This is a genomic window from Paenibacillus nitricinens, from assembly GCF_052056485.1.
In the GTDB taxonomy this organism is placed as follows: domain Bacteria; phylum Bacillota; class Bacilli; order Paenibacillales; family Paenibacillaceae; genus Paenibacillus_AQ; species Paenibacillus_AQ nitricinens.
On the sequence record NZ_CP183948.1, the window covers coordinates 3,979,337 to 4,094,679 of the forward strand.

The 115,343-nt window shown below is 43.6% G+C and carries 99 protein-coding genes, 1 pseudogene, 1 riboswitch and 1 other annotated feature (2 of these 102 running past the window's edge); of the genes and pseudogenes, 13 read left to right on the forward strand and 87 right to left on the reverse strand.

Features of this window, described 5'->3' with window-relative positions; translation table 11 throughout:
* Both aspA and ACN6KS_RS17610 read right to left on the reverse strand, forming a co-directional pair.
* A protein-coding gene (aspA, locus tag ACN6KS_RS17605) for an aspartate ammonia-lyase (RefSeq protein ID WP_094873012.1) crosses the window boundary here: on the reverse strand, positions 1 to 358 show its 5' portion. The gene continues 1,067 nt to the left of window position 1, outside the view; the window shows 358 of its 1,425 coding nt (coding positions 1–358); the start codon lies at positions 356 to 358; its stop codon lies beyond the left edge, outside the window.
* A gap of 394 nt (positions 359 to 752) precedes the next feature.
* Entirely contained in the window at positions 753 to 2,429 is a 1,677-nt protein-coding gene (locus ACN6KS_RS17610) for a hypothetical protein (protein WP_341135124.1), read from the reverse strand.
* Between the two features lie 235 nt (positions 2,430 to 2,664).
* On the opposite strand from ACN6KS_RS17610, the gene kduI reads away from it, so the two are divergent.
* From kduI to kduD, 3 genes are all read left to right on the forward strand, one after another.
* A complete protein-coding gene (gene kduI / locus ACN6KS_RS17615) occupies positions 2,665 to 3,498 on the forward strand; it encodes a 5-dehydro-4-deoxy-D-glucuronate isomerase (protein WP_094878444.1) in 834 nt (277 codons plus the stop codon).
* A gap of 132 nt (positions 3,499 to 3,630) precedes the next feature.
* Positions 3,631 to 4,386: a DeoR/GlpR family DNA-binding transcription regulator gene (locus tag ACN6KS_RS17620; protein ID WP_280786372.1), complete on the forward strand. Its 756-nt coding sequence runs from the start codon at positions 3,631 to 3,633 to the stop codon at positions 4,384 to 4,386.
* A gap of 43 nt (positions 4,387 to 4,429) precedes the next feature.
* Positions 4,430 to 5,188 (forward strand): 2-dehydro-3-deoxy-D-gluconate 5-dehydrogenase KduD, encoded by a 759-nt coding sequence (gene kduD / locus ACN6KS_RS17625; protein WP_094878445.1) that lies wholly within the window; start codon positions 4,430 to 4,432, stop codon positions 5,186 to 5,188.
* A gap of 45 nt (positions 5,189 to 5,233) precedes the next feature.
* On the opposite strand, the gene ACN6KS_RS17630 is transcribed toward kduD, so the two are convergent.
* Together ACN6KS_RS17630 and ACN6KS_RS17635 are read right to left on the reverse strand one after the other, a co-directional pair.
* Complete coding sequence (locus ACN6KS_RS17630; RefSeq protein ID WP_440960163.1) at positions 5,234 to 5,668, reverse strand: DUF5301 domain-containing protein; 435 nt, start codon at positions 5,666 to 5,668, stop codon at positions 5,234 to 5,236.
* Positions 5,669 to 5,673: 5 nt separating this feature from the next.
* Positions 5,674 to 6,195 (reverse strand): hypothetical protein, encoded by a 522-nt coding sequence (locus ACN6KS_RS17635; RefSeq protein WP_280786374.1) that lies wholly within the window; start codon positions 6,193 to 6,195, stop codon positions 5,674 to 5,676.
* 141 nt (positions 6,196 to 6,336) lie between these two features.
* Here ACN6KS_RS17635 and ACN6KS_RS17640 point away from each other — a divergent pair, with 141 nt between their 5' ends.
* Together ACN6KS_RS17640 and ACN6KS_RS17645 are read left to right on the forward strand one after the other, a co-directional pair.
* The gene (locus ACN6KS_RS17640; protein ID WP_440960164.1) at positions 6,337 to 6,987 is read left to right on the forward strand and encodes an NUDIX hydrolase; all 651 of its coding nucleotides are present in this window, start codon (positions 6,337 to 6,339) and stop codon (positions 6,985 to 6,987) included.
* Entirely contained in the window at positions 6,984 to 7,529 is a 546-nt protein-coding gene (locus tag ACN6KS_RS17645; RefSeq protein ID WP_094872999.1) for a GNAT family N-acetyltransferase, read from the forward strand. The genes ACN6KS_RS17640 and ACN6KS_RS17645 overlap by 4 nt, the downstream gene beginning before the upstream one ends.
* 44 nt (positions 7,530 to 7,573) lie before the next feature.
* Here ACN6KS_RS17645 and ACN6KS_RS17650 read toward each other — a convergent pair whose 3' ends face one another.
* On the reverse strand, positions 7,574 to 9,649 hold the full coding sequence (locus tag ACN6KS_RS17650) for a beta-galactosidase (RefSeq protein ID WP_440960165.1): 2,076 nt from the start codon (positions 9,647 to 9,649) through the stop codon (positions 7,574 to 7,576).
* A gap of 207 nt (positions 9,650 to 9,856) precedes the next feature.
* On the opposite strand from ACN6KS_RS17650, the gene ACN6KS_RS17655 reads away from it, so the two are divergent.
* Positions 9,857 to 10,711, forward strand: a complete 855-nt coding sequence (locus ACN6KS_RS17655; protein WP_440962415.1) for an AraC family transcriptional regulator — start codon at positions 9,857 to 9,859, stop codon at positions 10,709 to 10,711.
* 61 nt (positions 10,712 to 10,772) lie between these two features.
* Here ACN6KS_RS17655 and ACN6KS_RS17660 read toward each other — a convergent pair whose 3' ends face one another.
* The 8 genes from ACN6KS_RS17660 to ACN6KS_RS17695 all read right to left on the reverse strand — a co-directional run bounded on the left by ACN6KS_RS17660 (position 10,773) and on the right by ACN6KS_RS17695 (position 24,729).
* Positions 10,773 to 11,324: an NADAR family protein gene (locus ACN6KS_RS17660; protein WP_440960166.1), complete on the reverse strand. Its 552-nt coding sequence runs from the start codon at positions 11,322 to 11,324 to the stop codon at positions 10,773 to 10,775.
* A complete protein-coding gene (locus tag ACN6KS_RS17665; RefSeq protein ID WP_440960167.1) occupies positions 11,321 to 12,214 on the reverse strand; it encodes an NUDIX hydrolase in 894 nt (297 codons plus the stop codon). Before ACN6KS_RS17665 ends, ACN6KS_RS17660 begins: the two co-directional genes overlap by 4 nt.
* 27 nt (positions 12,215 to 12,241) lie before the next feature.
* On the reverse strand, positions 12,242 to 13,252 hold the full coding sequence (locus ACN6KS_RS17670; RefSeq protein WP_341135129.1) for an AAA family ATPase: 1,011 nt from the start codon (positions 13,250 to 13,252) through the stop codon (positions 12,242 to 12,244).
* Entirely contained in the window at positions 13,249 to 13,926 is a 678-nt protein-coding gene (gene pnuC / locus ACN6KS_RS17675; RefSeq protein ID WP_440960168.1) for a nicotinamide riboside transporter PnuC, read from the reverse strand. Before pnuC ends, ACN6KS_RS17670 begins: the two co-directional genes overlap by 4 nt.
* A gap of 395 nt (positions 13,927 to 14,321) precedes the next feature.
* Positions 14,322 to 15,728, reverse strand: coding sequence for an alpha-L-fucosidase (locus ACN6KS_RS17680; protein ID WP_440962416.1), 1,407 nt, complete (start codon positions 15,726 to 15,728; stop codon positions 14,322 to 14,324).
* 96 nt (positions 15,729 to 15,824) lie between these two features.
* Positions 15,825 to 21,269 carry a glycoside hydrolase domain-containing protein gene (locus ACN6KS_RS17685; RefSeq protein ID WP_440960169.1) on the reverse strand — a complete coding sequence of 1,815 codons (5,445 nt, stop codon included), beginning with the start codon at positions 21,267 to 21,269 and terminating at the stop codon, positions 15,825 to 15,827.
* Between the two features lie 176 nt (positions 21,270 to 21,445).
* Positions 21,446 to 23,161, reverse strand: coding sequence for a cache domain-containing sensor histidine kinase (locus tag ACN6KS_RS17690; protein WP_094874724.1), 1,716 nt, complete (start codon positions 23,159 to 23,161; stop codon positions 21,446 to 21,448).
* Complete coding sequence (locus ACN6KS_RS17695) at positions 23,158 to 24,729, reverse strand: response regulator transcription factor (protein WP_440960170.1); 1,572 nt, start codon at positions 24,727 to 24,729, stop codon at positions 23,158 to 23,160. Before ACN6KS_RS17695 ends, ACN6KS_RS17690 begins: the two co-directional genes overlap by 4 nt.
* A gap of 246 nt (positions 24,730 to 24,975) precedes the next feature.
* On the opposite strand from ACN6KS_RS17695, the gene ACN6KS_RS17700 reads away from it, so the two are divergent.
* The 3 genes from ACN6KS_RS17700 (at position 24,976) to ACN6KS_RS17710 (ending at position 28,083) form a co-directional block, all read left to right on the forward strand.
* On the forward strand, positions 24,976 to 26,295 hold the full coding sequence (locus ACN6KS_RS17700; protein WP_440960171.1) for an ABC transporter substrate-binding protein: 1,320 nt from the start codon (positions 24,976 to 24,978) through the stop codon (positions 26,293 to 26,295).
* Between the two features lie 68 nt (positions 26,296 to 26,363).
* Positions 26,364 to 27,251, forward strand: coding sequence for a carbohydrate ABC transporter permease (locus tag ACN6KS_RS17705; RefSeq protein WP_076286224.1), 888 nt, complete (start codon positions 26,364 to 26,366; stop codon positions 27,249 to 27,251).
* A gap of 1 nt (position 27,252) precedes the next feature.
* Complete coding sequence (locus ACN6KS_RS17710) at positions 27,253 to 28,083, forward strand: carbohydrate ABC transporter permease (RefSeq protein ID WP_440960172.1); 831 nt, start codon at positions 27,253 to 27,255, stop codon at positions 28,081 to 28,083.
* A gap of 65 nt (positions 28,084 to 28,148) precedes the next feature.
* Here the strand turns inward: ACN6KS_RS17710 and ACN6KS_RS17715 are convergent, their stop codons facing one another.
* The 4 genes from ACN6KS_RS17715 to ACN6KS_RS17730 form a co-directional block, all read right to left on the reverse strand.
* Positions 28,149 to 28,709, reverse strand: coding sequence for a DUF4303 domain-containing protein (locus ACN6KS_RS17715; RefSeq protein WP_440960173.1), 561 nt, complete (start codon positions 28,707 to 28,709; stop codon positions 28,149 to 28,151).
* 20 nt (positions 28,710 to 28,729) lie between these two features.
* Positions 28,730 to 29,179 (reverse strand): SMI1/KNR4 family protein, encoded by a 450-nt coding sequence (locus tag ACN6KS_RS17720; RefSeq protein ID WP_440960174.1) that lies wholly within the window; start codon positions 29,177 to 29,179, stop codon positions 28,730 to 28,732.
* Positions 29,180 to 29,293: 114 nt separating this feature from the next.
* Entirely contained in the window at positions 29,294 to 29,473 is a 180-nt protein-coding gene (locus ACN6KS_RS17725; protein ID WP_440960175.1) for a hypothetical protein, read from the reverse strand.
* Positions 29,474 to 29,692: 219 nt separating this feature from the next.
* Entirely contained in the window at positions 29,693 to 30,265 is a 573-nt protein-coding gene (locus tag ACN6KS_RS17730; protein ID WP_440960176.1) for a hypothetical protein, read from the reverse strand.
* Between the two features lie 71 nt (positions 30,266 to 30,336).
* On the opposite strand from ACN6KS_RS17730, the gene ACN6KS_RS17735 reads away from it, so the two are divergent.
* A complete protein-coding gene (locus ACN6KS_RS17735; protein ID WP_440960177.1) occupies positions 30,337 to 30,867 on the forward strand; it encodes a glycosyltransferase family 2 protein in 531 nt (176 codons plus the stop codon).
* A 553-nt stretch (positions 30,868 to 31,420) separates the two neighbouring features.
* On the opposite strand, the gene ACN6KS_RS17740 is transcribed toward ACN6KS_RS17735, so the two are convergent.
* The 3 genes from ACN6KS_RS17740 to ACN6KS_RS17750 form a co-directional block, all read right to left on the reverse strand.
* Positions 31,421 to 33,682, reverse strand: coding sequence for a 5'-nucleotidase C-terminal domain-containing protein (locus tag ACN6KS_RS17740; RefSeq protein ID WP_440960178.1), 2,262 nt, complete (start codon positions 33,680 to 33,682; stop codon positions 31,421 to 31,423).
* Positions 33,683 to 33,872: 190 nt separating this feature from the next.
* Positions 33,873 to 33,971: riboswitch (purine riboswitch) on the reverse strand.
* Positions 33,972 to 34,072: 101 nt separating this feature from the next.
* The gene (locus tag ACN6KS_RS17745; protein ID WP_440960179.1) at positions 34,073 to 35,680 is read right to left on the reverse strand and encodes an S-layer homology domain-containing protein; all 1,608 of its coding nucleotides are present in this window, start codon (positions 35,678 to 35,680) and stop codon (positions 34,073 to 34,075) included.
* Between the two features lie 93 nt (positions 35,681 to 35,773).
* The gene (locus ACN6KS_RS17750; RefSeq protein WP_440960180.1) at positions 35,774 to 37,210 is read right to left on the reverse strand and encodes an MDR family MFS transporter; all 1,437 of its coding nucleotides are present in this window, start codon (positions 37,208 to 37,210) and stop codon (positions 35,774 to 35,776) included.
* 259 nt (positions 37,211 to 37,469) lie between these two features.
* Here ACN6KS_RS17750 and ACN6KS_RS17755 point away from each other — a divergent pair, with 259 nt between their 5' ends.
* Positions 37,470 to 38,141: a TetR/AcrR family transcriptional regulator gene (locus ACN6KS_RS17755; RefSeq protein ID WP_094870257.1), complete on the forward strand. Its 672-nt coding sequence runs from the start codon at positions 37,470 to 37,472 to the stop codon at positions 38,139 to 38,141.
* A gap of 60 nt (positions 38,142 to 38,201) precedes the next feature.
* Here ACN6KS_RS17755 and ACN6KS_RS17760 read toward each other — a convergent pair whose 3' ends face one another.
* From ACN6KS_RS17760 to ACN6KS_RS17780, 5 genes are all read right to left on the reverse strand, one after another.
* Entirely contained in the window at positions 38,202 to 39,803 is a 1,602-nt protein-coding gene (locus ACN6KS_RS17760) for a hypothetical protein (RefSeq protein WP_341135141.1), read from the reverse strand.
* Positions 39,796 to 40,509, reverse strand: coding sequence for an ABC transporter ATP-binding protein (locus ACN6KS_RS17765; protein ID WP_094870259.1), 714 nt, complete (start codon positions 40,507 to 40,509; stop codon positions 39,796 to 39,798). Before ACN6KS_RS17765 ends, ACN6KS_RS17760 begins: the two co-directional genes overlap by 8 nt.
* Before the next feature lie 206 nt (positions 40,510 to 40,715).
* Complete coding sequence (locus ACN6KS_RS17770) at positions 40,716 to 41,495, reverse strand: sporulation protein (protein ID WP_179283697.1); 780 nt, start codon at positions 41,493 to 41,495, stop codon at positions 40,716 to 40,718.
* A gap of 154 nt (positions 41,496 to 41,649) precedes the next feature.
* A complete protein-coding gene (locus ACN6KS_RS17775) occupies positions 41,650 to 43,389 on the reverse strand; it encodes an ABC transporter ATP-binding protein (protein ID WP_440960181.1) in 1,740 nt (579 codons plus the stop codon).
* A complete protein-coding gene (locus ACN6KS_RS17780; protein WP_094870302.1) occupies positions 43,386 to 45,128 on the reverse strand; it encodes an ABC transporter ATP-binding protein in 1,743 nt (580 codons plus the stop codon). Before ACN6KS_RS17780 ends, ACN6KS_RS17775 begins: the two co-directional genes overlap by 4 nt.
* Positions 45,129 to 45,278: 150 nt before the next feature.
* Here ACN6KS_RS17780 and ACN6KS_RS17785 point away from each other — a divergent pair, with 150 nt between their 5' ends.
* Positions 45,279 to 46,148, forward strand: a complete 870-nt coding sequence (locus ACN6KS_RS17785; RefSeq protein ID WP_094870262.1) for a LysR family transcriptional regulator — start codon at positions 45,279 to 45,281, stop codon at positions 46,146 to 46,148.
* Between the two features lie 9 nt (positions 46,149 to 46,157).
* On the opposite strand, the gene metG is transcribed toward ACN6KS_RS17785, so the two are convergent.
* From metG to ACN6KS_RS17800, 3 genes are all read right to left on the reverse strand, one after another.
* Positions 46,158 to 47,804 carry a methionine--tRNA ligase gene (gene metG / locus ACN6KS_RS17790; protein WP_440960182.1) on the reverse strand — a complete coding sequence of 549 codons (1,647 nt, stop codon included), beginning with the start codon at positions 47,802 to 47,804 and terminating at the stop codon, positions 46,158 to 46,160.
* Between the two features lie 44 nt (positions 47,805 to 47,848).
* Positions 47,849 to 48,110 (reverse strand) — a binding site (T-box leader).
* A gap of 137 nt (positions 48,111 to 48,247) precedes the next feature.
* Positions 48,248 to 50,128: a molecular chaperone HtpG gene (gene htpG / locus ACN6KS_RS17795; RefSeq protein WP_440960183.1), complete on the reverse strand. Its 1,881-nt coding sequence runs from the start codon at positions 50,126 to 50,128 to the stop codon at positions 48,248 to 48,250.
* 135 nt (positions 50,129 to 50,263) lie between these two features.
* A complete protein-coding gene (locus tag ACN6KS_RS17800; RefSeq protein ID WP_094870265.1) occupies positions 50,264 to 51,163 on the reverse strand; it encodes a LysR family transcriptional regulator in 900 nt (299 codons plus the stop codon).
* A gap of 121 nt (positions 51,164 to 51,284) precedes the next feature.
* On the opposite strand from ACN6KS_RS17800, the gene dapA (ACN6KS_RS17805) reads away from it, so the two are divergent.
* The gene (dapA, locus tag ACN6KS_RS17805) at positions 51,285 to 52,181 is read left to right on the forward strand and encodes a 4-hydroxy-tetrahydrodipicolinate synthase (protein WP_440960184.1); all 897 of its coding nucleotides are present in this window, start codon (positions 51,285 to 51,287) and stop codon (positions 52,179 to 52,181) included.
* Between the two features lie 301 nt (positions 52,182 to 52,482).
* Here the strand turns inward: dapA (ACN6KS_RS17805) and ACN6KS_RS17810 are convergent, their stop codons facing one another.
* The 59 genes and pseudogenes from ACN6KS_RS17810 to ACN6KS_RS18100 all read right to left on the reverse strand — a co-directional run.
* A complete protein-coding gene (locus tag ACN6KS_RS17810; RefSeq protein WP_094870267.1) occupies positions 52,483 to 53,844 on the reverse strand; it encodes a DEAD/DEAH box helicase in 1,362 nt (453 codons plus the stop codon).
* Between the two features lie 398 nt (positions 53,845 to 54,242).
* Positions 54,243 to 54,815, reverse strand: coding sequence for a phosphate propanoyltransferase (pduL, locus tag ACN6KS_RS17815; protein WP_042128797.1), 573 nt, complete (start codon positions 54,813 to 54,815; stop codon positions 54,243 to 54,245).
* Positions 54,816 to 54,953: 138 nt separating this feature from the next.
* Positions 54,954 to 55,919 (reverse strand): dipeptidase, encoded by a 966-nt coding sequence (locus tag ACN6KS_RS17820; RefSeq protein WP_440960185.1) that lies wholly within the window; start codon positions 55,917 to 55,919, stop codon positions 54,954 to 54,956.
* 149 nt (positions 55,920 to 56,068) lie between these two features.
* Entirely contained in the window at positions 56,069 to 56,329 is a 261-nt protein-coding gene (locus ACN6KS_RS17825; RefSeq protein ID WP_019910496.1) for a stage V sporulation protein S, read from the reverse strand.
* Between the two features lie 201 nt (positions 56,330 to 56,530).
* A complete protein-coding gene (locus ACN6KS_RS17830; RefSeq protein ID WP_280786616.1) occupies positions 56,531 to 57,325 on the reverse strand; it encodes a TIGR00282 family metallophosphoesterase in 795 nt (264 codons plus the stop codon).
* 141 nt (positions 57,326 to 57,466) lie between these two features.
* A complete protein-coding gene (rny, locus tag ACN6KS_RS17835; protein WP_042128807.1) occupies positions 57,467 to 59,008 on the reverse strand; it encodes a ribonuclease Y in 1,542 nt (513 codons plus the stop codon).
* A gap of 316 nt (positions 59,009 to 59,324) precedes the next feature.
* Entirely contained in the window at positions 59,325 to 60,056 is a 732-nt protein-coding gene (locus ACN6KS_RS17840; RefSeq protein ID WP_440960186.1) for a regulatory protein RecX, read from the reverse strand.
* A 163-nt stretch (positions 60,057 to 60,219) separates the two neighbouring features.
* Complete coding sequence (recA, locus tag ACN6KS_RS17845; protein ID WP_094870272.1) at positions 60,220 to 61,287, reverse strand: recombinase RecA; 1,068 nt, start codon at positions 61,285 to 61,287, stop codon at positions 60,220 to 60,222.
* Between the two features lie 299 nt (positions 61,288 to 61,586).
* Positions 61,587 to 62,873 carry a competence/damage-inducible protein A gene (locus tag ACN6KS_RS17850; protein ID WP_042189391.1) on the reverse strand — a complete coding sequence of 429 codons (1,287 nt, stop codon included), beginning with the start codon at positions 62,871 to 62,873 and terminating at the stop codon, positions 61,587 to 61,589.
* Positions 62,874 to 62,982: 109 nt separating this feature from the next.
* Positions 62,983 to 63,570: a CDP-diacylglycerol--glycerol-3-phosphate 3-phosphatidyltransferase gene (pgsA, locus tag ACN6KS_RS17855; RefSeq protein WP_094870274.1), complete on the reverse strand. Its 588-nt coding sequence runs from the start codon at positions 63,568 to 63,570 to the stop codon at positions 62,983 to 62,985.
* Positions 63,571 to 63,722: 152 nt separating this feature from the next.
* Positions 63,723 to 64,214 (reverse strand): YajQ family cyclic di-GMP-binding protein, encoded by a 492-nt coding sequence (locus ACN6KS_RS17860; protein ID WP_094870275.1) that lies wholly within the window; start codon positions 64,212 to 64,214, stop codon positions 63,723 to 63,725.
* A gap of 202 nt (positions 64,215 to 64,416) precedes the next feature.
* Positions 64,417 to 64,578 (reverse strand): hypothetical protein, encoded by a 162-nt coding sequence (locus ACN6KS_RS17865; protein WP_179281593.1) that lies wholly within the window; start codon positions 64,576 to 64,578, stop codon positions 64,417 to 64,419.
* An 80-nt stretch (positions 64,579 to 64,658) separates the two neighbouring features.
* Complete coding sequence (locus ACN6KS_RS17870; RefSeq protein ID WP_440960187.1) at positions 64,659 to 65,621, reverse strand: RodZ domain-containing protein; 963 nt, start codon at positions 65,619 to 65,621, stop codon at positions 64,659 to 64,661.
* Between the two features lie 41 nt (positions 65,622 to 65,662).
* The gene (locus ACN6KS_RS17875; RefSeq protein WP_042128818.1) at positions 65,663 to 66,430 is read right to left on the reverse strand and encodes a DUF3388 domain-containing protein; all 768 of its coding nucleotides are present in this window, start codon (positions 66,428 to 66,430) and stop codon (positions 65,663 to 65,665) included.
* 176 nt (positions 66,431 to 66,606) lie between these two features.
* Positions 66,607 to 66,870 carry a DUF3243 domain-containing protein gene (locus tag ACN6KS_RS17880; RefSeq protein ID WP_042189396.1) on the reverse strand — a complete coding sequence of 88 codons (264 nt, stop codon included), beginning with the start codon at positions 66,868 to 66,870 and terminating at the stop codon, positions 66,607 to 66,609.
* A gap of 136 nt (positions 66,871 to 67,006) precedes the next feature.
* On the reverse strand, positions 67,007 to 67,735 hold the full coding sequence (gene ymfI, locus ACN6KS_RS17885) for an elongation factor P 5-aminopentanone reductase (protein WP_042194125.1): 729 nt from the start codon (positions 67,733 to 67,735) through the stop codon (positions 67,007 to 67,009).
* Between the two features lie 39 nt (positions 67,736 to 67,774).
* On the reverse strand, positions 67,775 to 69,055 hold the full coding sequence (gene yfmH, locus ACN6KS_RS17890; protein WP_094877311.1) for an EF-P 5-aminopentanol modification-associated protein YfmH: 1,281 nt from the start codon (positions 69,053 to 69,055) through the stop codon (positions 67,775 to 67,777).
* Positions 69,056 to 69,057: 2 nt separating this feature from the next.
* Positions 69,058 to 70,335 carry an EF-P 5-aminopentanol modification-associated protein YfmF gene (gene yfmF, locus ACN6KS_RS17895; protein WP_094870278.1) on the reverse strand — a complete coding sequence of 426 codons (1,278 nt, stop codon included), beginning with the start codon at positions 70,333 to 70,335 and terminating at the stop codon, positions 69,058 to 69,060.
* A 137-nt stretch (positions 70,336 to 70,472) separates the two neighbouring features.
* On the reverse strand, positions 70,473 to 71,339 hold the full coding sequence (gene sleB / locus ACN6KS_RS17900) for a spore cortex-lytic enzyme (RefSeq protein ID WP_094870303.1): 867 nt from the start codon (positions 71,337 to 71,339) through the stop codon (positions 70,473 to 70,475).
* A gap of 1,035 nt (positions 71,340 to 72,374) precedes the next feature.
* The gene (locus tag ACN6KS_RS17905; protein WP_094877309.1) at positions 72,375 to 75,035 is read right to left on the reverse strand and encodes an FtsK/SpoIIIE family DNA translocase; all 2,661 of its coding nucleotides are present in this window, start codon (positions 75,033 to 75,035) and stop codon (positions 72,375 to 72,377) included.
* Between the two features lie 78 nt (positions 75,036 to 75,113).
* A complete protein-coding gene (locus ACN6KS_RS17910) occupies positions 75,114 to 75,326 on the reverse strand; it encodes a YlzJ-like family protein (protein WP_042128829.1) in 213 nt (70 codons plus the stop codon).
* Positions 75,323 to 76,102 carry a ClpP family protease gene (locus tag ACN6KS_RS17915; protein ID WP_179281594.1) on the reverse strand — a complete coding sequence of 260 codons (780 nt, stop codon included), beginning with the start codon at positions 76,100 to 76,102 and terminating at the stop codon, positions 75,323 to 75,325. Before ACN6KS_RS17915 ends, ACN6KS_RS17910 begins: the two co-directional genes overlap by 4 nt.
* A gap of 215 nt (positions 76,103 to 76,317) precedes the next feature.
* Positions 76,318 to 77,997, reverse strand: coding sequence for a ribonuclease J (locus ACN6KS_RS17920; protein ID WP_042189403.1), 1,680 nt, complete (start codon positions 77,995 to 77,997; stop codon positions 76,318 to 76,320).
* A 509-nt stretch (positions 77,998 to 78,506) separates the two neighbouring features.
* Complete coding sequence (gene dapA, locus ACN6KS_RS17925) at positions 78,507 to 79,382, reverse strand: 4-hydroxy-tetrahydrodipicolinate synthase (RefSeq protein ID WP_440960188.1); 876 nt, start codon at positions 79,380 to 79,382, stop codon at positions 78,507 to 78,509.
* A 13-nt stretch (positions 79,383 to 79,395) separates the two neighbouring features.
* The gene (gene dapG / locus ACN6KS_RS17930; protein WP_094870282.1) at positions 79,396 to 80,619 is read right to left on the reverse strand and encodes an aspartate kinase; all 1,224 of its coding nucleotides are present in this window, start codon (positions 80,617 to 80,619) and stop codon (positions 79,396 to 79,398) included.
* 353 nt (positions 80,620 to 80,972) lie between these two features.
* Positions 80,973 to 81,569, reverse strand: a complete 597-nt coding sequence (locus ACN6KS_RS17935) for a dipicolinate synthase subunit B (protein ID WP_042189406.1) — start codon at positions 81,567 to 81,569, stop codon at positions 80,973 to 80,975.
* A gap of 1 nt (position 81,570) precedes the next feature.
* Entirely contained in the window at positions 81,571 to 82,467 is an 897-nt protein-coding gene (gene dpsA, locus ACN6KS_RS17940; protein ID WP_341135150.1) for a dipicolinate synthase subunit DpsA, read from the reverse strand.
* A 198-nt stretch (positions 82,468 to 82,665) separates the two neighbouring features.
* Entirely contained in the window at positions 82,666 to 83,112 is a 447-nt protein-coding gene (dut, locus tag ACN6KS_RS17945) for a dUTP diphosphatase (RefSeq protein WP_234533961.1), read from the reverse strand.
* Positions 83,087 to 84,355: a M16 family metallopeptidase gene (locus tag ACN6KS_RS17950; RefSeq protein WP_094870285.1), complete on the reverse strand. Its 1,269-nt coding sequence runs from the start codon at positions 84,353 to 84,355 to the stop codon at positions 83,087 to 83,089. Before ACN6KS_RS17950 ends, dut begins: the two co-directional genes overlap by 26 nt.
* A 76-nt stretch (positions 84,356 to 84,431) precedes the next feature.
* A complete protein-coding gene (locus ACN6KS_RS17955; protein WP_341135151.1) occupies positions 84,432 to 85,415 on the reverse strand; it encodes a polysaccharide deacetylase family protein in 984 nt (327 codons plus the stop codon).
* 247 nt (positions 85,416 to 85,662) lie between these two features.
* Entirely contained in the window at positions 85,663 to 87,765 is a 2,103-nt protein-coding gene (pnp, locus tag ACN6KS_RS17960; protein ID WP_341135152.1) for a polyribonucleotide nucleotidyltransferase, read from the reverse strand.
* A gap of 293 nt (positions 87,766 to 88,058) precedes the next feature.
* The gene (gene rpsO / locus ACN6KS_RS17965) at positions 88,059 to 88,328 is read right to left on the reverse strand and encodes a 30S ribosomal protein S15 (RefSeq protein ID WP_036656390.1); all 270 of its coding nucleotides are present in this window, start codon (positions 88,326 to 88,328) and stop codon (positions 88,059 to 88,061) included.
* Between the two features lie 148 nt (positions 88,329 to 88,476).
* Entirely contained in the window at positions 88,477 to 89,424 is a 948-nt protein-coding gene (locus ACN6KS_RS17970; RefSeq protein ID WP_094870288.1) for a bifunctional riboflavin kinase/FAD synthetase, read from the reverse strand.
* A 37-nt stretch (positions 89,425 to 89,461) separates the two neighbouring features.
* On the reverse strand, positions 89,462 to 90,376 hold the full coding sequence (gene truB, locus ACN6KS_RS17975; protein ID WP_280786396.1) for a tRNA pseudouridine(55) synthase TruB: 915 nt from the start codon (positions 90,374 to 90,376) through the stop codon (positions 89,462 to 89,464).
* Positions 90,373 to 91,350: a DHH family phosphoesterase gene (locus ACN6KS_RS17980; protein WP_440960189.1), complete on the reverse strand. Its 978-nt coding sequence runs from the start codon at positions 91,348 to 91,350 to the stop codon at positions 90,373 to 90,375. The genes truB and ACN6KS_RS17980 overlap by 4 nt, the downstream gene beginning before the upstream one ends.
* Positions 91,351 to 91,419: 69 nt before the next feature.
* Entirely contained in the window at positions 91,420 to 91,767 is a 348-nt protein-coding gene (rbfA, locus tag ACN6KS_RS17985) for a 30S ribosome-binding factor RbfA (RefSeq protein ID WP_042128856.1), read from the reverse strand.
* 18 nt (positions 91,768 to 91,785) lie between these two features.
* A complete protein-coding gene (gene infB, locus ACN6KS_RS17990; protein ID WP_094870291.1) occupies positions 91,786 to 94,434 on the reverse strand; it encodes a translation initiation factor IF-2 in 2,649 nt (882 codons plus the stop codon).
* Positions 94,429 to 94,750 (reverse strand): annotated as a pseudogene (locus tag ACN6KS_RS17995) (YlxQ family RNA-binding protein); the annotation flags it as partial. The gene infB and the pseudogene ACN6KS_RS17995, both read right to left, overlap by 6 nt.
* Positions 94,743 to 95,051: an RNase P modulator RnpM gene (gene rnpM / locus ACN6KS_RS18000; RefSeq protein ID WP_042189416.1), complete on the reverse strand. Its 309-nt coding sequence runs from the start codon at positions 95,049 to 95,051 to the stop codon at positions 94,743 to 94,745. The pseudogene ACN6KS_RS17995 and the gene rnpM, both read right to left, overlap by 8 nt.
* Positions 95,052 to 95,078: 27 nt before the next feature.
* Positions 95,079 to 96,176 (reverse strand): transcription termination factor NusA, encoded by a 1,098-nt coding sequence (gene nusA / locus ACN6KS_RS18005; RefSeq protein ID WP_042189417.1) that lies wholly within the window; start codon positions 96,174 to 96,176, stop codon positions 95,079 to 95,081.
* 26 nt (positions 96,177 to 96,202) lie between these two features.
* Positions 96,203 to 96,670 (reverse strand): ribosome maturation factor RimP, encoded by a 468-nt coding sequence (gene rimP / locus ACN6KS_RS18010; protein ID WP_094870292.1) that lies wholly within the window; start codon positions 96,668 to 96,670, stop codon positions 96,203 to 96,205.
* 199 nt (positions 96,671 to 96,869) lie between these two features.
* On the reverse strand, positions 96,870 to 101,198 hold the full coding sequence (locus ACN6KS_RS18015; RefSeq protein ID WP_440960190.1) for a PolC-type DNA polymerase III: 4,329 nt from the start codon (positions 101,196 to 101,198) through the stop codon (positions 96,870 to 96,872).
* Between the two features lie 270 nt (positions 101,199 to 101,468).
* Positions 101,469 to 102,917 (reverse strand): proline--tRNA ligase, encoded by a 1,449-nt coding sequence (gene proS, locus ACN6KS_RS18020; protein ID WP_280786398.1) that lies wholly within the window; start codon positions 102,915 to 102,917, stop codon positions 101,469 to 101,471.
* A 25-nt stretch (positions 102,918 to 102,942) separates the two neighbouring features.
* On the reverse strand, positions 102,943 to 104,217 hold the full coding sequence (gene rseP / locus ACN6KS_RS18025; RefSeq protein WP_042189420.1) for an RIP metalloprotease RseP: 1,275 nt from the start codon (positions 104,215 to 104,217) through the stop codon (positions 102,943 to 102,945).
* Positions 104,218 to 104,363: 146 nt separating this feature from the next.
* Entirely contained in the window at positions 104,364 to 105,503 is a 1,140-nt protein-coding gene (locus ACN6KS_RS18030; RefSeq protein WP_042189421.1) for a 1-deoxy-D-xylulose-5-phosphate reductoisomerase, read from the reverse strand.
* 20 nt (positions 105,504 to 105,523) lie between these two features.
* Positions 105,524 to 106,327: a phosphatidate cytidylyltransferase gene (locus ACN6KS_RS18035; RefSeq protein ID WP_094870296.1), complete on the reverse strand. Its 804-nt coding sequence runs from the start codon at positions 106,325 to 106,327 to the stop codon at positions 105,524 to 105,526.
* Between the two features lie 21 nt (positions 106,328 to 106,348).
* Positions 106,349 to 107,116, reverse strand: a complete 768-nt coding sequence (locus tag ACN6KS_RS18040; protein WP_094870297.1) for an isoprenyl transferase — start codon at positions 107,114 to 107,116, stop codon at positions 106,349 to 106,351.
* Between the two features lie 78 nt (positions 107,117 to 107,194).
* Positions 107,195 to 107,749 (reverse strand): ribosome recycling factor, encoded by a 555-nt coding sequence (gene frr, locus ACN6KS_RS18045; RefSeq protein ID WP_042189424.1) that lies wholly within the window; start codon positions 107,747 to 107,749, stop codon positions 107,195 to 107,197.
* Positions 107,749 to 108,477, reverse strand: coding sequence for a UMP kinase (gene pyrH / locus ACN6KS_RS18050; protein WP_036688491.1), 729 nt, complete (start codon positions 108,475 to 108,477; stop codon positions 107,749 to 107,751). Before pyrH ends, frr begins: the two co-directional genes overlap by 1 nt.
* Before the next feature lie 105 nt (positions 108,478 to 108,582).
* On the reverse strand, positions 108,583 to 109,233 hold the full coding sequence (gene tsf, locus ACN6KS_RS18055; RefSeq protein WP_042189425.1) for a translation elongation factor Ts: 651 nt from the start codon (positions 109,231 to 109,233) through the stop codon (positions 108,583 to 108,585).
* 132 nt (positions 109,234 to 109,365) lie between these two features.
* Entirely contained in the window at positions 109,366 to 110,067 is a 702-nt protein-coding gene (gene rpsB, locus ACN6KS_RS18060; protein WP_094870298.1) for a 30S ribosomal protein S2, read from the reverse strand.
* Between the two features lie 161 nt (positions 110,068 to 110,228).
* Positions 110,229 to 110,873 (reverse strand): endolytic transglycosylase MltG, encoded by a 645-nt coding sequence (locus tag ACN6KS_RS18065; protein ID WP_341135158.1) that lies wholly within the window; start codon positions 110,871 to 110,873, stop codon positions 110,229 to 110,231.
* The gene (locus tag ACN6KS_RS18070; RefSeq protein WP_094878391.1) at positions 110,870 to 111,448 is read right to left on the reverse strand and encodes a hypothetical protein; all 579 of its coding nucleotides are present in this window, start codon (positions 111,446 to 111,448) and stop codon (positions 110,870 to 110,872) included. Before ACN6KS_RS18070 ends, ACN6KS_RS18065 begins: the two co-directional genes overlap by 4 nt.
* A gap of 39 nt (positions 111,449 to 111,487) precedes the next feature.
* The gene (locus ACN6KS_RS18075; protein WP_094870301.1) at positions 111,488 to 111,799 is read right to left on the reverse strand and encodes a hypothetical protein; all 312 of its coding nucleotides are present in this window, start codon (positions 111,797 to 111,799) and stop codon (positions 111,488 to 111,490) included.
* Positions 111,800 to 111,947: 148 nt separating this feature from the next.
* Positions 111,948 to 113,351: a DUF342 domain-containing protein gene (locus ACN6KS_RS18080; protein ID WP_094874818.1), complete on the reverse strand. Its 1,404-nt coding sequence runs from the start codon at positions 113,349 to 113,351 to the stop codon at positions 111,948 to 111,950.
* Between the two features lie 28 nt (positions 113,352 to 113,379).
* The gene (locus tag ACN6KS_RS18085) at positions 113,380 to 114,168 is read right to left on the reverse strand and encodes a FliA/WhiG family RNA polymerase sigma factor (protein WP_042189430.1); all 789 of its coding nucleotides are present in this window, start codon (positions 114,166 to 114,168) and stop codon (positions 113,380 to 113,382) included.
* A gap of 189 nt (positions 114,169 to 114,357) precedes the next feature.
* On the reverse strand, positions 114,358 to 114,768 hold the full coding sequence (locus ACN6KS_RS18090) for a hypothetical protein (RefSeq protein WP_440960191.1): 411 nt from the start codon (positions 114,766 to 114,768) through the stop codon (positions 114,358 to 114,360).
* A gap of 2 nt (positions 114,769 to 114,770) precedes the next feature.
* Positions 114,771 to 115,268, reverse strand: coding sequence for a chemotaxis protein CheD (locus ACN6KS_RS18095; RefSeq protein ID WP_094869621.1), 498 nt, complete (start codon positions 115,266 to 115,268; stop codon positions 114,771 to 114,773).
* Positions 115,261 to 115,343, reverse strand: partial view of a chemotaxis protein CheC gene (locus ACN6KS_RS18100; RefSeq protein WP_371915738.1) — the 3' end only. 511 nt of this gene lie beyond the right edge of the window; only the last 83 of its 594 coding nucleotides appear in the window; the start codon falls outside the window, past its right edge — the gene reads right to left on this strand; it ends in the stop codon at positions 115,261 to 115,263. The genes ACN6KS_RS18095 and ACN6KS_RS18100 overlap by 8 nt, the downstream gene beginning before the upstream one ends.

Genomic DNA, 115,343 nt, shown 5'->3' on the forward strand with positions numbered 1-115,343 from the left:
GCAGCTCTAATGCTCGGTTAGCAATGACTTCATTGGCATTCATATTTAACGAGGTACCTGCACCACCCTGTATAGGGTCTACAATAAATTGTTCGTGCCATTGACCTTCGATGATCTCATCTGCTGCTTTCACAACAACTTCTCCAAGCCCACGATAGAGCCTGCCAATTTCCATATTTGCAAGCGCAGCGGCTTTCTTTACGATCCCCATCGCTTTGATTAATTCATTGTGCACTCTATAACCCGTAATTGGAAAATTCTCTACTGCGCGTAATGTCTGAATCCCATAGTATGCGTTCTTATCTACTTGTTTGCTGCCTAGAAAATCATTTTCTACACGAAATTCAGTTCCTGTCACAGTAAATCCCTCGCATTCTTTGAGTTAGGTTTGATCGGATTTAAGAAAGCGCATTCATACATATGTCTCACTTAGATATTAACCTTTATTGTGATAAATGTCTCTCATAAAATTAGAGATTAATGTAATTAATTTCAAATAAGATCACGAAAGCCTTGCCCTTAAAGGAAAGCTGGTTTTTATTAGGAGTAAATTTCCAAATAAAGCTATAGCATAGTATGCACACTAATTAGATTCTATTGCAGTAAATGCATTAGAAGTTCATCGGGCTTTTTGCACACGGACTCTAAAGTGAAATCGAATCATAACTGTTCATATCGGATTATTACATAAAAAAAGCCGACCTTAAGGTCGACTCTATCCAAACTTTACTCACAAATATGTTGAGTTCTTATTAAACCGTATAGTTCTCCAAAGAGATCTTCTCACCATTCAGCAAAGCTCGCGGTGGCTCTGACTCGCTCTTCATACTCAAATGCAATCTATCGCCATTACTGGTCGTATAATGAGCCGCCAATCCGTCTTCCGTCTCAAATCGGGGTTCATTATGGGCCATAGCTATTACAAATGCATCCAGTCCGATGATTCCACGCTCTGCAGACTCCTTAACACCGATCGCCTCAACGATCACCCCACCCGGCATCCCCGTAGCTGTTACCTCAATGTATCCCTTATGTTTTTGCAGATGATATGGATGAGATAGATATATTGCGAAATAGACATCGCCAACGTGACCGAACAAGGCGTTCAGGTCTTGCATCCACTCCCCGTGAGGAAGAACACCGATAATCGTATTTTTTTCCCCCTGAGGAATGGGAAATAAAGAAATAACTACATTTTTGTGATAAAGGACCTCCATATAACGACTCTGATGGCGAGGATCTCCCGAATTGTAGTATTGACCTGGGTGGAAGAAATACAGCTGGTTCCCCCCACCCTCTCCACTTACAGGCAAGGAAAAAGCCCACCGGAGCTGTTCATTGTCGAATTCTTCTACTCGCTCCCACATCCCGCCTGCTGCATAATCCTCTGTAATATAGGCATAAGAATGAAGCAACGGTTGAGCGTTCGGATCTGCTGGGACTACCTTCTGTGTAATCTTAGTGGTTTCCACAGGCGTCTGGCGATTCATTGCAGCTGTTAAAGCCTCATTTGGTGCTTTATAGAACAGGAGTCCAGCGTATTCCGTACGTGGCATTGCCACTGAAAGCTTGAAGTCCCCGAATTGAATATAGTCATGAAGCACATTAGCATCTCCTGGTACATCATGTGGCCAACCTCTAGAATGTGCACCCACCCAAGCTCCGCGTAAATAAAACTCAGCTCTTACCATCCAAAGATGATCAAGCATCTCTTTAAGAGTAGTTATTAAATCCGTATCCTCTGTTGGGACAAGCTCCAAAGCGCAGGTAAACGCTTGTATCCAATGCCAGAACCACGGGAGACTGCCGTATTCTGGCATCCCCTTAGAGCGGATGTACGTCAATGTGTCCTTCAAACTTTGCCGACCATCTTCAACGAGCACATCATCTGCAAACAGAGTGCCAAAAATCAGCTTTGCTGCTGTATATTTCGCTTCATGATGTCCAAAAGTGATTACCGGCTTACGGTAGAAACCACTCCGATAAATGTGTCCAAATGCTGTATTCAGGACAATGCGAAGTTGAGCGTTTAGTGCTCCACCATATCTTTTGCAAAAGTAAACCAGCAAGCTGCCCATAATTTCCACAGGTAACTCATGCGGTGAAGCCTCACGTGGAACCGGATTCAATCCAAGCGGCCAGTGCCCGTATAGCTCCGTGCCAGGTTGACGATTCTGTAGCATTAATGTCTCTAGCAGCACATCCTGTGCCTTCTGCTTTGCTTCTTCCCGGTCAAAAGGCAACGACAAAGAATCATCTACTGCAGCTGCAAAAAGATATGAGGCATAATAAAAGTTATTTCGCACATCATCGTGGAACCAGAGTCCACTCTCAAGCAGAGGCCGTCTCTGCGCTTCCAGCGCTATACTTATAATGATTTCTTGTTGACGGTCCTGATAAGTACTCTGAATACCATTCGACTCCAGCATTCAAGTTCAACCTCCCACATCTCAATTTTCAATAGTATGATAACAATCCTATAAATGAGAACTAAGCATTTTAGATCTATTGTGCACACTTTTCGTTCATTTTGCAATTATTAAAACTTATAAATAAACTATAATGAACCAATATATAAAAATAAACACTTGTAAAATGAACATAAATGGAGTAAATTGTACATATACGAACAAAAATATGCTTTTGAAGGAGATTGAATAATCCATGGAAAGACGTTTTGCATCCCATCCTAATGAAGTTAAGCAGTTTGACACTGAGCGCCTCCGCAAGGAATTCCATATTCCTGTCATTTTTGCACCCGATGAACTGAAGCTAGTACTTACCCATGAGGATCGTATGATCGTTGGCGGTGCTAATCCTGTTAAGGAAGAAGTTGCACTTACAACTGACCTTAAAGAACTTGGGGTTACTTACTTCTTGGAGCGCCGTGAGCTAGGGATCATCAATGTTGGCGGTAAAGGGGCGGTTATTGTCGATGGTACAGAATATGAAGTAGATTTCAAAGAATGTCTGTATGTTGGTCAGGGTTCTAAAGATGTTATCTTCAAAAGTGCAGACGCTTCCAAGCCCGCTAAATTTTATTTGAATTCTGCACCTGCTCACCAGTCCTATCCAACTACTAAAACCACTCTGGCTGAATCCGAATCCGGTGCGATGGGCGGTTTGGAGAACTCCAACGAGCGTACCATTCACCGGTTCATTCATACAAACGGCGTACAAAGCGCTCAGCTAGTTATGGGTATGACTCAACTGAAGCCAGGTAGCATGTGGAATACGATGCCGGCACATACACATCCACGCCGGATGGAAGCTTATTTCTATTTTGATCTACCGGACGATTCCGTTGTGTTCCACTTGATGGGAGAGCCTAATGAAACTCGCCATATCGTAATGCAAAACGAACAAGCGGTTATTTCCCCAAGCTGGTCCATCCACAGTGGTGTTGGTACTCATAACTATACTTTTATCTGGAGTATGGCTGGCGATAATAAAAGATATGATGATATGGACCCCGTATCCATGAAAGAACTACAATAGAGACAAGCTAAAACGCCTTCGGCGTCCTTTTAAGGACGATAAGCGTTTGTGCGGGAATTATAAGGAAGAGTCTAGCGTGAAACTTAAACTTTCTTATAATTTTAATCAATTACGGAAAGCTGAGGCAAGCGGATGAACCCGATACGACGACATGAGATGATAATGGAAGTTATGCTGAACCAAAAAGATGTAACGGTGAATGAACTGAGCGATAAGCTACAGGTTACGGGAAAAACAATTCGTGAGGATTTGAGCAAGCTGGAGGAGCAAGGACTGATTGTACGTGTACATGGCGGAGCTGTGCTGGCACAAAGCGACCAGTTTGGTATTTTGCCCTCTAAGGATCCACTGGATAAGTATTCCGACGAAAAAACGGAGATCGCCTTGCGCGCGCTTGCCCATATTGAAAAGGACGATATTATAGCTCTTGACGGCGGGAGCACAACGCTTGAAATTGCCCGACGCCTGGACAATATGCCTCTAACGGTAGTCACCAATGATGTATACATCATCAGCGAACTGGTTCTCAAAGATCATATTCGTCTCGTCGTTCCCGGGGGGTACCGTGTCCGCAATATGTTGGCCGGCCCTGAAGCCGTCTCCTATGTGCAACAACTTAATATTCAAAAAGCATTTCTGTCCTCGACAGCTATTCATATCGAACATGGACTTTCTATTTATACAGGAGATTTAATTGAGTTTAAGCAAGCCCTTGTGTCTACTGCCCGTAAAGTGTTCGCGGTTGTGGATCATCATAAATTCGGCCAAACTGCGCTGCGTACATTCGCTTCTCTGCAGGAAGTTGACGTTATCTTAACAGATAAAGGACTCTCTCCCGAAACGGCAGAACAGTTCCGCGGTGCAGGCGTTGCCATTGAATGTGAGTAATAACCGGAATTAAATCCATTTAATCAAAGGGGCGTAATTTATAATGTCATCATCATTATTCAGCTTGGCAGGTAAAACAGCACTCGTAACCGGTGCAGCTCAAGGTCTTGGACAAGGCATTGCCCTTGCCTTCGCGGAAGCAGGTGCGGATATAGCAGCCGTATCACTTAATACAAGTCAAGAAACCGTAAACGCTGCAAAAGCTTTTGGCGTAAAAGCGGTTAGCATCGAATCTGACTTAAGTGATCATAGCAACCTGCAAAACACATTTGACCAAGCACTTGAACTGACTGGTCATGTAGACATTCTAGTGAACTGTGCAGGGATGATCCGCCGTACTCCGGCAAAAGACCACAGTGAAAAAGACTGGTTCGACGTTATTAACCTGAACTTGAACACCGTGTTCCTTCTGTCACAGATCGCAGGCCGTCACTTCCTGGAAAGAGGATCCGGCAAAATCATTAACATCGCCTCCATGCTCTCCTATCAAGGCGGAATCAATGTCCCTGGCTACACCGCGAGTAAGCATGGGGTTGCAGGTCTTACTAAAGCTTTTGCCAATGAATGGGCAGGCTCCGGTCTGAACATCAATGCGATTGCACCAGGCTACATGGCGACTGAAAATACAGCTCCGATCCGTGCCGACCAAAGTCGTTCGGACGCGATCTTAGATCGTATTCCAGCTGCACGTTGGGGAACACCAGATGATCTAAGAGGTCCTGCTGTATTCTTGGCTTCCGCAGCTTCAGACTATTTGAATGGTCATATTCTTAATGTTGACGGTGGATGGATGGCAAGATAAATAACCTAAAACATTTAACCCGCTGCCTGTGGCAACGGGTTATTTTTACTTAAACAAGCTTGTAATGGATTCCCCATCAAATTTACTTGTAATCTTAAAATTTCCAGAGTGATACTTACTATTACTAGATCGATCGCTGAAATACAAGTAATCTGTGCCATAGAGTGTCATTCCAAAGCGCTGATCTTTATTTACATATATTCTTATCCAATAGGTCTCCGCAGGTCGTTCGGATGCACCACTTCTTTTTAATTTCACGTCAGAAAACTCATGTATGATCTTTTCAATTTCTTTCGGGTCATCCACTTTAATATCTTGTTCATTAGAACTCTTAAGAACTCTAATGGAGGTGATTTGAGTAGCATCGATTCGATCCAGTACAAGATTTTGAAATGAATTATAACTGTGATATAAGGGAACTCCATAAAGAAGCAGATTTATTACTATAAGAAATAATAAAAATAATTTACTTTTTTTCATAATTATTAGCCTTCTATCTCCACAAATTCTCCCGGATGTGCCCGAATATACTCGCCAATCAATCGGTGGCTATTTTCGGCTATGTTCTTAAACCGTTCAAATAAACCACTCATCCCTCTCAACAACTCAGGGTCACGATCGAGATCCGTGAGGGTAGCATCAACCCACTGTATTCCAAGTCGATTGTTTCTTTCTTCGAGAAATGCCTTTGTTTCCTGAAGCAAAAGTTGCATTGGTTCGTCGCCAAAAAATCGTATACCTCCCATCACTCCTGTCCAATACCCCGGCTGGTCTTGCATGTAAGAAATCCAAGCATAATACTCCCCTTCGGAATTACGGCTGTGATCATGCATTACTCTGAACATACAAAGTGCTTTCTGTCCATCTGTGAGCTTTGAGATCACTTCGGATTTGATCGATGGTGATTTTGCGCGAATCTGCTGAAAGGTAGGCTCCATACAGGCCCATCCTAGTCTTTCATCACTTAAAGTGTCCAAATCCTTCTGCTTCATGGTTACTAAATTCATTTAACTCCTCCTTTGATTAACATCCAAAAATATACATTTCATTCTAGCTGTTGTCAATAAGAACCTCCTAACATTCAGGGTAATTCGAATGTTTTTATGATAGGCTTTAGGAAGAAGAAATCATCATAAAGGAGCTTTTCTATGCATAATGAGATACTTACCATTTTTGATGAAGGAGGCAACCGAACAGGTACGGCTCCACGTGAAGAGGTACATCGGTTAGGACATTGGCATGAGACTTTCCACTGCTGGTTTATAAGCAAAGATCAGGAAATACCCTATATCTACTTACAACTTCGCAGTGAACAAAAACAAGATTATGCGGGACTACTGGACATCACGGCCGCAGGACATTTGCTAGCAAACGAAACTGTAGAAGATGGAACACGCGAGGTTCATGAAGAGCTGGGACTAGAGCTATCTTTTGAAGACCTGACCCCGCTAGGGACAATTCCTTACAGTATGAGAAAAGAAAACCTTATCGATAATGAACGAGCGCATGTCTTTGTTTATAACAATCCCTATCGTCTAGAAGATTTTCAGCTACAAAAAGAAGAGGTCGCTGGCATTGTCAAAGCTAAGTTCTCTGATTTCCGCAGATTTTGGCAGGGAGAAATACATAGTCTACAAGTCAACGGTTTTCAAATCGATGCGCATGGACATAGAATTACCATTGAGCAGGATGTAGACAAAACCCATTTTGTACCCCATGAAGTGAGTTATTATACTCGTATTATCGAGGGTATCGAAGTTGTATTTCTAAAATCAGCAGTAGTAACGGAGGACAAATGATTATTAATCAACGAACATTTGCCGTGAAAGGAACCCAATACACCATTAGATCTGCAAACACTACGGATGCAATGACATTGTCCAAATTAAGAGTACAAATCGATGGGGAGACCGAGAATTTAGACAGAGAACCAGGGGAGGCTTTTATAGACGAAATAGGGTTTCAGCAGCTAATTCAATCTGATTCAGAGAAACTACGTAACTTATTTCTAATCGCGGTAGTTAATGATCAAATCGTTGGGTTCTCTAGATGCGAAGGTCATTCATTAGCAAGATCGGCTCATAAAGTCGAGTTCGGAGTATGTGTGCTGCAGGATTATTGGGGTTATGGAATTGGAAAAAATCTTTTAGCAGAATCTATTGCTTGGGCCGACGCTAACGGTATCCAAAAAATCACTTTAAATGTCCTCGAAACAAACGACAAAGCTATTACCCTTTATCAGAAGCTTGGCTTTGAGATCGAGGGAATATTAAAGAATGATAAGATTCTTGCAGACGGAAAATTCTATAACACGATTATGATGGGACGATTTATAGATTAATTTTAAAAAGGCAGAACCTGAATTCCTCAGGTCCTGCCTTCTTTTTATACTAACGATTTACGCTTCAACATTGCGAGATCATTTACCGCTAGATTCAACACAGCCGGAACAGCAGTGTCTGAAGTTATATCTGTGTATTCTTCTTCATTTAATTGTACCGTTTGCGGACTTCCGCTGAAGTTTTGCACGAAGATATAATCGCTCTCTCCATCCGTCCGAAGCTGCGCTGTCACACCAGTTGGTAGCTCACTATCAAGCGCACGAGTAATTCCTGCTTTAGAAGTGATTGCAGCATACAATTCAACGTAGAAAGAGGCGTCTTTCACACGAGTAGCGAGATGATAGGCATTTCCTTCACCGAAACGGTTTACCGTAAGCGCAGGACGGCCAGCATAGAAATCGCTGCGATAAGTGCCTAATGCTTCTGCACCTTCCAAGTGGATCAGCTCAGCAATTTCATGCGCATCATAATCTCCACTTAGATTAAGTGCATTGCTCGCCTGCATTACAACACCATTCAAATCACGGCTATGCAGCCCTTCGGTCTCTTCCGCCCAAATGCCGAGCGTTCTACGTAGCGGTCCTGGGAATCCACCCAAATGACATAAATCCGTTTCATTAACGACACCAGACCAATAGGTTGCCAGGAATGTTCCGCCCTGTTCAACAAACTTCTCGATACGCTTTCCATTCTCTTCACTGATCAGATATAACATAGGTGCAATTACCAGCTTATAATCGGACAGATCATCCCCTGATCCGATCATATCAACCGGAATGCCTAACTCCCAAAGTGCACGATAATGCTGTAGTACAGTCTCCTCATAACGCAATCCAGAATTACGAATGCCTTGCGCATCCTTGATCGCCCAGCGGTTGTCCCAATCGAAAATAATTGCTGTTTTTACTGGAGTTGATGTACCTACTACTTCTGTCATTCCAGCCAGCATCTTTCCTACCTCTGTAACGTCTTTAAACACACGAGTCTCGGAGTGGCCGCTATGGTCAACCACTGCACCGTGAAACTTCTCACTAGAGCCCCGGCTTTTACGCCATTGAAAATATTGTACAGAATCCGAACCATGCGCTACCGCTTGAAGCGAAGACAGCTTGTGCATGCCAGGACGCTTCAGCTTACTGACCGATTGCCAGTTCGTAAGTGATGGCGTGCTTTCCATGAGGAGGAACGGTTTCTTTTTAAAAGAACGCATTAAATCGTAGTGCATCGCCGTCCATGCGGCCAGTCTAGCATCGTCACCGTCTTCAGTATAATGCCATTCTGGATAAGCATCCCATGAGACAACATCCAGAATTTTAGCCAGTTCGCGGTAATCAATGCCATCGATCATATGCATATTCGTTGTAATTGGCAACGCTGGATTGTACGGGCGAACAGTATTGATCTCATGCTGACAGAAATCAATCGTCCGTTCGCTGACAAACCGACGCCAGTCGAGATTCAAGCCGTGCACTTGCGTCTCTCCGTGTGGAGCCGGGGATTCAATTTGTGTCCATGAAGTATAGGTATGACTCCAAAACGTAGCCCACCAAGCATGATTCACCTCATCCAGACTGTTATTGTATTTGTCCTTCAACCAATCTCTAAAAGCATTTTGACAAAGATCACAGTGGCATTCGCCACCAAACTCATTCGAAATATGCCAACCGATAACCGCAGGATGCTGGCTATAACGTTCTGCTAGCTTCGCATTTAAAATTGCAGTCTTTTCCCGGTACACAGGGGAGGTGAAGCAGTGATTATGACGGAAGCCATGTAAATTGTGAACACGATTACGTTCCACTCTTAGAACTTCAGGGTACTTCTCAGACATCCAAGCGGGCCGCGCTCCACTAGGTGTTGCGAGAAATGCGTAAATCCCATTCTCTGCAAAAGAATCCAATACACCATCCAGCCAATCGAAAGTGAATACACCTTCTTCAGGCTCTAGGGATACCCAAGAGAAAATCCCAACAGACATCACATTACAGTTCGCAAGCTTCATCAAACGAATATCCTCACGCAAAATTTCCGGGTACTTCAGCCATTGCTCAGGATTATAATCAGCACCGTGCAGCATCACTGGAGCTTTGCTGCTAATCGGGGAATGTTTTTTACTCATTGTGTAAGATCATCCTCTCAATTCTGCCCATGTTATGAATGGGACTATTCTCTGATGATTGGTTAGACGCCTTAGCTATCTATATCACGAATCATCATTTATACTATTTATAATAAAAGAAAAGTCCTCTTCAGCAGTAGGAATATACTCTCGAAGTGATAGCACAAAATGAATATGAGGTGAACCATCCTGCTTCCTTTTTCTCTGATAGAATTACCGCGCGACGCGGAGACACTTCCTTTATATCCCTATTCTGTAGGTCGTCATATCCAATTTCATCATGTACGTCCTGCTGGATTTCCTGTGCACCAAATCTTTCTGATTCGTACCGGAACTGGACTCTTTCGAGATCTGGGGAGCGGCACTGAGATCACACTAGAACCTGGAATGGCCTTCGCCTTCCCTCCAGATCGAGGACATGAATATTATCCAACCTCACATGAACCGTGGCATGTCGGTTTCATCGGGATCGAAGGCATTCAATCACAAGGCTTGCTGGAGGGGATTGGCCTTCTCCCTTTTTCCCCCTATCACCCTGCTCGTTTTGAACAATGTTGGGAGGAGATCGGAAAGATCTGGCATACGGCGAACACTCAGACGGCTAGTCGCCAAGACGAGCATGGGATGGAGGATCTATCTATAACCCTATATCGATTACTTCTGATGTTACGACGTTCTGAATCCAAACACACCTCAGGCAGTCGTTTTGAACTTGAGTCTGTGCGTAATGGTGCGTTGGCTAAGGCGGTTGAGCTTATTAACGAACATTATACTGAGCCACTCCTTATCTCCAATCTAGCTGCTGCTGTAGGGTATTCCGTCCAGCATTTCCAGCGTCTATTCGTACAGGAATATGCCGTAACTCCACATAAATATCTACAGAATCTGCGACTAGAACGTGCGATACAGTTAATGACAGAGAATGCTGATATTCTCGTTCAGGATATTGCGGTTCAACTGGGAATGGAGACGAATTATTTTATCCGAATCTTCCGAAATACTTATGGCTGTACGCCTGGGGTGATGAAGGAGAGACTTTTAGAGAGTGAACAAAAAAGATAACGAAATCCAAAGGGATCTCGTTATCTTTTCATTCTTTTATCAAAAATAATTCCGGTAGAAGTTAATCTCGCAGCAATTCGTCCCTCACTTCGGTCAGCACGAATCCAAGTAAGTTCCTCCCCCTCCATTTCACGGGATTCTCCGCATCCGGATTGGACTGGCTCATACCTATTCCCCAAATGCGATCCTGTGGGCTAGCTTCGACGAGAATACGGTTTTTAGTTGATTTGAGATATTCCCCAAGCTTCGGATTCTGCGAAAATTTGGCTATATTTCCTCTTTTGACAATGTTATAGCATTCTTTATCCCAAGTGTCATTTTCGAAGTTTCTTACTGCACGTCCGTAAGCTTTCATCTCCTTGGGATGCTTTGCTTTAAGGATCGCGTCCAACATTTCGTCATCTCCAAACAGTCTTGCTTTCTCGGCCATCATAAACTGCTCGACACAGGAATACTCCATCCCCTCTACCAAGAAAGGACTCATCCACCATTGGCTGAAGCAGCTTTTGTCGACACCGTCGTGCTTTGGCGGTGTATGGCCCCAGAAGAACATAAACTTGAACGTTTTGCCCGCGATATAAGCTTTTCTTAACTGCTCGATATTATAAATCATTGATATTCCTCCATATTTCTTCGATACAAGCGGGAAGGACGGTGTCCCGCATTTTCAGTATAATGATCGGTCTCCGCTACGAGATCCGCTACTTTACGCCGGAATGCGGCTTTCAGCAGCTCTTTGTCTAAGATCACCTCATAAACCTGCTGCAGATCCGTCAAAGTGAAGAGATCCGGCATCAAGTTTAGCGCAAGATCGGTGTAATTCACTTTTCCCCGCAGTCTCTCAATAGCGCAAGCTATAATCTTTGCATGATCAAAAGCCAATCCGTCATTTGATAAAATGGAGTATGCGGTTGACGTAGAGGCCGACTTTGATGTCATCGTCCGACCCACAACTGCCGTAAACTCTTCTTCATCGCTGCTTAGCTTGAGCTCGTATTCCTTCGTTTTCACATACCCATCCTCAATAATCTCTTTCCGCTCGCGCAGAAGCCGATAGGTTACCTTGAACCAGGCAGCTAGGTCAGCGTCATCTCCTGCTTTCAGCTGTACCTGATCACTGTTGATTAAGGCCATGTAGCTGCAGCTCATTACCCAGGTACGAGGGTCCCTTCCAACATCGCTGAAGGTGTATAACTGCTCTAAATATACGTCATCCACGCCGGTTTCTTCATGCAGCTCCCTCACCGCCGCTTGCTCCGTGGTCTCTTCCGGCCGGACGAAGCCGCCTGGAAGTGCCCAATTGCCCAAGAACGGGTGACCTCCCCGACGAATGAGCAGAATTCGCAGCTCTTTTTCCGGAAGCTTACGGTAGCTGTCAGCCTCCGTGTTCGTAACGGTGAAAATGACCATGTCCGCTGCCACCGAAGGCCGCTCGAAATCCCCGGCACGGTACTGCTCGAGAAATTGATGTTCCGTAAGTCCATCGCGATCCAACAAATTCATGTGTCCTTGCCTCCTTTGTTCTTTATCCTAGCCGTGTAACTCTCCGAAATAGTTCTGGTAGGGCTCAAACTTTGTCAAGACCTCACTTACTTTGTGCATTCGTTCCTCTAGGTTTCCTCGCAACACGATATAGGGAATCCGCCGCTCTTTCAAATCCGCAATGATTTGCTTATGAAAAATATGCCGCTTCTGGTCCCCGCTACGGTCCCATGTATCCTCATAAGGAATATCATCGTCACACAAGAAAAATAGATCGTAGCGCTGCGCGTTTTCTAATGCGATCCGGGATAAGCACTCAGGAGCCCGGCCGTGGTAATCCAAGGCAAACATATATGTGGTAATTGCATTGGTATCGACAAAGAGATATCGGTTAGCTTCCAGCAGCGCCTGCTCCTCACGTTCGATATGGCCTAAAGCGATCTCATCGAACGCTTCTAGGCTGATTCTACGATCTTCTTGATGCTCGGTCCAGTAATCACGCCCATATTCACTCGCAAAGGTTGTGCGATACCGCCGCGCCAGCGCTTCAGTGATTGTAGATTTGCCAGTGGACATCGCTCCCACAAAAACCACTTTCGTGATTAACCCCCTATACACTACATCACTTATAAATCTGCGGTATTTATAAGGGTCGGCACGTACCATCGTGGCCGAAATCGGCACCTGCTCACGGGCTTCATCCACCCGCCGATCCACCGCGCCTAATGCGACACTCATATGCTCACCGTAAAACTCACTAGAATAAAAATGCGTCACTTGCTCGCCCTTCAGCAGCCCCAGAATATACTTCTCCTCTCGAATCTCATGCTTCCGATCGTTCGAATATCCGTCTGGACCGTCCCAAGCTTCGATTACCCGGACCATTGGATAGAGCTTGCGGATCCAGTTCGCCCGGATATGAAGCGGAATCGGAGTCACCGTCGTTTCGTAGATTACCACAATCAATTCTTCTACCTCTTGCAACGCCGTCTCGATCATGAATTGATGTCCTTTATGCAACGGGGCAAACTTCCCCAGCGTTAATCCAAGCCTCTTCATGCCGACACCTCCTTAGCCCCTTTATTCCAATTGTAATAGCCGTATGCCGCGTTAACCAGATACGCACTCCACATGACGATCATCAGCAACCCCTCGCCACTGCCTTCCAGCATCCGAATTACCCACAACAGCACCGTAAACATATTCAAAACAATATAGACCAGCCATTGTTCCTTAAATCTTCTGACCATTAAAAAAGTAGCCACAATGGATAATACCGTTGTAATAGCATCTATATAAGGCGAGTTCTGCCCTGGGATGAACGATAGCCCGATTCCCAGTAACAGGCAGCCTATTACGCAGACCGCTCCAACAAGGAAGAGTCCCTTAAGATCCATCTGTCGCATGGATAGTTTGCCGTCTTGGCGGTTGTTTTTCCACATATAGAAGCCAACGATATTCATAGGAACAAAGAATAACAAATTCAGCATGACCTCTCCAAACAAACCGTTTATATAAGCCAAGTATGCGTAACCGAAGGTATTGTACATTCCGAAAACATAACTCATCAGGTTTCCTTTCGCCGCGAGCACCACACATAGCACCCCGGTAATAAAGACTGTAAAACCGAATAAGGAATCTTTAGATATAACCGTAAACGCAATAGCAATAGAGGTAAACAAAACTAGCCAGACGATTTCAAACAGATTCCAGCCACCCCATGTTTTATCCACTTTCATCCCCTCGCTTTCATTAAGTCCCCTAACCTTCTTCAGTTAGTTGTTAGTAACATTTTGATATTAACATATTGTTAATATCAAATATAGCAAAAAGGAGAAGGAGATGCAATAAAATTTTGGAATAATTTCCCAATTAAGTCTGGCTCCAGTCCATGGTCTGAATCCTCTTCCTTAGCGTAAGCCTAATTCGAGAATCAGCTAACGGTACTTATTCTTGACAATGATTTCTGGCAAGAATATACGCTGACAAAGGAAAAAACCCGCGATTTACGCGGGTTGGTGTTCAAACATATATTTGTCATCCGGCTACTTTTTTTATCTGCCGCCGCGCTCGTATTATTGCCCACAGACCTCATCGTATAATAGACTTAAAGCAAGAATCTTATCGTTCACTTTATCTCCTCACCCTTCTGCATGCGGAAAACATGGGCGATTGGAGTCTGCCCGTTTAATTCGCCATCCGGGAGCGTGATCGAGATTCCTTCCGGTGTACGCTCAACCTGCAGCTCAGCGTCGCTTCCAACAAGCTCGATGCCTAAAACGGGCTGCTGATAAGGAATATGAACGATCTTGGCTACGGCTTCATCTGCGCTTTCATACAAGTACGTACAGTAAACGGTAGTTCCTTTCGAGGTGAACGCGCAGGAACCGGTAAAATACGGCCCGCACACACGTGTGCCGTATACCGCTTCACCGTAAACCTTCATCCATGCGCCCAACTCCTTGATACTCTTAACCGCCCCAGCCGGCAATCGTCCGTCGGGCTGAGGGCCTACGTTAAGCGCCAAATTCCCGCCTTTGGATACGACTTCCATCAGAATGCGAACGAGCTCTCTCCCCGATTTATACTGGTCATCGTATTTGAAAGCCCACTGTGTGCCGATCGTTATGCAGCTTTCCCACGGCACGTTCAGCGGACGCTCCGGAATCGTTTGCTCCGGCGTCACATAATTTTCGTAGGGCCCTCCGACTGTTCGATCCGCGGATAGCAGCCACGGCTGTTTTTGACGGGCGCGCTCGACGACCTCGCCCAACCGAATGTCCTGCTTTACCTGGTCGCTATCTTTAACCCAGCCCGCATCCAGCCACAAAATATCGATCCGGCCGTAACGTCTCATCAGCTCCATGATTTGCTCATGGGTGAAATCGACGAATTGCTCCCATAGCCACGGATATTCCTCGGGGGAGTACGAAGGCCCTCTCCACGTATGGCTGCCCCGCTCCATTCCTGGCGCCCAGTAATATGGCGACTGCCAATCCGCCTTCGAGAAATATGCGGCGATCGCAAGCCCCTTGCTGCGGAAAGCGTCAAATACATGCTTGCAAACGTCGGCATAGCGATGTGCATGAAACGGCGTTTCGGAGCCAGTAATTCGGTAATTCGTCGTATGTGTGTCCCACATGCAATATCCGTCGTGATGCTTTGTCGTAAAAATCAAATATTTGAACCCGCCTTCGGCGGCGATTTCCGCCCATAGCTCCGGCTGGAAGCGGAACGGATTGAACGTGCGGTTGAGTCCGAAATATTCGCGCTTCATCGCTTCGTAGTCGCTCGTCCAGTCGACATCTTTACGCGCCCAATCACCGTCTTCATCGCTGAGAATCCAGGACTCGGCCTCGATCTGCGAATAAGGTCCCCAATGCATCATTAGGGCCAATTTCTGATCCTTGAACCATTCCAACCTTTCCAGCGTAACTGGATTTTCCGGCTTCACCCAATTTGTCTCACTGCTGTAACCGTGGACGCCTTCTTTCAGTTCCGGCGCATCTGCTTGCTGAAGTTCCTTGATATCCATATCATTCATCCGGTTGCCTCCTTCGCTTCTCCGCGTCACATCAAAGTAAAATCATTACTTGTAAACCCCCAACATAGAAATCGGGGGTTTACCCGGCTACTGTATAACTCTATTGAGCAAAGCCGCTGCTTCAGCACGGGAAGTGATCCCGCTCGGAACAAATTTATTTGCTTCCCGGCCGTTAATGAAATGAAGGGCCGCCGCCGCTCTTACTGATTCAAGCGCCCAGGCTGCCACAGCGGATTCGTCAGTAAAGGAAGAAGCCGTTTTTCCGTTCAACTTGACGTCTTTCAAGATAACATACGCCCGCATCATCATAGTGACCATTTCTTCGCGTTTGATTCTAGCATCGGGATTGAAAGACGTTGTGCTTATTCCTTTAATAATGCCTGCTTTGACCGCCCTGGAAACAGCTCCCTCGTACCAGGCACCCTTCGATACATCCGTAAATTTCGATTCGCCTTCCGATGTCAGGTTCAACGCTTTGACAAGCATCGCCGTAAATTCGGCCCGTGTGATAGAACGCTCTGGCTCGAACATTGCCGCACTAGTACCTTCAATAAATTGCTTCGCCGCTAGCTGTTCGATCGCATCAGCCGCCCAGTGAGTGGACTTAACATCGGTAAATAATTTCTTGAATTCGAGCATTGCATATTTACTGAAATGGTGAATATCGGCCACCCATTCTCCGTTAATAAACGTGCTTCGCACATATTCCAACGTACCGTTGTCAGCCAAATAGTAAATGCCAGACCGTTTAGGATTTAAAGAAGGATCCGTTTTGAATCGAATCGTCATCGGTTTATCGAAGCTGTTCAAGCTTGTCACTTTACCATCTTTTCCGACAATCGATAAGCTAAAATTGATCACATTGCCGGAAATCTTAATTATTGCATGCATGGAAGACTGCCTTATCGCTAGAAGGTTATCAGCATCGGATTCAGATAAGTGAGTCATGATTAACTCTATCGTACTGTTTCGTTTATCTTCTGCGGACAATTTATCCGTCAACTGTTTAAGTAATTCAGCGGGTACTTCCAACGTAAATGGACCCGCTTGAATGACTAATTGATGATGTCCGAGCAGTTCAGCTGCATTGGCAGGAAGTACAATTTTCTCTTTATCCTTGGCTGCGATTGTCACGACTCCGTTGGAGGCTGTAGAAGTAAGATCTTCCGTTTTCACTACAAGGATATGAGCATCGGTATTTCCATTGACTGTACCACCGGTAGATGGAATACTACTGTTCCCACCACTCGTCGGTGGTTTACTGTTCTCGACACCTGTCTCCTTTTGCTTAAACGTAACATTGATCGTATGGTCGGCAGTTATGTTTGCGACCGTATATACACTTCCAGTCACCGACACAGCAGTACCGTCTAACAACACCTTATCAATTTCGTATCCATTGTTCGGATTGAATGTAAAGGTTTGATCTTCACCTTCATTGACTACAACGGCGCCGTTCGGACTGATCGTTCCGTTTTCCCCGGCACTCGCCGTGATCGTATTACTCTTCTCGCCACCTGTCTCCTTTTGCTTAAACGTAACATTGATCGTATGGTCGGCGGTTATGTTAGTAACCGTATACACGCTTCCGGTCACCGTCACAGCGGTACCGTCTAACAGAACCTCGTCGACTTCGTATCCATTGTCCGGATTAAATGTAAAGGCTTGATCATGACCCTCATTGACTACAACGGCGCCGTTCGGACTGATCGTTCCGTTTTCCCCTGCGCTAGCCGTGATCGTGTTACTGTTCTCGCCAATTTCTCCGTTCTCCGCGAGATTATAGAGCTCAAGCTCATACATAGCGTACATGCCCCATGTCATATAGTTCGCATCATTGATCTGTATTCTCAGTTTTAGAGCATCTCGTACTTCAGGAATACTAGCAAAGGTGTGCTCCATAACGCCGTCATCTTTGCTGCTTTTCCATTGGATCGGTACCCCCTGCGCTATGGTTTCAAAGTTTATTCCGTCTGTAGAAGCCTGAACATCGATATTGGAAATACCCTGGATTAATCCAGATGTCGTAGCCATGACGATGGTGTTAAAGGTTTGCTTTTGATCCCAAGTAAGATTAATTTCATGCGGAAACGGATGTTCGTTATTATAGCCTCGCGAACTTGCGAACATGGTATAAATAATACCGTCAACCATTTTCTTGGCACTATAGTCCTCGCCTTCACGTTCTGCCGTTGCTGTAATCTCAGAATAACTTCTGGCAATATTGGTACCTAGCCCATCCTCATTTCCTTTGAGAAAATTCAACGTGTAGAGCTTTGTAGTCGTCCCGTCGCTTGCGGTAGACCTGATATGAATCACACTTTTTCCGAATGGAATGTCAAAAGTCTGCGCTGTGTTATTGGCGACAGTCTTTCCGTTGACCTGCAAGGTACCCGCTCCGTCCGAAAGCGTTGGCGTAATCGTGATGGTGCTTACATCATTAGGAATCATTACAGGGTAGGTCGTCGTGCTATTGTCAAACTTAAAAGAAGGAACATTAGGGATTATTAAATTACTCAGCGTTCCGTCTGCTATAGGGTTAATCTCTCCGTTATCTGGAAGATTATAAAGCTCAAGTTCATATAAAGCATATATTCCCCAATACGTATTGTTGGCGTCATTGACCCGTATCCTCAGCTTCAGCGCGTCATTAACTGCAGGGATATTAGCATACGTGTATTCCATCTTGTTGTCGTCTGTGCTGCTATGCCATTGAATCGGTACCCTCTTTGCAATGGTGGTCCAATTCGTTCCATCTGAAGTAGCCTCAACATCAATATCCGTTATCCCCTGTAATAACCCTGATGGCGTAGCCATAACCATCGTATTAAAGGTCTTCTGTTGATTCCAAGTAAGATTGATCTCATGTGGGAACGGTACGATGCTCGTATACCCGCTAATACTCGCAAACATGGAACCGTAGCTGCCGTCAACCATATTTGAAACACCATAGCCGGTACTGTCTTCCCTGGCAGCTGTTGCTGTAATAGCTGAATAACTTCTCGCAATATTGGTGGTCGGTTGATTTACATTGCCTTTGAGAAAGTTCAACGTATAAAGTCTCGTGGTTTCCCCATCACTTGCGGTAGAGCGAATAAGGATCTTACTTTTGCCTGTAGGGATGTTGAATGTAAGCCTCTCACCGCTGCCGTAACGTTTCCCGTTGATATCTAGGGTGCCATTTGCATCCGCAAGCGTTGGCGTAATCGTGATCACGTCTACATCGTTCGGAATAATGGCCTGGTAATTAATATTGTTTTTATTAAAAAGAACCGAAGGCGCGTTAGTCAGGTCCAAACTTTGCAGCGTTCCGTCATAGAGCTCCTGTCCTTCATACATGCTTACTCTGAAGCCGTCAACGAATAGGTTTTTGTTCTCCAGATTCACTACCTTGATCGTATGCTTGCCTGCTGACAAGTTATGATTGCTGTATACCGATATCGAATCGAGTTGAACTTTTTCATATAGGTCTATAATCACTGGCGCGGAATCGTCGATGGATACGGAAATTTTACCAGAGCCTTCATTTTTCTCCGCGATAAGATCGATACCAGCCCCTGTAAAAGTATAGGTCAATTCATCATCCGCTTTTAACGTGCCTTGAACGCCTCCCATATAAGCGTATTTCCGGCTTTTTGCAAACCATTCACCATCAAAAGTGATCTCACCGGTCGCGTTATCGGTCATGTAAGTCATAGGTACATCCTGCCCATCGTAGGGACTAGTTGGCACAGGAATTTCACCCAATGTTTCTCCGGCCGCCGCTTTAACCAGATAATCATGAAGCTTGCTGATATATTCATTATCCAGGGTATATTTTCTCGGATCAGATGGGTTAACAGCGCTATCTACTATACGTTTTGCAAGCCCAGGATTGGTTTGCTTGAGTTGGTGCATCAGTTCGTATTCCTCAAGTCCGTCTCTTTGGGCCTCGTAACGCAGTGAGCTCTTAACCGTCATATGTTCCTTGTCTGGATATACGATCGTAGAATCTCCATAATGAGGGACATACCATACGTTCCATCCCCAATGTAAGTGTCCTTGTACACCTTCTTGACTAAGATTCCAGAATAACAGTCTGCCAGTCAATATGGGCTGCGTCCAGAATCTGTTCAACCACGGAGCCGGATTCGCATCGCAAGTATACACCCATAAGTCTTTACCTGCCGCCTGCTCCGCTTTATAGAGACTTTTCTTGTCCTCGAAAACTGGGGTTAACGGGACCCACACATCCACATAAGGTTTGATGGTATCGTTCATTAGAGTACCGGCCGCATCAGCATCCAAAGTCTTGAAATCCGGAACGACCTCTTTTATTTTTCTAGCGATATAGGTCATATAGTTTGTAATGCTCGAACCGTTAGGTTCGTCCTTAGTATGCTGATACCAAGTAATACCATTAAGCCAACCTTTTTCCTTTAAATGATCGTGCAATGCTGTCAAGTAGTTCGTAAGATAAGCGTCTGTAACAGGTAGTGAATCGAATTCAGGTACCGACGTTTTCCACGGATCTTGTGGATTATTATTGTTTGGTCTCTCACTTTGTGGCATTTGTTCTAACGCATGGATCAAGTGTATGTTCGCAAAATGAGTAATTCCTCTATCCATAAAGGTTTGAACATATCGATCGAACAAAGACCAATCGATATTCTCCGGTATCCCGTCTTTAAAAGACACCATCTTGGTACCCTTTTCGTTTAATAATAAGTCTGTACGAACCCAAATCATGTTCTGGCGATAGTCGGTCATAGTTTTGGCGAAATTATCCATAAGGTCAAACCACTCATCGCTATACGTATCTACTCCATAATAGTTCTCGCCAACGTCATAACTAGATTGCGTTAAAGGATCATCTACAATCTCAGGTGGATTACCTCCAATCATAAAACCATTCGTCATCGACCATTGATAATTAACGAAATTAGCCTCAGAGGTTGGAGGGATTGCAGCGTTAGCAACTTCAACGTTAATAGGTACTTGATAATCGCCCAACGTCGTTTTCATCGTAACTATACCGGAATAGAGGCCCGGAACAGCATCGGCAGGGACATAATTCGTTATTAAGATGGGCTGAGTTGAATTTGCCGCCACATGTATAGAGGTATCGTTCGAAAGCGGATCGGGAATCTCCGATAAGGGGTAGATTTGCGTGCCTACTAAATCCGGTCGATATTGATTGGGCTGCACGGTATCCTCAAGCACGTATTCTTCAAAATGATAGCTTAAGTTGCTGTTTGAGATCGTATTTCCAGGAGATACAAGATCGGAAAATTCAATTCCTGTAATCTTAAAATCGCTTGCACCTCTTACAGCAATTTGCTCACTTTCGTATTCGTTTTTGGCTGAAACAAGATCAATGCTGTTGTCAGGATTTGCAGGGATCGTGCTGGTCCTATATACGGACTTCAATGCATTAACCACCCACACATCCAGGTTGCTGCTGTCAGCATGGACACTAGGCGCATTGCCCTGGAAAAATGTACTTACTAGAATCATGAAACAGATCATTATATACATTGCCCGTTTGAACATAGATCAACCATCCTTTCATACTTTAATTAATGTTAGAACACAATTAAAGCGCTCACATTATGCATTATAATCTCAATTGAATTCTTGCTAAATAAGAGTATTTTTTGAAATCTAACAGATTTCGATTGTAAACAAAAAAAAGGGCCATGCTTTTATGAGCATTGGCCATTATGCGATCATGAATCTTCTTCTCTTATGTGACGATACTGCGGTATGCGTACGATAACGGAAGTGCCAATTCCAGGTTGACTATGAATATTGATCCCGTACTCAGATCCAAATAAGAGCTGTAATCTTTCTTGCACATTCTTAATGCCATAGCCGGAACTTTCTTGTTCAAGAATACGCGCGATCATATACGGCTCCATACCGACGCCATTATCCTCCACGACAAAAACAATATCCTCACCGTCGAGACTTGCCCGCAGGATGAGTTTACCTCGCCCCTCCCGCTTCAGATCGATGCCATGCATAATCGCATTTTCAACAATCGGCTGTAAAATCAAATGAATCATTTCAAATTGAAATACCTTGTCGTCGGCATCAAATTCTACGTCAAATCTTGAATTGTGCATAGCTAATTGAATATGTATGTATGCTTGAACGTTGGTCCATTCATCTTGAATCGCAATAATCTGCTTCCCTTTATTTAAAGTCGTTCTGTAATAACTAGAAAGGTTATTTACCAAGTCACTAATTTCTTGAGCATCGATTCGCAGCGCTTTGGAATTAATTAAAGATAAAGAATTATATAGAAAGTGGGGATTGATCTGAGCTTGCAGTGCTTTGAGTTCAGCTGACTTTTGCGTGACTTTTGTTTGATATACTTCCGAAATGAGTTGATTAATTTGTTTAAGCATAGAACCGAATCGATCGGTAAGCTGCCCGATTTCATCTTTGGAATTCGTGGATACAACAACCGTAAGATCACCATCTTCCACCATCTTCATTTTGGTATTTAATTTCTCGATTCCTCTTAACAGCGTCTCTGAGAACAAGAAGATTATGATACTGAGGAAAACCATACAGATGAGTACAATGATACCCGTGGCGCTTAAAATATTGCGAATGCCTGTATTGTATTGATCATCGGAAACCAAATAATGCAGGACCCAATCGGTTTGCGGAATATCTTTGTTTATAACAAGGTAGGATTCGCCACCTAAGCTTGCTTTTGAAGTACCACTCCTTGAAAGGGATTGAAGCTGAACATCATCCATCTGCGGGGCATGCTCTGTTAACACCGGCTGATTCTTTTGATCGGTAATAATGATGCCCCTACCTTCATTCATCTTGCCAATGAAATCACCGAAGATTTTATTGTAATCAAACCGGACGTAAAGTTCAGCGCTCACGATTTGAAGATCGATATCGCGAATCACTCGAGTGGCAAACAATTCTCCATCCTCGAACCACCACTTCGTTGACTCGCTGCTCTTTGTCGCTTCATACCAATCCTTATCCTTAACTGCTGAAGAAGGCGTAATGAAGTTTCCTAATTCGGATTGCCGATTCTCAGAATACAACATAATCTCAGTCATATCCCCAACCATATACATTAAATTAAAAAAAATAGGTTCAATTTTATCATTCAACGTCTTAAATTGAGCGTACAAATCCTGATCTGGATTACTCATCAAATCAAGAAGCGCAGGATGAAATACAATCGATTTCATGGATACATCCTGTCTCTGAAGACGGTAACTAATTTCTAACGCCAGCTTCCTCGCCTCGTTATCCGCGCTTTGCTGAACCTGGCTTTTCAATGAAGCTTTGGAACTTTGATAGGCATACAAGCCCAGTACAATCGTTGGCAGGAAGATAACAATCACATATGAAAGCAATAATTTCTGACGCAGGCGGATATTACGAATAAATTTGAGCAGACTCATCTTCTTCCGCCACCCTCCCGATATTGAATAGGAGTCAGGCCGTTATGCTGCTTAAACATTAAATTAAAATAGGAAGTATTCGCAAATCCAACTGTACTGGCAATATCAACAACTTTAATCGTTGAATCTCGCAGTAGCTCCTTCGCTCGCTCCATACGTACAGCTGTAATATATTTGATTAGGCTTTGACCTGTACTTTTTTTAAACAGGAAACTTAAATAACTTGGCGATAAAAAGACGCGATTCGCTAAATAGTCAACCCCAATATCATTTCCGTACTCCATCTGGATGAGCATCTGTACATCTTCAATTACTTTGCGGCTTTGATCATCTGTATTTGTTTTAATTTGCAGCAAATGCTCCTGAAAAACAGATAAAATGACTTGCCTCAACTCAGCAATTGAATTGCAAAGTGCGATTCGCTCCAAACCTTCCTTTAGTAAACTGCTGCTTTTTTTGCCTTGAAGCTCTACTACTTTTTTCAATATTTCTGTAAATAAAAGTTTGGCATACATTGAACTAAAGCGCTTACTATTTCTCATACCCGCAATGAGATACTCTATTTGATGCTCGAGTGTACGATATTCATTTCGTGCAATGGAAGTATAAATCTCCTTAAGCATAAGCTCTAACGATTCGTCGTCTATCTGGTCATGAATGCTTTCGGCATCTTTGGAACAAACGATACTTCTATCCATAAAAAACCGAAAATTCATTAACTCTTCCATTTGGGTGAACTCGTTATGAAGCCCCTCTAGCTTATCTACCGGACTACCGACAATAATTAAACATCGCCGATCGAAGCTAGTCTCCAGCCATTCTTTAACCTTTTCTCCATAATTTATAAGCTCTTGCCCGTTAGCACTGTTCTTTGAAGCGGGATCAATAACGACGAGCAGGATGCTTTGGTATTCATTGATATGTAATAAAAGAATCTCATGTTTACTGGTCGATTGAAGAAATTCAAACGCTTCTGTATGATGTTGATCAAAAAAGTGACTTTGCAATCCAATCATAATTAAATACATCCGCTTATTTTCCAGATGATTTAGGCCAGCAAAAGCTGCCCGTTCCTCGTAATGGACGTCACTCTCACGACCTTGAATGAGATCAAACAGGAGCTTTTCTTTCTCATACGCCACTCCTTTATGAAAGCCCTTGATCAGCAACTCGTCCTTCTCTCTCTGAAGTCGTTCGTCATCTAGTATAGAGATTATGGATTGGAATACTTTGAGGAATTCCTTCACATCGATCGGCTTCAACATATAACTAACCGTCCCAAGTTGAATCGCTTTTTGTGCATATTCAAATTCCCCGTAAGCACTGTAAATAAGCACCTTAAGGTCCGGAATGACTATCTTTGCCTGCTTGATTAACTCTAGACCGTCCATGAAAGGCATGCGAATATCCGTGAATAATAGATCTACATGATGGCCCCTTATATATTCCAGCGCTACTTCCCCATCGTTGGCCTGAGCAACAGAAAAAGGTAGAGCATGCTTCTGAATAAGCCATTCAATCGCATCGATTTCAGCTTGTTGATCATCGACTACTAGAATATGATACATATTTTCCTCCTATCCGTTCATCGGGCGGTATTTACTCGCTTCCAGAGGATACTTACTACAAACCAAAGCATAGCACACTAGGCATTCCAATTCATACCATGTTACATTAACCACATGATTTGGTTTCTATTGTCAGATGGATTCTGTTAGATTTCGAAAAAATCTGTTATTTCGATGGAAATGGCATTTACATTACAATGAAATCTATACCGAAAAACTTATTTTCTAAATTTGGGAGGTCTTTGGATGAAGAGAACGTGGTTAGTTCCCACTACCGCTTTACTCACCTTGTCAATTCTATTTACAGGCTGCAGTTCGAACAGTACGAACAACAGTAGCGCTAAGGAAAGCGCAACACCAAATAATACAAAGACACTGGAAGAATCAAAGGCTCCAGAAGCGGTAAAGAAAGTAAAGGTCAGATTATCGTATTGGAACAAAGAAGACAGTGTAAAGGCACTTCTGCAATTATTCAAAGATAAACTTCCCGATATAGATGTGGAGTATCAGTTCATCGATAACAAGACTTACGTAGATGTCATCAAGACCCAGCTAGCAGCAGGCGAAGGTCCTGACATTATTGGTGGAGTAATCGACGCAAATACCGTCAAGACAGGATATTTCGAAGATTTAACAGAACGTTATGCTAGCAAGTATTATGAAACCGGCACGTCCACCGCGACATTTGATAATAAACTGTACGGATTGCCGCAAGCTAGTTGGTTTAACGGGGTTTACTATAATGTTGATCTATTTGCCAAATATGACCTAAAAGTACCAACAACGCTTGATGAGTATTTCCAAGTAGCTGAAGTACTTAAGAAAAATGGAATTAAACCGCAAGCAATCGGTCTAAAAAATCCTAACGTAGCAGGCCAGTCCTTCCTTGGTTTAGCACTTAATGAATTTATCGGCACAACTGAAGGAAAAAAATGGAACGATGATTTTGGTAAAGGAAACTCAAAAATGGTCGATGCCCTGGAGCCTGCTTTGACGACATGGACCGAATACTTGAAACGCGGTGTCTTCACAAAAGATATGCTTGGGCTTGAAGAAGAACAAGCGATTGACGAATTTACAAGTGGCAAGGCAGCTATGTTCCAAGCAGGACCTTGGTATATGGAAACCTTTAAGCAAAAGGCGCCTGACATGAAGATTGATATGTTCCCGAACCTGGGTACAAAAGGTGGGCCGGGTTGGATGGTCGGTGGTCCAGGGGTATCATTTGGTTTGAATGCGAAATCCAAAGTCAAGGATGCAGCGTATAAGGTGCTTGACCTGTTATCTACACCTGAAGGTCAGAATGCTTACTGGGTCGATAATAAAGGAGGTTCCTCTTTTTTGAAAGGGGTTACTTTTGAAATGCCAGCAGAGTACAACGGTGCTCAAGAAGCTTTCAAGGCGGGCAATGTCATGTACCCTGTTAATAATTGGGGCGTTGCTGGTCCTGCTTTCTCAGATCTAGGAAAAGGTATTCAAGAAATCATAGCAGGTACTAAAACGCCTCGACAAGTGCTAGAAGCGGTAGACAAAAAAGCAGTTGAACTGCTGGAGAAATCTAAATAGGTCGTATAAATTACAAGGGGCAAAGCGATTTGCTCCTTGTACATCCTATAAGCTAAAGGTTGTTGCGTATGAACAAACCAAACATTTTCAAACGAGAAATCAATTATGTTCTGCTTCTGCTTCCTGCCTTACTTATTTATTGTACCTTTTTCATATATCCGACGTTAAAGACCGCTGTATACAGCTTTACGAACTGGTCAGACGTGCATCCCGTTGTTGTCAAGTATGTTGGACTAAACAATTATATCGCTCTATTTAAAGATTCCCTCTATTTAACAGGGATTAGCAACACTTTAATCTATGCAGTACTCGCGATGCTCGGACAGAATTTGCTAGCCATTCCATTAGCGGTATTTCTCAATAAAAAATTAAAAACAAAAAATCTGCTGCGGGCTGCGTTCTTCCTTCCTGCGGTGTTCAGCGTATTGGTTATCGGTTTTCTCTGGAATTTTATGTACTCACCTTCCGACTTCGGCTTGATTAATCAACTTGTAGTTGCTCTTGGCTTCGAACGCATCAATTTTCTCGGAGATCCGCGTCTTGCGCTCTACTCAGTCATCATCGCCTCCGTATGGCAGTGGGTGGGTTACACAATGGTTATTTATTTGGCCAACTTACAGAGCATCTCAACAGATTATTATGAAGCGGCGAAGATCGACAGAGCGAACGGGTGGCAATTGTTCCGTTATATCACGCTTCCTCTACTGCTTCCAGCGATCACCTTCAATACGGTTATGGGGATGATAAACGGTATGAAGGTATTTGATATTGTTTATGCCTTGACTGGAGGTGGCCCGGGGTATTCTACTGAAACGATCGTATCACTCATGATCAAAAAAGGCCTCAGTGAAGGTTTCTATAGCTACGGAGCCGCATTCGGAATCGTCTTCGTGATCCTCGTTGGCTTCATCACCTTTCTTCACTTTACACTAATCAAAATGTGGGAGCGGCGGTAATATGAATCGATATACTAAAGGGTCTGCCGTTACTGAAATTCTCTTGATCGTCATAGCCGCGATTTTTTTGATCCCTATTTACTATTTGATTATCACGACTTTTAAAACCCCAGCTGATGCAGTCTCTAGTCCGATGGGCCTTCCAATTAATATCACATTCGACAACTACGTTCGCGCCTTTAAAGCAATGAACTACTTCCATGTGTTAGGAAATAACCTAATCATTACGATTTCCTCCGTCGCGGGTATTGTTATGTTTTCTGCGATGGCTGCTTACAGCTTGGTACGACATACGAACCGCTTTAATCGCCTCGTGTTCCTTTTATTCATGGTTGGAATGATGGTACCGTACCAAATGGGGATCTTGGCACTTTATAAACAAGTATCCCAGCTTGGACTTATGAATTCCCACACGGGTGTTATTCTTATAGAAATTTGTTACAGCCTCCCGCTCTCTATCTTTTTAATTAAAAGCTTTATCGGTTCTACCGTTCCATTTGAACTGGAAGAAGCAGCAAAAGTAGACGGCTGTGGGGTGTGGAGAACTTTCTTGCAGATTGTGTTCCCGCTGCTTATGCCGGTGATTGCCACTGTAGCGATCGTGAATACGCTGGGTGTGTGGAATGATTTCATGACGCCGCTCTTGTTCTTGCAATCCCGTTCAAAGGGTGTATTACTCTTAGAAGTGTTCCGCAATATTGGGCAATTCTCGACCGACTGGACGAATTTCTTCCCGATGATGCTCCTAGCGGTCGCACCACTCATTCTGTTCTACATTTTCATGCAAAAATATATCATTAACGGCATCACGTCCGGCTCGCTAAAGGGATAGGAGCTTAAAGATAAACCATTTGCAGCATAAATTGGTCCATGATATGTCACCGAAAGCGGATGCTTCTACTCCGCCGCTTCCGCCAACCATACTTGCATAGCCGGAGAGTCCGCCCGATTCAAACGCAGGGCGATTTCGGTATTGATCTCATCCGGCGGCATGACTTCGACAAGGACACATACTGACTCTCGCAGTTGATGCAAGGCAAACAAGCCTTCATCATCGAGCATTTTCATTGCCAGCTCCATGGCCTTCAGCCTCAAATCAAACTCTCGATTCCCTTCGTCATTCTCAAGATCCTCAATGAAAGAACGCTCGATAAATCGTTGTTTAACGTGATCGAAGTTCTCATCCCCGAAACAACAATAGGGTAAATCGGCATAGGACCATTTGATAAGTTCCGCAATCGTCGATCCCGGTGTGTCACTTTCGTCTCCTTGCCTGGTCGATTCCATCTCTAAAGCTTCCCACGACCAGGCGGAGATGCTAGGCGCATGTCCCTCGCCAGTAGTATATAGCGTACAGTAATAGTAACGTTCGCCATTTTCAAAAAGAGCGCGAAAAGACGTTCTGGCAGCATCGGCGATTTCTATCGCCAGCGTCTCTATTTCTTGTATCAGCTTCATGACAATAGCCCTCCTTTCTGTTAGTCGACCAGCCGTTCTAGAAACTCCGCAAACGTTGAAGCATACTTGTCGATCAAATCATTCATGAGATCATAACACATGATCGGAAATTCTCCCTGTTTATCTCTAGTAGACGTATCAAAAAAATAAAGCTCGTCGCAATCCGGCACGAACAAGTCCAGTCTGTGGGGAAACCGACCTACCCACCATTCCTCGGCTTTATTCAGTCTATGTATGTAAAGAAGGTCGCCGTCGTAATACTCTCTATGTTCCGGAGCTGCTATCGCTAGAATATTGCCGTCTCCCAACCGGGCATTACCGTTATGAACCAGCCACCAGCGATAAGATGGCGGCAGGCAGAATCCTAATTCCTCTTCAGCTTCAGCTACCCAGCTTTCTTGCGCACCATGGCCAGGAAACCATTTTAAAGCGGAGGTCGTTTTCAGTTTTTCTGCCAAACGCTCATACATGAGTTCGATCCCCTCTCCTTATACATGGGTTTATTGTAAGTTTTGGATGTCTCTCCAACCTTCTAAAAATGATATGGCGGCGCTTTTCCTACTACAATGTTGTCAGAATGAACGTCATTTTGCTAAAGATTGTTGTATTTCCCGGTCTGCTTTACTTTTGAAAGTTGCAAACTCCACTGAAGATAAAGAAATTGGAAGTTTTTGATTGATAAAGGAATCAAAATCGATTGCCGTCTTGAGAATACGAAGGGTGTGCAGCAAAGGCAGCTGCTCCATTCCCATCAAACGAGTCAAACCTTTACAATTCCTGATAGATAGCTCCTCCAGTGCCTTCATTTCCTGGTCAAAGCTAATTGGTTAGATGAAATTGCGCTTGCTTATGTTCAAAAAGCTTCAAAACGCTTTCAAACTCTTCCGGCCTTATGAAGAATCTAAGTTATAAAATTCAGCTGTTCTTTAATCTATCCATTTCTTTTCTCTCACCGCCACTCTTCATCATCTCTATTTAAATTTTCAAAATTCATATTTCGCAAATCGTGTTCTGAGAGTTTCTTCGTACGGGACCCACTCCCAATCACACCATAAAGACATTCCTACGAGTTCTGACAGCTCATCTACGGCTTGTACCGGACTCGTAATGCCAATGAAGCCGTCAAAATCTTCATTGCGGATATCCAACGCTTTCTGCAAGTAGTCATCATTAAGACGCTCTTCTTTGAGTTGTTCATATTCATCCCTCGTCCACTGTTCACAAAAGATTCTTTCGGCCTCAATATCTCCATTCTCGAACAACGACAACTCAAATATTTCCTCATTTATATATCCGGCGGTCATCACTGGCTCCTCGATAAGCCAGGACAGCGTTTTGCCAATCTCCTTCACCGTACCCCATACAAAATAATCGTGGAGCACGCTGATCCAGTACTCGTTGCTTTTGCTTACGTACATGACAACATTGAACTCTTGAGCCTCATTAATTGGCTTGCCTAATACTGTGGCATGCCCTTCGCTTAGCTCTCTTAATGCTTCGACAGTCTTCTCAAGGTTGTTCGACTTGATATGCAAATTTGCGAATGATCTTCCCACGAGATGGCCTCCTCTAATTGCTTTCTTATTCAGTCTGATTCTTGTTTATATCCTATAGATTGTATCTAAGTATGTCTCTTATTTCCATTATAGGCTATATAACTGCTGCAAAAAAACATACGAATGTACGGGTTTTTAAAGTACCGGAAAACCGTTCCCTCGGATTTTGTTTGAATTTTGGTGTGCAATTAGCGAAATATAGTTATATCGCTAAATTTGATGATGACGACTACTACGCTACCAACTATTTAACCTATAGTATGCAAACCCTTCATAAGAGTAAGGCGGATATCATTGGAAAACGGGCTCACTACATGTATCTAAATGACAAGAAATTACTCTTATTAAGCTACTCTTCTATGGAAAATAAACATGTAACCAATCTTCAAGGTGCGACCCTGCTCGTTAAACGTAATGTATTCCAGCAGATTTCTTTTCCAGAACGGAACCGAGGGGAATTCGTCAAGTTCTGTTCTGATTGTGCTGCACATGGCTTTAAGATTTACGTAGGAAACAAGTATAACTTCGCTGCAATCCGTAGAAAAAACTCCAAAGATCACACCTGGATCGTCAGACAAGAAGCTTTTATCCAAAAGTGTTAAAGTTATAAAAGTAAAAAACTTCAAAAAATACGTCTCGCGAAGCTGATTTAATCCTCAAAAAGCTAGAAGCTCCACTGAACACGAATTGGGATTCGGCTGAGAAAACTGTTCAGAAAATTTATGCCAAAATGGTCGTCCAACAAATTTATCAAACTAAATCTCCAGTAACTTACTTGGGCAGGCCTATATAATACAACAGAGTCCTGATCATAAAGCCGTTGCACCAACGATGGCTTTTTTGATATATCTATCTGTTGCAACACTCCCAAAGAGTGTCAACAGAATAGTAGGAAGCAGCCCGAATTACGTAATGATTCCAATCCCCTTTTTAAAAAGTTCGGCACCAAGTTATAAAAATGGGGCTTGCCATTGTTAAAACAATCATGGAGCGCCACGGAGGATCAATCGTAATCGATAACACGCTAGGTTAAAGCCGGCAGATGGCGTTGCGGTTCATCAAAGGGGAGGAATCGACCGTAAATAAAAACCAGCAAGTCTCCGGTCAAAGGAGATTTGCTGGTTTTTTGGATAAGATTGCACTACACAGCTATGATTAAGGCAACATTTTTACATATTGTCCGTACACATAGGCTTCTTTGCCGTTAAAGTTAATCTTCACCCATCCATACTTATCGGTGCTTAGTACCTCCAAGACGGTATCCTTAGGCACTGCTGTATAAATTTTTGCAGTGGATGAGGCGTTAGCCCGTACATTCAAGAAATAAGCTGTAACTTTAGCTAGTCTCTCTGCTTTATCCGCAGGTTTTTGTACAGGTAGAACTTGCTCTGGTTTAGCCTGCTCTTCAACAACTGCAGGTTCACTAGGTTTAGGTTGTTCTTTAACTACTACATCCGATGAGGTTTTTCTCGCTTGATTCAGCTTTTGATAGAAATCACCTTTGGTTTTTACGTCGGAGAACAACGCTTGGTTTACATTCGCTTTTGTAGAGAGCGCAGCGATTTCTTCTTGCGTTACCGCATCTAGAATGTTAATGGAAGCTATATTGGAATATTTACCATCTTCCGTTGTTGGAACAGATAGAATACCATCATTGATTAACTCCACAACATCTGCACGTGCTGGTGCTGTCGTATCGACACCTATCACTTTCCAATTATGATGGATTGTTGGTTCGTACACGCCTTTTTTTACATCTTTCAAATAAGCGATTGAGAGATTTCGAATGGTACCTTTATCTTCGCCATAGGCAGTAGCATCTTTAGAAGACCAGAGCTGCTTGAATGTTCTTCCTTCCAGAGCGCCACCTTTAGCTTTCAGGGCTTCCATTCGGTAGGCGTTCATTCCAAGCTTCAGCGTATCGTCTGCTTTCACGGAAATCCCACTCGCATACTTCAGGTTCTTAATTCTGCTTCCATAAGGCTCGGATAAATCAACATCATAAGATACGCCACCAAAGAAATCATTGGTACTGTATTTCGAGGCACGTCTCTTGGAATCGAAGCTGATGGTTACATCGCCTGGACGCGTCGAGTTGAAATAACCTACTGCCCATTCCATATAGTCTTTTAAATCTTTGCCTGTTACCTGGTACACCGTAACTTCACCAAGCGCGAATTGATAATTGTAAGCAATATCTTTTTTCTTAATCGGTCCAACGTCTAGTTTAGCCTTATCATTATCAATCTGGTGGGCGACGACATCGGCCTTGCTATAGTGAAGCATCACTTCGCTGAAGAAGTCCGATAACGGCGTCTCTTGGGTTTGAACAGCAGGAATGCCTTTCATTTCATTGGATGGGACAAGGTTTGTTCCCTTCAGTTCAGCAACAACGGTATTCGCGTCCGCACGTGCGAACTCGTGGAATGGCTGTAAAATGCCCTCTAGTCCAGCATCGGATTCCTCAAACGAACCGTCAGAGGATTTTACTGCCAGCGCCTTTGCTTGTTTGTCTTTCAGAACCACTTTATCGCCTTGCTTCGTGAACTTCAGGTCGATACGCGAAATATGTGATCCATATTTATTAGGTTCAGAAATGAGCACGCCGTTCACTGTTTTCGATTCAACTAGGGTGTGCATATGTCCAGCGAAAATAGCAGTCAGTTCGGGATTCGCATTCGCGATATCCGTTACACCTGTACCTGCTTTTCCATTCTCATTATCTAGTCCCATATGCATGAGACCAACAATAACATCCACCTTGCCTTTTAGCTCAGCGATAGCTTTTTTTGTTTCTTCTACAGGATCCTTCACGATAATTCCGTCTAAGTGGTCGGTTCCCTTTTCAAACTCAGTAATCATAGGTGTATTCATGCCGATAATGCCAACTTTGACCCCGGCCTTCTCAATAATGGTATAAGCCGGCATATACCGGTCACCATTTTCTTTGAATACGTTTCCAACTAAGGGTTGTCCCTTAAATTGCGAGGAGATTTTCTCTAACACATCAAGCCCAAAATTGAACTCGTGGTTTCCCATTACCCATGCGTCATAGTTCATCTCATTCATAGCTACCATCATAGGTGACTTCGGTTGATCATTAAACAACTCTGCAGAGTTATCTTGTATCATGTCTCCTGCATCAAGCAAAATCGTGTTCGGATTCTCTTCACGAACCTTTTTGACAATCGTGTACAGCTGAGTCAAGCTGCCCGTCTTGTTCGGGCCGTCAAGCGCGTAATCCCAAGGCATAAACCTTCCATGGATATCCGACGTTCCGAGCAGTGTTATGGTTGTTTCCGGTTCTGCCTCTGCGGCTTGAACTTTGTTACTAGAGAGAGGCGTGATAAGGGCCGTCACGCATAACATGAATGTGAGCAACAGTCCGACATAACGCTTTGGAGCAAATTTCTGCATGCTGTTCATTCTCCTTTTATGTAAATTTTATATAAAGATAGCATTCCATCAGCAAGTACCGACTGAATACTACCGTTATAAGACTAATCAGCATGTCAAATGAATGACCTTGGAACTCGGTTAAACTCGAACGATTTCGGCTGCGATTATAATAATTTTCACAAAAAAATTCCTAACTACGGAGAAAATACAAATCTTGTACTTTCTTCGTAATCAGGAATTTCGGTTCCTGGTAGAGACCTCCAAACCATATTATTGGAGTTATACGAAATTATATTAAATTCATTAACGTTTTAAGGATAATTAAAAAAGTTGAGATTGTCAACATAGTGCCTAACACCGATAAATCGTTTTGTTTATTGTTATCCATCTGCTATCCAGTCTTTCTTTTTAAAAGGAATAATCGTAAAATTTCTCTGCATTACTTACGCTAGACCATATATCTGCGCTTTCTCCACCTATATACCAATAAGCAATTCCGGCTAGATTGTTCTTAACGCTTAAGTCGTATTTTGCTATGAATGAACGGCCATCCTCAATCCAGATCGTGTGCTTTATGGACTGCTTCGAATAGTTGGCCACATATTGTCCTAAAGTCTCATTCCATACGGGTTTCATTCCATAGCTACTAATAATCTGATTTTGCTCCGGAAGCGAGATATACTTTGAAGATGAAACCGTACCATTCGGATTCAAAGTCCAGTCACGATTATATAAAGGCAGTGCCAATATAACCTTATGGCTGGGTACGTCCTTTAGTACAGTATCCACTGCATGTTGATCAAAAGGAATAGAAGCATTGGGCCCTGGAAGTTTACTCCCGTCATAATGTTCGTCATAACCCATCATCACCATATAGTTCACTTGCTTACCTAGTGCAGCGTAGTCAAAAGCATCTGTCCAATCTGTTCCAAGATCGGGAGAGACGTCTATCGACAGCGTCGCGTTAAGAGCATGCATTTTCTCAGCTAATAATGTAATGAACGAGGTCAAATACTCACGATCGTCAGGGGCTACATTTTCAAAATCAATGTTTAGTCCATCTAATCTATATTTGCTCACTAAAGCTACTAATTGATTTACTGCCGTATTCCTTGTGGCTGCACTCGACAACATTTGATGGGTCGCTTCTTGATCCGATCGATTGCCTACCATCGCCCATATTTTCTTATTATTCTTCTTTGCCCATGTGATCAGCGAAGCATCCGTTGAATCCGTTACTGCGCCTGTACTTCCTACATAATACCACCGTGGTGATAAGGTGTTAACGTTGGATTTCAGAACCGTATTTTCGTATTGTGCCGTCGTCTGCCCATATTGCCAGCCTATAACGATGCGATCCTCGGGCTCATCTTCAAGTTCTGCTGCCCAACTCTCATTTTGCAGCACTCGGTCCATGAGGACGGCCGTTTCCTGTCTAGTAATAGGATCAGAGGGCCGAAAATTCTTGCGATTATCTCCCTTCATTAAACCCAGATCATTTACAGTAGCAACAGCTGATCTTGCCCAGCTAGCAATTTCATTTCGATCATTGAACGAAGTTAGAGCAGAAGTATGGTTTGTTTGCTTTAAAGCTTTGGCCATCCATACAGCCGCTTCCTGCCTGGTAACTGCTTTTGCTGGCGCGAAAGTAGTTGCCGAAGTTCCGTTAGCCAGCTCAAGCTGAACAGCTGCCTGTATCCAGCCGTAATACCAAGCGCTCTTCGCTACGTCGGTATATGGAGAGACTGGACTAACTGTGGGACTTAGCTGTAGCAGACGGTCTAGAACCGTGATGAATTCCGCTCTAGTAATTGATTGAGTAGGTGAAAAGCTTGTCGCCGTTGTGCCGGTTAATATGTTGCGGTGATACAATTCTATGATTTCATTTTTAGCATAACTAGTATCTATATCCTTAAAAGGTGCCTCATCATCAGCCGATATATGTTGAATAAATACTCCAGCTACGAGCACAAAAGCAAGTGTCGTTATAGCAAGTCTAGCTAATATACTTTTCACGGGCTAGAGATTCCCCCTTGGTTATCAATCTTCGAATTATACCAAGGATAGATGCTATAAACATTGCTAAAATATTGGTAGCGTGTGAAAAGATCAGTTTTTCTGTTTACGAAGGAAAAGACTGATTACCATACCACAAAGTGCCAAAGCCATTGAAATTAGAAACGTATCATGAAATCCTGCGACCATCGCTTGAACATCAACACCACCTATATTCGTTTGACTCTTATGAGAAGCAATATTGGATGTCAATAATCCAGACATTATTGCAACGGCAAAGGAACCAATAATTTGTTGAGCGGATGCTGTGAGTGGTGTTACACGGCTAATCAAATCTTTTGGGGCTGCCTTAAGTACATGTGTACCGAGCTGCATAGTAGATAATCCTTGACCTAATCCCATAATGGCGAGATAGCTGATCATAACATATACATTTGTATCATTTTGCAAGCGTGTTAAAAGAAAGAGTCCGGTTGATAACAGCACAAGACCAGAGAATACAGGAAGGCGAGCGCCGTATTTATCGAATAATTTTCCACCGATGATCATGCCGACAAAGGATATTATCGCTTGGGGAATGACCATCAATCCAGATTCGAAAGAAGAAAAACCTCTGACCAGTTGCAAAAATAGAGGGATTAACAGAATCGAGCCAAATAAGGCGAATTGATTAATCCAGGTCAGAATCATACCTTTACTAAATTCAAACGAACGGAAAGAACGAAGCTCCAATAACGGTTCTTTTTGGCGCAGCTCCACAAAAATAAACAGAGTAAGCGTAATGATGGCGAATATAAGAGTAATAAGCGTATATTTGTCACCCCATCCGTCTACTCCCCCTCTGTGAACCCCGAACACCAAGCTAGAGAACGCTAGCGGAGATAAAATCACACCCCAAATATCCAGATTGACCTTTTTCCCTTTCTCTGTAACCGGAAGAAACTTAATGCCAACGATCATCGCAATAACACCAATCGGAACATTAATAAGGAAAATCCAGTGCCAGCTTGCGTATTCCAACAGCCATCCTGACAGTACAGGACCCAGCACAGGCGCAATCAACATCGGTAGTCCGAGCAAGCCCATAATAGACCCTCTTTTATCAGGAGGTGCAATTTTGAAAGACATTGCCATGCCGATTGGAGCAATCATCCCTCCTCCTAACCCCTGTATTACGCGAAAAATAATCAGCTCTGTCGGTGACTTTGCCAGTGAGCATAATACGGAACCCATTGTAAACAATACAATTGAAGCTAAAAAGACTCTTTTAGCCGTAAATTTATCCGAAAACCAACCGGCTAATGGGATAACTACAGATAACGCTAGGGTATAACCAGTAATCGCCCACTGAATGGTCTTTAAGCTGGTTGCAAAGGTTTTTTCAAGTTGTGGAATAGCTACGTTCATAATAGTACTGTCGAGCATAACTAATAACATCCCTGTTATTAGTGCCAGAATTACTGGGAATATTGCCTTTATGGAGAATTCTTTTGTGACTGGCTGGGATATTTTCACTTCTGGATTCATCATATTCTATACACATCCTCTTAGATTTTTTCAACAAAATTTCTATCAGGAACTTCCTCACTAATCCGCCTCGCCTTTTAACTAACACCGTAAGATTAATATAGCACCGGAATAATAGACTGTAAACAGAAATATCTAACGGTGTAAGATTATTATCTGATCGCTTCAGCTGTTCAAATGTGACGCATATTAATCTAACGCTGGTAGACCAACCCTCGTGGATGGATTAAGATAAAGGAAGATAGGAACAGGAGGTCATTCGATGAGAATCAAAAATCTACAAATCACCGAACAAGATATAATCAAAGCTTCTTGGGAGCTGTTAGATAATGTCGGTATAGAGGCTTTCAGTATGAGGAAATTAGCAGAACTACTAAATATACAAGCTGCATCACTTTATTGGCATTTTAAGAGCAAGCAGAGTATTTTTCAGACACTTGCCAATGAAGTAGCAAAAGAAACCCTACAATCTGCCTCTCTCGAAGGGGAATGGAATGATCAATTGTTTCATTTTGCGGACCAAATTCGAGGTGTTTTACATAAATATCCTTGTTCCGCTCAGCTCTTGATGAGAACATTACCTTCGGAACCAGACTATCTAGCTTTGCTGAATACGTTGCTACAGATTGTGGAGCCGCTGCCTTTAACCGACAGTGATAAGTTCTCTATAATCTCAAGCGTGTTAAACTATGTGATCTCTTTCGAATTGGACAAGTATGAACAGGATCGAATTGACGTAGCCATGAAAAATGGAGTCCTCGGGGATGCTAGAGAGGTATTTAAACAATCCCTTGAGCGCTTAAACGGAGAGGGTCCTAATGTTATAAAGCGGATGTACGAGAACAATATCTTCAATGAAATAGGCTCTGACAAGATGTTTCACACAGGTCTGAAAATATTAGTGCGGGGTATAGAACAGTTGGCCAATGCGTAGCAAGAAATGCAGTAAGGGCATCCCAGTAGCCAATTCCGGCTTTTGGAATGCCCTTACTCTTTAAAGAGCCCGAAATAAAAGCTCCCCTTTTGACTTAATATATCGATACATCGCACCACACACCACTAATATCAACATTCCAAGACCTAACAAAACGAGATTACTATTCAGATCGGCTAGAAGAAGACTCAAACCGAAAGGAATCAGTAAGCTTATAAACCCTATCAATAACGCCACTAAGACGGATGCGCTTTGTTTGACTACCGATACTTCATTTGTCCACTCCAGTTTAGGTAACTTCAAGTTAACGAGCACACCTATCATTGCAGTAAGGCAAGCATATAAGACGGGAATAACCAGTAATAACAAGCTTTCCATCCATCCGGTACCTAGAGATATCATGAGGAGCACACTACTGACAACTATAATCGGCACGGTAATCGTAAGATTCACTGCGATTTTACTTAGCAATATCGTTAATGTCGGCACAGGTGCGCTTTTTAAAATCCAAATATTATTACCTTCGAGCGATATGGAACTGGATGTCGTACAGCTTAAAGTTACAAAAACGGAAACAAACAGTGGAGCCAGCCGATTCAGATAATTTGAAAGTTCTGGTATCTCAACGAGTTGTCCTAGTTGCTCTGCACTAACGAACAGTAAAGCGATCGCCAATACAAGTAACATAACCATTCCTATACTCGTGTTGAGTACATATATAGAAGAACTAAAATAGCGACGCAGCTCTTTTTTATACAATGTGTAAAGCGGTGAGGATACTGTAAGTGATTTCATTTGATATTTATTGTTTGAAAAAGAAGTCGTAAGACCTGTGTGTATCGCTTTATATTTACTGCCAAGTACCATGGTAAACAGCATAAAAGAAATCAGCGAAATCGCAATAAACAGTACTAAGGAATCCATTTGAAACGAGCAAACCGCATTTACATACATAAGCGTCAAAGGATACAAATTGTATATTTGATCAGCGATTTGAGCGCTCATATCCGCAAGTAATTGTGGATTATTACCATTTATTTGACCTGAACCAACAATTAAAGCAATAATTACAACAAAAGTTAGGATGAGAGTTATTATACGACTTCCTTTAAATCTTGAGGAAACCCAGCTGATCAGAGCACCTATAATCGTTGCAGCAATGATCGGCACTAATGGAATAAATAACAGCGTAATCAAAAAATACAAATAATATAGTACGCCGGGATTCAGCTTTATTGCATAAACAATGCCTGCAGGTACCATCACCATCAAAGAGAAGAATAGGTTTAACACATAAAGCTGAGCCACCCGACTTGCTACAATATGACTCGTTTTGATTGGCAGCGACATTACGAGATCGTAGTCTTTGGAGCCAAATAATACACCACTTGCCTTATAAATCGTTGTAAAAAATCCGATTAAGCAAGTAACTGCCATCATTATCGCAAGCAGCAGCTCTGGCCGGCCAATCTGTTCAAGGGTCTCTGCTATCATATAGCTATAACCAAATGAAACCAGAGCCATCATGACAACTCCAATTAGGATCCCGATGCTCAGCCAAAGCATTTTGCGTCTTTTTTTCACATCATGTGTATGCAAGGCCTTATTTAACCCAAAGGAAGAAATCAGCTGAATCTTCGTCAATCTCCAGATATTAATCATGCTTAATCAACTCCAAAAATACATCTTCAAGGCTACTATCACCCTTCACCTCTTCTGTCTTGCCGTGGGTGATCAACTCACCCGCTTTAATAATGGCAATCTTATTGCAAAGCTTCTCGGCCACATCCAGTACATGCGTCGAAAAAAAGATCGCACTGCCCTGACTGCAAATCTCCGTCATGGTTTTTTTTAGCGTGTGTGCCGCTTTTGGATCAAGTCCCACAAAGGGCTCATCCAGCACTAATAACTTCGGTTTATGTATTAGTGCTGAGATGATCGCGAGCTTCTGTTTCATTCCATGAGAATACGAGGAGATTAAATCCCCCAAATGAGATGTAATTTCAAATTCATCACCATATTTCTTAATCAACAACTCCCGATCTGCTTTCGATACACTAAAAAGATCACCAATAAAATTCAAGTATTGAATGCCTGTCAGATGATCGTATAGATCTGGATTATCTGGAATATACGCAGTAATCGCTTTGCAGGCTAAAGGATCTTTTTTGATAGAATATCCACCAATTTCGATGTCCCCCTCCTCAAAATCAAGAACACCTACCACTGCCCGAATTGTCGTTGTTTTCCCCGCACCGTTATGACCAATAAAGCCATAAATATCGCCTTTCTCAACCACTAAATTCAAGTCATTTACTGCCTTCTTACCACCCTTGTAGCTCTTGGTAAAATGTTTTATTGTCAGCATTTGAGCACTCCCTTTCCGTTCATATACGTATTAGTAACTTTCATCATGTAATCAATGCCTACCGTTTCATACGTTGTTAGGATAGTTTTACTATAGTACGTTTATCTTGTCCATTTAGTTCATACCTTCATATAAATAAATTTTTCTTTATAAAAAACGAAAAAAGAGGGGTTCTCCCCTCTCTTATATAATCCTATTCCATTCGTTTATACGTACTTATGGATCGTTGCGAGCAGTTGATCAGCTACATAGTCAACTCCGTAAGCAAGTTGATTGTGATCGAAGCGTATTTTCACAAAACTCTCATCTGTATCAAGCGCATCGGCGAACAACCCAGCTAAACCACGTGCCTTGCGATCAATCTGCAGAAGTAATTCAATGCCATCCTCATTTGGAAAGAAAATGATTTCTAATTCGTCTAGTTGGTTCCGGAACTGTGAGGGGGGAACGAATTCAAATTCTTGAACAAAATCTAAGCCATTGATCCTGCCATAGCGCGGTGAATATTCACAATTCACTTCACGAATACGGAATCCGAGCTGATTCATCGCATCCAAAATAATGGCATAATATGGATGAGGTCCTACTTGAAGATAATCCTGATCCTTTGGATCAATTGCCTCTTTAATATCAAGTCCGGTTTGAATCCAAACTGGCGATCTACCTAATGTCACTGGCGTTATCGCCGGAAGCTGGAATGAGACGGGAAATTCATAGACCTGCTCAGCATCTACTTTGAATTTACTTGCTAACAGGAATTTGGATATCGTCGCTTCCACTTCCATCTTCTTATCATTCAGCTCTTTCAAATAACGCGTCTTAACGAATGCGTAGACGTCATCGACCTCCTGATCCACTCGCCCGCCTTGAATTTGGACGGTACCACTGATCGTATCACCTGCGTTCACGAAATCTTGATGGAGTATGAGATCTACCTTAGCCGCTCCAATTCCGGCGCTCGCGAGCATTCGTTTAAACATTGACATTGTAATAAATCCCCTCCCTAATATTTGCATATTTAAGGATACGAAGGGAACCATCTCCGGTTTCATTTTAGAACAGTATATACCGTGTTACTAACAACAAAAAAGCATCCGCACCCAAAATTGGGGCCCGAATGCTACTTTTTAATCATAAAGTCTACGCTGTCGCGAACTGACTATTATATAATCGTGCGTAATATCCGCCGCTGGCTAGGAGCCCCTCATGCGTACCACTCTCCACAATATCTCCATCCTTCATGAAAAGAATGAGATCCGACTCCCGAATCGTTGACAATCGGTGGGCAATCACAAAGCTGGTCCGACCAGCGATCATAGTCAGAAAAGCTTTCTGAATTCGTACCTCAGTCAATGTATCAATACTGCTTGTAGCCTCATCTAAAATAAGCATAGGCGGATCTACAAGCATTACTCGTGCAATGGTAAGCAGCTGCTTCTGTCCTTGGGAGAGATTATCCCCTGAGCCACTGACCTTCGTATCATACCCTTCAGGCAGACGTTTAATAAAGCTATGCGCATTAGCCGCTTTAGCAGCAGCGATGACTTCTTCCTCTGTAGCCCCAGGTTTTCCATAAGCAATATTATCTCTGATCGTGCCCCCAAAGAGCCAAGTATCCTGCAGCACCATCCCAAAATTACGTCGCAGGCTGTCACGGGTAATTGTCTTAATATCCACACCATCTATCTTGATGGACCCACGGTCCACATCGTAGAAACGCATGAGCAGGTTTACCAGCGTTGTCTTCCCCGCTCCAGTCTGACCTACAATCGCAACTCGGGTACCGGGCTTTACTTCTAGACTGAAATCGTTAATCAAGGGACGTTCTGGATGATAAGAAAAGGATACTTTTTCGAAGGTAATGGTTCCTTGACTTGTGCTCATGATTTTGGCGTCCTTAGAATCAGCTGGTTCTGGCGTTAGATCGAGAATGGCGAAGATCCGCTGTGCAGAGGCAGTTGCCGATTGAAGCTGTGTAATCACACCAGTTATTTCATTAAAAGGCTTAGCGAACAAGTTGGAGAAGATCAAGAAACTGGATAGATCCCCTACCGTGAAATGACCCTGAATTACCATAACACTACCGATCATAGCTATGACTGAGAACGTAACGTTATTTACTAGCCGCGTCGTCGGATTAGATAAGGAGCCATAAAATTGTGACTTCACACCGGTCTGGTATAACGTCTCGTTTTGATCTTCAAACTGAGACATTGCACGTTCTTCATAATGATAAGCCGTGACTACTTTTTGCCCGCCGATCATTTCCTCCACATAGCCATTGAGACCACCGAGAATCTTGGCCTGCTCTTTAAACATCTTTTGAGATCGTATCGTAATAAATCTGGCCACAAAAAAGGTAGCGGGTGCTGACAAAAGAACTACTAAGGTCATCAGAGGACTGATGTACATCATAAGCACAATTGCCCCAACAATGGTGATGATCCCTGTAAGCAGCGTGGAGAAGCCTTGCAGCAGTCCATCAGAGACAGCATCCATATCATTAACAAAACGGCTGATACTGTCGCCTTGCGGGTGGTTGTCGTGAAATTTTAAAGGCAAAACATTTAATTTATCAAAAAGCTCCCGCCGTAAGTCATATACAGTCCGGTAGGCGATTCGATTTGTCAGATAGGTAAGGAACCATCCAAAAAAACTGCCGACAATATATACCGCTGCCAGAATCAAAAGCAGTCTAAGTACGGCGTCAAAACCCACCTCTCCCGGTCCGATCATAAAATCAATGGCTTTACCGATAAGAAGTGGTCCGATTAAACTAGCAATCACACTAAGTAATGCGCATATAACCGCCCCAATAGCTATTTTTCTATAATGTCCTGTATATACAATTAGTCTCTTCCAAATGTTGTTTTTGTTCATTGGCCCGACTCCTCACTCGATAGCTGGGACAGGCAGATTTCTTTGTACACTTCGCAACCACGCATCAGTTCCTCATGGGTTCCGACGCCGGCAATCCGCCCTTCCTCAAATACCATGATTTTATCCGCTTGCCTTACAGTGCTCACCCTCTGCGAGACAACTAGTAGGGTCATTTGCTGACTGCTCTCTTTGAGCGCTTTACGTAGAGCCGCATCAGTAGCGAAATCCAGCGCACTGGAGGAGTCATCCAGGATAAGAATCGACGGCTTACCCACCACTGCACGAGCTATGGTTAAGCGCTGCTTTTGCCCCCCGGATAAATTAAGTCCACCACGTGATACCTGCGTATTCAATCCTTCAGGCAATTTACGAATAAACTCTTCCGCCTGAGCAACAGAGGCTGCTTGCATGATTTCTTCCTCGTTTGCGTTTTCCTTCCCCCAACGAATATTCTCAGCGATTGTTCCAGTAAATAACACTGCTTTTTGCGGCACAATCCCTATTTTCTCACGAAGCTGATGCAGCTTATACTCTCTGACATTCACTCCATCCACTTTAACTTCACCTTGCACTGCATCATAAAAACGTGGAATCAAGTTCACAAAAGTAGATTTACCAGAACCCGTACTGCCAATCAGCCCCACAGTTTCTCCGCGGTTAATGACTACCGAAATATCCTCTAATGCCAATTCTCCTGTTGTATTATAACCAAACGATACATGATCGAATGATATGGCAGGAGCGGTATAATCAGGTTCAGGTTCAGTCATCACGACATTCCCTTCCTCGGACACGGATGCTTTGACACTCAGCACTTCATTCACACGATTGGCAGAGGATGAGGCTTTTGTAAAAATAATGACCAAGTTGGAGACCACAATAAGCGCCAGTAAGATTTGAGTGACGTAATTGATAAAGGCAATGATCTCACCTTGAGACAATCGCCCTCCATCAATGTGAATTCCACCTACCCATAAAATAGCTATGATCGCCGCGTTTACTACAAGTGTCGTCATAGGTCCAAGTAAAGCGGAAATCCGCGAGACCCGGATCGCTGTAGTGGTTAAATCCTCAGATGAGGCATCAAAACGTTCTTTTTCCGTACGTCTCTTTGCAAAAGCACGAATGACTCGAATCCCCGACAAATTCTCACTAAGAACGAGCGCAAGGGCATCCAGCTTCTGCTGGTATTTTCGATACAAAGGCGCACTTCGAGTGATGATAAAATACAAAATAATACCAAAAATCGGCGTTGCCGCTATTAAAATCAGCGATAATCTGAAATCCAAAATCATGGACATTATGATTGCCCCGATACAGATAAACGGCGCACGAATAACCAGGCGAATCAGCATAGCGACTGCAATCTGCAGCTGGTTTACGTCATTGGTAATCCGGTTAATTAGCGTAGGTGTGCCGAACGTATCCAGCTCAGCGTACGATAAAGATGTAATATGTTTGAACAGTTTATTACGAAGTGTCGTGCCGAATCCCTGAGATGCTCGTGCTGCATAGTATTGGCACACCATGGAGCAACCGAAACCAAGCAGTGACATCAGAACCATTAGGCCACCCATGCGGTAAACATAGGCGCTGTCATGATTACCAACCCCGTTGTTGATGATCAATGCGACAATGGTAGGCAAAATCAGCTCCAGAATCGCTTCCATCAGTTTGAAGATTGGACCGATGATCGCTTCTTTTTTGTACGGCTTTAAATATACTGCAATTTTGAACAAATTCATCCACACCCAACCTAAGAAGTATTTAACCACTTGAAATATGTATAAGAACAGTTATGATTATGGCATATCTACTCATATATTAATAATATTGGATTCGTATCGCTCCCATACGATTAACATATCTCAAGTTCGGAGGATTCTTTTATGGATATTAGACAACTTAAATATTTTATGGCGATAGCTGAGGAAGGACAGATTACATCCGCGGCCAGAAAGCTGCAAATGGCCCAGCCTCCGCTGAGCCAGCAGCTAAAACTCCTGGAGGAAGAACTCGGTGTAAAGCTAGTGGAACGAGGTCCACGCAGCGTGCAGCTCACTGAAGCTGGAGCCATTTTGCGGGACCGTGCCCAACAAATTCTGGAGCTGGCAGATTCCACTGCCCGTGAGCTCACTGATTTTGTCAAAGGTTTAAAAGGAACCCTAGCCATTGGTACAGTTTCTTCCTCTGGAGCTACGTTGCTTCAAGATCGGCTATGTGAGTTCCACAAAACGTATCAAGGTGTGAAGTTTGAGATTCATGAAGGAAATACCTTTAGAATCATTGACCTCTTGAGTAAAGGTATTGTCGAAGTCGGGATTGTTAGGACACCCTTTAATGCTACAAATTTAGAATGTCTTTACACACAGGCTGAGCCTATGATTGCCGTAATGACGCCAGAGTATGACTGGAAAACAGATGAAAACTTCGTTGAGATCGGTGAATTAAAAGATAAGCCGCTCATTATCTACCGCCGTTTTGAGCAGCTTATCCGGGAAACCTGTCTTGAGAATGGTTTTGATCCGCTGATTTTCTGTATGAATGATGATGCGCGAACAACACTGCTCTGGGCAAACGCTGGTCTTGGCATCGGAATCATTCCCAAATCCGCTTTCGAATTAACGAGTAATCGGAATTTGATCTATAAAGAAATCAGTAGTGAATCACTACGCACGCGGGTCGCCGCCGTCTGGATCAAGGATAAATACTTATCATCACTAGCTTCTAAGTTTATTGAAAGCTTTAAGAATGGTTAAGAATCTTCGCTATTTATTCACTTGTTGTTGAACTAGTCTATCCTCTTCTTCTTTAATACGACTAATATCAATTCGTTCAAACAACAATTGTAAATCAGTAATCTGTTGGTAAGGGGGCACCGAGCAAGGCTGCCAATTCGGTAGTTCTAACGACAGGAACCCCCTGATCTTGTCACATGAGAACGGCAGAAACGGATGCAGCAAATTCGCTAGGTTCGCAATAATTTGCACACATGTGTATATTGCAGAATCACAAGAAACCTGATCCTCTTTTATCTGTATCCATGGTTTTTGCAGATCGAAATACTGGTTTGCCTTGCGCACGTAAGAAAAAATATACTCCAGCGCATCTTTTATATTCCCAGCCTCAATAAGCCGCCCTGATTCCAGATACAAGAGGTCAATGTTGTCCCTCCACCCCTTATCCAATTGCCCATTCGGCACTTTCCCTTCATAAAACTTATCTACAAAAGCCAATGAACGATTCACAAAGTTACCAAATGCTCCAAGCAGCTCTCCATTATGGCTATAAATAAACTCTCTCCAGGAAAAATCCGTGTCCCGCTTCTCGGGTCCATTGGCAATTAAGAAATAACGAATAGAATCTGGCTGATACCGTTCTAAAATATCAGGTACCCAGACCGCCCAATTTCGGCTAGTGGAGAACTTCTGCCCTTCAAGGGTTAAATATTCGCTAGATATAATCTTGTCCGGTAAATGCAAACCTCCTGCTCCTAATAACACAGCCGGCCATATTAAGGTGTGAAAAGGAATATTGTCTTTACCATGGACATAATAAGCGGTAATCTTCCCTTTATTCTCTAACCAAAAATCCTCCCAGCTTCCTCCGGACTGCGCAGCCCACTGCTTACTGGCTGATAGATAACCACTTACCGCCTCAATCCAAACATAAATTTTTTTATCTTCAAATCCAGCCACAGGAACATCTACACCCCAAGACAAGTCTCTTGTTACCGCGCGGTCCTGCAGCTCTTCTTGTAAATAACGTTTGGTCAGTTTAATAGCGTTTTCTCTCCAAAATTGTGCTTCCTCTACATATTCCGTTAATTCAGACTGAAAATTAGATAGGCTAAGATAATAATGTTCTGTAGGCCGTTCTGTTGGCGTACTCCCACATAATTTGCAGACTCTGTCTAACAAATCGGCAGGATCTAGAATCGTAGAACAATAATCACATTGATCCCCTCGTGCTCGCTGGCCACATACCGGACAAGTCCCTTCTACATATCTGTCTGGCAAAAAGCGCTGATCCACCTCGCAGTAACATTGCGCAATGGTTTTTTTATATAAATGACCATTCTCTAGCAGCTTTGTAAACAACTCTTGCACGGCCTTATGATGCTGCGGTTGATCCGTTCGAGTATATAGATCATAACTAAATCCCAGCTGTTCAAAACACTTCAGAAACTCTTCATGATATCTGCTCGCAAAGGCTCCGGGCGTAATTCCTTCATTCGCAGCCTGAACCGCTACGGGTGTGCCATGGCAATCACTGCCTGATACATATAATACGTTATCCCCTTTGGAGCGAAAATATCGTGCCAGCACATCCCCAGGCAACACACTTGATAATCTCCCAAGATGTAAAGATCCATTCGCATACGGCCAAGCACCACCTATAAACACATTACTCATTAACCTTCTCCTCCTTTTTTTAGACAACAAAAAAACTCCCATCCACAAAGGACGAGAGTTCTACTCACGTGTTACCACCTAATTTTATAAATGCCTCATGACATTTACCTCTTCAGGTACGACGTTAATTAACGTTTATACCCTAGCACTGTAACGGATGCAGGTTCCGGCGCAGCCTACAACCCATAAGGTTTCGATGCGCAGCTCTGAGACCATATTCCCAAGGGTTTTCTTTACTCCTTTTCAGCGACCGGAGCTCTCTGTTGAAAGAATTGCCGTGGTACTCTTTCTCTTCTTTGCTTTTACATATTCAAGTTACTGGAAATAATACTTAATTTATCGAGTAATGTCAATGCATAAGCTCAAACATAATGAATTCGCCATAATTCCCATGAAAAAGACCACCCAATCATAATACAATTGGATGGTCCCTGTACTTTACATTATTTCATGATTTTACAAATATCATTGGTGAATTGAACAGGATCACTAACTTGCAATCCTTCGATCAACAGGGCTTGGTTGTACAGCAAGTTCGTGTATAAACCGAGCTTCTCTTTATCGTTCTCAGCTGCCGCTTTCAAGGACTGGAATACTTCGTGATGAATGTTGATTTCGAGTACCTTGTCCGCTTGAACCTCTTGCCCATTCGGCATCGATTTCAGGATTTTTTCCATCTCGATCGTCAGTTCACCTTCTGCAGAGAGGCATACCGGATGCGTCTTCAAACGTTTGGAAGCTTTAACATTCTTCACTTTGCCGGACAGGATGTCCTTCATCGCTTCAAAAAGCTCCTTGTTTTCGTTCTCTTCCGCTTCCGTTGGCTTGTCCGCTTCGTCAGCTTCGATTCCCAGATCACCACTGGATACGGATTTAAATTCTTTTTCCTTATACGACTGGATCATCTTGATCGCAAATTCATCAATATCATCAGTGAAGTAGAGAATTTCATACCCTTTATCCGATACCAGCTCGGTTTGTGGGAGCTTTTCGATTCTGTCGATCGACTCTCCGGATGCATAATAGATGTACTTCTGATCTTCTGGCATTCTTGATACATATTCGTCCAGTGTTACCAGCTTCTTCTCCTTGGAGGAGTAGAACATCAGTAAGTCTTGAAGTGTATCTTTGTGCATTCCATAATCATTGTACACACCGAATTTAAGCTGTCTGCCAAAAGCATTATAGAACTGCTCATATTTCTCTCTTTCATCCTTCAGCATGCTTTGCAGTTGGCTCTTCACTTTATTCTTAATGTTCTTAGCGATCAAGGTCAGCTGACGGTCATGCTGGAGCATCTCTCTGGAGATGTTCAGCGAAAGATCCTCTGAATCTACCATACCTTTTACAAAGCTAAAATAGTCAGGCAGCAGATCTGCACATTTGTTCATGATCAATACACCGTTGGAATAAAGCTCAAGACCTTTTTCATATTCCTTTGTGTAATAATCAAAAGGTGTATTTTCTGGGATGAACAGGATTGCATTATATACTACAGCACCATCGGCACTGATATGAATATGTTTAAGCGGTTTGTCGAAGCCGTAACGTTTCTCTGCATAGAAGTTATCGTAATCTTCTGTGGTCAGCTCGCTTTTGTTCTTCCGCCAGATTGGTACCATGCTGTTTACGGTTTGTTCTTGAACAACTTCCTCAAACTCGTTTTCTGTGCCTTCTTTTGGCTTTTGCTCCTTCACGTCCATCTTAATTGGGAAACGGATGAAGTCGGAGTATTTTTTAATGATGGATTTCAGGCGATATTCTTCCAGATATTCATCATATTGATCTTCTTCGGTATTCTCTTTAATCTTCAAAATAACATCAGTACCCACAGAATCCTTCTCGACAGACTCCAGAGTATAGCCGTCAGCGCCCTTAGACTCCCATTTAAAGGCCTCGTCGCTGCCTAGTGCCTTACTGATCACTGTAACGTCATCTGCCACCATAAACGCAGCGTAGAAGCCAACACCGAACTGTCCGATGATATTATGACCATCTTTAGCTTCATTCTCTTTTTTAAAAGCAAGCGATCCGCTCTTCGCGATCGTTCCTAAGTTATTCTCCAGTTCCTCTTGAGTCATCCCGATCCCTGTATCGGAAATCGTCAAGGTTCTGTTCGCCTTATCAGCACTCACTTTAATATAGTAATCCTCTTTGTTGAAGACCAGGCCTTCATCAGCTAATGCTCTGTAATAGATCTTATCAATCGCATCACTTGCATTGGAAATCAACTCGCGCAGGAAAATTTCTCGTTGGGTATAAATGGAGTTAATCATCATTTCCAGCAATCTTTTCGATTCGGCTTTAAACTCTTTTTTGGCCATGAATAAATAAATCTCCTTTCAAAATAACCTTCTTGTACAACACTCTATGATTAGCACTCTTCTTAGATGAGTGCTAATTCTTCTTTTTATATAACATAAACTGATTTTGAATGTCAATATTTATAGCGACTTTCATTAAATAATGCTACCTTTCGCTAACGATTCATTCACAAGTAACATTTGCGTTAGAAATTGCAACGGCTGGGACTTCCATTTCTTGGGATGCATCAGAAGCTGCAGATCAAAGTGAATTTCCGGATGTGCGAAGGGCAGCTCGGCCAAGTTCCCCCGCTCAATTTCTTCCTCTGCCACGATTTTTGGTAGCAGGGCAATTCCCAGACCATTCATTACACAACGTTTGATCGCTTCTAGATTCGAAAGCTCAAAGCCTATGCGGAATATAATGCCGTGATCCTTTAACAGATTCTCGAACAGACTCCGATAAATACAGCTTTCTTCAGAAACAATTAATTCACAGTTATTTAGATCCTGTAAGCTTACTATATCCTTCCGGGCAAGTGGATGATTAATGGGGGCGATCAATACAAGCGGTTCGTCTCTAATGATCGTACGATCAAGTAGAGAATCCGTAGTGGTACGATCAAGCATCAAGCCGATGTCCACTTCCCCGTCTTTTATTTTGGCCACAAGACTAGCTTCCTGCATAGTTTGTAGATGGATATCAAGTTTCGGGAATTTCGTCCTCAACTGCTGTAGGTAAGGGGGCAAGTAGAATGCGGCTAATGAATCTATTGTCCCAATTGTTAGCGTGCCTCCTATTTGCTGGGCGATGGTTTCTTTAGAACGATCATACAGATCCAAAATCTCCACGAATAGCTTCAATAGCTCTTCTCCAGGCGGGGTAAGACGCAATTGGCGACCATGCCGTTCTATTAAAGGGACTCCGTATTCCTTCTCTATCTTCTGTATTTGCATCGTAACACTCGACTGGGCATAACCTAGCTCTTCAGCAGCACGTGTAAAGCTCTGACGTTTAGCTACCTCGCGGAATGTTCGTAAATAGGTTAAATCCATAACCTCACCCTAACATCAATATTTTTGATGATACACATCATTTATTATAGCTAACGACGATGCAACATTCCATGGTAAAGTGTATGTAGAGGAATTAAAATATTTTGGAGGCCGATAATTTATGCTTACAGAACAACAGATTTATGGAATTTATGTCCCCGTGGTCACCCCGTTCAATGCTGCTGGTGAAGTCGATCTGGATTCGTATCAGCGTTATGTAAAGAACCTTATTAACAACAGCATACAAGGTCTGGTCGTTAATGGAACCACCGGTGAATCGCCAACTGTAACCGTAAATGAAATGCAGCTTCTAGTAAACACTTCTCGTGAGCTTTTACAATCTACATCTATCCCCTTAGTAGTCGGTACAGGAACCAATGACACAGCTTCTACGGTAGCACGCACAGAGATCGCAGCTAACCTTGGTGCGGATTGCGCACTAGTAGTCGTCCCTTATTATAGTCGTCCATCGCAAGAGGGCATCATTGCCCATTTCCGCAAAGCGGCAGAAGTAGGTATTCCGATCATGGCTTATGACATTCCAAGTCGTACGGGTACTGCTATGACCCTAGATACTGCACGTACAATCCTAGAAATGAATCATGTTGTCGGATTAAAAGACTGCTCTGGTAGCACCAAAATGGTTACTGAGCTAGTTCGTACAGGTAGCAAACCTGTGCTTGGCGGCGACGATTCACTCTTTTTTGAAATGCTTAGCTCCGGGGCAGCTGGTGGTATGCTTGCTACTGCGAACGTTTATCCAGCAGAATGTATCCGTATATGCGAAGCCTTCAAATCGGGTCAATTCGACTTATCCAAAGAAAACTTTGAACAACTACTGCCGATCATCCGTCTCTTGTTCAAGGAATCGAACCCCGCTCCAATCAAATGGATGCTTAGCCAAAATGGCCTAATCAATTCGGATACGCTTCGCCTCCCAATGACTTCCATCAGCACAGCGCTTCAGCAAGAGCTTGGTTCTTATATTCAGGACAACGCGATTGAAGCGACTGCATAACTATAATAACAACAGCCGTTATACAGTGGGAACTGTGTAGCGGCTTTTTTGTAATGAATCTAACGTCGAAATCGCTCTCATCGAGAAGATCAGCAATAACTTTTTCGATATTATTCTAACCATTCTTCTGATTCTATCCACAGTGTATATAGTTTAGTATCGTCCACAACATCACCTCTATTTTTAAATAAAAGAGTATCACCTATTAACTTACCGCAGCATCAAAAAACAAAAAAAACCATCAGATTTCTCTGACGGTTTTGAGATCTTACTATATAAAACGTCCAGCGTTCAAAACAACTTATCTGCTGCTCGAAGTTTGCTGTCTTCCCTTGGTGAACCACTCAGACTTTGGCTTTAGTGGAGGGTTAGACTTAGGCTTTGCTTTGGCAGGCTTAGATGCCGCTGGCTTTGACCCCGCAGGTTTAGCTGTAGAAGGTCTAGAGGTCGACGGTTTTGAAGAGGCAGATCTCGAACCTGACGGTTTCGAAGATCGTTCTGTCTTCATCTGCGTTTTACGAGACATCGGATACGGGTGATCCTTCACTTCAGGAATCGATTTTCCGATCAATTTCTCAATATCTTTAAGGAACGGAAGCTCTTCAGATTCACAAAAAGAGATTGCAGTCCCGCTTAAACCCGCTCTACCCGTACGACCAATTCGGTGCACATAGGTTTCTGGAATATTAGGCAAGTTAAAGTTGATTACATGAGACAACTCATCAATATCAATTCCTCGCGCGGCGATATCCGTAGCTACTAGCACACGGGTTGCACCACTTTTAAAATTCCGCAATGCATTCTGACGATCATTCTGCGATTTATTGCCGTGAATGGCTTGTGCAGAAATGTTCACTTTTGCTAGATCACGAGTAACACGGTCTGCACCACGTTTAGTACGAGTAAACACCAGCGCAGAAACGATTGATTTATCCTGTAATAAAAGATTCAATTGGTTTTGCTTGTTTCCGTTCTCTAACAAATAGATCGATTGTTCGATTCTGTCCGCAGTAGATGACACGGGTGTGATTTCTACTTTTACTGGATTTACAAGCAAGGTTTTGATCAATTTGGAGATCTCAGTAGGCATCGTTGCCGAGAAGAACAGTGTTTGTTTCTTCGTTGGCATTTTGGCGATAATTCGCTTTACATCATGAATAAAGCCCATATCTAGCATACGGTCAGCTTCATCCAAGACAAGAATTTGGACATGCTGTAGGTCCACACGTTTTTGATTGATCAGGTCGATAAGTCTACCTGGTGTAGCAATTAGAATATCAGCACCTTGATTCAGGGCACGCTCTTGTACTTTCTGTGATACACCGCCAACGATGGCAGCAGAGCGGATATCTGTATATTGGCTATACGCTTTTATGTTATCAGCAATTTGAATCGCTAGTTCTCTTGTCGGTGTTAAGATCAGTGAGCGAATTCGTCGCACATTGTTTGATTTATTGGGACTTGTTTGTTCGCTTAATAATTGAATAATAGGTACAGAGAATGCAGCTGTTTTTCCTGTTCCCGTTTGAGCACATCCAAGTAAATCTCTACCTGCTAATACAGCTGGGATCGATTGCTCCTGTATTGGTGTAGGTGATGTATAGTTTTCTTTGGTTAAAGCCTTTAAAATCGCAGGCATAATATTCAGTTCGTTAAATGTCATTTTGTCTCCTTAATTTCTAATACATATATTCTTAACAAAAAATCCTTTTGTCACGTCATAAACAATAATCATAACATAATCAGTCAAATAATAATAGATATTCTTTATCATCGCACCAATTTTCATTAAAAATCCATTTCAGGATAGGATCCACCCTGAGTTCTGTGTTCCTGAATTCCTATGCTCCTGAATACACATCTTTTTGAGCGATCGGACTCTATTGCACCTATTCGTGTAAATCGGGCACAAATCCGCACAAATACGAAACAATAAGAGCTATGCAGTCGGAAAAATGTTCAAGCGAGCGGGCATATTAGTCACATAACATTTTTGCACGCAGAAAACAAACAAAAAAAAGCGAAGGATTTCTCCCCCGCTTCTTATCATTCGTATGAAGACTAGTCTACGATTTCAGCAGTGTCGCCATTGTTGGCACCTGCAGCATTAGCTTCGTCAGTATCAATATGCATATCAAGTTTGAAGCTGTCAGATACACGAGCAATTACGTTCTCCAATACGAGACCGCGGTCGCCACCCAGACGAACTTTAAGCAATTGCTTATCCGCAATGCCCCAAGCTTCAGCTTCAGATGTGTGGAAGTGAATGTGACGAGCTGCGATAATAACACCTTGTTCTAATTCAACTTCACCAGCAGGTCCTTTAAGCGTAATGCCAGGTGTTCCTTCAATATTTCCAGATTCGCGAACTGGAGCTTTCACGCCAAGTGCGAAGGAGTCAGTACGGGAAATTTCTAATTGGGAAGCCGGACGAGCAGGTCCCAAAATTCTTACCTTGTCAAATTTACCTTTGCTACCGATAACTGCTACTTGTTCATTTGCTGCAAATTGTCCTGGTTGTGAAAGTGGTTTGAACTCAGTTAATTGATATCCTGGGCCAAACAGAGCCTCCACGTGCTCTTGCGTAAGGTGAATATGTCTAGCCGACACACCTACGGGTACAGTCTTACTCATTGTAAAGTCACTCCTTGTATTTTCTCTAGTATCTGTACAAGCCATTAACCATTATACATCTTCTTACCCAAAAATAAAAAGGGCTGCATCATAACGAAGCCCCTTTTTTCGACATTTTATGTTTTTTGCACAAGATTGTCATGGTTTAGACACCTGAGAGGGCAAGTTTTCGCTTAAAAAAGAGGTCGCATTCTCATACATCCAACCTTTCACAGTATCCTCTGGATAATAACGAAGCAGCTGTTCTATAAGATCAGGGTATTTTCCCGGATGCTCCAACTTCTCCACCCAAGTATCAATGCCGTCAAAATCCGAGCCAAACATCATATGCTTCTCTCCGCCGAGACTACTTACATGTTCAATGTGCTTTAACAAATCATCCATGCAAGCCTTCCCATCATCACGTACAAACCACGGATAAAAGGTCAGGCCTATTCTTCCATCCATTGCAATCAAAGCTTTAATCTGTTCATCATTTAAATTTCTAACATGCCCACATATAGCTGCAGCATTCGAATGGGAGGCAATAAACGGACGATTACTTAAATCAGCCAACTCCCAGAACCCCGCTTGCGACAAATGCGACACATCCAGCAGCATTCCACTTTCGTTGCACCATTCTATCAGCTTTCTCCCTTTTTCCGTAAATCCACCATTTCGTTTCTCTAGCACACCATCTGCTGCCCAGTTCGCATAATTCCAAGTTACACCAAGAAAGCGTACTCCAAGTTCGAAACAGAGCTGGGCATAAAACAAGTTCCCTTCTAAGCCGTCTACGCCCTCCAGAGAGAGCATTGCTTGCGGAGGAGCGCCTACTAGCCGATTCCCTACTTGCTCCTTCCACCGTAACCACTGAAGCCCATCTGTGTTCACTATCTTTTGCCTAAAGAGATCCATTTGCCCTAGAACATGTTCAAAGCTTGCTCTGCCCCTACTTGTCGAAAGATATATTGCAAAAATCTGCAATTCCACTCCGCCCGATCTTAACCGCTCTGCAGTAACATCTAATCGGGGATCATTGTCAAAATTAATATCCGGAGAGGCTTGCATTTTGCTTAGCACATCACAATGAAAATCCGCTACCTTAAGCTTATTAACACTCATTCTATAACCTCACTTTCTCGCAATTCTAGCCGTATAATTCATCATCCAAGACCCTATTTCAAATCCTATGCCAAAAAACTTCAGACTATAAATAAAAAGCAAAAAACCTGTTTACAAAAGTAAACAGGCTCATTCATTCTATAGGTCTATTATCTGGGTTCAACAATCAGTTTAATCGCGGTTCGATCTTCTCCATCAATCACTATATCAGTGAAAGCAGGAATGCAGATCAAATCAACTCCGCTTGGTGCAACAAATCCCCGGGCAATGGCAACTGCTTTGACTGCTTGATTCAGTGCTCCAGCTCCAATAGCTTGCAATTCGGCCGATCCACGTTCACGAAGAACACCTGCTAATGCGCCGGCGACGGAATTTGGATTGGATTTAGCTGATACTTTTAATACATCCATAGTAAGTACCTCCCCTGGGAAAATAATGGTGTTCTTCCACTACTTTAGATGTTATTCGCGAGAGAAGAAATAATTCCTTCTTTTTACGGACCACGTCTTCCAAAAACGGTGTACAAGATACTCTGTTACGATATAAAAAATATCACACTTTACCCTAACTCGGCGAAATTACCCGAATTAACAAAATACTCTGTAATACGCTTAGCTCATAACCCATTCATCTTCACGAAGCCGTATCTTCTCCAGACGAGTTGCCGCACCAGTTGATTCATCTAATTCTGCAAATAAACCGTGAAGCTGCCACTTGCCTTCATCGACAACAAATCGCGCTGGAAGCTGAGTTGTGAACTTATAAAGTACTGCATCTCTTTCCATACCCAGAATCCCTTCGCTTGAACCAACCATACCCGCATCGGTCAAATACGCAGTTCCTCCTGGCAAAATCACATCATCATTTGTCTGAACATGAGTATGTGTCCCCACAACAATCGATGCGCGACCATCCATAAAATATCCCATGGCGATTTTCTCAGAGGTTACCTCCGCATGGAAATCGACTAAAATACATTTATGATCTCTACGAAGCTCCTCCACAATTTCTTCTCCAACGCGGAAAGGACAATCGATAGCAGGTAAGAATGTCCGGCCTTGCAAATTTACAATGGCCAGTTCTTTACCGTTACCTTTAACGACCGTATAACCTCTTCCCGGTGTTCCTGGTGGAAAATTCGCAGGGCGAATAATCCGGGCTTCATCATCGATGAACTCAAAAATATCTTTATTGTCCCAGGTGTGGTTCCCCATCGTTATTCCGTGAACGCCCCAGTTAAAAAATTCATTCGCAATCGCCTTAGTGATCCCTCTTCCAGCAGCTGAATTTTCACCATTAACAATAATGATATGTGGCTGATATTTACTTTTTAGTGAGGGCAACATCTCACGAAGAGCCTTTCTGCCAACATTTCCAACGATATCTCCAATAAATAGTACTTTAATGATTCTCTCCTCCTAATCTTAACCGCTATAGCTTATGGATAAGGCCTCATATTCAAAAGAAAAAGGCCCCGCTTAGGGGCCAATTCTCAACAAATATAAGAAAGTATAAGTTACATCTTATCCCTTAACCTTATATTCCACCTATTTAGCGTATTCAACAGCCCGTGTCTCACGAATAACGGTAACTTTGATATGTCCTGGATAATCCAGTTCACTTTCAATCATCTTCGTAATATCGCGAGCAAGACGGAATGCCTCTGCATCGTCAATCTTCTCTGGCTGTACCATCACGCGTACCTCACGGCCCGCCTGAATAGCAAATGATTTCTCAACACCTTCGAATGACTCTGAGATTTCTTCCAGTTTTTCTAGACGTTTAATATACGTTTCCAGTGTTTCACGGCGAGCGCCAGGTCTTGCTGCTGACAATGCATCAGCTGCACCAACCAACATAGCAATAACCGAAGTAGCTTCGCAATCTCCATGATGAGACGCGATACTGTTGATAACAACCGGATGTTCCTTATATTTCTTCGCTAGTTCAACGCCGATCTCAACATGCGATCCTTCTACTTCATGATCCAGCGCTTTGCCGATATCATGGAGTAATCCTGCACGTTTTGCAAGCACGATGTCTTCCCCAAGCTCACCGGCCATCAGTCCAGTTAAATAAGCAACCTCCATGGAGTGCTTCAATACATTTTGACCATAGCTTGTACGGAATTTCAGACGACCCAGAATCTTGATCAAATCTGGATGTAATCCGTGAACACCCACTTCGAAAGTAGCTTGTTCACCATACTCGCGAATTCGTTCGTCCACTTCTTTGCGGGATTTCTCCACCATCTCTTCAATTCGAGCGGGATGGATACGTCCATCTGCCACAAGCTTCTCAAGTGCCGTACGGGCCACTTCACGGCGGATTGGATCAAATCCCGACAAAATAACTGCTTCCGGCGTATCATCAATAATGAGGTCGATACCTGTGAGAGTTTCAAGTGCACGAATATTACGGCCTTCACGACCGATAATCCGACCTTTCATCTCTTCGTTCGGCAGGGTAACAACTGAAACTGTTGTCTCCGCTACGTGATCAGCTGCACAGCGTTGGATAGCGAGTGTAATGATTTCGCGGGATTTCTTATCCGCTTCCTCTTTCGCCTGCTGTTCAATCTCTTTGATCATTTGAGCCGTTTCATGGCGAACTTCTTGCTCAACATTGCTAAGAATAATACTTCTTGCATCTTCGATGCTTAAATTGGAAATTCTCTCCAATTCAGTGACTTGGTTTTTGTAAATAACATCAATTTGCTGTTGGGTTTCATCAATTCGTTTCTCTTTGTTAGCTACTTGTTCTTCTTTTCTTTCAAGCGATTCCATTTTTTTATCCAGAGATTCTTCCTTTTGCAGCAAACGTCTCTCTTGCCGTTGGATTTCATTCCGACGTTCACGAGTTTCTTTCTCAGCTTCAGTACGGATTCTATGGACTTCATCCTTAGCTTCCAATACTGTTTCTTTCTTCAGCGCCTCTGCGTCTTTCTTCGCGTTCTCCACGATGACTACGGCTTCTCTTTCTGCGCTTTGAATTTTAGCTTCTGCAAGGGATTTACGAATAAAATAACCGAACCCAAAGAATAATGCAGCTACAACGAGAACGATAATGACCCAGATCCATGCTTGCATCTGTTCACCTCCTCGTTGGTTCCTCTCCAAGGTATATCCCTGGGAATTGTGCAGTTGTTAAACTATCCGTTCATCACCATACAAAAAACCGGTAAATAACCGATTGCCATACTGCACATGCTGCACATGCACACTGCCCGCCTTATCCGGCGATTACATTTCATATGAGTTGTACGCGAACCGTTTTAAAAAGTCCCCTTTTTGGGAAGGAAAAAGGATTCTTACTTTATGCCGATTCATGTTATATTTTATTATTTATAAAAAGACATTGTCAAGAGAGTCGATATGCGCATTAATGTCAAGAGAATCAGTGAGTCTAGTAAAATTCCTCATCTTCACCCTCATAATTGTCTTCTTCAAGTAAAGTATTAATCACTTGTCGCACCATATCACCCGAGAATCCACGCCGCATTAAGAAGGCTCCAGTCTTTCTGCGCTTATCTGTGGCTTCACCACGAATAAGATTCCATTTCTTACGGCCAATCTGAAGTGCACTCTCTAGTTCTTGTTCAGGACTGACATTCTCTAGTGCTTCCGAAATCAAGGTTTTGTCGATTCCTTTCTCACGTAGCTCTTGGCGAATCCACATTTTCCCCTTTCGCTGGTTCGTAATGCGTTGCTCCGCCCATTGCTTTGCATACAAGGGGTCATCAAGAAATCTTTCTTGCTGCAGCCGTTGCACCACTTCCGCAATAATAGTCTCCCCTATTTCCTTCTGCCGTAAACGGCGAGTCATTTCCATAGCGGTTCGTGGCTTCCGTTCTAGATAACGAAGTCCTTCTACATAAGCTCGCTGTCGCTCATCAGCAACAACAATTTCCTCCAAATCGGCTTTCATAAAAGAATTTCCAGTAATCATCCGATATTTAATCATGACGTCTTCGTGTACAGTCATGTTATAGACTCCGAAATGTATGATATAGCGGTGGTCCGATTTCTTCTGACGTTCTACCTTAGTAATTTCTAAAAGTTCTCCATCAGGAAAATCAGATAGGACCTGTACGTCCTGCTCATCCGATTCAAAATCCATATCCAGCTGTATTACCATAGTTACTTGTCACCTCATAGCAATAAAATATCCCCACAAAGTGTCGCTTAAATTCGATGCGTACTCAGGTACTTTGGGAGACCCCAAATATATTTTTTTTATACTGTTAAGAAAAGACACCCTGCAACAATGAATCACAGGGCGTCCTATTCCTTAATAAATTCTATTGTTCGATTTCGAGAAGTAGCTTCTCTTCTTCCTCTTGCTCTGCAATGATTTCCGCTTCATTTGGTGCAGCAACAATAGTGGACAGATTACTTGCTTCACGGATCTTATTCTCAATGATGAGTGCAATATCTTGATGTTCTTTCAAGAACTGTTTGGCATTCTCACGTCCTTGGCCGAGACGCTCACCCTCATAGGAATACCATGCACCACTCTTATTCACGATGTCCATTTCAGTACCGATGTCTACAAGACTTCCTTCTCTGGAAATCCCTTCACCATACATGATATCAACATCAGCTTGTTTAAATGGAGGTGCTACCTTATTCTTCACAATCTTGATCTTGGTGCGGTTACCTACAACGTCGTTACCCATCTTAATACTTTCGACGCGACGAACATCCAACCGTACGGAAGAGTAGAATTTCAACGCCCGACCACCCGGGGTTGTCTCAGGATTACCGAACATAACACCAATTTTCTCACGAAGCTGGTTAATAAAGATAGCAATTGTATTCGATTTACTAATGGCACCAGATAGCTTCCGAAGCGCTTGAGACATCAAACGAGCCTGTAGACCGACGTGAGAGTCACCCATATCACCTTCGATTTCCGCTTTAGGAACCAATGCAGCTACGGAGTCAACGACAATAATGTCTACTGCACCACTTCGTACAAGTGCTTCAGCAATCTCAAGTGCCTGTTCACCCGTATCTGGCTGAGATAACAACAATTCATCAATGTTTACGCCCAAGTTACGTGCATACTTCGGATCGAGCGCATGCTCAGCATCGATAAATGCAGCTTGTCCTCCTTGTTTTTGCACTTCTGCAATAGCATGAAGAGCAACAGTTGTTTTACCGGAGGATTCAGGTCCATATATTTCAATGATACGTCCCTTTGGAAGTCCGCCTATACCTAACGCAATATCAAGTGCCAAAGATCCGCTAGGTACAACTTCCACTTGCATATGAGTGGATTCTCCCAGTTTCATGATCGAACCTTTACCAAATTGTTTTTCTATTTGACGAAGCGCCATATCAAGCGCTGCACGACGATCTGACAATCAGACCACTTCCTTCACTGTTTATAATAATATAATAACGTGTTTTTGAGGTCTTGCCAAGCTTTTTTTCGAACATACATTCGTTTTTTTTGTCTCAAGCGTTAATTATCCCTTTTATTGTAAGCCTCCCTCCGGACATAGAAGTTAACTGATTTCTCTACTTCACCGGACATCAACGACTTATGATCAAAACCAAAACAGCGATCAAAATCTCCGCAGATATACAAAAAACCGCAGCAAAGAAATCTCAGTGCCACGGTTCTTCCGTATGTCTCAATTATAACTGGGCTAATCTCCCATTACAAGTCTGAGCCTTCTAGCGGTGTCTCCACCTTCCGTTCCTCAAGTCTGCGCCATAGACGATACAACAGAGCTTTAACAGTACGCAGTCGTATATTTTCACGTGTACCTTTAAGATTAAGCTCATACACTTCTGTCTTACGCCCGCGTTCAGCTAAACCAATAAATACAAGTCCAACTGGCTTACGTTCAGAATAGCCTGGTCCTGCTACACCCGTTACAGATAAACCGAAATCACTATCCGCGATCATTCTCACCTGATCAGCTAACACCTCGGCAACTTCACGACTAACTGCCCCTGGAGCATCTGGCCCCTCCAAATATGCACTCGGCACATTTAGAAGTTTTTTCTTCAGGTCGTTGGAATAACAGACGATTCCTCCCGCAAACATCGAAGCACTGCCGGGAATGTTAGTTATACTCTCCATCAGCAAGCCTCCAGTGCAACTCTCTGCCGCACTTAAAGTCAGACCTGCATCCGCCATCCAATCCACAATCAATTGCTCCAGCGGCACATCAATATTTGCATATAAATGTTCTGGCAAAATCTCTTTGATCTGTTTCTCCAGAATCTCCAGCTTCTTGTAAGCTTCATGCTCGGAAGGCGCCTTTGTCGAAATACGAACGGTTACCTCTCCCTCTTTAGCGTAAGGAGCTATGGTTGGGTCTGTCTGGCTGTGAATAAGATCAATTAGCTTATCCTCAAGCAGTGATTCTCCGATACCGGCAAATTTAAGCATTTTAGAATAAAGTGGCATTTCTGTCGTCAGAGCGTGCTGCTGGAGCCACGGCACAGCTTTATCTACGAACATCGGCTTCATCTCTCGAGGCGGACCCGGAAGCACAATATAATATTTCTTTTCATGCTCAAAAGCAATGCCAACAGCAAGACCAATCTCATTTGGCAAAGGTGTGGTTCCTTCAATTATAAGTGCCTGTTTACGATTATTCTCCGTCATTACGATCTTGCGATCATCAAAGAAACGTTGTACATGATCCATTGCCAAGCGATCTATATGAAGTGTGCGGCCTAAGGAAGCAGCCAGCGCGTCCTTCGTTAGATCATCTTCTGTAGGACCGATACCACCGGTAAATATGATAACATCCGCTCTGCTTTGAGCGATCTCAATGGCTTGTTGCAGACGGCTGCTGTTATCCCCAACTACGGTTTGAAAATATACATCAATCCCAATAGCAGCTAGCTCAATAGACAAAAACTGGGCATTACTATTTACGATTTGACCGAGCAAAAGCTCTGTGCCTACTGCAATAATCTCCGCTTTCATACTTGGCTTTCGCCTCCTCGTTATAATGTAGATACACTACTTTTAGGGTTTAAAAAAGGTAATAGGTGCTTTACCTATTACCTCTCCTATATGTAGCTGCCTATAATGCTTAAGCATTATGCAGCTGTAATAGCTCCTTATTCTTCACAAAATAATCAATTCCAGAGTAGATAGTGATCAAGGCAGCAGCCCAAATGGCAATATCGTCTACAGGAATGCTGACGAATTGAAATGGGAAATTATTTAACAACAGCAGTGAGATCGCTACAATTTGTACAACCGTCTTTATCTTCCCCCATTTGCTGGCGGCAACCACTTTTCCTTCTAACAATGCTATCTGGCGAAGCCCGGTTACTGCGAACTCACGACTAATGATAACAATTGCGATCCATGAATCACATCTGCCCAATTCCACAAGTGAAATCAGAACTGCGGAAACTAACAGCTTGTCCGCTAACGGATCAAGGAGCTTACCGAGATTGGTGACCATATTATATTTCCTAGCTATGTAGCCGTCTATTCCATCTGTACTCGCAGCAAGCAAAAAGATCACAGCTGCTACCAAATGATTAACAGATAGCTGAAAAGAGCCCCAATGTATCGGTTCTGGATAAAAGCTGAAATCCACCAGCAAAAAAAACATCATAATCGGGATTAGGCAAATACGTGATAGCGTGATGCGGTTGGGTAAATTCACTGAAGTTCCTCCCCTAAATCGTTCATACAAATTGCCTGGATCAGGCTCATCTTTTTCTACTTAAGCAAGTATATTATAGCTATAAATAGGTGTCAAAAAAAATACAAAGCACCCCGCATATGGTGCTGAAGTGCACTGCGGGGTACCAATTTCTATTTCATGTTCATGAATTGCAAATCTAGTGGCAAATCGGCTTTACGCAAGATCTGGATAATTTGCTGCAAATCATCACGGTTCTTACCGGTTACACGGATCTGATCTCCTTGGATCTGGCTCTTCACCTTCAATTTCGAGTCACGAATCAGGATATTAATCTTTTTCGCGTTCTCCTGATCAATCCCTTGCTTAAGACCTAAGCGCTGACGAACACTTCCCAGGGAAGCAGGCTCTACTTTGCCGAAATCCAAGTTCTTCAGCGTGATGCCTCTCTTCACCATCTTCGATTGTAAAATATCAATAACAGCGTTTAACTTATATTCGTCCTCAGAGGCGATAATAAGTGCGTCTTTCTCCAGCTTCAGACTACTCTTGCTATTCTTAAAGTCAAAGCGGTTGTCAATTTCTTTCTCTGTTTGGTGGATCGCATTGGTTAATTCCTGCATATCCATTTTAGATACGATATCAAATGAACTTTCTGAACTCATAACTACACGTCCTTTGTACTTTTTAGTCTGCTACTATTATAAAAGAATGATACCCTTAAGTCTAATATTGGATAATATGTACCTCACCCGACACAGAAAACAGCCCCACATAGTGGAGCTTTTCCTTCGAAATGAGTTGTGTTTCAGGTAGAAATAGGTCTCCAATGGAAGATATCCCTTGGAGACGCACATTCTAAACTCTCTATCTGCTTCGAAGCGGGCTCCGAAACATATCCAGAATTCCAAGCACAATATGTGCAAGACCGAACCCGAGAATTCCATAACCCCAAGCACTTGGTGTCATATAGTATCCGATAAGACTGACAATAACCCCAAGTCCAGCTACAATCCAGCTAACAATCATGAACGCACACCCCACTTTGGCTAAGAAACTGGAAACACTCTTATGTTCCCCGCAAAGCCAAAGTCTATGCATCATTTTTCTTATTGGCCTGTTTCATTAGTCTGGTCGGTAGTATCGGTGGTACCTTCATTCTGGGTCGTTTCACTTCCAGTACCATCATCCAGATTAAGTAGCAGACGAGATGATGTCTTTTCATCTGTAATTATTTGTCCATTGACAGTAATCTCAGTAGCTGGTGAATAACCAGATTTAATATACATTCCTTCACTTCCAAGCACAAAGCTCATACGATTTCCAGCCGCTGTGTTTCCAAATGAAAGTTTTTCACCTTTAGAGTTCTCACCTTTATACACCTCAAGCCAGCTTACTCCAGTAGCAGAAATTTCAACCTTCACTTCACTTCCAGCCGGAGCTGAAACCTTGAATTTTGTTGTTTTCCCTGCTTTCCCATCCGGTGTAACTGTAATGGATTGCGGGGAAGGTGTAGGTGTTGGTACTGGCGTAGGCTCTGCAGTAGGTTCCGTTGTTGCTTCTGTTCCTGCCGAAGAAGTTGGCGCCACAACGCCTCCTCCTGAAGCCGGTGGAGATGTTTGGGCTGTCGTAGGATCCTGCTGTTCGTTCGTCAGATTTGTCTGATCAATCTGAGCAGGGTCCGGTTTGTTCAAGCTAGAAGCATAAATGTAAATCACAACAATAATCAATATTGGAAATGTCCACATTAACACTGTTGGCAGCCATTTTGCATTCCGTTCTGTTTCTGGTCTACGGCTCCGTTTTTGAATCACCGTTTCCATGGCTGTGTCTTCGGGAGGGGCTGGTACATTCCCATGCTCCTCAAGCAGTTCGTCAGGGCTCATCCCTACTGCCTCTGCGTACGTTTTGATAAACGCCCTAACATAAAAACTTCCTGGAAGCACCTTATAATCTCCAGACTCGATGGCTTCCAAATACTTTTTGCGAATTTTCGTTACTTCCTGGACATCGTCAAGACTCATCCCTTTTTGCAGACGCGCCTCTTTCAATTGCCGGCCCAGTTCCGACATACCATCACCTCCTGTTAATTTCAATGAATATCATTGGTGTTCTATAAATCATCACTGTAACTAGTCGTGAACGACTCGTACAATATTTCTTCATTTGGATTATTGCGAAGCTCGATAATAATATCAAAATCATCAAAGGTATACTCAGATTCCCGCACAAAAATATCTGGATGCTCGATCACTTTCGTGCTTGGCATACTCATAACATTTTGTAATAAATTATAATGCTTCTCATTAGAGCGGATCGTACTAACAATACCATCAATAATAAATACATTATGCGGGTTCATCTCATCTTCTGCTAATTGACTTCGCACTGTCTGACGTAAAAGTGTCGAAGAGACAAATGTCCAACGCTTCATCGCGCAGACACTGCCAGCAATGATTGATTCCGTCTTTCCTACACGGGGCATACCTCGAAGTCCTATTACCTGATTTCCATCTTTTTTAAACAGTTCCCCGAGAAAATCGACCAATAGTCCAAGCTCATCCCGGGTGAAACGAAACGTCTTCCGATCATCTGAATCCCGTTCAATATATCGCCCATGGCGCACAGCCAGCTTGTCTACGAGTCTTGGAGACCGCAGAGCTGAAACTGTAATATTATCAACTTTCTTGAGCATTTCGCCCATTAGCATTATTTTGTCATCGTCATTGGTCTCCAGCAACATTCCGCGAGTCTTTCCTTCAACGCCATTAATCGTCAGAATGTTGACTTCTAGCATCCCTAACATTGAAGCGATATCACCAAGCAGACCGGGTCTGTTCTTGTGAATCTTGTATTCCATATACCATTGTTTATATTCCACTTGTACACCTCATAGATTCCTTTTCCCGCACTTTGATATACATCAAAAAAATGCCGTTCAGACAAAGCGGTCTGAAACACGGGTCATGTTAATGATATATAAAATAAAAATGAAAGGCAAGGTCAGTCCTGTAATAATTGCAGAAAAGCTCCCACAAGGGGAGCTTTTCCGCAAGCTTAGGCGTGATTTTTCGCCAACTTGACCATGAGTTTAGCAATCGTCTGCTTTTCTTCATCGTTGCCGACGTCCCATAGCTCTTTGATTGCACGGTTTTGAGTGTTTGCTGGATCCACTTTTTCATCGAGGAATTCCCCAATTTCAAAAGCCAGCTTTGAGATTGTGTCTTCGCTCATCCCAAGTTTCTCCGCCTGTACAACTCGTTTTCCCAGGAATTTCTTCCAGGTGTCAAAGTTTTTGATTACGCTATCTTCTTGTGTCATCTTAAATCCTCCTTCATGTTTACGGTCAAACACCTGCATACAGGCTGTAAGCCGCCTTACGTGAGATTTAAAAACAACACTTATAATATGTCTTAGAAGCTAAGTTATTATGCTGGAGCTTTTCTCCAACTGAAGATCAGGTAATCCATCCACCATTTGGACTAATAATTTGGCCAGTAATATACCCGGACTCAGGCAAAGCCAAAAAATAAATTAGTGAAGATATTTCATTAGGCGTAGCCAAACGCCCTACTGGAATCTCATCCTCCAGCATACGGACTTCATCCTCCTGTAAATTGGACAACATGTTCGTATTAACCGCTCCTGGAGCTACCGCGTTAACCGTTACACCAGATGGAGCCAGCTCTTTTGCTAAAGCTTTTGTAAAGGCATTCACTCCGCCTTTGCTAGCCGAATAAGCTACTTCGCAAGAAGCTCCAGTGATTCCCCAAACGGAAGAAACGTTGATGATACGACCATAACGTTGCGATACCATGTACGGCATGAAGATTTGACTGCACATAAAGGTTCCCTTCAAGTTAATGGACATAATGTCATCCCATTCCTCTTCGGTCACGTCAGCGAGCATTCCGTAATGCGATTTACCGGCATTATTGACGAGAATATCCGGCTGCATCCCATTACTCTCAAGCTTTTCAGCCATACGTACAATCTGACTACGATCCTTCATATCGGCGTTTACTGTCATTACCTTTGCCCCAAGGGCCATGCAACGCCGCGCGACATCATTCGCAGCTTCATGTGAGTGTTTGTAATGAATAACTATATTCATCCCCACAGAAGCAAATCGTTCCGCAATGGCGCCGCCGATCCCTCCGCTTCCCCCTGTAATGAGCACTGTCATTTCCCCTAGTGGTTTGCTGCTCTCTCCCAAAACGCTCACCTAAGGACTCACCACCAATGAAACGGCAAGCTGTTCCCATTTTACATGGGCTTGCAGACGCTCGTTAACTTCCGCCAAAGTAATCGACTCATACATAGGCAGAACTTCAAACAGGTCACCACCGCGGAACTGGTAGCGTGTAAACTCATGTGCAATACTTTCAGGGGAATTAAGCATACGCAAATATCCGCCTATTTTCTTTTTCCGTGCCCGCTCGAAATCCTTCTCCGTAAAGCCAGACTTTAAGATTAGATCTACTTCTTCTTTAATTCGGTTTAACAGCAGATCAGGATCCTTCGTATCCCCACCCATTGCAGAAAAAGCATACTGCGGAGAACTATTAAATTCATGTCCAAAGCTGTCCGAGATCAATTCCTCATCATATAGCTTTTGATACAATGCTGTGCTACTGCCTACCAACAAATCGAGCATTAGCTTCGTTATCAGATCGCGTTTTAGAGAAGCCTCACCTGTTAGATCTTCTACTTTTTCCTTAAAACCAAACATGATTTTCGGCATCGAAACAGCAAGCTTGCTTTCTAGCCGTTTTGTAGCGACTTGTTCGGGTTCATCTTCAAAAATACGCTTGATTTCACCTTGCTTGCCGTAGGTTTTACCTTTTTGGTTAGCACGAATCAAGGAGAATACTTTCTCCGGGTCCACACCCCCAACCACGAACAACAACATATTGCTAGGGTGATAAAAAGCGTTATAACATGTGTACAGCGTTTCTTTCGTGATCGTACTAATCGATTCTACCGTACCTGCAATGTCAATCCGAACCGGGTGTTTCGAATACATCGCTTCAATAAGGCCAAAATACACGCGCCAGTCCGGATTATCAGCATACATATTGATTTCTTGTCCAATAATTCCCTTTTCCTTTTCTACATTTTCATCTGTAAAATAAGGTCGCTGAACAAAATCAACGAGCGTACTAAGATTGGTCTCTATATTCTCTGTTGCTGAGAAAAGATAAACGGTCTGATCAAAGCTTGTAAAAGCATTGGCCGAGGCTCCATTTGAAGCAAAGGTAGCAAAAATATCGCCTTCTGGCTCTTCAAACATCTTGTGCTCTAAAAAGTGAGCTATACCATCAGGAACAGTGGTCTCTTCTCCACCTGCGACATGAAAATGGTTGTCAACGGAACCGTATTTAGTTGCAAATGTAGCATAAGTCTTTTTGAAGGTTGGTTTCGGCAACACATATACCTGAAGTCCGTTATCCATGACCTCGTGATAAATGGTCTCTTGAAGTCTGTCGTAATGAATTTGTTCCATCGTTATTCCTCCTTTCCTGTCAAGAAATAAATCGTATCCAGCTGAAAGGTTTCGGCAGCGGCTTTTACATCTTCAGCACCGATTTGTTCCACCTGCCCCAATAGCTGATCCGCTGTCCGTTCTTTTCCTGACAACTGGCGGTTGAAGTCGTAAGAGATCATTTCAAAAGCAGAATCCGGAATCTCGGAAAGCTGATTGCGGATCATAGCTTTGGTCTGACTCAGTTCCAGATCACTGATATTGCCAGCTTTCATCTCTTCCAATTGCTTCTCTATAATGTCCACGGCTTTGCCGTAATTTTGCGTTTCGATGCCGGATTGAATCGTTCCAATGCCCTTGTGGCCGTCATAACGAGACGAAGCATAGTAGGCAAGGCTTGCCTTCTCACGTACATTCACGAAGAGTTTAGAGTGTGGATACCCTCCTAATATACCGTTGTACATAATCGCGGAAGCGTAATTATCATCCTTATAAGTAATAGAGGTACGCAGGCCCAGGTTCAACTTGCCCTGACTGACATCCAGCTTCTCTTCTACAGTCCGTACCTCATTAACCGATACTGGTATGAACTTAGAGCTATATAAGCCCACCTCGGACTGAACCCGGCCGAAATGACGCTGTACAAGCTGTTCTACTTCCTCAGTGGTTGTGTCACCCACTACATAAAGATCAAGGATGGCTTCATCCAGCCAGGAATTATACGATTCATACAAACTTTTCGGAGTGATTTGATCCAGGTCCGCTCTTTGACCCAGAGGGTGAAGACGGTATGGCTCCTTGCGGCACATTTCCTCAATACAGCGTTCAGCGGCGTAACGTATCTTGTCATTTACGATAGACTCCAGCTTCTTGCGAACGGTTTCACGCTCTGTTGCAACATACGAAGGCCGGAAGCTGCCGTCTTCAACTAATGGACGAGTCAGTACTTCACCTAAGAAAGCGAAGGATTGTTCAAGTAAGCTCTCCTGGCTTTGCACAAAAGAGTCATTAATCGTATCCATGCGGAACTGAACGATTTGATAATCGCCTCTTTTATAAATATCAAACCCGAACCCAGCGCCATACAGCTCCTCTAAACGCTCGCGGAATTGCGTAGTCTCAGGATAAGTCGCGGTACCTCTGCGAAGCACGAATGGAGCCAGTGCAGTAGAGGTTACTGTATTCTCATCAAGAGGGATCCCTGCATAAAGTGAGATCGCATAGGTCTTGAACGCCTTGGTTGGCATAACGTGAATGCGCAAGCCTCCTACGGTGCCATGCTGAAATACATTATTAGTCAAGTCCAAAACTCCTTTACGGCGTGGATAGTTGCTCTACATCATGTTTATGAATTATTAACCATTCTAAACCATTCCAAAGTAAGGAAGCAACCGGAAGCCTCTTCCCGGTTGCTCTTTGAATTCTCTATCCTACTGTTCTACATACAGAAAATATGCTGACCTATCGTCTTAACCTGAGGCCGGCTCCAAATCCATTTTGAGGTAGCCGTTTTAGGGTTGAAGTAATACAGGCATCCTCCGGATGGATCCCAACCACTGAGTGCTTGCTGTACTGCCTTACGTGCTTGCTCATTTGGCTCCAGATAGATTTGGCCATCGGCTACAGCTGTAAATGCTCTCGGTTGAAAAATAACACCAGACGGCGTATTCGGGAAACTAGGTGATTTCACACGATTTAAAATGACCGCAGCCACAGCAACCTGACCTTCAAAAGGCTCACCTCTGGCTTCTCCATACACGGCATTGGCCATGATCTTCAGATCATTCTCCGATAAACCCATCGAATTGCCTGAAGACAACCCTGGAGAATTCGATTTATCTGTCGTATTTGTTTTATTGCCAGTGTTTCCCTCTGCTGTCTTATTTCCCGTGCCCGTAGAAGGCTCAGTCGGCTTCCAGTTCTTCGTGGCGTTATACAGCTTCAGCTTCGTTTTGGCACCTACAATGCCATCAGACTTCATTCCGAACTTCCATTGAAACCAAGTGACTGCATTCTTCGTTTTCGGCCCAAACTGACTGTCTATTTTTCCGGCATAATAACCTAAATGCTTTAATCGTCCCTGCAATTCATAGACATCCTGACCCGTGGACCCAAGCTTAATGGGTGTTGTACTGAAAGCCGGCAAGGCTTCTTCGTCAGGATTATTTAACTCGTGGACAAATGACGCAGCAGCACTTTGCTTGGTCTGAACAATGCCATTCCCCTTGAAAAACGTTCCTGCAAACGGCGCGGCAGCAAGTGCAAGAGTTAAAGCAGCAAATATCCACATCTTTTGTTTCTTCATAGGGTTCGCTCTACCTTTCTTTTGTAAGTTCTGCATGGATGGCTAAAGTTATTATGACGACTGTCAGCGCATCCTATGCATTACTAAAAAGAAGAAATAGCTTTCCGTTGTAATTGAGAATGATTATCAACTATAATCGAAATAAGAAAACCATGGAGTTGATATGAATCATGAATTTAAAGGACCACATTTTACTGTGGAACCACGCATTAATTGAAATTATAGATATACGTCATACTTCTCAACCTTTTAGTGATATGACTACCCTCAAGCGCATTTTTATTGATCGTACACGGCAAGACCCAAATTAAGATTGATGATGTAGCACATGAGATCAGTAGCTTTCATATTCTTCATGGTGGAAAAGGGATGACTATTCAATTCTTACGCACCGAGGAGCTTCAGGAGTATTACTTGATTTTGTACAAAGCAAATCTTTCTCTTACATCGCGTAGCAGCTTAAAAACAATCAATGGAGCACAATAATCCCTTTAATCTCCAATATGGATTTATGCCTACTAATCCTCTGTCCTTATTTGATAAGATGGGTAGTATTTTTAATGAATGGGGTAAAACCGGACTTTTAGATCAGCTATATGTCAAAACTCTTTTTTATCATCATTTTATAAAAAGAAGCTGCCCCAAAGCCATAAATGGCTAATCAGGGTAGCTTCCTTTTTATAGTATAGTCCAAGTGCAGGTTCGCACTTTTAGGGAAAAACTCCCTAAAAATATTCGATATTTCCTAATATTGAATGAAATCAGGGAATTCCTCCCTAAAAATCAGGCTAATTCCCTGATTTCTTACCAAACCAGACGAATTATAGGGAGCTTTTCCCTAATTGTAATTCTGAGGACCAATAATGTCAGTATTTCAGGGAGAAATTCCCTAATTATTTTAATGCAGCTTCACCATTATTTGAAGGGGCGTTTACACTTCTTCAGCAGAGTAAGGGGCGGTGCCCAAGTAGTACAAACTACTTGAGCACCGCCCCTTCTCACTGTCTATTAAATGCTAGAACTGACTTGTCCAGCTTAAGAACTGATCTTGTTATGCTGATATTGCTCCAGTGACACAAGCACCTCACGCGGCTTGCTGCCCTCGTATGGCCCAATGACCCCACGAGCCTCCATGGAGTCAATCAAACGGGCTGCACGGGTGTAACCAACCCTCATCCGGCGCTGTAGCAGCGAGACCGAAGCCTGCTTCGCTTCAAGCACGATCGTTACGGCCTGCTCATATAACTCATCCTGAGGTTCCTGATCTTCTGCGATTGTGTCATCTACCTCTGGAACAATAGACTCATCATATTCTGCTTCCCCTTGACTGCTGACATATTGAACGATCGTCTCAACCTCCTGATCGCTCATAAAAGCACCCTGTACTCGAATCGGTTTAGAAGCCCCCATCGGTAAGAACAGCATGTCTCCTCGACCCAAAAGCTTCTCCGCGCCTGGCATATCCAGAATGGTTCGAGAGTCTACATTGGACGATACACCAAAAGCTATACGAGAAGGAATATTAGCCTTAATCAAACCTGTAATGACATCTACGGAAGGACGCTGGGTAGCGATAATTAGATGAATACCAGCTGCACGCGCCATCTGTGCGAGTCGACAGATAGCATCCTCTACATCGTTAGCGGCAACCATCATCAAATCCGCAAGCTCGTCCACAATAACAACAATATAAGGAAGAATAGCCGCTGGATTCTCAGCCATCAGCTTATTATAGCCTTCCATGTTCCGTGTTCCCGATTTGGAGAAGAGTTCATACCTTTTCTCCATTTCCACAACGATCTTCTTTAAAGCTAAGCTCGCCCGCTTCGGATCAGTAACCACTGGAGCCAGAAGATGCGGAATCCCATTATAGACATTCAGCTCTACCATCTTCGGGTCCACCATCAGGAATTTGACTTCATCAGGTTTAGCTTTGTATAAAATACTCGTAATAATCCCGTTAATACAAACCGATTTACCAGAACCCGTTGCACCAGCCACCAATAAATGGGGCATCTTCGCTAAATTACCGATAATTGTCTGACCCGAAATATCACGTCCAAAGGCAATCGATAATCTGGACTCTGCTTCCTGAAAGATCTGCGTTTCCATAACTTCACGCATAGTAACAACAGACACTTCGGAATTTGGCACCTCTATTCCAATTGCTGATTTACCCGGAATGGGTGCTTCCATACGTATATCTTTGGCAGCAAGAGCAAGTGCAATGTCATCCGTCAGATTAACAATACGGCTAACCTTAACACCAATATCCGGCTGAATTTCATACCGTGTAACCGCTGGACCTCTAACTACTTCAAGAACCTTTGCCCTTACACCAAAGCTCTCAAGTGTAGCTTCTAGCTTACGGGCTGTCTGCATATAATCATTCTGATCTCCCGCTTTGCCGCTGTTGTTAGGTTTAGCAAGAAGACGGAAAGATGGCAGCTTATAAGGCTTTGGTGGAGGTGGTGCTGGTGGTGCAGGAACGATCTCGCCATCCGGAGTAGCACTTAGCAATCCATTCAAGTCTATGTTCACATTCTCCTCAGGCTCATCTGAAATCTGTTGATGAATTGGATTAGCCCCAGTAACAGGAGCTTTGCTAGTAACACCACGAGCCGCTGGAGAGAATTCACTCCAATCCTCCCTATCTTCCTCATTCAACCCTTCTGAGCGGATATGCTCAAAGAAGTCGCGGATAATTGGCGTCACAGGTTCCATATCCATATCTGCATCATCAAAATCCTGATGAATATCCTCAAGTGAAGTCACACGACTATCTACAGAAAGCCCGGAAATGATCGGACCGTGCGAAGCACTTGTTACAATTGGACCTTGATCATCATTCCCAGAATCGGCTTCCGCCTCTGAACGGGTGGAGCCTGAGAACCAACCGGATATTTTTTTCAAAAGAACAGGTTGCTTGCGGTTAGGTAAATATCGATCGTCTTCTTCCTCTTCGTCATCTTCTTCATAGACAGGCTGCTTCACCTGCCGAGTCTTAGCCTGGGCAGCTGATTTAGAAGGTCTAGCCGCTACCGGGACTGCCTTCGGACGGTTTGCCGCATGGAGACGAATCCCCTCCACAAACTTAACCGTACGAACTCGTAAAAGAGTAATAATCTCTACATAAGAGAGATTTGTAATTAACATAAAGCTGATGGCAAGCATAACTATCATGAGCAGCTTAGCGCCCAGACTACCAAAGAGCCACAGCAGCGCAGCATACTCCAACCCGCCGATATATCCACCACTTATATCCTTACCCAGCATATAGACATTACTATTGTTAACACCAGGCGAAAGAGATCCCGAAAGATCATTATGTATTTGTGTCATCACGTTGCCAGGATGGAGCAAGGACAACGGGCCAAGCTTCTGCTCCATTGCAGAAATCGTACTCATAAGGCACATGGAAAGCAGAAGCAAAAGCACGCCTGTATGCCGACTGTTCCAAGAAGAAGGCCATCTTCGATGGATCATAACCATAAGCCCATAAAAAATACCAATAAGCGGCAACACAAAATAAAATCTCCCTAATAAATAACCCGCCATACTTGAAAGTGACCGCCCTACCGCCGCTTCACCGGACAGAGCAATAACGGATATCGTTATTAGTAAAATTCCATAAATTTCATATTTTAAAACGCTGCCGAGCAGCGCTTTTTTCTTTTTCTTTTTTCGTTTAGCCACGCCAGCCACCCCCGGAACAACATTATACCATATAATGGCGTGGCGTACCTATGTTCTCTTTTGTCAAAAAATGAATCTTTATGTTAACGTAATTATCGCTCCTGGAGAGAACGACGGATCCAAATATCGCTCCAAAGGACAATCCAGCAATCTTACTATGCGCGCGCGTCCTTCCTCCATCGGCTCAACCTGCATGAGCATCCCTTGAACACTTACTTCTCGCGTTGTAGCGTAATTATTAAAGGCACCCTCCCACACCTGTTCCATCGACATTATCGTGTAGAGTGTCATTGCGTAAGCCCTCCCGAAATCGCTGCTGTAGGCGCTGCAGAGAAATCTCCACCAATCATCCGGTTAAGATGCGCTAAGGCAGCTCCGATCCCGCCCACCTCATCCATGAGACCATATTTAACGGCGTCCAACCCCCCAACGGCTGTTCCAATATCACGATTGAGCTCACCTGTCTTAAACATGAGATCACGGAACTGTTCTTCAGAAATCCGAGAATGAGAAGTAACGAATTTCACTACACGCTCCTGCATTTTTTCCATGTATTCGAACGTCTGTGGCACTCCAATTACTAAACCATTCATACGAATCGGATGTATCGTCATCGTTGCACTTTCCGCAATAATTGAATACGTAGAGGATACAGCGATCGGAACGCCAATACTATGGCCCCCTCCAATGACTACTGTTACCGTTGGTTTAGAGAGCGAAGAAATCATTTCGGCAATCGCTAGACCAGCTTCTACATCTCCACCAACCGTATTTAAAATAATAAGCAGACCTTTAATATTCTTATTCTGTTCAGCTGCCACCAGCTGGGGAATGATATGTTCGTATTTTGTCGTTTTGTTCTGAGGAGGCATTACAATATGGCCTTCAATCTGACCGATGATCGTTATGCAAAAGATATCCGGTTCACCAGTAGGTACCGCTGTTTGTCCAAGCTCTTTCAGTGCACCCATTGTAGTGGGCGGCATATTTTCATTTGTACTTGGATTTCCCTCTTGTGGTATAACTTCCTCATTCTTTGCTCCATTTGATCCATTCATGTAGTTCATCTTCACAGCTCTCCCTTTTCTTATGCAGCTCTGGTCTGCAATAGCCTTACTAACTTTCATTAGTATGACATTTCAGGGCCCCGCATTATGCAAAGCTCTCCTCATGATGTGAATATAAACAATACAAAAACCCCTTTTCCCGTAGAAACCGTCCAATATTTCCGGGGAAAAGGGGCCAATGCCCAAGCTATATATTTATTTAAGGAGAATTCTCCTCACACTTCCATGATAATTGGCAAAATCATCGGTCTACGACGCGTTTGCTCATATAAGAAACGACCGAGTGAATCTTTTACGCTTGTTTTAAGCGATGCCCACTCATTTACTTTCTCACTCATCAGGCGCTGCAGTGTACTGGAAACAATTCGGTTCGCTTCGTCAAGCAGTCCTTCGGACTCACGGACATAAACGAAACCACGAGAAATGATGTCAGGTCCGGAGACAATTGCACCATTCTGTTTGCTTAGTGTAACTACGACAACCAAAATACCATCTTGAGACAGCAACTTACGGTCACGCAATACAATATTACCTACATCACCTACACCCAGACCGTCAATCAATACGTTACCAGCCGTTACTTTACCAGCTTTACGAGCGGCACCGCCTTGAATTTCCACAATCTCACCGATTTCAGTGATGAAAATGTTCTGAGACTCTACGCCTACGGATTCTGCCAAAAGCGCATGTTTGCGTTGCATACGGTATTCACCGTGAATTGGAATGAAATATTTAGGTTTCATCAGATTGAGCATAAGCTTAAGCTCTTCCTGGCTACCGTGACCGGATACGTGAACGCCAGAATTGGAACCGCTATAGATTACGTTAGCGCCAAGACGGAACAATTCATCAATGGTACGACCTACATATTTCTCGTTACCTGGTACCGGTGTTGCTGCAATAATAACAGTATCACCTGGCAAGATATCTACTTTACGATGACTGGAACGTGCCATACGGGTCAATGCAGACATTGGCTCGCCTTGGGATCCTGTGCAAAGAACAACGACACGGTTCGCTGCCATTCTGTTCATTTCTTCAGGCTCGATCAGCATACCGTCAGGTACGTTCAGATATCCAAGCTCAGAAGCAATAGATACAACGTTTACCATACTACGGCCAATTACTGTAATTTTACGACCTGTGGATTCTGCCGCATTAACCACTTGCTGAATACGGTGCACATTGGAAGCAAAAGTTGCTACAACGACACGTTGTTCAGCTTTGCGGAAAATATCTTCCAGAACAATACCGACATTCTTTTCAGATGGGGTAAAGCCTGGTTTCTCAGCATTTGTACTATCCGACAAAAGAGCAAGCACGCCCTTCTGACCAATTTCAGCCATCCGATGCAGATTTGCAAATTGACCGTTGACTGGAGTGTGGTCAAATTTGAAATCTCCCGTATGAACTACGTTACCCTCCGGTGTTTCGATGCACACACCGACGGAATCAGGAATACTGTGATTGGTTCTGAAGAAAGTAACTTTGAGTGAACTTCCCAGTTGAATTTCTGAATCTTCATTGATCAGAATCCGTTTGGTGTCACCCAGTAAGTTTGCTTCCTTCAATTTGTTTTCTACAAGGCCTAATGTAAGTCTTGTTCCGTAAACCGGAACATTCAAATTCTTCAGGACATATGGGAGACCACCGATGTGATCCTCGTGTCCGTGGGTAAGTACAATTCCTCTTACCTTGTCACGGTTCTCTGTCAAATAAGAGATATCAGGAATTACAATATCAATACCGAGCATATCTTCTTCCGGGAACTTAAGTCCCGAATCCACGACTACAATGTCAGCTCCATATTGAATGACATACATGTTTTTCCCGATTTCTCCGACTCCGCCCAATGCGAAAATCATCAATTTATCGTTGTTGTTTTTTTTGGACAAATGAATCTAACCCTCCTATGATGTTGGACGTCATACTTTTATTGGTAAATATTGAACTTCGATTATTTCAGCGGCGCTGAACACATTCTTCAAACAGCTGATAGCTTCCTAATTAACAAGGATATTCCTGATATCTGTAAAATGCGCAATGCGAAAGCTCCCGATTCCGGGCAGTAAAGTTCATATTGAAACGGACAAATGCCGTCAAAATTCACCGTCGCGCCCCTCGCGCGAAGACATTTCAATCATTTACACAGACTCATCTTGGGACCTATCCTGTCTCACAATGTAAACCATTGACGGAAGATTACCGCATATTTAATTTTAACCGCACCCAGTCACTTAAGATCATTATACATGATTTTTTTGGCAAAAGACAAGTCACCCTATCTCGTATCCAAATTCTTTCCTTAAATGTGACCCATTATTTTAGCAAAATATAATAAATATAAAAACCGGCTCTCCACAGGAGAAGCCGGTTTAAACACAAGAATATCATTGTTCAGCACTTAGTGAAATAGCGCTTCAATAAAGGCCGCTTCCGCTTCCGTAGGTGAAATAAGCGGCAATCTGACGCCTCCAACAGGCAGACCCTTCAGAGTTAAAGCATATTTGACCGCGGAAGGATTCGGTAGCGGTTGCGGGCATTCGAATAATCCCTTAAAAATTGGGAACAGTTTCCGATGAATCTCTCCCGCTCGCTGCACATTTCCGGAGCTGTATGCATAGATCATTTCTGACATCTGTGCACCAACCACATGACTAGCTACGCTGATAATTCCGTATCCACCTACGGCTAGACTAGCTAAGCCCGCTGAATCATCACCAGTATATACACGGAAGTCATCGGCACACGCAGAAGCGATAAGTGTCACTTGATCGACAGATGCACATTCTTTTGTCGCAACAATATTCGAAATTTCTGCAAGTCGAAGGGTTGTGTCTACGCTCATACTCACACCCGTGCGACCGGGAACATTATACAGCATAACTGGCAATGAAGTCTCCGAAGCAATCGTAGAAAAATGCTGATAGAGCCCTTCCTGATTAGGCTTATTGTAATAAGGAACGACCAAAAGTACGCCATCCACACCTATTTTCTCCGCTTCCTTCGTGAGGTGAATAGAGTGCTTCGTGTTATTACTGCCTGTTCCAGCAATAATTTTACAGCGACCATTCGCCTTCTCTAGTACGAAAGAAAACAGCTGCAGTTTCTCCTCATCACTTAACGTAGGGGATTCCCCAGTTGTGCCACAGACAACCAAAGCCTCTGATTTCTGTTCCTCAATTAAATAATCGACAAGCTGTGAAGTTACATCCCAGTTGATTTCTCCATCCCCGTCAAAGGGAGTTACCATGGCTGTTATTAATCTTCCGAAATCCACTTTGAATTCCTCCTTAGCGGTGCAATTCAAACATAGCGTGCAGCGAACGCAGGGACTGCACCATATCCTCTTTCTTCACCAGCACCCAAATCGTTGTATTCGAATCTGCGGATTGGAGAATCTGAATATTTTGTGAGCTAAGTGCCTCAACGATACGAGCCATAATACCAGGCACACCATTAATTCCGCCTCCGATAACGGAAACTTTTGCACAACCTGATAAACTCTTAGGACGCAGGCCCAATTGCTGAAGAACTGAGATGGCCTTTTCTGATTTGTCATCGAACACAGTATAAAGAGCTTCCGTAGGTGTTACATTAATAAAATCAACGCTTATTCCGTTGTCAGCCATACTTTTAAAAATTTGCAGTTGAACGCCCGTACCATTTCCATCTGGACACTCCACAGAAATCTGTGTGACGTTGCTGACATATGCAATCCCTGTTACGAAGCGATCTACAATGCCGCCAGACTGAATGTCGTTGAATCCTTCTGGATTCGTAACCAGCGTTCCTTCATTCTCAGAAAATGTTGAACGAACACGTACTGGAATTTGTGCCTGCATAGCAATCTCAACCGCACGCGGATGGATGACCTTTGCTCCTTGATGAGCCATATTACAAATTTCTGTATAACTAACATAAGTTAACGGTTTAGCATCTTCAACGATCCGCGGATCTGCTGTAAGAATCCCATTAACGTCTGTATAGATATCAACCATATCTGCATGAAGAGCAGCACCCAGTGCAGTCGCAGAGGTATCACTTCCTCCACGTCCTAAAGTCGTCAAATCACCCGCTTCAGTCTGTCCTTGGAACCCTGTCACTATAACCACTTTACCTTCACGCAATTCGCGGAGAACTCGTTCAGGACGTACATCTAGAATTCTTGCATTGCCATAGTTGCTATCGGTCAAGAAACCAGCCTGAGCTCCCGTTAATACCGTAGAAGCAATCCCTTCATTCTCCAGCAATCCACAAAGTGTAGTCGCAGAGATAATCTCACCACAGCACATCAAGAGATCCTTCTCACGCTCTGGAAGTGAATCTCCATTCTGTACGGCCCAATCCAGCAGCGTATCCGTTGCATAAGGTTCTCCGCGTCTGCCCATAGCCGAAACAACGATGACCAGACTATAGCCACTAGCGAGCTCCCGTTTGACATTACGAATGACGTGCTCTCTAGCTTGCGGTGTTGAAAGTGATGTTCCTCCGAATTTTTGTACCAGAATACCCATGTATAATTCCTCCATTATTGTCAAAGCAAACACACTAATCGTTCGTAAATAGAATTCATTTCGTTTCTAATGAGAAATTCCTTTACAGTACGTAAGCTTATTTCTTAAGTAATTTTCTTTTAATTTGAAAAATGGTTGTACCGCCCTCGAAATGAGGACGGTAGCAGTAAGCTTATATTTTTTGGTAGCAATGATCTCAGCAATGGGTTTAGCAGATCTTGGCTTTGAGCGTTAACGACCGCGTCTATTGATTAAGAAGCAACTCCGACCAAGGCGGCATTTAACTTCTCATTGCTCATTTAGTGCATCTCCCCTTTTATTATCCGCAACTAGCCCACCGATTCCGCCTTATTCTAGACGGAATGAAACTTTTCAATAATCATCGGCTGTAGTTGTTTACCTTGCAAAGCGGCATAGCAAGCTTCTGGGATAAGATCCATACGCGCTACTAACGAATTAGGTTTGCCCTCAGGGTTATCCTGTCCGAATGGCACAAAATAAATATGTTTAGCCACGAGAAGCTTTGCAATATTTGCGGCATTAAGACCTAAGCCATCATTGGTAGATATCGCGAGAACTAGTGGACGTCCATTGCGCATCTGCGATTTCGCAGCCATGAGCACTGGACTATCGGTCATAGCATTTGCCAATTTACTCGTTGTATTTCCAGTGCAAGGTGCTATGGTAAGCACATCCAGCAGCTTGGAAGGACCCAGCGGTTCCGCTTCAACAATTGTAGAAATGATATCATTACCTGTTATATCTTTCAACTGTTTTAGCCAATTTTGCGATGTTCCAAAGCGGGTGTCGGTGCCTAGTACGGATGCTGAAACTATGGGCACTACGTTTGCTCCTCCATCTACGAAGCGTTGAATTTGCGGCATTACCTCCGCAAATGTGCAGTGAGATCCGGTAATCGCATACCCTACTGTTTTTCCGTGCCAATCCATTTTATTCGTCCCCCTTGATTAAAGCCTCGTCCGATATCGACTGAACCAGCGCATTTGCCATAATAATCCCAGCGCTTTTAGGAGCTACAATGCCAGGGAGTCCAGGTGCCAGCATCGCTTTAATTCCTCTTTTCTCCGCATAACGAAAGTCACATCCACCTGGAGCGGAAGCCAGGTCAACAATTAAGCAATTCGGTGAGATACGTGAAAGCACTTGTGCGGTGATGATCATACTTGGAATCGTATTAAATATTAGATCAACATCCGGCACATGAAGCAACAGTTCACTGGTCATAAACGGCTTCCAGCCCATTTCCTCAGCACGTGCATAATGTTCCTGTTTTCTAACTCCGGCTTTGACACTAGCACCCAACCCTTGCAGACTTCTTGCCATTGTAAAACCCGTTCTGCCCAAGCCCAGTACCATCGATTTGGAACTGTGAATGGTAAAATCCGTGTTCTGTATGGCCATAACCAATGCCCCTTCCGCTGTTGGGATGGAGTTGTAGATGGCTACATCATCACGATTAAGCAATTCAATTAACTTTAACGAATGCTTGGCGCACATGCCGCGTAAGTAGCTTTTAGCCATACCGCTATACACCAAACAATGGGGTGGCAGAGCAGCAAAATGTTCTTCCAAGAGCATCAAGCGTTCAGAAGAAAATAAGGCACTGATATTTCCTTCATCATCACAACCAATCGTAGGCAACACTAATACATCTGCATTACTAAGCAGCTCTACCGTCATCTGTTCCAGGCTCACCCCTGGGCAAGGGGTTTCCCATTTATCGAACCCGGCAGCGCTTACCGTCGCATCCAATTCCACACATTTCCGAATCACTTCAAGCTGTCTCGCGTCCCCGCCCAGGAACACGATCCTGACGCCAGTAAGCATAGGGATGACGCTCCTTTCAACATACACTATCGACTATAGAGCATCTTATGCTGGGCATTCTTAATGGGTGAAAAGCGGAGAAGAATTACCATGCAGGCTTGAATGTGTGAAACTTATAAATCGTCATATTTAAACGAAAAAAAAGCTCACGAATCACGCCGATTAGGCATAAATTCGCAAGCTTTTTAATAAGTCATATTATTTGCCAGTGTGACCGAAGCCTCCGGCTCCACGTTCTGTTTCGGATAAAGTATCTACTTCAACCAAAGTGACCACTGGAACCGCTTGAAATACCATTTGGGCAATACGCTCATTGCGAGCAATAGCAAATGGCTCTTGCCCTAGATTGATCAACAACACTTTGATCTCTCCACGATAATCAGCATCAATCGTTCCAGGTGTGTTCAAACACGTAATCCCATGCTTCAAGGCCAGTCCACTTCGTGGGCGAATCTGAGCTTCTAATCCGTCTGGCATAGCTAATGATATGCCTGTTGGAATTAATGCACGTTCTCCAGGAGCAAGCACGACTTCGCTTTCAACCGCGGCATAAAGATCATACCCGGAAGCCTGTTCTGACATTTTACAAGGAAGATTAACATCCTCGTTTCCAGCTAGTTTATTGATTTGTACGTAATAAGACAAGATCATCTCTCCTAACATTTGCAATAGCTTTATCTGTTGAACCTACCATCGCTAAAGAAAGCGGCTCAGCAAACATATTATCAAGCACACTGTTGATATTGTCCATCGTTACTAACTGAATCTTGGCGATCATATCGTCTAATGTGTTATGTTTTCCGAGCATGAGTTCATTTTTCCCAATCCGATTCATCCGGCTACTAGTGCTTTCCAGGCTAAGAATAAGGCTACCTTTAAGCTGCTCCTTGCCTTTTCGCAGTTCATCTTCACTAAGACCCTTAGTAGCAAGTTCGTACATCATTTCCTTAATTAGCTCTGTTACATCCTTAGTTTGCTTCGGTGCTGTTCCAGCATAGACCGTGAATAAACCAGAATCCGCCTGAGAACTGTGGTATGAATATACAGAATAGGCTAGACCACGTTTTTCACGAATCTCTTGGAACATCCGTGAGCTCATCCCACCACCAATGGCATTATTAATAAGCACCATAGCATATTGCATTGGGTCGCCAGAGCGGACCCCTGGTAAGGAAAGACAGATATGATTCTGTTCTGTTTTTTTGCGGTGAAACAACAAATCCCCATAATAATCCGGTGGAGTCAGCGGCGCAGATGTGCCATGATTAGCAAAAGAACCAAAATGCTGCTCCAGCAGCTCAATCAGTCCATCACTAATGTTCCCCGCTACACTAATTACCGTATTCTCAATCGTATACTGCTCCTTCATGTAAGCACGAAGATCATCTGGCTTCATTTCCATCAGCCGTTCCTTTAAGCCTAGGATAGAATACGCAAGCGGATGATCCTTGTAAGCAGCAGCACACATCAAATCATGCACAAGGTCGTCTGGTGTATCCTCGCACATAGAAATTTCCTCAAGGATGACGTTTTTTTCCTTCTCCAGCTCTTCAGCATCCATACGTGAACGGAAGAACATATCTGCTAACACATCTACTGCGATAGGCAGATGCTCATCCAATACCTTTGCATAATAGCAAGTATATTCCTTAGAGGTAAACGCATTTACATTGCCGCCAATAGCATCGAACTGCTCGGCAATATCCTTAGCACTATATCGGTCCGTACCTTTAAAAAGCATATGCTCTACAAAATGGGATATCCCGTTGTTTCCAGGGTGTTCATTCCGCGAACCTGTCTTCACCCAAATTCCAAATGATACGGACCGGCCGGTCGGAATTTTTTCCATCACTACTCGTAATCCATTGGATAATACTATTTTTTCCACTTCATGTCCTCCTGGCAATAGCCATGTTCTATCTAATTTAATACACGTGCCTATAATCCTACCAGAAATAGATCACTCACTCAACATCAGAGGGGATTAGACGCTCCGCTGACAGCGTTTGGCTGACTGTTCCTAGCTGTAACCCTTTTGCCTTTATCCCGCGTATCATGGCCTTCAGCGCCTTGGAGGATGAGGCAGTAGGATGCATTAGAACCAGTGTCCCGGATTCAGCTTTACTTGTGATTTTGGCAACTATAGATTCAGGAGAAGGATTGCGCCAATCCACCGTATCCACAGTCCAGAGTACAGTCTTTAAGCCCAAGCTGCTAGCAATTTCTACTGTCTCTTGATCGAAATCACCAGATGGAGGTGCGAACCATTTATTAGTGACTCCAAGTGATTCTTTTAGCAGCTTTTGCGTCTTTTCAATCTCAACTGTAGCACGCGCTCGACTTAAAGTACTCATATTGGGGTGGGTATAGGCGTGATTCTCCATCTCATGACCACGCTTTAACATTTCTGCAGCAAGCTCTGGATTCTTGCTCAGCCAGCTTCCATCCAGAAAAAACGTAACTTTCACGTTCTCTTCATCCAAAATATCCAGCATGGGCACGATATACTGATTCCCCCAAGCCACATTAATCATCAGTGATACCATCGGTTTCGCCGGATTTCCTCGATATATAGGTTCTGCTCCCAGTTCATTTAACGATACTTTTGGTTCGATCTGCCGATACACTAACTTTATGGGCTCTTTTGGTGCCAAAAGAGCATTCCGATAGGTACTCTCTACATCAATCTCAAGTCCGTTATAACCCGGAATGGCTTTCCACACCCGGTCAACCACTGCATCCACTGGAGGTGCATTTAGTTTGGCCGCGGCGGTCTCAATCCTCAGACGAAGATCGTTATTGGCCGCCTTAGGGATATCCATCCACACCGCAAGATCATCCTGCGGCTTCAATTGCGCAAGCATGTCCTTGACTGGTCCCTGTGTGCTACCAATTCCTATCACGATTGCTACACAAGCAACCACTAATGCCACTTTTTCCGTCTTCATGACGACTTCCTCCCCGGTAGAAACGAATTTCAGGTTCGTTCCACACGATTACAAAGACACTTTGTCCCAATTTATGAGACAAGGGAGGAATTTATGTCATGAACAGATACAAGACTAATAGATAGGAATGTTTGCTACAGTTTTCCACCTTCTTTCATATAAAAAAAGAGCCAGAACGCAAATCGCTTCTGTCTCTTTTAATAATGAAATTAGATCCCTTTTGTAAAGGTTATTACTAAGATCAAACTTACGCTTTAGCTCCAGTTTCCGAAGTCAACACCGCTTTACGAGACAGGTTAACCCGGCCTTGTGGATCGATCTCGGTAACTTTAACGGTAATGGTGTCACCAATAGCAACAACATCTTCTACCTTAGCTACACGCTCAGTGGACAATTGGGAAATGTGTACCAATCCGTCTTTGCCCGGAATCAGTTCAACAAATGCACCAAATTTCTCAATACGTCTAACTGTACCCACATAGATTTCTCCGACTTGTACTTCACGCACAAGACCTTCGATAATCGAACGAGCCTTTTGGATCATTTCTTCATCTGAAGAACCGATAAAGACACGGCCATCTTGTTCGATGTCGATTTTCACGCCGGTTTCTTCAATAATTTTATTGATAATCTTACCACCAGCACCGATAACATCACGGATTTTGTCCGGATTGATGTTGATAATAATGATTTTAGGAGCATATTTGGACAGATTAGGTCTTGGCGCAGAGATCGCTTCATTCATTTTGTCCAAGATGAACAGACGGCCTTCTTTAGCCTGTTGAAGTGCTTCCTGAAGAATGTTGCGGTCGATACCGGCAATCTTAATGTCCATTTGAATAGCTGTAACACCTTCTGCTGTACCAGCTACCTTGAAGTCCATATCTCCGAGATGATCTTCCATACCTTGAATATCCGTCAGGATGGAGACATGCTCTCCGTCTTTAATCAGACCCATTGCTACTCCGGCCACTGGAGCTTTGATTGGTACACCAGCGTCCATCATAGCCAGAATACTGGCACAGATGCTTGCCTGGGATGTAGAACCGTTAGATTCAATCGCTTCTGATACTAGACGAATCGTGTACGGGAATTCAGTTTCACTAGGAATTACCTTGGATAATGCACGTTCTCCAAGTGCTCCGTGACCGATTTCACGTCGTCCTGGTGCTCTAAGCGGACGAGCTTCCCCTACGCTGAACGGCGGGAAATTGTAATGGTGCATGAAACGTTTCGTTTCAGTAGGATCGATTCCGTCGAGAATTTGCACATCACCTAGTGCTCCAAGGGTACAAACGCTAAGGATTTGTGTTTGTCCACGTGTGAACAGACCGGAACCGTGTGTACGCGGCAACAGGCTTGTATCACATTCAATCGGACGGATTTCATCAAGTTTACGTCCATCTGGACGAACCTTATCATGCGTGATTAGACGTCTTACTTCATCCTTCACGATATCATGGAGGACTTCTTTAACATCTTTCAGAAGCTCCGGTGCTTCTATGTACTTCTCTACGAAATACGCAACCGCTTCATCATTAACGACATCAATCGCTTCCTGACGAGCATGTTTTTCAGCAATTTTAACGGCTTCCACCAGACGAGCCTCAGCATATGCGCGGACCTCAGTATTCACGTCAGCATTCACTGTATGCAGCTTCACAGCCATTTTTTCTTTACCAGCCACTTTGACCAGTTCTTCGATGGTTGCAACGATCTTACGGATTTCATCATGACCGAACATAATCGCTTCGAGCATCACATCTTCCGTCACTTCGTTCGCTTCCGCTTCAACCATCATGATTGCTTCCTTCGTTCCAGCAACCACTACATAAATATCACTGATTGCTTGCTGAGCCATATCCGGATTGATCACAAATTCTCCATTAACCCGACCTACAGCAACACCGCCGATTGGTCCATCAAAAGGCACATCGGAAATACTAAGTGCAGCTGAAGTACCGATCATAGCAGCAATATCTGGTGCGCAGTCCTGATCCACACTCATTACCATGTTCAATACCTGAACATCGTTACGGAATCCTTCAGGGAACAGGGGTCTGATTGGACGGTCTGTCAAACGGCTTGACAGAATCGCTTTCTCACTCGGTCTGCCTTCCCGTTTAATAAATCCGCCAGGAATTTTACCTACTGCATATAATCTTTCCTCATAGTTAACTGTAAGGGGGAAAAAATCCAGATCCTTTGGCTCTTTCGAAGCCGTAACGGTACATAATACCGAAGTATCCCCATAACGCACCATAACGGCTGCGTTTGCTTGTTTAGCTAGACGGCCCGTTTCCAGCACAAGGCGTCTTCCGCCTAGCTGCATTTCTACACGTTTTTCCATAAATACCTCCTTGAATAGTAGTAGACCCGCAATCAAATATAGCAGGTTCACAAATAGATCTAATGAATCGGAAAGGCTTGTCCCTAAGGTATGTAGCCTGTTCTGTATACATATAAGAAGAAACGGCTAAGTCTCACAGATGATGTAAAGTGGCCGTTTTTACGAATAATCTCATCAGTCTTGCTATAAAGTTTTCCCTAAATTTTCAAAAAGCAACCCAGCTGTCCCGCTGTCGCTCCGAGAAGGACATACGGTATACAACCAGGCTGCTTTAAGGGTTATCTTATGGAAAATTAACGACGCAATCCCAGTCTTTCGATCAGGGCGCTGTAACGTCTGATGTCTTTGTTTTTCAAATACGCCAGAAGTTTACGACGTTGTCCAACCATTTTCAACAATCCGCGACGGGAGTGATGATCTTTCTTGTGCGTACGCAAGTGGTCAGTCAAATTAACGATGTTCTCCGTTAGGATAGCAACTTGCACCTCAGGGGATCCAGTATCGGATTCGTGAGTTTTGTGCTCGTCGATCAATTGATGTTTACGTTCTTGAGTTAATGCCATCCTGTTCACCTCCTTCAATATAATCGCCACTAGCCTCGTCACCGTCGGTGAGAACGTGCAACCAAGCTAAGGTTATGGTGCTGTAAGCCAGCAACGTTTATTAGTATAGCATCTCCATTAACAAAAGTAAACGGCTTGTCCGGGATGACTATAGATTATACCCCAAAATCTTCTTCGCGGTTTCTGCATCCTCACCGATTTGAGTAATCAATGCACCAATGGATTCGAATTTTCGTTCAGGACGAATATAAGATACTAACTCCACCTTGAGCTCTTGATCATACAAATCACCTTCAAAGTCAAACAGATGGACCTCAAAGCTTGGAGTCAATACACCCTCATGGAAGGTAGGTTTAACGCCCACATTCATAACCCCATACAAAACTTTATCCTTATAAAAGACTCGGACCGCATATACACCTTTAGTCGGGATGACAAAATGTGCACTAAGCTTTAAGTTCGCTGTTGGAAAACCAATAGTGCGACCTCTCTTCTCACCATGACCCACTTCACCACGCAGATAATAGCAACGTCCGAACCAGGAGTTTGCCAGTTCTAAATCCCCGTTTTGGAGACTTTTACGAATGCCGGAGCTGCTTACCTTCTCTCCATCCAGCAGAAAAGGGGGAGCAACCTCTACATTCATAATACCTTCACCCAGCTTGCGAAGCATCTCAACATCGCCTTCACCTTGATAACCAAAACGAAAGTCAAAGCCGACAACTGCAGTTACAATATGTAGCGGCAAAAGCATAACAGAGACAAAATTCTGAGGACTTACACGGGAAAGCTGCTCGTTAAATTCAATAACATATAAGATATCGACACCCAAACTAGCAAGAATCTCCTGCTTTTCTACGGGTGGCGTCAAATACCCTTCATAATCACCCTTACCCATAACATCTTTAGGATGGGGATGAAATGTAAGGACTGCAGCCGGCACACCTTGTTTACGTGCGAGGGCCACAGCGGATGTAATGACGCTAGCATGTCCACGATGCAATCCGTCAAACTGCCCTAGAGCAGCCACTTGAGGCTGAGCCCACTCTGCAGCAGTCTCCGGAGACATCGGATAGGTTAACGTTACGGTTCTCACGCTGTTTCTCACCTACAATTCACTTGGTAAAATTGATTTAAGCTTGTGCAAACACCTTCACTGGAGCAATTGCACCTGTATCTTCCAATTCATAAATGCCAAGAAATCCACCTTGAAGATCGTATAGCCGAAATTGACTGTTCGACTTCACCTCTGGAGCGATAAATCGTGAGGACAAACGCTGCCCCTGCAAAGCTGCCTTCTTTTTCTCATCCATTACCGTGTGCTTTGGCATATGAGAAATGGCTTCGTCTGCAGCGATTAAATGATCTTCCAATGTTCCGGCTTCTTTGTGAGTCGCAATATCCTCTAGCGTAAGACAATGACTAGCAGAAATCCCTGCCGACATCGTTCTCTCTAGTTTCACCATCACACCCGGCAGTCCAAGTGCTCGTCCGATGTCGACACAGAGTGTACGAATGTACGTCCCCTTAGAGCAAAGCACCCGGAATGTGATATCGGGATGATTGCCTTCCCAAGTCATATCCGTCATTTCAATTTCGTAAATCTCTACTTCACGGCTTTTACGTTCAACGGTTTTACCTTCTCTTGCCAACTCATAAAGACGTTTGCCGTCAACTTTAACCGCAGAATACATCGGTGGAACCTGAGAAATAACCCCTTTAAATGAAGCAAGCACTGACAGAATCTCTTCTTCAGTTACATGCACCTCATCTACAGTTTCTATAATGGTCCCAGTTAAGTCCTCAGTATCACTGGACATCCCCAGTCTCAATGTTGCCACATATTCTTTGGGCAACTCCTGAATATACTCCACGACACGAGTAGCGCGGCCTAAACAAAGCGGTAGCACACCTGTTACCTGTGGATCAAGCGTTCCTGTATGTCCGATCCGTTTCATGCCGAGAATACGACGCGCCTTGGCCACAACATCATGTGAAGTGAACCCGGCTGGCTTGTAAACCGCCAGTACACCTTCTAATTCACTCATAAATGACGTCTTACCTCCTCAAGCACTTGCGCTATTGCCGTTTCGAGTGTAGCTTCTATACGCGCACCTGCAGCACGGGTATGACCGCCACCTCCAAACGTTTGCGCTAGATCAGCCACATCGACCTTACCCGCAGAACGTAAGCTAACTTTAACCGCATGTTCATGAATGACTTTGAACAGAATCCCTACTTCCACACCTCGAATATTGCGAGGGTAATTCACGAGACCTTCTAAATCTTCATTAGCAGCAGCACATTCAATCATATCCTCCGGTGTAACATAGAGCCAGGCAATATCCCCTTCGGGTGATAATTGAAGAGTATTTAACGCTTTATTTAAAATTTTAATCTGCGGCAATGTCATTTCTTCAAGTAATGTCTCAGCCAGTTCAGGGCCGTTAACGCCATATGATAGCAGTTCAGATACGGCTGCCATTACTTTTGGTGATGTGTTGGTATATCGAAATCCGCCAGTATCTGTCAAAAGACCTGTGTATAAAGCTGTGGCAATATCAATGTCCCATTCAATCTCGAACGACTTCAACAGATCGAACAAAATTTCCGCAGTCGCAGCAGCATCCGGTTTGATTAAATTCACAAGACCATAACCGTTGTTAGTGGGATGATGGTCAATGTTCAGGATTAGAGCATCCTTCGCAAAATAGCGATGAGTTAGTCCTACTCGCTGAAAATCAGCACAATCCACACAGATCACATTGCTGTATTGACGGGGCGGCTCACTAGAGGCCATATTGATGATTTCCTCCGAATGCCATAAGTATTCCATCCGCTTCGGTATCGGTCCTTCATTTAGCATAGTGTATTTTTTGCCCAGACATGAGAGAAGCCAGCCCACCGCTAGGGTGGAGCTGACTGCATCTCCGTCCGGCTGAACATGCGACACTACAAGGTAATCGTCGTGTTCCAGCAGAAACTCACGGGTCTGCTGGAGACTTTGTTCATAGCTCTGCATTCGCCGTCTCCTTTATAAAGGTTGTTCAAAATAGCCTTGAGCTATTTTGAACTCCTTTTGTACCTATTTCTAATCGTTCTTATGAAGCTCTCCAAGAAGTTTCTCAATGTGACTGCCATAAGCGACAGATTCATCGATCTTGAAGATCAGTTCCGGTGTATGCCGGAGGCGAATCGCCTTGCCAAGCTCGGAGCGAAGAAAACCATTTGCTTTCTCAATCGCTTTAAGGGAGCCTGACTTCTGCTCTTCATCCCCGAACACGCTTAGGTATACTTTCGCTTGCGACAGATCGTTAGTCACGTCTACGCCAGTTACAGTTACAAAACCGATTCGAGGATCTTTCAGTCCGCTTTGGATAAGTTGACTAAGCTCTTTCTTGATCTGCTCGCCTACTCGTCCTGCTCTAATTTTAGACATCTATATTCACCTCTTCGCTTAGCGCTCTACAGTTTCCATAAGAAACGCTTCGATAATGTCGCCCTCTTGGACGTCATTATAGCGTTCCAAAGTTATGCCGCATTCATAACCTTGCGCCACTTCTTTGGCATCATCTTTAAAGCGTTTCAAGGTATCAACTTTACCTGTAAATACAACGATTCCGCTACGGATCAAGCGCATTTCAGCATTACGGGTAATTTTACCATCAATAACCATACAACCTGCAATGGTACCCACTTTACTGATTTTGAATACGCTACGCACTTCAGCGTGACCGATAACGTTCTCTTTATAGATAGGATCAAGCATACCCTTCATTGCACTTTCAATTTCCTCGATTACATTGTAGATGATGTTATGGAGACGAACATCTACTTTTTCTTGTTCAGCAGCTGCCTTGGTCTGAGCGTCCGGACGAACGTTAAAGCCAATAACAATAGCATTAGATGCTGCTGCAAGTGTAATATCGGATTCCGTAATGGCACCAGCACCGCTGTGAATGATCTTCACGCGGACACCTTCCACTTCGATCTTAGCCAGGGAACCTTTAAGTGCCTCGACTGAACCTTGTACGTCAGCTTTAATAATAACGTTAAGGTCTTTGATCTCGCCGTCTTTAATGTGCTGGAACAAATCATCCAATGTTACACGGGTGTTCGTATTCAGCTCAGATTGGCGTTGGGAAGTGGAACGTCTATCAGCAATCGCACGGGCTTTACGCTCGTCTTCGAAGGCCATAAACGGATCACCAGCCTGTGGTACTTCAGTCAAACCAGTAATTTCTACTGGAGTGGATGGTCCAGCTTCCTTGATCTTACGTCCTTTGTCATTAACCATCGCACGTACACGTCCGAAGCAGTTACCTGCTACAAAAGCATCGCCGACTTTCAATGTACCGTTCTGTACCAGAACACGTGCAACGGGTCCACGATTCTTATCAAGCTCAGCTTCTATAACTGTACCGCGTGCCCGTTTGTCAGGGTTCGCTTTGTACTCATTTACTTCAGCAACGAGCAGAATCATTTCCAGCAGTTCTTCCAAGTTAATACGTTGTTTTGCAGAAAGGTTAACGAAGATGGTATCTCCGCCCCACTCTTCAGGAACGAGTTCATAGCTTGTAAGCTCTTGCTTCACCTTATCAGGATCAGCACCTGGCTTATCGATTTTATTGACAGCAACAATGATCGGAAGTCCAGCAGCTTTAGCGTGTGCAATAGCTTCAACAGTCTGAGGCATAACACCGTCATCCGCAGCAACTACGATAATTGTCATATCCGTAACCTGTGCACCACGAGCACGCATAGCCGTAAATGCTTCGTGACCAGGTGTATCAAGGAACGTGATTTTCTTCTGATTGATTTCAACTTGATAAGCACCAATATGCTGTGTGATTCCGCCAGCTTCGCCTAGTGACACACTTGTCGAACGAATGGCATCCAGCAAAGTAGTTTTACCGTGGTCAACGTGACCCATGATTGTAACTACTGGAGGACGGGTCTGAAGCTCATCTTCAGTATCATTCTCTTCCACAGTTTCGAAGCTATCCTCATCAACAGGAATCTTCACTTCTACTTCTACGCCAAATTCAGCAGCGAGCAGAAGAATGGTGTCGATATCCAATTCTTGGTTAATGGTTGCCATTACACCCATCGAAATCAGCTTCTTAATTACTTCAGAAGCGTCTTTGTGAAGCAATTTCGCAGTTTCACCTACGGTCATGCTGCCACGAACGATAATTTTCTTAGGTGTATTATCAATCTTCTCACGGTGAACCATAGGTTGATTCTTGCCACGGCCATTCTTACCACCACGACCGCGGTAGTTACCGCCTTTACCATCATCAAACCGTCTATTGTTCGTATTTGGTCTACCACCGGTTGTGTTCTTCTTAGGACCTCTGTCGTCACCGCGTGTGAAACCACCGCCTGTGCCAGATTGACCTTGTGGGCGGCTGTCCGTGCGAGGTGCACTGCTTTGTCCTTGCGGACGGCTGCCAGTATTACTTCCTTGTGGACGGCTACCGCCGGTAGTACTACCTTGCGGACGGCTGCCACCTGTGTTACTTCCTTGCGGACGGCTGCCACCAGTATTACTACCTTGTGGGCGATTGCCGCCTGTACTACTTCCTTGCGGACGGCTGCCACCGGTATTGCTACCTTGTGGGCGATTGCCGCCTGTGCTACTTCCTTGCGGACGGCTTCCGGTAGTACTATTTGTACGTGGAGCTCCGCTTTGTTGCGGACGTGCATTTTGCGTTGAACCTGTTGTTGTTCTGCGGGAATCTTGTCCGCTTTGGGGCCTTGGGGACGTCGTCGATTGGTTGTTGTTTTGGTTACTGTTCATACCTACCTGCTTTTCCTGTTGATTTTTGTTGGCATTCTGAGCACTCTGGGGTTCGGCAGTTACTGCACCGGTTGACACCGGGCGGCTGCTGGAGCCGGTATCCCGCTTGGCTGCAGCGTTCGACTTGATATCCTTGAAGAATTGCTCTACTTTGTTCACGGAACCGTTCTCCATGACACTCATATGATTATTCACAGGGACATTCAAACGCTTCAGAATAGTAATAATTTCTTTACTGCTCATGTTTAGTGACTTGGCATATTCGTACACACGCAATTTATCTTTGTTCTCTTCTTTAGTCAATAAATCCACCTCCGACAGTATCTCCGAGTTGCTTGGAGATCATTTCCGCGAATCCTTTATCCGTAATGGCCAGTACTACGCGCTGGTCTTTACCAATACTTGCACCGAGGCTGTCTCGGTGAAATGCGATTACTAGTGGAATATCGTAGGTTCCGCATTTATCACGGAACTTTTTTTGGGTATTATCTGAAGCGTCACCTGCCAGAACGACCAGCTTCGCCTCTGAAGACCGTACAGCTTTGAGTACAGCCTCATCGCCGGTGACTATCTTGCCTGCTCTCATGGCAAGCCCTAAATAAGAAAGCGCCTTACTCATTATCCTCACTATCCTTTGCTGCTAGAAACTGCTCTTCCACGGAAGTAAACTCCCTGGCAAGCTGGTCATAGATTTCAGGACTCACTTGACATTTCAAAGCGCGGTCAAGTGCTTTATTCTTCTGTGCCAGCTTAAAGCATTCAAGCTTGCCGCATATGTAAGCACCACGGCCTGACTTCTTACCTGTCAGATCAATCAGTACTTCGCCCTCGGGCGTCCTAACCACTCGAATCAGCTCTTTCTTCGGCATCATCTCTTGGGTAGCAACGCATTTGCGCAGCGGCACCTTTCTTTGTTTCATACATACGCCTCCCGTCAAGCAGGTTAATTAATCAATGGAGACGGAATCCTGATGCATTTCATCAATAGAAGTTCTCGGTCTACCGTATTCCTGCTCCGCTTGACTCTCACTCTTGATATCAATTTTCCAGCCGGTAAGCTTAGCGGCAAGGCGTGCATTTTGCCCTTTAATACCGATAGCCAGTGATAATTGATAATCAGGAACGATCACCCGTGCCATTTTCTCTGCTTCAAAGACTTGAACTTCAAGCACCTTGGAAGGGCTGAGTGCATTAGCAACATACTCTTGCACCAGATCAGAGTAACGGACGATATCGATCTTCTCGCCACGAAGCTCAGTAACGATGGTTTGAACGCGTGTTCCTCTTGGGCCTACGCAAGAACCAACTGGATCCACTTCCGGATTGCGGGAATACACAGCAATCTTCGAACGGAAGCCAGCTTCACGAGCTACGGAACGAATTTCAACTACACCATCAAAAATTTCCGGAACTTCTAGTTCGAACAGACGCTTCAGCAATCCGGGATGACTGCGGGACAGCATAATTTGCGGTCCTTTAGTGGTATTCTCAACTTTAGTGATATAAGCCTTGATACGCTCACTTTGCTTAAACTTCTCACCTGGCATCAATTCACTAAGCGGCAAGACCGCTTCGATTTTACCAAGATCAATGTAGATGTTCCGCATATCTTGACGTTGTACAAGTCCTGTTACAATATCATCTTCTTTGTCAATAAAGGCATTATAGATGAGTCCACGCTCTGCTTCGCGAATCCGTTGTGTTACAACCTGCTTTGCAGTCTGTGCAGCAATGCGCCCGAAATCACGTGGTGTTACTTCAAGCTCAGCAATGTCTTCAAGCTGGAAATGCGGGTTAATTTCTCTGGCTGCCGGCAATGAGATTTCAGTCCTTGTATCCAGGACCTCTTCAACAATTAGCTTGCGGGCAAACACTTTAATGACACCTGTGTTGCGGTTCATATCAACACGCACGTTCTGTGCTGCATTGAAATTACGTTTATAACTAGAGATCAGCGCCGCTTCGATCGCTTCGAACAGCACATCTTTACTGATGCCTCTCTCCCTTTCCAGCTCATTCATTGCTTCAATAAACTCCATACTCATGAATTTCCGGCCCCCCTTTCAAGACGTTAAAAAATAATGGCCAATCTCGCGCTTGCGACTTTGGCATACGGTATTACATGTTCTTTTTTGCCCGCGGAGATGAGCAGTTCCTCGTTCTCGAACGAGAGCAAACGACCTTCAAATTCTTTGAGTCCTTGAATCGGCTCATAAACAGTCACATACACGTCCTTACCTACCGCTTTAGCTACATCCGCAGCTTTTTTGAGAGGACGCTCTGCTCCCGGTGAGGAAACCTCAAGGAAATATGCCTCAGGGATAGGATCATTCTCATCCAACTGCTGACTGAAATATTCGCTAATGCTTCCGCAGTCATCAATATCAATGCCGCCTTCTTTATCTACGAATATACGCAGAAACCAATTGGAGCCTTCCTTCACGTATTCAACGTCCACCAGTTCGAAACCATTGTCGTCGAGATAGGGCCCGAGCATCTGCTCTACCGTTTGTTTAATTTTAGATTTGGGTGTGCTCAAAAGAAAATTACCTCCACGAACTTGTCTTTTGCTATATACCAAAGATAAAGAGTGGGTTTCCCCACTCTTTACACAACGGACTTATCTCATTATTACCAAAGAAATTATACCATAGTGAGTCTGGACTGACAAGTGCTAGCCCTTGACTCCCCCTTTGGAGCTCTCTTTTCTAGCCATGAAATAAGTGTTGTTAAAGCCTTTAAAATAGGGAAAGTTGATTGCTCTCCGGTAAGCCGCGGAAGCAGCCCATATTGGTTAGCAGCTCAATAACTGTCTTACTCGCCTTGGATTTCTGCTGGAAATCCTCAATAGAAAGGAACTCCCCGGCATCTTTCGCAGCAGCTATGTTGATAGCAGCATTCTCACCAATTCCCGCTAATGCGGAAAACGGAGGAATCAAACTCTTGTCATCAACAATAAACTTATTCGCTTCTGAGCGGTAAAGATCAATGTTTTTGAATGTAAACCCACGTGCCGTCATCTCCAAAGCCATTTCAAGGACAGGCAACATAGCCTTTTCCTTAGGCAAAGCTTGAAATCCTTTTTGCTCAATGTCTACGATCTGACGGTTGATCGCTTCATATCCCTTACAGCACAATTCAATATCAAAATCTGCTGCACGTACAGAGAAATAAGTCGCATAATATTCAATAGGATGATACAGCTTGAAGAAAGCGGTACGTACTGCAGAAATAACGTATGCAGCAGCATGCGCCTTCGGGAACATGTATTGAATCTTCAGACAAGAATCAATATACCATTGTGGAACCTTGCACTTTTTCATTTCCTCGATCCATTCGTCAGATAAACCTTTACCTTTACGAACACTCTCGGTAATTTTAAAGGCCAAGCTCGCATCCATTCCCGCTTTATAAATTAAGAAGAGCATGATGTCATCACGACAACCGATAACAGTCTTAATGTTACAAGTGTTATTCTTTATAAGCTCTTGCGCGTTACCAAGCCAAACCCCAGTACCATGAGACAAACCTGATATTTGCAGTAAGTCAGCAAAGCTGGATGGTTTCGACTCAATAAGCATTTGACGTACGAACTTGGTACCCATTTCGGGCACACCATATGTCGCAACTGGTGATCTGATTTCGTCAGGTCTCACTCCAAGTGCATCTGTAGAGTTAAACATGCTCATGACTTTCGGATCATTCATCGGGATAGTAGTTGGATCAACACCTGTCAAATCCTGCAGCATCCGCATCATTGTCGGATCATCATGACCCAGAATATCAAGTTTCAACAGATTCGCGTCAAAAGCATGATAATCAAAGTGCGTGGTCTTCCACTCGGCATTGACATCATCCGCTGGAAATTGCACGGGTGTAATATCTTCAACCTCCATGTAATCTGGAACAACAACTATACCGCCGGGATGTTGTCCCGTACTGCGTTTAACGCCTGTGCATCCAGCTGCCAGCCGGCCAACTTCAGCTCCACGCCAACGTTTCTGGTGCAGTTCTTCGTATTTCTTCGTGAACCCGAAGGCAGTCTTCTCAGCGACGGTACCGATCGTTCCGGCACGGAATACATTTTTCTCACCAAACATTTCTTTGGTAAAGTTATGGGCATTCGGCTGATATTCCCCTGAGAAGTTCAAATCGATATCGGGAACTTTGTCGCCCTTAAATCCGAGGAAGGTCTCAAACGGAATATCCTGCCCTTCGCCTTTGAGCTTCTCACCGCAATCCGGACATACTTTGTCCGGTAAGTCGAATCCGCTCCGCACACTGCCGTCCAGGAACCATTCACTATGGCGACACTCGGGGTTTAGGCAAATATAATGCGCGGGCAAAGGATTAACTTCTGAAATCCCAAGAAATGTCGCTACTACAGAGGAGCCTACGGAACCCCGCGAACCTACGAGATATCCGTCCTTATTTGATTTTTTAACGAGACGTTCAGAAATCAAATAGTTGGCAGAGAACCCGAATTTGATAATTGGTGCAAGCTCTTTCTCCAAACGGGCAATGACTACCTCAGGCAATTCTTCGCCATAAATGGATTTCGCAGTGTTATAACAGGTCTCGCGAATTTCTTCGTCCGCCCCTTCAAGAATGGGTGTAAATAGCTTATCCGGAAACAGCTCCAGCTCTTCAAAACGTTCCGCCAGCTCAACTGTATTCGTAACTACGACTTCCATTGCTTTTTCAGCACCGAGAAATTCGAATTCAGACAGCATTTCATCGGTTGTGCGGAAGTGTGCATCTGGTTTACGTTGGTCTTTAAGCGGACTAAAGCCTGTGATTCCATTAATGGTAATATCACGATACAGCTTGTCCCGGGGTTCAAGATAATGCACATTCCCCGTTGCGATAACAGGTTTATTCAACTGTTCCCCTATTTCACAAACCTTGCGGACTACATCACGAAGCTCATCAGGGCCTGCTACAAAGCCCTTGTCTACCAAATGCATGTACATGGTCAATGGCTGTATCTCTAGCACATCATAAAAATGAGCAACCTCCATGGCTTCCTCAGTCGTTTTGTTGAGTACTGCTTCAAAAAACTCTCCACGTTCACAACCGGAAATCACGAGCAGTCCATCTCTATGCTCTTCCAGCTTGGATTTCGGAATACAAGGAACACGCTTGAAATATTCCGTATGTGACATGGAAATGAGCTTATAGAGATTTTTTTTGCCTACTTGATTAAGTGCATAGATATTACAGTGGAACGGTCTTGTGTTCGAAAGATCATTACCCACATAATCGTTTAGTCGATCAAGGCGGGTCATGCCCTTCATCTTTTCAGCATCTGCGAGCAATCCTGTTAATATTCCACCGAGTGCTATAGTATCATCAATCGCTCGGTGATGGCTTTCCAGAAGAACTTTATATTTATCGGCTAATGTGTTCAGCCTGTGATTCTTCATGCTTGGATATAGTAACCGGGCGAGCTCAAGCGTATCAAGAGATGGATTCGGAAGATCAGGTTCACCTATTTTACGTAACGAGGCCTGAATAAAACCCATATCAAATCTGGCGTTATGTGCAACAAGGATACTGTCACCCACAAATTCAACAAACTTACGCAGTACTGGTTCAAGATCAGGAGCATCCTTCACCATTTCATCCGTAATATTGGTCAATTGCTGAATATGATAAGGGATCTTCTCATGCGGATTAACAAAAGTAGAATAACGGTCTACTTCTTTGCCTTCGCACATTTTAATGGCCGCCAGCTCTGTAATATTATTGCGGGTAATCGATAACCCCGTGGTCTCTATATCAAACACTACATAGGTAGCTGTCTTCAAGTCCAAAGGCTGAGCATTCTCGACAATATTCACAGAGTCATTCACAACATTGGCTTCCACGCCATAAATCATTTTTATCTTATGCTTATGAGCTGCATGGTTCGCATCCGGAAAAGCCTGAACTCCGCCATGATCAGAAATAGCAATCGCAGGATGACCCCACTGGGCAGCTGTTTTGACATAGGTAGTGATCGGAGTGACCGCATCCATCGTACTCATCGTAGTGTGAAGGTGAAACTCCACCCGTTTCTTAGGAGCTGTATCTTTACGTGCAGGCGGTGCTTTAACTTCTGTTAAGTCCGAAGGAATCATCACTAGCTCAGGAATCTGCATAAACCGGTCATATTCCACTTTTCCGCGTGCTCTTACCCATTTACCGTTAGCTAACTGACTCATAACCTTCAGATCATCTTTAGTCTTCGCGAACATCTTCATTTGTAGAGAATCCGTAAAATCGGTCAGACTGAAAGTGAACAAGGTACTGCCATTGCGAAGTTCCTTACGATCCAGACCAAAAATGGTACCCTGAATAGTAATTTTCTTCTCTTCATCTTGAATTTCAAGAATCGGTACAGCCTGTTCCTTAATTTCATACCCCACTTGAAGCTTAATGACTTCACTAGGATCGCTATCATCAGCAGGAGCTTCTGTTTCTACTGCAGTCATCATCTGCTCAACGATCTCGCGTTGTTCTTGCTGAAGCTTTTGCTGAAATTCTTCATATGCCTCAACATTATTATTTTCATTCTCTGCCATTAGCACTTTAACTTTTAAGGTCAGACCGAAATACGTATCATAAAATTTAATAATCGCCCCATCGATGCCTTTTTTACGAGCCAGCTCCATAGAAGTGGAGTCACTCATCGTCAACATTAAAGTGTCCTCTTTAAGCTCTTGGGTAGAACGTGTCAGCCAGCCATTAACCGAAGGGACCTCGCGAGTCACCCACTCCAGAAACAATCCCCAATATTCTTGGACTATCTCTGCTCTACTAACTTTTTGATCATATACGAATAAAAAGCTTACTTTGGCTATATGCTGTAGCTTCTCCCGCATTCTGAGGCAAAATGTCCGGTATACCTGCGCTGGAACCAGGCTTTCTTTCGCAATCATAATTTGCCAGTCTCGGTTACCACGGCTGATCTCTACACGCTCTATATATCCATCTAAAAAGTAGGGATCCATAATTGCAGGTGGAATTTCACCTTGCTTCATCAAGAGCTCGAATCTTTTTCTTCTCTCCTGGTTTTGTTCCATGCTTTCCTCCCACCTTTGATAACTCCGTAAAACACAATCAATGATATTCAGTGAAAGTACAATATGATAAAAAAAACGACGTTGTCGGCTTTTAAAGACAATATCTGTTTCTCGTAAAAATAAAAGGGATAATTTATAGTGCAAACCTATAAATTCTTATATTTTAAAAAGCTTCTGGATTCAAAAAGCATTGGGTACTTTCGGCCCGCTGACTCCTCTCTCCAGAAGCTAGATTAAAATACTACAAGACTGTTGATCGGTGCCAAAAGATTAATAGGCCTTTGCAAAAACCACAGTATGCTCAGCTGGTTTGCCACAGCAAATGCAGACTTGCTTCTTCTCCGCCGGATCGAAAGGAATGTTGCGGCTTCCCGCACCTGTCTCTTCCTTAACTTTGGACTCGCATGCTTCGGAACCACACCAGCCAGCTAGTGCAAAGCCGCGTTTTTCTTCCATTGAAGCTTTCATTTCTTCCAAGGAATCCACAGAATAGAAATGGTCCTCGCGGAATTTCAAGGCACGTTCGAACATTTCATTATGAACCTGTTCGAGCATTGCTTGAACTTCTTCTACGAGGTTCTCTTGCTGAATAACCTTCTTCTCACCTGTGACACGGGAGACGATTACGCAGACGCCATTCTCCATGTCGCGTGGTCCAAGCTCCAAGCGCACAGGTATACCGCGCATTTCATATTCATTGAACTTCCAACCTGGCGTTACATCCGAACGATCATCGACACGTACACGAACGCCTGCGTTCTTCAGTTCCTTGAACAGCTCGTCCGTCCGTCCAATCACGGCTTCGCGAGTTTTAGGAGGTCCGATCGGAATCATAATTACTTGAGTTGGCGCTACCTTAGGCGGTAGAACAAGCCCACGGTCATCGCCATGCACCATAATCAGCGAACCAATCAAGCGTGTAGTGGATCCCCATGAGGTCGTATGCACATATTCTAAATTATTGTCGCGGCTCAAATACTGGATCTCAAATGCTGTTGCAAACTTGGTACCTAAGTAATGTGAGGTAGCAGCCTGAACAGCACGTCCATCTTTCATCATCGCTTCAATAGAATACGTATCTACAGCACCAGCAAAACGCTCGGAAGGTGTCTTTTGTCCAGTAATCACCGGAATAGCAAGGAAAGTCTCGGCAAAATCACGGTAGTTATCCAGCATCTTCATGGTTTCTTCACGAGCTTCAGCTTCATTCTCATGTGCAGTATGCCCTTCTTGCCAAAGAAACTCAGTAGTGCGGATAAATGGTAACGTACGCTTCTCCCAACGAACCACGTTCGCCCATTGATTGATAAGTACAGGAAGGTCACGATAGGACTGAATCCATTTGGAATACATATGCCCGAACATGGTCTCAGAAGTAGGACGGACAGCCAGACGTTCTTCAAGCACGTCTCCACCAGCCTCAGTTACCCATGGCAGTTCGGGATTAAAGCCTTCAATATGATCCTTTTCCTTTTGAAAGAAACTCTCTGGAATGAACACTGGAAAATAAGCATTACGATGCCCTGTTTCCTTAAGGCGACGGTTCATTTCCGCCTGAATATGCTCCCATATTTCATAGCCCTCTGGCTTAAATACGATACAGCCACGAACAGGAGAGTAGTCCATCAAGTCCCCTTTTTTTATAACATCAATATACCAGCGTGAGAAATCCTCGCTTTGCGGCGTGATTTCCGTAACGAATTGCTTATCTTTTGCCATGTAATGGAATGCCTCCCGAAGAAAATTAGCCGCTGATCAAACGTAAAATATCATTATACGTAACAGCAATCATTAATAAAAATAACAGTGCAAATCCGACAAAGTGAACCATACCTTCACGGCTCGGGTCTACAGGTTTACCGCGTAATGCCTCCACACCTAGGAACGCCAGACGGCTTCCATCGAGTGCTGGAATCGGTAATAGGTTGAAAATCCCCAGATACAAGCTTAGGATAGCAGCCCAATAGGTAAGATACTGAATGCCTTGTTGGGCAATTTGACCGGTTACTTCAAAGGTACGAACCGGACCTCCAATATCATCCATATTGAATTTATTGATCAATTGCTTAAAGCCCAGAAAGATAGCTTCCGTCGTATCGACCATAGCTTTACCTGAACCTGTCAACGTCTCTCCAACCCCTGCTTTGCGGGTAGGAAGCTCAGGTGTAATCCCTATTTTACCGCCTTCTTGTCCCTCCATGCTACGAGGAACGAGAGTCACATTAAGGGTCTCATCACCACGTTGCAGCATCCATTTCATTTCTTTCCCTTTGGACTCCGAGGTTAAGTCAATCATTTTTTGGTAATCGGCACCAATCTTCTCACCGTTGATGGATACAATGATGTCACCCTTTTGCAATCCCGCCTCTTGTGCAGGCATTCCTTCAGAGACATCACCGATCTTAACATAAGTAGGGTTCTCCACCGGAATCCCAACCATTTGCAAATGGATGGCAAACAGAACAAAGGCTAACAGGAAGTTCATCACAGGACCCGCAACAATAGCCAATGCCCGCTGACCCACGGTTTTACTACCGAATTGGCGGTCTTTAGGCGCAATTTGAGTCTGCTGCGTTCCTTTAATCATCATCGCTTGCGGATGAACATCATAAGTAGTAACTTCGCCATCCACATCCAAGCGGATTTGCAGATCATTTTCAAGATCAGTATGCAAAGCCTCACCACGGATAACATTTTTACGTGTATCCAATGCGTCCAGATAAATATTTTTCACTTTGTTATCCTGACCAAGTCTTACTGCAATGGTTTGTCCAGAGCCAATCTCAATAATCTCTGGATCTTCACCAGCCATCCGAGCATAACCGCCAAAAGGCAGTAAACGCAAAGTGAACTGTGTCTCATTCCGTTTATAAGAAAACAGTTTCGGACCGAAACCGATAGCAAATTCCCTCACGAGAATACCGGCGCGTTTGGCAAAATAATAGTGACCCCATTCATGTACAGTCACCAGAACAAAAAACATGAGCACCGTTAATAAAACGACTTGAACCATTTCCAAACGTATCATCCCCCTTTAGCTGTAAGACCGAAGTATGTCCTCTTAATTTATCATTATTCTCCGATCAGGCACAAGAGAATCAACTGTCCCAACCTATTTTTAGGGCAAAGTAAGTATTTCCAGCCAAAAAGAGATCAATCTACATTCTACAACGTTGCTGCCAGCTCACGAACACGCTTATCACAGGATTCAATTTGTTCTAAATTCGGATTATCCTCGTTAATATGACGATGAAGCACTTCTCCGATGATCTCCTCAATGCGCAGGAATGGGATCTCATGACTTAAGAAACGAGCAACAGCAATTTCATTTGCTGCATTAAAAGCAGTAGTAGCTGTCCCTCCAGCTTTTCCACAATCCATGGCTAGCTTAAGCGCAGGGAATCGTTCATAGTCCATTTCTCGGAAAGTCAAACGTCCAACTTCAGCCAACGACAAACGCTGTGCCGGTGACTCCCAGCGTTCGGGATAAGTGAGCGCATATTGAATGGGGACACGCATATCGGGATTACCAAGCTGAGCAATAATGCTGCTGTCACGGAACTCCACATAAGAGTGAATGATACTCTCTGGATGCAAAAGTACATTTACTTGTTCATAAGGTAGACCAAATAGCCAATGCGCTTCAATCACCTCAAGCCCTTTATTCACCATTGTAGCAGAATCAATCGTGATTTTCGCGCCCATGCTCCAATTCGGATGACGAAGTGCATCTTCTACCGTTACATTCTTGAGTTGATCACGAGTGAAATCCCGGAAGGATCCACCAGAAGCTGTTAAAGTGATGCAAGCAATATCCGCGAGATTCTCACCATTTAAGCACTGAAAAATAGCAGAATGCTCGCTATCGATAGGTAACAACTTAACACCTTTACGATTAGCTAGATCAGTGACGAGGTGTCCTGCCGTTACCAAAGTCTCTTTATTAGCTAGTCCAATATGTTTGCCTGCTTCGATCGCAGCTAACGTGGATTGGAGGCCTACACTACCCATAACAGCCGTTACGACCATTTCGGCATCTCCACCTGCTGCCACCTCAACAAGACCTTCATTCCCGCTGTATAGCTGTATGCCTGAAGGCAGACTGGATCTAATCTCATCTGCCAGCTCCTTTGTCGCAACAGAAACACGACGAGGATTAAACCGACGAACTTGTTCCAGCAATAACGCTGTATTCGTTCCAGCTGCCAAGCCATCTACTTGAAAAGAGTCTGGGTGCATAGCGATGACATCTAGAGTCTGAGTGCCGATCGAACCTGTGGAACCAAGAACACTTATTTTTTTCATAGTTATACCCTCTCCTTCCGTTAATAGTAAGGCATAAGCATTACGATATGTACGAATGGAAATACGATAATCCAGCTGTCACATCGATCAAGAATACCACCGTGACCTGGCAGTAGCGTGCCTGAATCTTTGATGCCATACGCACGTTTATAGGCAGATTGTACAAGATCACCAAGCTGACCCAACACCGCACAAGAAAGCCCTATAAGGAGTGCTCGTCCAATCGCAAGTTGTTCAGGAGCAAATATTGCAAAAACGATAGCGATCAGCATCGAGATCAGTACTCCACCTACGGCACCTTCCACCGTTTTGTTCGGACTGATGGCAGGCCAAAGTTTGTTCTTCCCCATGCTTCTTCCAACAAAGTATGCCCCGGCATCACTACCCCAAATGCAGAAAAGGAGTAAAAAAGTCCAGAACAAACCATGTCCGTCATCCGATGCACGAGCCATGGCCATATAAGAAAAACCCATTCCAATGTATACTATACCAGTAAACAGCAAGGCTGTTACTCGAATATCTAATTTATTTTTAGTAAAAACTGTAACTAAAAGGAACAAGAGCAGCAGAATCCAAATTCCTTGTTCCCACGATAAGGGTGCAGAGATCCCAAGCAAATTCCAAGGGATCATGAAACTTAGAATGGCTGCATAACCAAGAACGGTAGAACCGGAAAGCGCAGGTATCCCTATCATTTTCACAAATTCATAAAACCCGATAAAAGCCATGGCAGTAAGTAACAACTGGTATGGCCAGTTTCCCAACACGCATAAGCCTAAAAATAGTGCTCCGGCAACAATTCCGGTAATCAATCGCTGCTTCAAAGGTTTCCATCTCCTATCAAGCTACTTCAGTCCACCATAACGGCGTGTACGGCGTTGATATTCAGCAACTGCCTGATGCAAATGCTCCTTATCAAATTCAGGCCAATACACATCAGTAAACCACAGCTCACTATAAGCAAGCTGCCATAGCATGAAATTGCTAAGTCGCATTTCTCCACTTGTACGTATAAGCAAATCCGGATCTGGTAACCCACCAGATAACATTCGGCTATCGATTAGATCAGTCGTAATATCTTCCGGTGTCAAAGCCCCTGATTGGATGTCCTTACCAATGCTGCGCATGCAGTCCTCAATTTCTTTGCGCCCCCCATAATTAAGAGCAAAATTCAATATAAGTCCAGTATTGCCCTGTGTCCGGGAAATAGCTTCTTCCATAGCTTTGCGTGTAAATGAAGGCAATGCATCAGTATCACCCATCATACGTACTTGGACATTCTTCTCAATCAGCTCATCAAGCTCAATGGCTAGAAACTCCACTGGCAAGCGCATCAGATAATCGACTTCTTCCTTTGGTCGTTTCCAATTTTCTGTCGAGAACGCATACATCGTCAAAAACTCAACACCCAGTTCGTCTGCAGCGATTGTAGCACGTTTAACAGCCTTCATGCCATTCTGATGACCCACAACGCGCGGCAACCCGCGACGTTTAGCCCAACGCCCATTGCCGTCCATAATAACAGCCACATGCCGGGGAATGTTATCCGGTGAAATCTCGACTGGCTGTTGCCTGTCTTTACGGCTCAGCCACGCTTGAACCCGTTTGATCATTTCCGTTTCCTCCAAGCTCTTATCAGAAAGAGACAAACCCCACCATTAACGGAGGGGCCTCAAGTCTCTAGAATATCTTTATACTTCCATAATCTCTTTTTCTTTGGATACAAGCACTTTGTCGACCTCGGCTATGAACTTATCCGTTGTCTTTTGAATGTCTTCCTGATGGCCACGGGACTCATCTTCCGAGATACCGTTTTTCTCCATCTTCTTAATATCATCGTTGGCATCACGGCGAATGTTGCGGATCGCTACTTTCGCTTCTTCACCAAATTTCTTCGTCAATTTCACCAAATCCGTCCGACGTTCTTCAGTAAGCGGAGGGATAGAAAGACGAATGATTGTTCCGTCATTAGCAGGCGTTAAACCGATATCCGATTTCATGATCGCCCGTTCAATGTCAGACATCGATGTTTTGTCCCACGGCTGGATTAACAGTGTCCGGGAATCCGGAGTACTGATGTTCGCCAGCTGATTGATTGGAGTAGGGGAACCGTAATATTCAACTTGAATGCGATCTAGCAGTGATGTTGTTGCACGTCCTGCACGCAATGTTGCCAAGTCACGTTTCAGCGATGAAATCGCTTTTTCCATACGCTCTTCGGCATTTTTTTTGACCGATTGTGGCATTAATCTACACTCCCTTTAACAATCGTTCCGATCTTCTCACCGAGAACGACACGTTTGATATTGCCTTGTTCAGTAATGGCAAATACAATGAGCGGTATATTATTATCCATGCAGAGAGATGAAGCTGTGGAATCCATAACACCAAGGTTTTTGTTCAGAACATCCATGTAAGTGAGCTGTTCAAACTTCTCGGCTGTGCTGTCTTTAAACGGATCAGCTGAATATACACCATCAACCTTGTTCTTCGCCATCAGAATCACTTCTGCTTCGATTTCTGCTGCTCTAAGTGCTGCAGTAGTATCAGTAGAGAAGAAAGGATTACCTGTGCCTGCTGCAAAAATAACAACACGGCCCTTCTCCAGGTGGCGAATCGCACGACGACGAATGTACGGTTCAGCAATTTGCTGCATCGAGATCGAAGTCTGCACTCTTGTTGGCACATCGATTTGTTCTAATGCATCCTGCAGAGCAAGTGAATTCATTACTGTTGCCAGCATGCCCATATAATCTGCAGTAGCGCGATCAATGCCACTTGCACTACCAGCGATCCCGCGCCAAATGTTACCTCCACCACAAACAATTGCAACCTGAACTCCAAGTTCTACAACTTCCTTGATCTGTTCAGCGATGGAAATAATCATGTCGGCATCAATACCATATCCGTTTTGTCCTGCCAAAGACTCCCCACTTACCTTAAGGACTACTCTCTTAAATACCGGCTGTTCCAAATGTATACCCTCACTTTCTGCAAAAGACGGAACACTACGTGTACGTGTTCCGCTCTTCTGATGCTTGCCCTTATTCAATTCTTCGCATTTATGATAAAGCTGAAATTAATTATTTACTTGTGCCATAACTTCTTCAACAAAGTTATCCACTTTCTTTTCCAAGCCTTCGCCTAGTTCAAAACGAGCAAAACGACGGATCGAGATGTTTTCTCCGATTGTGCTGATTTTTTCGTTCAGCAATTGAGAGATCGTTTTGTCCGGGTCTTTAACGAAGGTTTGCTCAAGCAAGCAATATTCTTCGTAATATTTACCAATACGTCCTTCAACCATTTTTTCAATGATTTTCTCAGGCTTACCTTCGTTCAAAGCTTGAGCTTTCAGGATTTCTTTTTCTTTTTCTACATCTTCTTGTGGAACTTCTTCACGACGAACATAACGCGGGTTTGCTGCAGCGATTTGCATAGCGATATCGCGAGCAAAATCCTTGAAGGAATCTGTTTTACCTACAAAGTCAGTTTCGCAGTTGATTTCTACAAGTACACCAATACGGCCGCCAGCGTGGATGTAAGATTCTACAACACCCTCAGTAGCAATACGACCTGCTTTGTTTGCTGCTGCGGACAGACCTTTTTCACGAAGCAATTCAGCTGCTTTAGTGATATCGTTATTAGCTTCTTCAAGCGCTTTTTTACAATCAAGCATACCAGCGCCTGTTCTTTCACGAAGTTCTTTTACTGCTTTTGCATCAACTGCCATTGTTTATTCCCTCCAGGTAATTGTCGTTTTCTTACATTATTCAAGGCTTTTATCCTAAAAAAAGGGCAGTGAGAGGTTATCCACCTGCCAACCACCCTTTTCATTTAAGTTCTTGTATGTGTTAGTCGCTACTTAAGCAGTAGTTGTGTCTTCGCCTTGGTGAGCTTCAACAACAGCGTCTGCCATTTTACCAGTCAACAATTTCACGGCGCGGATAGCGTCGTCGTTACCTGGAATTACGTAGTCGATTTCGTCTGGATCACAGTTAGTATCAACGATAGCTACGATTGGAATACCCAATTTGCGAGCTTCTGCAACTGCAATACGCTCTTTACGCGGGTCAATGATGAACAACGCGCTTGGTAGACCTTTCATGTTCTTGATACCGCCCAAGAATTTCTCAAGACGATCTTTCTCTTTGCGAAGAAGGATAACTTCTTTCTTAGGTAGAACTTCAAAAGTGCCGTCTTCTTCCCAAGCTTCCAATTTCTTCAAACGATCAATACGTTTTTGGATAGTTTGGAAGTTAGTAAGAGTTCCGCCCAACCAGCGTTGGTTAATAAAGAACATACCGGAACGTTCTGCTTCTTCTTTTACGGAATCTTGTGCTTGTTTCTTTGTTCCTACGAATAGGATTGTGCCGTTGTCACCAGCGACGCTTTTTACAAAGTTGTAAGCTTCTTCTACCTTCTTGACTGTTTTTTGCAAGTCAATAATGTAAATTCCGTTTCTTTCAGTGAAGATATAACGATCCATCTTTGGGTTCCAACGACGAGTCTGGTGACCGAAGTGTACCCCAGCTTCTAGAAGCTGTTTCATGGAGATTACTGCCATCTTCACACACCTCCTAAGTTTGGTTTATTGTGTGTCTCCTCCGCCGTGCGTCATCTTTCAGCAAGACTTTCTTCAGAAGAAAGCACCCCTTGTCGAAATCAACCGGCGTGTGTTTTAACACCGTCAATTACTATATCATATTTTATTAGTATATGCAACGATCATTGAAAACTTATTAATTTTTCTACTATAGAATCTAGACTCTCGTCTTTATTAAAGGTGTAAGAACCCGATTGAATCTTCGTATTGATCTGACGTTGATTGGCGGCTTTAAGAAAACTAGCCTTATCCTTAATGACTTCAGCCTTCTCCAAAATATCTGCTGTTTTTGTCAGTGTGCTACCTGAAGGTATACGAACAACTACCCCTGCATTCGCAGTGGCTTTAGGCTTATCAGGCGCAACAGCAGTTGGTGCAGTAGTGACCTCTGGCTCCTCAATAGTGCCTTCTTTAGGCGTTGAGGGCTCTTTAGGAGGGATAACCTTACTGGGGTTATCAGATACTGTAGGAGATACTACAGGAGCGGGAGAAGCCGCTACTGAAGGCTCAGAAGGTGCCACGTTCTCCGTAATTCCCTCATTAACGCCAGCTGACTTCTGACCTTGAACAGCGTCCTCCAAAGCAGACTCATCCGAAGGAGGTTCAGTAGCTTCGTCGATAACCTTCAAGTTCAATTTCTCAGCACCTTGTATTACCTGTTCCTTGGTGAGTGGAGCCGCTCCACCGGATATCATTAATTGAAGTAATAGGGCGCCTGCAATTAGCCCTGTGCCAAGTCCGAACAAAAAAGAACGGTTCTTCATCATACCGATTCCTCCTGTTTGGCGAGTTGCAGAATCAGTTGCACTTCTCCCCGCTGAAGTCCAGCCGTCTTGGCAATGGAGTCTATCGATTTCCCCTGCTCATGTAGTTCAAATAATCGTGGATATCGCAATTTAATAGAACTAATAGGTTTCGCTTTCACTTCTGGTTGTATTGAACGTATTTCGGCACCGGCAGATGGGTCTCCGATCGCCGAAACCTTAGCATACGAACCCTTCTCAACCGAAACTTCCAACTCTCTTAACCGTTTTTCTTCATTAGTTACTCGGCCCTCTAGTAATAAAGAGCTTTGCTGTAATTCTGTTAATTGATGCTGCAAATCACTAATCTGCCCTTGCATTGCTACATGATTAGTTTGTGATTGCTGTTTAATGCTGCTGACTAACTGTACTAGCTCTTCATTTTCGCGCTCTATGTCAGCCATATATAGCTCAAGCGCAGCCTCTGTTTCTTTGAGGCTTTGCTGCTTTGCTTTTCCTTCCTTCATACGCGCTGGAAGTAAAAGGGCATAAAGAATAGCGGCGACACCTACTAGCACAATATACACCCATGGTTGCAAGTGCCTTATCTCCTTTAACATATCAAATATAACTACTTATTAAAGACTCAGATCAATGCGCTGTCCTTTGTAAGGATGTTCCGCATCACGAGTACCTGACTTCGAACGTTTCTCCGAAGAAGGATTCCCTCCGGAATGATGATTGCCTTTATCTCCGCCATCGCGTAAAGCAGATTCAGAAGATTCATCCACTTCAGCGCTTCGCATGGTCATTTCCTGGCTTTGTTTCACATTTTGTCCTGCCAGTTGATGCTGATCAATAGCGGGGCGCTGCTGAGATTCATTCTGAATCTTACCCGCTTCCGTAGTCCGAGGTAGTGCAATTTGCAGTTCCACTGGTTTTAGGCTCATCATAACCCTCTTCTCATAAGAAGAAACGATGTTGTCGTCTTTTGAAGACGATAACCGTTTCTCGTAAAAATATAAGGATAATGTATAACGTGAAACTTATACTTTCTTATATTTCAAGAATGGCCGGCCGCTATTGCTGCCCGCCCGATTAATTGTATGGCGTTAAGGATATATCACCTTCACTATAAATAAACACAACTCGTTCTGTGGGGTCCTTTACAAATCGAGTATATCTACCGATCATAATTTTGGATCCGCCATAGATCGTTTTAATCACTTCAACTCTAGCTCTGCCTGTATCTTCTAGCATTCTTTCAATCTCTAGCACACGTTCTTTAATTCTTTTTTCCTCACGTTGATGAGACTGTTTAGTAGCATTCAATTTTACGCGAAGTGCCACTTTATCTGCAGGGAGTTGACCATTAGTTGCCAATTGATTTAATAGATACAACGCTTTAGAGGTTTTGTCCTCATTTTCCAGTAGTTGACGCAGTGATTGCCGCAGCTCGTTAATCTCATTTCTTAGCTCAGGTACTACACCGACCTCAATAGAAGTCGCTGTGGACATGGTATTGCCTATTGTACGTGCTACGACTCTTTCCCCAGACTGTACAGTTCCGCCAACAATCAGACCCTTAGCTCCGTTACAAAGAACGTCTCTGCCCGCACGTATATTGGAGTGCATAATGCTCTGGGATACAATGACATCTTCACCAGCTGTTACATTACCATCTTGAATGAAAGAGACCTTAACATTTTTCCCAGCAGTTACATGTCCTTTGTTATAACCAATAATTCCACCCGTAATTTCGATGGATCCCCCAGAGATTAATTCCGCTCCTTCAACTCCACCAACTACACGAATATCTCCGGCGGACTTTACAGAAAATCCTGAAAGTACGTTTCCTCGAATAACGACAGTACCTACAAAATCAATGTTCCCAGTACTGTAGTCTACATCACCATTCACTTCATACACAGGAAATACATTGATTTTACCGCTATCGGTTAAAGTAACAAGACCGTCAATTGCGGCATACATCGAAGTTTCATTGTTATCAACGAGTACGTTCTTACCTACTTTAAAATGAGCTTCCTTTCCGGCTCTGAAAGCAAGCTCATCACCAGTTACAGTCTTACCATGCTTACCAGGCTGAGCAGGAATAATTCTAGCTATCAGCTTTCCTTTGAGGACGTTACGAAGCCGAACTAAATCCTTATAATCCACCTTACCATCCGCTTTTTCAAGCGGTTTGCGATCCTCTTCCAGATCAACAGTAAGCATAATATGTCCGTCGACTCCATTTACTGCAGGTTCACCTGTAGCAATAGCGACTTTACTCCAAAAAAACTCCTCCGGATGACTACAGATACGTTCAACAATATCACGCTGGACCCCGTAGCGAATATTGTGACTGTGCAGGAAGCTTTCCAATTCTGTAGGTGAGCAGGAAAAATTCTCATCCTTTTTGGAGAACTGTAAATACGCGATCCCTTTGTCATCCGAAAAAGTAATACTTAAGTACTGATCCAAAGCATTTTGACCGATCAATTTTGCTCCCCCTTGTCACCGCTAACGGTTAATCGTTCTGCATAAGTAGATCGCGATTCTTCTCAAGCGTTCCCCTCAGCCGTAAAATAGCCTTGGAATGAAGCTGCGAAATCCGTGAAGGCGATAGTGACATGACCTCTGCGATTTCGCTCAATGATAAATCTTCATAATATAAAAGGGACACAACGGTCCGTTCTTTCACCGTTAATTTCTCAATACCTTTGGTGAGGGCTTCGCGTAAGTAGAATTCATTTACCTTGCTATCCGGATTCTTAGCTTTATCGTCCACCAGTATGGACATTCGGGTCTCTGATTCCTCTTCACGAATCGGGTCTTCCAGAGAACATAGTGACATTACAGCCACATCCTGCAACATATTTTGAAATTCTGTTACACTAATATTCAGGTATAGACTCATTTCCTCATCACTAACGGATCTCAAATACTTCTGTTCCAACTGCTGATAAGCATCCTCGATTTTTTTAGCTTTTTCTCGCACAGATCTAGGGACCCAATCACTTTGGCGTAAGGAATCTAAAATCGCACCACGTACGCGCCAGGAAGCATAGGTCTGAAACTGCAATCCCCGTTTGTAGTCGAATTTTTCAATCGCATCAATTAATCCCATTACTCCATTACTGGCTAGATCATCTTTAGATACATTTTTGGGCAACCCCACAGCCAACCGGCTGGATACGTAATCAACAATATGGAGATAACTCTCTATCAGCTTCTTTTTGGCTTCAGGGTCACTGTGTTCTTTCCACTGTTCCCATAGCTCATCAGTTTCCAATTGAGAAGCTTTACGCTCGTTCAATAGCTTTCACCCTTCCCAAAGTTTAGTCAGAGAGCTTGTCGCGGCGAAACCTGCCTAGTCACAAGCATAAACGCCCTCGGCATCCTTATGAGGAAGTTAGCGTTTATGCGAGAAATATAAGGATAATGTATAAAGTGAAACTTATACTTTCTTATATTTTAAGATAACCGATTCCGCCACAGCGCTCGCTTATTCTTCTTTCAGGTGACGAACGGCCTTGGCCAATTCTTCAGGATCTTTCATAGAGACTAGTTTTGGGGGTGTAAGAGGCTTGAACCCCTCACTGTTCCCACTCCCTTGTCCTGGCTTCGGTTTCAGTAGATTAATTAACTCTTCATCCTCATTAGGGGTACTGATGTCTAGCTTTGCACCAAGTTCTTCTCCCTGAACATCCTGTTCATCCGGAGGCGATGATTGATACACGATAAAACCCAATACCCATCTTAGGAGGAAAGCAAGCAGAAACCAAGTGATAAATCCTAATAGGCTTCGTAATAAACTAGTACCGAGGACATTATTACTGTAGGTTACAAAAAATGTGAATACAAAACCTATCAAACCAAACAGCAAGTTTATAAAAATATTTCCTATCATCTTCATATTTATATTTCCTTAGCGCCTTTTTGCACACTGCGGATGAACAATACACCAGTGTTGCAGGCAATTTCTATCGTACGGCCATAATTACCGCCCGTGTCTTCCGCAATTAACGGAATTTTCAAATGCTCAAGAGCAAGTTTACAAGATTCAACATTACGAGGCCCGATCCTCATGGTGTCGCTCCCCCCGGCAAAGGCAAACATTTGTGATCCTCCTGCCATCTTGGCTACGATCCGACTCCGGACCGCACCAAGCTCCAGCAAACGGGATAAGAGCTCCGGCACTGCAGTATCTGCAAACTTAGCGATGTTTAATTGCCCTTCCCTAGCAATCTCAGAAGTAGGGAGCATCACATGCGCCATTCCCGCGAGTTTTTTTCCAGGGTCAAACAATGTCAATCCCACGCAGGAGCCAAGACCGGTTGTACGAATCAAACTATCCTGGCTTCCAACGTTAAGATCTGCCATCCCTACTTTAATGATGCTTTGTTCTTCAATCATTTTCAAACGGAACTCCTAGCGATTTGAAGATTTTCGGGAATGATTCCGGATCGGGTATAAGGAAAAATTGTCCTT

Excerpts from the sequence above, each read along its gene's own strand:
- ACN6KS_RS17610 (WP_341135124.1), bottom strand. The coding sequence starts at position 2,429 with ATGCTGGAGTCGAATGGTATTCAGAGTACTTATCAGGACCGTCAACAA.
- kduI (WP_094878444.1), top strand. The coding sequence starts at position 2,665 with ATGGAAAGACGTTTTGCATCCCATCCTAATGAAGTTAAGCAGTTTGAC.
- ACN6KS_RS17620 (WP_280786372.1), top strand. The coding sequence starts at position 3,631 with ATGAACCCGATACGACGACATGAGATGATAATGGAAGTTATGCTGAAC.
- kduD (WP_094878445.1), top strand. The coding sequence starts at position 4,430 with ATGTCATCATCATTATTCAGCTTGGCAGGTAAAACAGCACTCGTAACC.
- ACN6KS_RS17630 (WP_440960163.1), bottom strand. The coding sequence starts at position 5,668 with ATGAAAAAAAGTAAATTATTTTTATTATTTCTTATAGTAATAAATCTG.
- ACN6KS_RS17635 (WP_280786374.1), bottom strand. The coding sequence starts at position 6,195 with ATGAATTTAGTAACCATGAAGCAGAAGGATTTGGACACTTTAAGTGAT.
- ACN6KS_RS17640 (WP_440960164.1), top strand. The coding sequence starts at position 6,337 with ATGCATAATGAGATACTTACCATTTTTGATGAAGGAGGCAACCGAACA.
- ACN6KS_RS17645 (WP_094872999.1), top strand. The coding sequence starts at position 6,984 with ATGATTATTAATCAACGAACATTTGCCGTGAAAGGAACCCAATACACC.
- ACN6KS_RS17650 (WP_440960165.1), bottom strand. The coding sequence starts at position 9,649 with ATGAGTAAAAAACATTCCCCGATTAGCAGCAAAGCTCCAGTGATGCTG.
- ACN6KS_RS17660 (WP_440960166.1), bottom strand. The coding sequence starts at position 11,324 with ATGATTTATAATATCGAGCAGTTAAGAAAAGCTTATATCGCGGGCAAA.
- ACN6KS_RS17665 (WP_440960167.1), bottom strand. The coding sequence starts at position 12,214 with ATGAATTTGTTGGATCGCGATGGACTTACGGAACATCAATTTCTCGAG.
- ACN6KS_RS17670 (WP_341135129.1), bottom strand. The coding sequence starts at position 13,252 with ATGAAGAGGCTTGGATTAACGCTGGGGAAGTTTGCCCCGTTGCATAAA.
- ACN6KS_RS17680 (WP_440962416.1), bottom strand. The coding sequence starts at position 15,728 with ATGGATATCAAGGAACTTCAGCAAGCAGATGCGCCGGAACTGAAAGAA.
- ACN6KS_RS17685 (WP_440960169.1), bottom strand. The coding sequence starts at position 21,269 with ATGTTCAAACGGGCAATGTATATAATGATCTGTTTCATGATTCTAGTA.
- ACN6KS_RS17690 (WP_094874724.1), bottom strand. The coding sequence starts at position 23,161 with ATGAGTCTGCTCAAATTTATTCGTAATATCCGCCTGCGTCAGAAATTA.
- ACN6KS_RS17695 (WP_440960170.1), bottom strand. The coding sequence starts at position 24,729 with ATGTATCATATTCTAGTAGTCGATGATCAACAAGCTGAAATCGATGCG.
- ACN6KS_RS17700 (WP_440960171.1), top strand. The coding sequence starts at position 24,976 with ATGAAGAGAACGTGGTTAGTTCCCACTACCGCTTTACTCACCTTGTCA.
- ACN6KS_RS17705 (WP_076286224.1), top strand. The coding sequence starts at position 26,364 with ATGAACAAACCAAACATTTTCAAACGAGAAATCAATTATGTTCTGCTT.
- ACN6KS_RS17710 (WP_440960172.1), top strand. The coding sequence starts at position 27,253 with ATGAATCGATATACTAAAGGGTCTGCCGTTACTGAAATTCTCTTGATC.
- ACN6KS_RS17715 (WP_440960173.1), bottom strand. The coding sequence starts at position 28,709 with ATGAAGCTGATACAAGAAATAGAGACGCTGGCGATAGAAATCGCCGAT.
- ACN6KS_RS17720 (WP_440960174.1), bottom strand. The coding sequence starts at position 29,179 with ATGTATGAGCGTTTGGCAGAAAAACTGAAAACGACCTCCGCTTTAAAA.
- ACN6KS_RS17735 (WP_440960177.1), top strand. The coding sequence starts at position 30,337 with ATGTCTCTTATTTCCATTATAGGCTATATAACTGCTGCAAAAAAACAT.
- ACN6KS_RS17740 (WP_440960178.1), bottom strand. The coding sequence starts at position 33,682 with ATGCAGAAATTTGCTCCAAAGCGTTATGTCGGACTGTTGCTCACATTC.
- ACN6KS_RS17750 (WP_440960180.1), bottom strand. The coding sequence starts at position 37,210 with ATGATGAATCCAGAAGTGAAAATATCCCAGCCAGTCACAAAAGAATTC.
- ACN6KS_RS17755 (WP_094870257.1), top strand. The coding sequence starts at position 37,470 with ATGAGAATCAAAAATCTACAAATCACCGAACAAGATATAATCAAAGCT.
- ACN6KS_RS17760 (WP_341135141.1), bottom strand. The coding sequence starts at position 39,803 with ATGATTAATATCTGGAGATTGACGAAGATTCAGCTGATTTCTTCCTTT.
- ACN6KS_RS17765 (WP_094870259.1), bottom strand. The coding sequence starts at position 40,509 with ATGCTGACAATAAAACATTTTACCAAGAGCTACAAGGGTGGTAAGAAG.
- ACN6KS_RS17770 (WP_179283697.1), bottom strand. The coding sequence starts at position 41,495 with ATGTCAATGTTTAAACGAATGCTCGCGAGCGCCGGAATTGGAGCGGCT.
- ACN6KS_RS17775 (WP_440960181.1), bottom strand. The coding sequence starts at position 43,389 with ATGAACAAAAACAACATTTGGAAGAGACTAATTGTATATACAGGACAT.
- ACN6KS_RS17785 (WP_094870262.1), top strand. The coding sequence starts at position 45,279 with ATGGATATTAGACAACTTAAATATTTTATGGCGATAGCTGAGGAAGGA.
- metG (WP_440960182.1), bottom strand. The coding sequence starts at position 47,804 with ATGAGTAATGTGTTTATAGGTGGTGCTTGGCCGTATGCGAATGGATCT.
- htpG (WP_440960183.1), bottom strand. The coding sequence starts at position 50,128 with ATGGCCAAAAAAGAGTTTAAAGCCGAATCGAAAAGATTGCTGGAAATG.
- ACN6KS_RS17800 (WP_094870265.1), bottom strand. The coding sequence starts at position 51,163 with ATGGATTTAACCTATTTACGAACATTCCGCGAGGTAGCTAAACGTCAG.
- dapA (WP_440960184.1), top strand. The coding sequence starts at position 51,285 with ATGCTTACAGAACAACAGATTTATGGAATTTATGTCCCCGTGGTCACC.
- ACN6KS_RS17810 (WP_094870267.1), bottom strand. The coding sequence starts at position 53,844 with ATGACATTTAACGAACTGAATATTATGCCTGCGATTTTAAAGGCTTTA.
- pduL (WP_042128797.1), bottom strand. The coding sequence starts at position 54,815 with ATGAGTAAGACTGTACCCGTAGGTGTGTCGGCTAGACATATTCACCTT.
- ACN6KS_RS17820 (WP_440960185.1), bottom strand. The coding sequence starts at position 55,919 with ATGAGTGTTAATAAGCTTAAGGTAGCGGATTTTCATTGTGATGTGCTA.
- ACN6KS_RS17825 (WP_019910496.1), bottom strand. The coding sequence starts at position 56,329 with ATGGATGTATTAAAAGTATCAGCTAAATCCAATCCAAATTCCGTCGCC.
- rny (WP_042128807.1), bottom strand. The coding sequence starts at position 59,008 with ATGCAAGCATGGATCTGGGTCATTATCGTTCTCGTTGTAGCTGCATTA.
- ACN6KS_RS17840 (WP_440960186.1), bottom strand. The coding sequence starts at position 60,056 with ATGGTAATACAGCTGGATATGGATTTTGAATCGGATGAGCAGGACGTA.
- ACN6KS_RS17850 (WP_042189391.1), bottom strand. The coding sequence starts at position 62,873 with ATGAAAGCGGAGATTATTGCAGTAGGCACAGAGCTTTTGCTCGGTCAA.
- ACN6KS_RS17860 (WP_094870275.1), bottom strand. The coding sequence starts at position 64,214 with ATGAGTTCAGAAAGTTCATTTGATATCGTATCTAAAATGGATATGCAG.
- ACN6KS_RS17865 (WP_179281593.1), bottom strand. The coding sequence starts at position 64,578 with ATGATTGTTAGCTGGATTGTAGCTGGACTTGGGGTTATTGTCAGTCTT.
- ACN6KS_RS17870 (WP_440960187.1), bottom strand. The coding sequence starts at position 65,621 with ATGTCGGAACTGGGCCGGCAATTGAAAGAGGCGCGTCTGCAAAAAGGG.
- ACN6KS_RS17880 (WP_042189396.1), bottom strand. The coding sequence starts at position 66,870 with ATGACACAAGAAGATAGCGTAATCAAAAACTTTGACACCTGGAAGAAA.
- ymfI (WP_042194125.1), bottom strand. The coding sequence starts at position 67,735 with ATGACAGTGCTCATTACAGGGGGAAGCGGAGGGATCGGCGGCGCCATT.
- yfmH (WP_094877311.1), bottom strand. The coding sequence starts at position 69,055 with ATGGAACAAATTCATTACGACAGACTTCAAGAGACCATTTATCACGAG.
- sleB (WP_094870303.1), bottom strand. The coding sequence starts at position 71,339 with ATGAAGAAACAAAAGATGTGGATATTTGCTGCTTTAACTCTTGCACTT.
- ACN6KS_RS17910 (WP_042128829.1), bottom strand. The coding sequence starts at position 75,326 with ATGACACTCTACACGATAATGTCGATGGAACAGGTGTGGGAGGGTGCC.
- ACN6KS_RS17915 (WP_179281594.1), bottom strand. The coding sequence starts at position 76,102 with ATGAACTACATGAATGGATCAAATGGAGCAAAGAATGAGGAAGTTATA.
- dapG (WP_094870282.1), bottom strand. The coding sequence starts at position 80,619 with ATGGGTATTCTGGTACAAAAATTCGGAGGAACATCACTTTCAACACCG.
- ACN6KS_RS17935 (WP_042189406.1), bottom strand. The coding sequence starts at position 81,569 with ATGGATTGGCACGGAAAAACAGTAGGGTATGCGATTACCGGATCTCAC.
- dpsA (WP_341135150.1), bottom strand. The coding sequence starts at position 82,467 with ATGCTTACTGGCGTCAGGATCGTGTTCCTGGGCGGGGACGCGAGACAG.
- ACN6KS_RS17955 (WP_341135151.1), bottom strand. The coding sequence starts at position 85,415 with ATGAAGACGGAAAAAGTGGCATTAGTGGTTGCTTGTGTAGCAATCGTG.
- pnp (WP_341135152.1), bottom strand. The coding sequence starts at position 87,765 with ATGGAAAAACGTGTAGAAATGCAGCTAGGCGGAAGACGCCTTGTGCTG.
- rpsO (WP_036656390.1), bottom strand. The coding sequence starts at position 88,328 with ATGGCATTAACTCAAGAACGTAAACATCAATTGATCGACGAGCACAAA.
- truB (WP_280786396.1), bottom strand. The coding sequence starts at position 90,376 with ATGAGTGAATTAGAAGGTGTACTGGCGGTTTACAAGCCAGCCGGGTTC.
- ACN6KS_RS17980 (WP_440960189.1), bottom strand. The coding sequence starts at position 91,350 with ATGCAGAGCTATGAACAAAGTCTCCAGCAGACCCGTGAGTTTCTGCTG.
- rbfA (WP_042128856.1), bottom strand. The coding sequence starts at position 91,767 with ATGTCTAAAATTAGAGCAGGACGAGTAGGCGAGCAGATCAAGAAAGAG.
- rnpM (WP_042189416.1), bottom strand. The coding sequence starts at position 95,051 with ATGAAACAAAGAAAGGTGCCGCTGCGCAAATGCGTTGCTACCCAAGAG.
- nusA (WP_042189417.1), bottom strand. The coding sequence starts at position 96,176 with ATGAGTATGGAGTTTATTGAAGCAATGAATGAGCTGGAAAGGGAGAGA.
- ACN6KS_RS18015 (WP_440960190.1), bottom strand. The coding sequence starts at position 101,198 with ATGGAACAAAACCAGGAGAGAAGAAAAAGATTCGAGCTCTTGATGAAG.
- proS (WP_280786398.1), bottom strand. The coding sequence starts at position 102,917 with ATGGCAAAAGATAAGCAATTCGTTACGGAAATCACGCCGCAAAGCGAG.
- ACN6KS_RS18030 (WP_042189421.1), bottom strand. The coding sequence starts at position 105,503 with ATGAAAAAAATAAGTGTTCTTGGTTCCACAGGTTCGATCGGCACTCAG.
- ACN6KS_RS18040 (WP_094870297.1), bottom strand. The coding sequence starts at position 107,116 with ATGATCAAACGGGTTCAAGCGTGGCTGAGCCGTAAAGACAGGCAACAG.
- frr (WP_042189424.1), bottom strand. The coding sequence starts at position 107,749 with ATGCCACAATCGGTCAAAAAAAATGCCGAAGAGCGTATGGAAAAAGCG.
- tsf (WP_042189425.1), bottom strand. The coding sequence starts at position 109,233 with ATGGCAGTTGATGCAAAAGCAGTAAAAGAACTTCGTGAAAGAACAGGC.
- rpsB (WP_094870298.1), bottom strand. The coding sequence starts at position 110,067 with ATGGCAGTAATCTCCATGAAACAGCTTCTAGAAGCTGGGGTACACTTC.
- ACN6KS_RS18065 (WP_341135158.1), bottom strand. The coding sequence starts at position 110,873 with ATGATGAAGAACCGTTCTTTTTTGTTCGGACTTGGCACAGGGCTAATT.
- ACN6KS_RS18075 (WP_094870301.1), bottom strand. The coding sequence starts at position 111,799 with ATGAGCCTAAAACCAGTGGAACTGCAAATTGCACTACCTCGGACTACG.
- ACN6KS_RS18090 (WP_440960191.1), bottom strand. The coding sequence starts at position 114,768 with ATGAAGATGATAGGAAATATTTTTATAAACTTGCTGTTTGGTTTGATA.
- ACN6KS_RS18095 (WP_094869621.1), bottom strand. The coding sequence starts at position 115,268 with ATGATTGAAGAACAAAGCATCATTAAAGTAGGGATGGCAGATCTTAAC.